Below are 112192 nucleotides of genomic sequence, written 5' to 3' on the forward strand. Positions count from 1 at the left end.
TCGACTGCGCGGTGTTGTTCTGGCATTGTCATGAACGTCCATCCGAGGCTCCTGGCTGGCGGTCGCGTGTGTGGTAACCGCAACCTCGCATCCAAGCCTCGGACGGACAACCTCCATAGCAATGACACCTAGGCGAGCCGCTTTACCTGCCTTCGCATCACCCAGCTTGCCGCGAAATGGCCGAACACCAGCACTGCCACGCCGATGCCAAGCGCGATGATCAGGCGGTGGTGTTTGCGGATCGTCTCGCCCAGCAGCGTTTCGGCGCCAAGCCCGAAAAAATATCCGAGACCGCAGAAGATCGCCGCCCACAACAGCGACGACAGCATATTGATGACGACGAAGCGGCCGAACGGGATGTCGGAAAGCCCGGCTGCTACTCCGCCGAACAATCGCATGCCGTAGATGTAGCGGTTGAGGAAGATGAACAGGTTGGGATGATTATGCAGGAAGTCGTGAGCGTGGCTGAAGCCAGGCTTGGCGATGAGCCGTCGCACGATTGCGTGGCCGGCAAAACGCCGGCCCATCAGGAAGAAAAAAGTATCGCCGCCGAAGGCGCCGAGGAACGCCGCCAGATACGCCTGCCACGGCACGAACACCGCCTGGTGTGCGAAGAAGCCGCCGAGGATTGCCGCCGTCTCACCCTCGGTCAGGCAGCCGGCGAAGACGGCGATCAGCCCGTAGCGCTCGATAAGAAGGTGGATCGTGTCGCTCATGCCGGGCGGCCGGTCTCGGGGAGGCGGCTCTCGATGCGTTCCAGCACGGCGCGCAGCGTGGCCATCTCGTCGCGCAGCGCCAGGATGTCCTGGTGCCTGATGTCGTCGAATTTCTCGTGCAGCGCCATGATCTCGATCTCGGCCTTCAGGTTAACCTCATAATCGTGCGACGCGTCGATGCGGTCGCGTTCGGCCTGGCGGTTCTGCGACATCATGATGACCGGCGCTTGCAATGCGGCGATCATAGAGAGCACGAGGTTGAGGAAGATGAAAGGATAGGGATCGAACGCCTTGACCGACAGCAGGACGGTGTTGCCGATTGTCCATATGGCCAGGAAAACGAGGAAGGTGATGATGAAGCTCCAGGATCCCCCGACCCGCGCGATGGTGTCGGCGATGCGGTCGCCGGTCGACATGCCGTGCTCATGGACGGCGTTGATGTCGCGCGATATCGTGCGGCGGTCGATGGCGCTCTGCAGCACGCCCTTCTCCGCCTCGCTCAGGCTTTCCGGTTTGCGCGTCAGCCAGCGCCTGGCGATCTCGGCGAGGGATTTCTGCATGGCACACTCCGTCGGACGGCGGCTGTATTCGGCTGGGCAAGCGGGCTTGTAAATAGGTCGTGACGCGGCGTCGTCATGGAGGATTAGCAGAATGGCGGATTTCGCGGCAATTCGCGCGAGGGCTGAAAAACGCAAGGGCGGGGCGGCAGTTCTCGACAGGCTCTTGGGCGCCGCACCTGACAATCGCGATGTAGCGAAGCTGTCGGACGACCGCATCTTGTCGACGATCGCCGAGCGCGTCTTCGCGGCTGGCTTCGTCTGGCGCGTTATCGAACAGAAATGGCCGGGCTTCGAGGAAGCCTTCCTGCATTTCGAGCCGAAGCGGCTGCTTTTTCAGCCCGACGATTTCTGGCACGAACTGGCGTCGGACAAACGCATCGTGCGCAATCCGCAGAAGATCCACTCAGTGAAGGAGAATGCCGCCTTCGTCGACCGTGTGTCGCGCGAGCACGGCGGTTTCGGAAAATTCCTCGCCGAATGGCCGGCCGACAATCAGGTCGGGCTGATGGGTTTCCTCGGCAAGCATGGCAGCCGGCTGGGCGGCAATACCGGCCAGTATTTCCTGCGCTGGGTGGGCTGGGATTCCTTCATTATTTCCGCCGACATGGCTGCGGCGCTGCGTGACGCCGGCCTCGACATTGCCGAAAGCCCGACCGCCAAGAAGGATTTGCAGAAAATCCAGGACCAGATCAACGCCTGGGTATCCGAGACCGGCCTGCCACGAAAACATGTTTCGCGCATCTTGGCGATGTCCATCGGCGCCAACCACACGCCGCAGGAACTCGCCGAATATATGGGCGAGTGAGGCGACAGTCCGGCGGCTACCGTCCGGCTCTGCCGCGCGCGACAGCCGAGGCGCGCCACAGTACCAGCGAGGTTGCCAGGCAATAGACGCCCATCGCCACGATCTGCAAGGGATAGCTGACGCCGGCATCGATCAGCGCGCCGCTCAAGCCCGGCCCGGCGGCCGATGCCAGCACCGAGGCCGAGACGATCAGCGAGCGGATCGAGCCCAGATGTTTTAACCCGTAGATCTCCGGCCACACCGCCCCGAACAGGGTGGTCGACAGGCCGTTCGACACGCCGATCAGCGCCATGAAGGCGAAGGCGCTCCATTGCGCCTCGACCCCGCCGAGCACGAAGCAGGCGAGACCGAGCGGCAGCAGCACGAAGGGTAGCAGCCTTACGCCGGAATAGCGGTCGATCAACTGGCCGGAAACCAGCGTGAAGCCGGTGTTGATGGCCGCCATCAGGACGAAGGCCGAGGCGAAGACGCCAAGCGACCAGCCGCGCAGTTCGACCAGGTAGACCTGATGGAAGAACACCGTGGTCACGATGAAGCTCGGCGCGGCGACACCGAGCAGCGTCATGTAGAAGACCGGGTCGCGGATCACCTCGCCGCGCGTCCAGTCGCGTGCGTCGACGATGTGCGGCACGGGATCGGTGCTGCGGGGCGTGCGGTTGACGGCGACCAGCGCGACCGCCGCCGGCAGCGCCACCAAGAGCAGCAGTGCCGCGGCCACCAGCCAGCCATTGCGCCAGCCGATCGTCGCGGCAAGCGCCACGAAGGCCAGCGGGAATCCGGCGTCGCCGGCATTGTGGCCGATGATGATGATCGACAGCGCCCGGCCACGCTGCGCGGCGAACCAGCGGGCGATTGCCGTATAGGCGTTGTGGACCATCATGCCCTGGCCGAACAGGCGCAGCAGGTAGATAGTGACCAGCAGCACCGCCACATGATGAGAAAACGCCATCATGACCGCCGCCAGCGCCAGCATCGGCACGACGAACAGCGTCACCTGTTTTACGCTGTAGCGGTCGACGATGGTTCCAAGCCTGGGCAAGGTCAGCGCACTGGCCAGCGTCGCCACCATGTAGATCGTGCCGAACTCGCCATGCGACAGGCCATACTCGGCGCGGATGTCGCCGGACGACAGCGAGATGAAGGTGGTCTGCCCGACAGTCGAGAAGAAGGTGAGCAAAAACCCGCCGGCGAGCCAGCGCGCATTGTCGCGGAGGAAGGCGAGGAAAACCATGACTTTGCCGGATAAGGGTCTCTTGCCCTGATAGGCTGCCCGGCCGCCCGATCCTAGGAGCGATTTCGTCTGGACCAATCGACAGTCTCGCGGGCGGCCTCTTGTCAATGAGATAAGTACATGCTTATCTGTTTGGCATGAACGAGACGGATGTGTTTCGCGCGCTTTCCGATCCGACCCGCCGGGCCGTGTTCGAGCGGCTGGCGGCGGGAGAGAAGAACGCGACCGAACTGCGCGAAGGCTTTGGCGTGTCGCAGCCGGCGATCTCGCAGCATCTGGCGGTGCTGCGCAGCGCCGGCCTGATCCGCGAACGGCGCGAAGGGCGGCATGTGAACTACAGCGTCGAGCCAGAGGGCCTGGAGCCGCTGCTGGGCTGGATCGAACGCCACCGCGCCTTCTGGCCGGCCCGCGTCGACCGGCTGAAGGACCTGCTCAAGGAGATGGACCAATGACGACAAGCAGCGTCGGGGAAAATGGCGAGGTCATCGTCGAATGCGGCCTCGATGCGCCGGCCGAGCGGGTTTGGCGGGCGCTGTCCGTTCCCGAACTCGCCGCCGATTGGCTGGGTGCGGTGCCTGCGGCGAGGGCGGACGAGGATGGTCGGCCAGCCACCAGTTTCGAGATCGTCGACGCAAAGCCTTTTTCGCGGCTGACCTATCGCTGGCGCGACGGCTCGCCGGATGCACGGGGCGACAGTTTCGTCACCGTCGAGATCGCGCCACGCGGGCCGCAAAACACCTGGTTTCGGCTGACGCACCGGGCGCCGGCGATGCCCCTGACGGCAGCCAACGGCAACACGCCGATGACGCTGGCCGCTTGATGCTGTCGGGGTTCAGGTCAACCTGACCTGAACCCCGGCAACCACCAACTCAATTCAAAATCCTGACAGGAGGATCGCGCCATGAGCGCCACGATGCAACTCGTCCCCATGGTCGTCGAACAGTCGCCGCGCGGTGAGCGTTCGTTCGACATTTTTTCACGGCTGCTGCGCGAGCGGATAATTTTTCTCAACGGCGTCGTCGACGACAATTCGTCGGCGCTGATCTGCGCGCAGATGCTGTTCCTCGAGGCCGAGGATCCGAAGAAGGAAATTTCCTTCTACATCAACTCGCCGGGCGGCGTGGTCACCAGCGGCTTCGCCATCTACGACACGATGCAGTTCATCAAATGCCCGGTAGCGACGCTGTGCATGGGCACCGCGCGCTCGATGGGTTCGTTCCTGCTGATGGCGGGCGAGCCCGGCCGCCGCGTCGCGCTGCCCAACGCCAGCATCCTGGTGCACCAGCCGCTCGGCGGCTTTCAGGGCCAGGCCTCGGACATCGAGCGCCACGCGGCCGATATCATCAAGGTGAAGCGCCACATGACCAGCCTCTACGCAAAACACTGCGGCCGCACGGTCGAGGAGGTCGAGCGCACCCTCGACCGCGACTTCTTCATGACGGCGGACGAAGCGAAGGCGTGGGGCATTGTGGATGAGGTGCGGGGCGGGCGAACGTGAAACTTGACCGCGCCGCGGACAACGCTCCCTGATCGAAGGCCGGGAAACTGCCCGGCGGATGGCTTGAAGGACAAGGGAGCCCGCGTCGCGGGCTCCCTTGTCAGACGTGGTTTGCACGGACGCTGAAGGTCCCCGCGCGTTCCGCCGTGTTATGTGACCACGAAATCCACGTTGGTCATCGCAAGGCCGGTGGGAAGCGTGGCGAACTGGGTTTGCGCCACCCCGAAAACGCCATCCGGATCGTAGGACAGCGCCCCGTTCACCGAATTGTAGATGATCCGATCGGTGGCATCCAGGGCAAAGGCACCGATACGGAAGGCGGCCGCCGGCAGGACGCCCACCGCCAGGGCGGTGAAGATCGCGTTTTCCAGTTGGATTGTATCGGTCGCCGGCAGGAAGTCCGTCACGTTGTCGATGTTGCCCGCTCCCAGCGGTGTGTCGAACCGCACGGTGTCGAAGCCGGCCCCAGTCGAGATCGAGTCGTTTCCGGTGCCGCCGCTGAGGAAGTCGTTGCCGTCACCGCCGAACAGACTGTCGTTGCCACCCTGCCCGAAGAGGCGATCGCTGCCGGCGAGCCCGCTCAACGTGTTGTTCAAAGCGTTGCCGACGATGACGTTGCTGAGGGCGTTGCCAATGCCGATGGTCGCGCCGCCGGTCAGGGTCAGGTTCTCGACCTGCAGCCGATCCGGATCGCTCAGGCTCAGGCTGATGGAGCTCTGGACGGTGTCGATGCCGCCGCCGGCCAGTTCGGTAAGCTCGTCGCCCACATTGTCGAAGACATAGGTGTCGTTTCCGGCGCCGCCGTTCATCGTGTCGGCGCCGACCCCGCCATTGAGGAAGTCGTTGCCGTCGCCGCCGAACAGACTGTCGTTGCCGCCCAGGCCGGAGAGGCTGTCGTTGCCGGCAAGCCCGCTCAGCGTGTTGTTCAAGGCGTTGCCGTTGATGACGTTGTTGAGGGCGTTGCCGATGCCGACGGTCGCGCCTCCCGTCAAGGTGAGGTTCTCGACCTGCAACCGATCCGGGTCGCTCAGGCTCAGGCTGATGGAACTCTGGACGGTGTCGGTGCCGCCGCCAGCCAGTTCGGTGAGCTCGTCGCCCACATTGTCGAAGACATAGGTGTCGTTTCCAGCGCCGCCATTCATCTTGTCGGCGCCGATTCCGCCGTTGAGGACGTCGTTGCCGCCCAGGCCGAAGAGGCTGTCGTTGCCGGCGAGCCCGCTGAGCGTGTTGTTCAAGGCATTGCCGACGATGACGTTGTTGAGGGCGTTGCCGATGCCGACGATAGCCGCACCAGTCAGGGTGAGGTTCTCGACCTGTAGTCGATCCGGGTCACTCAGGCTCAGGCTGATGGAGCTCTGGACGGTGTCGATACCGCCGCCGGCCAGTTCGGTGAGTTCGTCGCCAACATTGTCGAAGACATAGGTGTCGTTGCCGGCGCCGCCGTTCATCTTGTCGCCGCCAACCCCGCCATTGAGGAAGTCGTTGCCGTCGCCGCCAAACAGGTTGTCGTTGCCGCCCAGGCCGAAGAGGCTGTCATTTCCGGCGAGCCCGCTCAGCGTGTTGTTCGACGCATTGCCGATGATGATATTGTTCAGGGCGTTGCCGATGCCGACGATCGCGGTGCCGGTCAGCGTGAGGTTCTCCACGTCGAAGCGGCCATCGGCGCTAAGGCTGAAGCTGATGGAACTTTCGACCCGGTCAATACCCTCGTTCTTATTCTCCGCGACCCTGTCGCCGGCATTGTCGACGATATAGAGGTCGTTGCCGAGGCCGCCAATCATGACGTCGGCGCCGAGCCCGCCATTGAGGATATCATCGCCGTCAAGCGCGACGATGACATCGTCGCCGCCCAAGCCACTGATAGTGTCGGCCAAATTGGTGCCGAACAGAATGTTGGCGAAATTGTCGCCATTGATAATAGCCATCAAAACCTCCTTGAACTGGTGCAGCGCATCAGCGAGGCTCAGCCGAACGGAATCGTTGCCGCGGCGGGACTTTCTGCCCGCTGTAGCTGCCATGCGTTTGAATATGGCGACCGGTTTACGACCGGCTCTGAGGGCCAAAAATGGCCACTGTCAGAGGAAATCTCGCATAAAGACGCGCGTTCCCCTCTCGCAAGCCTGAAAATCGCTTGCGTAACCGAATATTACCACAAATAACGTATTGCGAGAAGTCTTATCGTATTATTTCTATCTTTGACGTATGCAACTTATGGTTTTTATTTTGAGTATTAATTTCAGGATTAGTTCTACGGCATCTTGCTTTGCCTCAGTCCGTGGAAAATCAAATATTGGTTTGCAGGAATTATCCGGCTGTAAGCTGCCGGCGGATGACCTCTGTCGGTACGAACATCGGCGCAGCCATTCTTCGGGTCCCTTGCCGGCCCGCTGCTCGCCTCGCGCGGTGCTGCGTGCTTCCGCGCGACACGTACGATCATCGGTCCAGCCGCATCTCGTTGCCGTTGGTCACCGGCCGGAAGCCGAAGCGCGCGTAGAGCTCGTGCGCATCGGAGGTGTTGAGCATCCAGGCGGAAACCGACCCAAGCTCTGGATGGTCGAGCAACGCCTGCACCAGCGCCTTGCCGATGCCCTTGCCGCGATGCTCCGGCCAGACGATCACGTCGGAGATGCGCGCAAAAACCGCCCGGTCGCCTGAGGCGCGGGCGAAACCGGCCTGCTTTCCGTCGATTAGTGCGATGGCGCAGATTGAATTGGCGAATGCGCGCCGATTGATCTCGTCGGTACGCTGGCTGCCCCAGTAGGTGGCTTTCAGCAGGTCGGATGTCGCCTGGAAATCAAGCCGCGACGGGTCGAAGCTGATCTCAAAACCGCTCATGATGGTCCGTGTTATGATTGCCGGGCCGCCCCGTGATAGGCTGTGCGGGCGGTGAAACGGATGGGCGCCCATGCGCAAGGACAGCTTCGAGCGTTTTTACTACGAGAAGGTCGGTCTCGGCGAAGGCTGCGGCTGCGCCGAGCATGTCACCCGCATCCGCGACCTCGACGCCCTTGGCCAAAAGCTGGCGTCGGGCCGCGCCGGGCCAAGTGCGCTGGCCGTCATAACAGGCTGGCTCCGCGAGGGCGTCGCGCTGATCTTCTTGCGCGGGACCAAGGCGAGGCGGTGACGCCAAGACGCTAGCCCCGGTCCCGGAACTTGTTGGTGATCGGGTAGCGCCGGTCGCGGCCGAAATTCTTCCTGGTAATCTTCACGCCGGGGGCGGCCTGCCGGCGCTTGTATTCGGCGATGTAGAGCAGGTGTTCGACGCGCGTCACGGTGGCGCGGTCGTGCCCGCGTGCAACAATCTCCTCGACGCCCATCTCGTTCTCGACCAGGCATTCCAGAATGTCGTCGAGCACGGGGTAGGGCGGCAGCGAATCCTGGTCGGTCTGGTTCTCGCGCAGCTCCGCCGAAGGCGCCTTGTCGATGATGTTCTGCGGGATGACCTGCCCCGACGGCCCCAGCGCGCCGGGCGGCACATGGCCGTTGCGCCACGCCGACAGCGCGTAGACTTGCATCTTGTAGAGGTCCTTGATCGGGTTGAAGCCGCCATTCATGTCGCCATATAGCGTGGCGTAGCCCACCGACATTTCGCTCTTGTTGCCGGTGGTCACCACCATCGAGCCGAACTTGTTGGAGATCGCCATCAGGATGGTGCCGCGCGCACGGCTCTGAAGGTTTTCCTCGGTGATGCCTTCCTTGGTGCCTTCGAAAAGCTGCGTCAGCGCGTGCAAAAAGCCTTCGACCGGCTCGAAGATAGGCACGATGTCGTAGCGGCAGCCGAGCGCCCGCGCGCAGTCCTCGGCATCTTTCAGCGAATCCTTCGACGTGTAGCGATAGGGCATCATCACGCAGCGCACGCGTTCCTCGCCGAGCGCATCGACCGCGAGAGCCGCGCAGATCGCCGAATCGATGCCGCCCGACAGGCCGAGCACGACGTTCTTGAAGCCGTTCTTGTTGACGTAGTCGCGCAGCCCCAGCATGCAGGCGCGGTAATCCGCCTCCTGTTTTTCCGGGATTTTCGACATCGGCCCGTCGACGCAGGCCCAGACGCCGTGGTTCGAGCCTTCCGCCGCGCGCCGCTTCCAGGTGGAGACGGCGACGAATTCCTCGAACTGGCTCATCTGGAAGGCCAGCGAATGGTCGGCGTTGATGGCGAAGGAAGCGCCGTCGAAGATCAGCTCGTCCTGCCCGCCCAACTGGTTGGCGTAGAGCATCGGCAGGCCGGTCTCGACCACCTGCTTGACGACGACCTGCTGGCGCACGTCGATCTTCGCGCGGTAATAGGGCGAGCCGTTGGGCACCAGCAGGATTTCGGCGCCCGATTCGGCCAGCGTCTCGCAGACGCCGAGATCGCCCCAGATGTCCTCGCAGATCGGGATGCCGAGGCGCACGCCACGGAAATTCACCGGCCCGGGCATATGCGGACCCGCCTGGAACACGCGCTTCTCGTCGAACTCGCCATAATTCGGCAGGTCGAGCTTGAAGCGCTCGGCGATAATCTTGCCGCCGTCGGCAACGATGATCGAGTTGTGGGTGCCGCTCTTGCGCTTCAGCGGCGTGCCGATGATGACGCCCGGGCCGCCATCGGCAGTGTCAGCGGCGAAATCCTCGGCGGCCTTTTCGCAGGCCGCCAGGAAGGCCGGCTTCAGCACCAGATCCTCGGGCGGATAGCCGGCCAGAAAAAGTTCCGTGTAGAGCACGAGGTCCGCGCCCTGGCGGGCGGCGTCGGCTCGCGCCTCGCGGGCCTTGGCGAGATTGCCGGCGACGTCGCCAACGATCGGGTTCAACTGGGCGACGGCGATGCGCAGTATGTCGGTGCTCATGCCAGCGGATGTAGCGTGGCGGCGCGTTGCGTGCAACGCGAGGCGCGTGTTGGCGATATCTCAGTCCGGAATTGCTCTTGATCCAGTGGATAGAGGCCATTCCGGCCCGGGCTTCCGACGCGGAACTTGAAATGGCCCGTTTCTTCCGTTAACCCGCCGCCATGACCGTTACCGTTCGTTTCGCCCCGTCGCCGACGGGAAACATCCATATCGGCAACGCTCGCACGGCGCTGTTCAACTGGCTGTTCGCGTTGAAGCACAAGGGACGCTTCGTCCAGCGCTTCGATGACACTGACGTTGCCCGTTCCAAACAGGAATACGCCAACGCGATCCTCTACGACCTGCACTGGCTGGGCATCTATCCCGACGCCACCGACTACCAGTCGCGCCGCTTCGAACATTACGACGAGGCTGTCGAGCGGCTGAAGGCGGCGGGCCTGCTCTATCCCTGCTACGAGACGGCGGAGGAGCTGGAGCTGCGCCGGAAAGTGCGGCTGTCGCGGAAGCTGCCGCCGGTCTATGGCCGCGAGGCGCTGGCGCTGACGTCGGCCGAGATGGCGGCCTTCGAAGCGGAGGGCCGCAAGGCGCATTGGCGATTCCTGCTGCCCAATTACGAAGACGGCGACCCGGAAAAGACGGTGCGCACCGAAATCTCCTGGACTGATGTGGTGCGCGGCGAGGAGACCGTCGACCTTGCCTCACTTTCCGATCCCGTGCTGGTGCGCGAGGACGGCACCTATCTCTACACGCTCCCCTCGGTCGTCGACGACATCGAGATGGGTATCACCCACGTCATCCGTGGCGACGACCATGTCACCAACACCGGCGTGCAGATCGCGCTGTTCCGCGCCCTCGGCGCCGAGCCGCCGCAGTTCGGCCACCACAACCTCCTCACCACCACCACCGGCGAGGGCCTGTCGAAACGCACTGGCGCGCTGTCGATCGGCAGCCTGCGCGAACAGGGCATCGAGCCGATGGCGGTGGCCTCGCTGGCCGTGCTGACCGGCACCTCGGAGAACATTTCCGCGGTGCCGACCATGACGGAACTCGCCGAACGCTTCGAGCCGGATACGGCGTCGAAGTCGGCGGCGAAATTCGACCCGGCCGACCTCGTCGCATTGAACCGCACGCTGCTGCAGCAGATGCCGTTCGCCGAGGCGCGCGACCGGCTGGCGGTGCTGGGTGTTTCCGGTGACAAGGCGGAAGCCTTCTGGCAGGTGGTGCGCGGCAATATCGACACGGTGGCTGACGCGCTGCCGTGGTGGCGCATGCTGCGCGACGGACCGGCGGCGGCGCCAGAGTTTTCGGACGAGGACCGCGATTTCCTGCGCGCCGCCTTCGATCTGTTACCGGAAGAACCGTGGGACGGAACGACCTGGAAGACCTGGACGAGGGCCGTCTTCCAGGAGACCAAACGCAAGGGCAAGGTACTCTATATGCCGCTCAGGCTGGCGCTCACGGGGCTGGCGTCGGGTCCGGAACTTGCGGAGCTGTTGCCGCTTCTGGGTCGGGAAGGAACGCTGGCCCGACGACCCTGACTTTCCGCTCGACCGGCTTCTCCGGCTTGGCGGGTTTGTCCTTGGTGGCATCGGTCGGCGTCGTCACGGCGGGCGCAGGGTCTTTCGGTGCAGCCGGCTGCGGCAGCGGAATGGCGACGATGCTGGATTCCGGCGTCGCGGCGGGCGGCTGTATCTGAAACGGCGGCACATTTTCGCCGGGCGGTGTCGCGGCAACATCCGGTGCTGCGTTCACGTCCGGTTTTGGCGCAGGCGTCGGCAACGCGGTGCTTTCCGCGTCCCCGCCTTCCACCGCACCTTCCTCGGGGACCACAGTCTCCACTGGACGGCTCATGACTTGCGGCGGCGGCGTGCCGGCGATCACCTTGAAATCCTTCTTCGGATTGCAGGCGCACCCGACCGGTTGCGGCACATCGGTTCGCTGGTGCAGGAAGGCGGTCGGCAGCTCGGTGTAAAACCTGCCGGTTTCCGTCGAAACCATGTCTGCCGGCTCGTCGATGCCGCTCGGGCCGAAGAACACCTGCATCTCCGTGCCGGGGCAGGAAGTCTCGCAATTCTTCTGGTCGCGGTCGAAATCGCTAACCGTCGAGGCATAGGAGATCGGGAAGAAATAGCCGTCGCAGGTGCGCACGCACATGGTCTGGTAGCTTTCGCCCATCAGCGCTCTCGGTGCATCGGCAGGCTGTTCTTCCTCCAGTCCGCCTTCCTCAAGCATGAGTTCCAGCGGTGTTCTGGTGTGCCCTTCATCAACGGGATCGGCCAACGCCTCGCGCGGTTCCCCGATTCTCGGGTGCTCTGCCACGGCGTCGTCGCGGCAGCCGTTCGCCTCCAGCGCGGCCAGAACCTTGGCGCGCGAGCGTTTTCCGCCGCCGCCACCCATCTGGCTGCGCTGCTGCTGCAGCGTGTCGAGGTTGCGCCCCATGCGATCGATCGTGGCGTTCAGCGCTGCGCATTGCCGCACGCTGCGGCCAAGCAGCGCGAAGCCGCAGCCGGCGTCCTTTGCCTGTGCGCGCGCAATCGCCATCTGCTCGCGCTGCATTGTTATCGCTTCGTCAAATTTGCGGGCGCGGACGCCGCCCCCGCCATTGCCGGCGCTGACCAGTTCGGCCTCGAGCTGCCGGCAGAGCCGCGTGCTCGCACCGACCGGTTCGGCGGAGGTGAGCACGAGCACGGCCAGACCCGCCAGCAAGGCGATGCCGCCGAACCCGATCCGCAAACCTCTCATTCCATCTCCCGCCCGCCGCGTCGCATGGCATCACGGCGATTCCCGAATCTACCACCCGCTTGTCGGCGACCGCAACTTTGCGGGCCGGACCGGTTTTCGTCGCCGGACGTTACGGCCTCTGCCCAAAGGTCAGCCGGCGAAATGGCGATAGCCGAGCCATGCCGCGAGCATGATGCCAGCCGCCCATAGAAAGAAGATCGCCGCCACGGCGGTTCGGCTCACGGGGCGTTCGGCCGCGAGCGTGGTAGCGGCCCGATGTTCGGCCATCACTTCGGGCGGAATCAGTTTGACGACGGCCACGATGCCGAGAGGCAGGATGATCAGGTCGTCGAGATAGCCGAGCACCGGAATGAAATCGGGAATCAGGTCGATCGGCGACAGCGCGTATCCCGCGACAGCTAGGGCCAGCGCCTTCGCATACCAAGGCGTGCGAGGGTCGCGGGCGGCGAGATAGATCGCATGCGCATCGCGCTTGATAACGCGTGCCCAGTCTTTCAGCCTGCCGATCATCGTGCGACCTTAGCGGGCGGTGGGCGATTCACAATCGCTCAGCATGCTGCTGACCTTCGTCGGCCTTGCAAGCCGCGTCCCGCCGACACATTTTGTCCATATGGGCAAGGACAGCACCGGCTCTGGCAAGTCGCTCGATATTTCCGGTTCGCATGAAATCGACGATTTCGTGCGGCTGGCGAGAACCGTCGCCGCAACGAAAGGTCCGGCCAGCGGCCGGCTGATCCTGGCGCTTGATGCCACGATGAGCCGGCAGCCGACCTGGGATCTCGCCTGCCATCTGCAGGGCGAGATGTTCGACGCCGTTGGCAAGGCAGGCAGCCTGGCCGTGCAACTCGCCTATTTCCGCGGCTTCGCCGAATGCCGTTCCTCGGCCTTCGTGCGCGATACGGCTACGCTGAAGGACCTGATGACCCGTATCGACTGCCGCGCCGGCAATACGCAGATCAAAAAGATCCTTTCCCATACGCTGAAGGAAACGGCGCGCCAGAAGGTCGATGCGCTGGTCTATATCGGCGACGCCTTCGAGGAGGAGATCAGCGCCCTGGCCGAGCAGGCGGGCAAGCTCGGCCTGCACGGCGTTCCGGTCTTCGTCTTCCAGGAAGGCAGGGATGCCCGGGCGGAGAGCGCGTTTCGCGAGATCGCCCGTCTGTCGAAGGGCGCATGGTTCCGTTTCGACCGGGCCGCCGCCGCCACGCTTGCGAAACTGCTGGCTTCGGTGGCAGTCTTCGCGACCGGAGGGGTGAGGGCGCTGGAGGCGCGCAACTTGCCGGAGGACCGATTGCTGATCGAACACATGCGTGGCGGCGCCCGATGACCTACGCGATCGGCGGCCTCGTCGTGCTGCTCGCCATCCTTCTGGTGGTCACGGCATTCCTGAAGGCGGATGCGGTCAAGCTGGCGCGCACGCTGCGCTCGGCCGGGCCATGGGTGCTTGGGTTGTTGGGTCTGGTGCTGTTGCTGGTCGGCAGGGCAGGGTTGGGCGGCCTGATGTTCTCGATGGCGCTGGCCTGGTACGGTGCCTCGCGCATGGCCGCGCCGGCACGGCCAAAGACGGCAGGCAAGCGTTCCAGCGTGCGCACGGCCGCCCTTGAGATGGAACTCGACCACGATACGGGTGCGCTGGAAGGGCTGGTGCTGGCCGGGCGCCACGAGCAGCGCATGCTCGGCACCATGTCGCTCAAGGAGTTGCGAGAACTCTATGACGACCTCAAGGAGGACTGGGAGAGCCGGCAGCTACTTGAGACGTATCTTGATAGCCGGTTTCCCGTCTGGCGCGAACACGCGAAGGCGCAGAGTGGCGACGGGGAGCGAGTTGCGCCAGGTGCGGGCGCCATGACTAAGCAGGAGGCCTACAAGATCCTTGGTCTTGAAGCGGGGGCCTCCCCGGCGGATATCCGCAAGGCGCATCGCCGCCTGATGCAGCGCCTGCACCCCGACCTCGGGGGGACATCGTTCCTCGCGGCGCGCATCAACGAAGCCAAGGATGTCCTTCTCGCCAATCACCACTGACACTCCCGATACACCGTACAAGTTCGGAACAGGCACGAGTTTCTGAATTCAGGCGGAACGCTCGGTCGGACGAAGCTGGAATTGCGGGCCAGCCCCACCTCAATCCGCGTCAGTTCTGGACCGCGTAGCAGCCTACGTCTTTTTTCTTGAGTTGGCTGCAGGCCTTCCAGGCCGCGGCCTTGGTATCAAAGCCGGCGAAGCGGACGCGATGATAGGTGACGCCGTCCTTGTCGAACGGCACGGTGTAGCCCGACGCTGACGCCAGCACCTGCGGCGCCTTGCGGGTGGCGGCTTCCAGCGCCTTGGTGGCTTCCGCCTTGCTCGGCGACGACGCCACCTGGATCACCCAGCCCGACGGCTCGACCGAGGCGGTCTTTACAGCGTCGACGTCGACGGACGGACGTGGCTCCGGGGCCGCGTAGGCTTCTTCCAGCACAGCCGTGGTCGTGGTCTCCTTCGCCTTGGCCGGCGCTTCGGCGGCAACCTTCGCAACGGCCTTGGCGGCGGGACGGGCTTCTTCCGTGCGCTCGACGAAGGCGGCGACTTCCTGGTCCTGGTCGTCTCCAGGGGCGGCCTCGGGTGCCTGATCCTTCTTCCTAGGCAGCATTGCCTTGGCAATGTCCATGACCGTGCCGCCGTCGGCCTTCGCCACCAGCGGGCCACCCTTGCGGCCGCTCGCCTTTGGCAGATATTTCTCGATCAGTCCGGCCATCTGGACGTCGCGGCTGCTTGCGCTCTGGCCGCCCATGACCACGGCGACGATGCGGCGATTGCCATCGGAAACCGACGAGACCAGGTTGAAGCCGGACGCACGCGTATAACCCGTCTTGATGCCGTCGACGCCCTTGATCTTGCCGAGCAGCCGATTGTGGTTGGCAATGCGCTGCCTGCCATAGGTGAAGGAACGGACGGAGAAATAGGAATAATACTGCGGAAAATGTTCGCGCAGCGCGATACCCAGCGTCGCCATGTCATGCGCGGTGGTGAACTGGCCCGTATTGGGCAGGCCGTGCGGATTGCGGAAGATCGTGCCTTCCATGCCAAGCGCGCGGGCCTTCGACGTCATCATGCGGGCGAAACCGGCTTCCGAGCCGCCGATCAGTTCGGCCAGCGCCTCCGCCGAATCATTGGCCGAGCGGGTGACCAGCGAATAGATCGCGGTCTCCACCGTGACGGACTTGCCAGCCTTCACGCCGAGCTTGGTCGGCGGCTGGGCGGCGGCCTGCGCTGAGAACGTGACGGGCGTCGACTTCTTGATCTTGCCGCGCTTCATCGCCTCGAAGGTGAGGTAGAGCGTCATCATCTTGGTCAGCGAGGCGGGATAGCGCCGCGAATTGGCGTTGGCCGAAAACAGCGTCTTGCCGGTGTTGGCGTCGATCACGATCGCGGCATAACGCGAGTCTGCCGCCGAGGCGGCGACGGGCGTCAGACCGACGGCGGCCGCGAGAAGGCCGGCTGCGATCGTTGCCGGAGAGCACAAGGCTTTGAAAAAACGGATAGCAGTCGCCTGACGCACTGTTAACACCCTTTGAGATTTGTCGTTGCACCCGGGAGGCGGCAAAGGTTCCTGCCTCGAACGGTGAGAATAGGCCGGGCGCGTTACCAATCCGTTTATGGTAACCAGATCGTTCAGGAATTCGCTCGGGCTTTAGGCCAGAATGATTCAAAGTTGAGCGGTCTGGGCGCGCTCAAAGCCTTACGTGGCAAGCTTCCCTTGACAATTTGTGCATTGCACAATAAATAATCATGCGGCGCATATAAATGCTCCGCTTGTTCCCCCGCACGAGGACTGTCATGACCCCGATGTTTGAAGATGCCGGCGTATACGGCAAGGAGTTCGTCGATAACGGCCTGAAGAGCTTTGCCTCGGTTTCCAAGGCGGCCCAGGCGATCGTCACCGAGGCCACCGACTACACCAAGAAGTCCTATGAGACCGGCGCCGCGACGTTCGAGAAGCTGTTCTCGGCCAAGTCGCTGGAGAGCGCGGTCGAAATCCAGGCTGACTATGCCAAGAAGGCCTATGAGGGCTTCGTCGCCGAACAGAGCAAGCTTTCCGGCCTCTATGCCGACATGGCGAAGGAAGCCTACAAGCCGTTCGAATCGCTCGTCGCCAAGGCCAAGTGACGACTTACCGCCAGTCATCATTGCCCATCGCCGGTTCGCCGGCAGACCCGGTCGCGCTTCGCGGCCGGGTTTTTTGTTGCCCGCCGAGGCATCAATCGTCGGTGAACGGGCCGACTGATGACTCAACCATATTGTCACCCCAATAGAAGGGCTTAAAATCACGACGCAGCGACCTACATGTGACGGGCGGGAGAAACACCCGCGGAAGGAAAGGACCTGTGAGACAAGGCGGGGAAGCCACGGCGCGGCGAGTGGCAAAAATGCAAGGCGGTGACCAGGACGGGCGTGGACCGGGCCGGGGCACGGCAGTGATCACGCGCACCAAACCGAAGACCAAGAAACCCAGCCTCTATCGCGTCCTTATCCTCAACGATGACTACACGCCGATGGAGTTCGTGATCCACATTCTGGAGCGGTTTTTCCAGAAAGATCGGGAAAGCGCCACGCGCATCATGCTCCACGTCCACAATCACGGGGTGGGCGAATGCGGCGTCTATACATTCGAAGTGGCCGAGACCAAAGTGGCCCAGGTCATGGATTTCGCCCGACAGAATCAACATCCGCTGCAATGCGTGATGGAAAAGAAGTGAGGTAACATGCCGGCTTTCTCCCCGGGGCTTGAAAAAGCCCTTCATCAGGCCCTCACTTTCGCCAATGAGCGCCATCATGAATATGCGACGCTGGAGCATCTGCTGCTGGCGCTGATCGATGATTCCGAGGCAGGCGCCGTCATGCGCGCTTGCAACGTCGATCTCGACGAACTGCGCCGCACGGTGCTGAACTACATCGACACCGAACTCGACAACCTCGTCACCGGCTACGACGAGGATTCCAAGCCGACCGCTGGCTTCCAGCGCGTCATCCAGCGCGCCGTCATCCACGTCCAGTCCTCCGGCCGCGACGAGGTGTCGGGCGCCAATGTGCTCGTCGCTATCTTTGCCGAGCGCGAGAGCCACGCCGCCTATTTCCTGCAGGAACAGCAGATGACCCGCTACGACGCGGTCAACTACATCAGCCACGGGATCGCCAAGCGTCCAGGCGCCGGCGAGAGCCGCACGCCGCGCGGCGCCGAGGAAGAACAGAACGGCGCGCAGGGCAGCGGCGAGGCCGAGGAGACCGGCAACGGCAAGAAGAAGCAGCAGGACGCGCTGACCGCGTACTGTGTCGATCTGAATAAGAAGGCCAAGTCGGGCAAGATCGACCCTCTGATCGGCCGCAGCGACGAGATCAACCGCACCATCCAGATACTCTGCCGCCGCTCCAAGAATAACCCGCTCTACGTCGGCGATCCCGGCGTCGGCAAGACGGCGATCGCCGAAGGCCTCGCCAAGCGCATCGTCGAGGGCGACGTGCCGAAGGTGCTGGCGGGCGCCACCATCTTCGCGCTCGACATGGGCACGCTGCTCGCCGGAACCCGCTACCGCGGCGACTTCGAGGAGCGCCTGAAGCAGGTGGTCAAGGAACTGGAGGAGTTTCCGGGCGCCATCCTGTTCATCGACGAGATTCATACCGTCATCGGCGCCGGCGCCACGTCCGGCGGCGCGATGGATGCGTCCAACCTCTTGAAGCCGGCCCTGTCGTCGGGTGCCATCCGCTGCATCGGTTCGACCACCTATAAGGAATTCCGCCAGTTCTTCGAGAAGGACCGCGCGCTGGTGCGGCGCTTCCAGAAGATCGACGTGAAGGAGCCGACGATCGAGGACACGATCGAGATCATGAAAGGGCTGAAACCCTATTATGAGGACTTCCACCAGGTGAAGTTCACCAACGAGGCCATCAAGGCGGCGGTGGAACTTTCGGCGCGTTACATCAACGACAGAAAACTGCCGGACAAGGCGATCGACGTGATCGACGAGACCGGCGCCTCGCAGATGCTGTTGCCGGAGGCCAAGCGCAAGAAGACGATCACCATCAAGGAGATCGAGGCAACCGTCGCCACGATGGCGCGTATCCCGCCCAAGACCGTATCGGCCGATGACGAGCAGGTCCTCCAGACGCTCGACGCCGAACTGCGCCGCGTCGTCTACGGCCAGGACACGGCCATCTCGGCGCTGTCTTCGGCGATCAAGCTGGCACGGGCCGGCCTGCGCGAACCGGAGAAGCCGATCGGCTGCTACCTGTTCTCGGGTCCGACCGGCGTCGGCAAGACCGAGGTGGCGAAGCAGCTCGCTTCGTCGCTCGGCGTCGAACTGCTGCGCTTCGACATGTCGGAATATATGGAGCGCCACACTGTCAGCCGCCTGATCGGCGCGCCTCCCGGCTATGTCGGCTTCGACCAGGGTGGCTTGCTGACCGACGGCGTCGACCAGCATCCGCATTGCGTGCTGCTGCTCGACGAGGTCGAGAAGGCGCATCCGGACCTGTTCAACATCCTGTTGCAGGTCATGGACCACGGCAAGCTGACCGATCACAACGGCAAGTCGATCGACTTCCGCAACGTCATCCTGATCATGACCACCAATGCGGGCGCGTCGGACGCGCAGCGCGCGGCGATCGGTTTCGGGTCGACCAAGCGCGAGGGCGACGACGTGGAGGCGATCAACCGGCTGTTCACGCCGGAGTTCCGCAACCGCCTCGACGCGATCATCCCGTTCGGCTCGCTGCCGGTGCCGGTGATCCATCAGGTCGTGCAGAAGTTCGTGATGCAGCTTGAGGCCCAGCTTTCCGACCGCGGCGTCACCTTCGACCTTGCGCCGGAGGCGATCGCCTGGCTGGCCGACAAGGGTTACGACGAGCGCATGGGCGCGCGGCCGCTGGCCCGCGTCATCCAGGAGCACATCAAGAAGCCGCTGGCCGACGAGGTGCTGTTTGGCCGCCTGAAGAAGGGCGGCACGGTGCGCGTCACCGTCGAGACCAAGGAGAGCGGCGAGAAGGGCCTGAAGCTCGATGCGCTGGCCGACGAGATCCCGGTCAAGCCGAAGAAGGAAGAGGAGCCGCGCAGCAAGCCGGCCCGAAAAGCTTCGGCAAAAAAGGCCGCGCCGAAGAAGGCCGTCGCGCAAAAGCCGAAACTGGCGCCGCCGGCCAAGGACGGCGCCAAGCGCAGCCTCGTGCCGCAACTGCCGCGCAAGGGGTAGTTCGGGCTGACGATATCGGAACAAAAACGGCCGCCGCGAGGCGGCCGTTTTTTATGCCAGTTGGACTGTTGCGGCTTCCCCGGGGGAGAAGGTGGGCCGACCGGGGATGAGGGCCGGCGCTACCGTCACTCCGAAGAATGACTATTGCGCCGCCCGCCCGTATTTCTTCAAAATCGCCCTCAGCTCATCATGCGGCAGGCCGAACAGCCGGTGGCCGTTGCCGCCGGTCATCGTCTCCGCCGCCACCATCGCATTGACGATCGCTTCCTCGGTCGCGTCGACCGTCGCCGTGAAGATCGGGTCCATGTTGCCTTGCGACACCTGCTTGAACGGCGCCACCTCGTCGTCCGACACGTCGTTGGCGCCTTCGGCGGTCGAGAACGACACGATCAGGTCGCCCGATGTGTTGCCGGAGAACGAACCCAGCCGGCCAAGGCCGAGCGAGGCGCGGCGTGCCACGCGGTTCAGCTGATGCGGAAGCAGCGGCGCGTCGGTCGCCACGACGATGATGATTGAGCCGTCATCCGGGGGAGGGGTGCCGCCCTTACCGTCGGCGGCGCATTTCGGCTTCTTCTCCTCCGAGCCCGCCACGTCGGCCGCGTAGCAGGGCAGCCAGGTCTTGCCCAGTTCCTCGCCGACCGGTGCGCCGGCAATCCGCAGCACCGTGCGCAGGCCGGTGTTGCACTGCGCCAGCACGCCGACCGTGTAAGACTTGTTCTCCACCTCGACGACGCGTGACGACGTTCCGATGCCGCCCTTGAAGCCGAAGCAGCGCATGCCGGTGCCGCCGCCGACATTGCCTTCCGCGACCGCGCCGCCGGCCGCCTTGTCGATCGCCTGCATCGCCGTCTCGGGCTTTACATGGAAACCCTCGATGTCGTTCAGCCCGCCGTCATAGGTCTCGGCCACCACGGGCCACAACGCGTCGCCGAACTTGTTGGACGTCCATTGCTGGATGCCGGCATAGACTTGGCCGATGGCGTTGGTGTTGCTGATGCCGATCGGCCCGTAGACCATGCCGAAATCCTGCAGATAGGACTGGCCGGTCATCTCGCCATTGCCGTTCAGGTTGAAGAAACCGCCGTAAACCGGCTTGGCGCTTTCCTTGCCGCGCGGCAACACGACGGTGACGCCCGTTCGCACCGGCCCGACGCCCTTCTCGCGTTTGCCCTCGCCGCTTATCAGCGTCACTTGGCCGACCTCGACCCCCTTGACGTCGGTGATGGCGTTGAGCGGCCCTGCCTTGCCGGCGAACGGCACGCCGAGATCGCGCGCCCGCTCCGCCGCGTGAACGCCGGTCGCCACCGTGCCCGCGAGCAGCATTGCCGCAAAACCCTTGCCCAGAATTCTCATGATCCCTCCCTGCATGATCGATGCGGGAAAGAGCCTAGTCGAACGATTGCCTGCCACCTATGGCCGTCGGCGGCGATACCGTTGGGCCATCCAGTCGTTACGCTCCGGTTTGGCAATTGCCGCTATGAAATCGTCACTCTGCTCCGATCGGCGGCAGCCGGCGTTCTACCGGCGATGACTGGATGATCGAGGTGTTGGTCATCGCAAAGGCAATGATGCCGTCGATGATCTTCTCCAGATGCTCGACCGAGCGCACATGAGCCTTGGCGATGAAGCAATCGTCGCCGGTGATGCGGTCGCATTCGACGATCTCCGGCAGGCCGCGCAGGATCTCGGCGACGCGCTTCAGCTCACCCGGCAGCGGCCGGATGCGCAGCCAGGCGGCGAGCGGCAAGCCAAGTGCTGCCGGGTCGATCGTCGCGGTGTAACCCTTTATCACACCGCTTTCCTCCAGCCGCTTCAGCCGCTCGGAAACGCTCGGTGCGGAGAGCCCGACCAGACGTGCCAACTCGGCGACGCTGGTGCGCGCATCCGTGGTCAGTGCCTTCAGCAACCGCGCATCGACGGCATCCAGCGGCCCGTCTTCATATCGAAGGCGTTTCATGGTCTTGGCCTTTCGATTGTCTGGCAGAAGGGAGAATAGCGCTTTCTTCGGCTATAGGAAGCGTCGGATTGGCCTTGCATGCTGGGCCTAAGAAATGGAGCCCCGCATGCCCATCCTCGACCGTGCCGCCGAAAAGATCCCGCCGCAGGCCTGGTTCGGCGTCAGCGCCCTGTTCCACTATCTCGGCCCGTCCTTCGCTGTGCTGCTATTCCCGGCGGTCGGCGTCTTCGGCGTCGCCTGGATGCGCATTGCCTCCGCCGCCCTGATCTTCGCTCCGTTCACCCGCCCCCTGCGCACCATTCGGCTGGCGGACGGGCGCACGCGGTGGCTGCTTGCCGCCCTCGGACTGACGCTGGCGGCGATGAATTTTTCCTTCTATCTGGCACTGGAGCGCCTGCCGATGAGCCTGGTGGCGGCGATGGAGTTCGTCAGCACCATCCTTATCGCCTTCTACGGCTTGCGGACGCGGCGCAATCTGGTGGCGCTGTCGCTCACCGCCGTCGGCGTCGCTATCCTGATCGACATCAAATGGTCGTCCGATTTCCTGGGCCTCGGCTTTTCCGCCCTCAACGCCGCGCTGTTCGGTCTCTACATCGTGTTCGGCCACCGTATCGCCGAACGCGGCGCGGGGCAGGGCGTCGAGACGCTGGGTGCTGCGATGGCGATTGCCTTCGTCGCCGCCTTTCCCATTGGCTTCATGCAGGCGCTCAAGGCGTTTTCCGCGCCCCAACTCATCCTTGCCGGGATTGGTGTCGGCGTCTGCTCGTCGGTGATCCCCTACATCTCCGACCAGTTCGCCATGTCGCGCCTTCCACGCGCCAGTTTCGCGCTGATGCTGGCGCTGCTGCCGGCAACCGCGACGGTGATCGCCGCAATCGTGCTTGCGCAATTCCCCAGCCAGCGCGACATTTTGGGCATCGCGCTGGTGATGGCGGGCGTGGCGCTGCATCGGCAGGCGGGACGGGAGCCGATCCGCGCGGCTGAATGATCAGCGATTCCCTGCCGGCGGGGTATCGTGTTGCCGGCCCGGCCCCTGCCTTAAATCCCGGATAGGGCGCAGGCTCCGACAGGCCTTGCGCCTCGTCCACGTCCTCATGCTTCCGACCACACCGCCAGTTCGTAACCATCCGGATCGGCAAAATGGAAACGCCGGCCGCCGGGGAACGAATAGGCGGGTTTTACGATCCGGCCGCCCGCAGCCTCCACCTGGCGCTGCGTCTCGTCGAGGTTTTTGGCAAACAGGATCACCAGCGGGCCGCCCGAAACCTTATCCGGCTTGCCGAGGGCGAAACCGCCGGTCAGCCGTCCGTCATTGAATTCGCAATAGTCCGGTCCGTAGTCCTTGAAGGACCAGCCGAAGGCTTTGCCGTAGAAGTCGCGCGAGCGCGCGACGTCCCCGACCGAAAACTCGACATAGTCGATGCGTTTGTCGTTGCTGGCCATGGTCTTTTCCTTTCGTTGAAACTTAAAGCGTGTCGCACCCAATCGGCCTCATTCTACCGGGCCGGTTTGGGCCAAATCCATCGGGCTTCGTCTTGTCCGGGCCACCAGCCCGGCCTGCGACGAGGCCCTCGACCTTGTCCCAAACCGTCACCGGCAGAATGACACCGATTGGGTGCGACACGCTTTAGCGTTCGAGCAGCGCCTTCAGCGCATGGAGGTCGCGCTGCACCGCAGCGCCATCGGCGGCGAAAATCTCGTCCGTCATCTCCGGCGCCCTCAGAAGCGTGAACATCACCTCGGCGCCGCTGCCGTTGGGAACCACGCGCATCGCATTGCGAGTTTCCCGGCCTCCGGCGGAGACGGTGTGGTCGAGCACACCGAACTCGTTGGGTTTCGAGAAGCGGATGCGGATCGGCTTTCCGTCGGGGTCTTCCGCGATCCAGTCCTCGCCCGATTTTTCGAAGCGCCTGCCGAGGCCCGCCGCCCAGCGCTGGAAATTTTCCGGAATGGAGGCGAAGTCGTAGACTTCGCGCCAGTCACGGTCGATGGACACGGTGATGATGCGGGATTGATGGATGGTCATGCCTGCCTCCGTCATCAGGGTCATGAAGGCAGATCTAGACGGCGGCGATGGAAAGATATTGAACGAAACGGCCAGATCAGCCCCTATATTGCCGCAAGATCGCCGCCGGCGAAAAGCCGGACAGGCGCCGCACCTCGCGCGTCAGATGCGCCTGGTCGGCATAGCCCGCCGCGAAGGCGAGGCCGGCTAACCGCGGCTCGGCGGAGCCCCGCGCAAAGTTCAGGAACCGCTGAAAGCGCAGGATGCGGTCAAGCGTCTTCGGGCCGTAGCCGAAAGCCTCCTGGCAGCGCCGGCGCAGCGTGCGCGGGCTGACATCCAGCCGGTCGAGGATCACCGCCATGCCCGGGCCGGCGGACTCCGTCCTCAGCGCGTGAAATGCAAATCCCATATCGGGCGGTGGCGCCTCGACGCCGGGCGCGAGCCGGGCGAGGCATTCTCGCAGCGTCCGCATCCGTGCGGCACCGGACGGCGCATCACCAATCCTCCCGGCGATTTCGCTGGCCTGCGCGCCCCAGAAATGCTGGAGCGCCAGCCGGCCGCCGACGATCTCCGACATCGGCAGGCCCAGCCATCGGGCCGCCGCACCCGGCCGGAAGCGGGCACCGATTACGGTCGAGCCGGGTTTCAACGCCGACATCGCGACTTCCGTGTCCGGCCCCGCCACGACCAGTTCGCCGTCGATCCAGGTGATGTCGACGCAGCCGTCCGGGACCACGGCCGACAACCCGCCCTGCGGCCGCACGGTGTTGGACCAGACGCATTGGAAATGCGCTTCGAGGGCGGCCTGGGGAGCGGACTCGCTATAGTTCCCGATCACACCAGAAAGCACGGGCGTATTGCCATTGCGCGCCATGACGCTCTCCCGTGAGGAATGCCCCTTGCAGCCTCTTCGGTACGCCGCAATCTATCGCGGCGGCGGTTTGCTTCAACCCTTGTGGTGCGCATCGGTGGCTGCGCGCTGCGTCGTCCGGCTGTCCGGCGTCGGGCTGGCGACGGCCGCGTCCGACAGGCAACAGGCCCGCGGCCATCGCCGACAGTTTGGCTGACTCCGACAGAATGCCATGTTATGCGGCGCCCCACATGTCAGGCGCCGAATCCAACCTCCCGCTATCGCCGCAAGACCTCCGCCGCTGGTATCTGCGCGGCGTGCGCGCCGCCTATTCGCCGCCGGGCTGGATTCTTCTGACCGCCTATGTCGGCTTTGCCGGGCTCGCCAAAGAATCCGGCTTCTCTCTGGCCGAGACGGTGTTCATGACGGCGATCGTCTGGGCGCTGCCGGCCAATGTCGTGCTGATCGGCGGAATCCTGTCGGGCGCTTCGCTGCTCTGGGCAGCCTTCGCGGTGGCGCTGTCGTCATTCCGCATGATGCCGATGGTGGTGGCGCTGATGCCGGAGCTGAAGAGCGGGCGCACCCGAAGGCTGACGCTGTATTTCCTGTCGCATTTCGTTGCCGTCACCTCCTGGGTGCTGGCGATGGAGCGCGTGCGTGGCGTGCCGCGCGACATGCGCACGGCGTGGTTCCTCGGCCTCGGCTCGACGCTGCTGGTCACCAACACGGTGCTGGTCGGCGGCGTCTATCTTCTGGTCGGCGGACTGCCGGCGCCGATGACAGCAGCGCTGCTCTTCCTCACCCCGATCTATTTCCTGACCTCGCTGTGGGGCTCGGCCCGCGAAGGCGCCGGCCATGTCGCCATGCTCTGCGGGCTGGTGCTCGGGCCGATGTTCCACATCGTCTGGCCGCGCTTCGACCTTCTGGCGGCGGGGCTGGTCGGGGGTATCGTCGCTTTTATCTTTCACCGCCTGACGGCGAGGCGCGCCAGCCAATGACGTTCGAATCTTTCGACACCTGGTGGTGGCCGTTCCTGTTCATTCTCGTCGCCGGCGGGCTGGCCACCGATGTCTGGCGTTTCCTCGGCGTGCATTTCGGCGGCCGCATCTCCGAAGAATCCGAGGCGCTGGTGTTCGTGCGCGCCGTCGCCACGGCCCTCGTCGCCGCGGTCATCGGCAACCTCATCGTCTTCCCCAGCGGCTCGCTGGCCGAAACCGCGATGGCGCTGCGCATCGGCGCCGCGGTCGCGGGTTTCGCCGTCTATCTCGCTTCGGGAAAACGCATGCTGGTCGGCATCGTCACCGGCGAGGCCGTGCTTATCGCGGGGATGGTGATGGGGTGGTAGGCTAAGCCAGCGCCTTGCGAATTTTCTCCGCATTGGCCGCCAGCGCCTCAGGCTTCTCCATTTGCCCCGTGTGCGGCTTCAGCGCCACGCCGTCGAAGCGCGGAAGAATGTGGAAATGCAGGTGGAACACGACCTGTCCGCCCGCCGGCTCGTTGAACTGCTGCACCGTCACGCCATCCGCCGAAAACGCCTTGACGACGGCGCGCGCCAGTTTTTGTGTCGTCGCCGCAACCGCCGCGAGACTGTCAGGCGCCACGTCCAAAATGTTGCGCGAGGGCTTTTTGGGGATCACCAGGCAGTGGCCGTCGCCCCTCGGCATGATGTCCATGAAAGCGAAGGTCGCCTCGTCCTCGTAGAGCTTGTGCGAGGGAATCTCACCGCGCAGGATTTTGGCGAAGATGTTGTTCGGATCGTAGGCAGGCATGTCCGGCTCCGTCACGTGAGGTTCCGTTCTGTGCTTTCGGGTAGTGTCGGTCAAGTGCCGACCGAAGCTCTGCGCTGGGCGGCCTTCTCTGCGATCGCTCTTGCGGTCATTCCGATTAAGACCTGAATTTACTTTAACATAATGAGGTTTCTGGGGCAAAGGTTCATGTTAAATTATATTTCTATTTACAGTCATATATTTTTTGTACAATGTCCATCATGCGGTAGTTAAAACTTAGGGAGAGAGTTATGGGTCTTATCGTCAACCTTGGATTAATTTCGCAATCGGCAAAAGTTTCGCAGAAGGATTTGAATATCGTTTCTGCCGCGCTGCAGAAGCAGGTTGTGCGCGATTTCGAGCCAATATGGAACGTGCAGGCGACGGTCGATGCTTTTGAGGCACTTGAGGACTTACCACTCGGATACTGGCCGATCGTGATCCGCGATGATATCGGTTTTAGCGCGGCCGGGATTCATCTTGACAAAGATGGCCAGCCCTTCGCTCTCGTGAGTTCGGCCGACGATCGTGACGTGTGGGCGCTCACATCGAGCCACGAGGTTCTTGAGATGCTCGCCGATCCCTTCGGGAACCGTGTCGTGGCGGGCGACTCGCCCAAGCCGGGGCAGGGCAGGGTCATGTTTCTTGTCGAGGTTTGCGACCCTTCCGAGGATGCCGCGTTCGGCTACAGCATCAATGGCATTCTCGTTTCGGATTTCTATACTCCGCGCTTCTTCGATCCGGTGCCGAATCCGGCGACGCGTTACTCATTCACCAACTCGATCCAGCGGCCACGGCAAGTCCTGCGCGGCGGCTACCTGTCGTGGGAGGATCCCCAGTCGGGCGAGTGGTGGCAGGAGACGTGGTTCAGCGGATCAGCGTCGACGTTCCGGTCGCTCGGCAGGCTGGACGCCGCCAATGGCAGCATTCGAAGCCAGATCGACCGGTTCTCGAACAGGGATACCATGGAGGTGATTGCGCGAGGGCGGCCCGTGGCGGAACGTGCCGGACTGATCGCAAGCGTAGTCTCCGCCGCGACCCACTCGCGCGGAGCCACATTGCAGGCGCAAATCGATGCCATCGTTGGGACGGCTGGCGTTGCTGCGGCAGGTCCCATGCCGCCAACTGTGGCCTCTGCCGGTCGAAAACGGAGACCGAAGAAATGACAGAAGATACGGAGCGGCAAAAGCGGTTGGAGCGTGCACGGCAATTGAACGATCAGATCGAACAAATCGTGCATAAGGAAAAGACCGAGCAGCCGCCTGTACCCCGCCCGCGGTCGCCTCGCGACTTCATCCATGACAGGATGGACCAGATATCCGAGAAGGATGAAGGCGAGAAAGACTAGGATTTCGCCCAATCGGAGGATTGCCCGAATCAACTCCCCGCGGGGTGATCCGTGTCGCCTTTGCGAAACGGCACGTGCTCCTCGAAATACTCCGTGGTCCGCGCCACTTCCTGCCGCTCGCGCTGGAGATAGTCGTCCACCGCATTGCGCAGGCCGGGATGGGCTATGTAATGCGCTGACTGCGTGGTCACCGGGCGGTAGCCGCGCGCCAGCTTGTGTTCGCCCTGGGCGCCGGCCTCGACCACGCGCAGCTTTCTTTCGATCGCAAAATCAATGGCCTGGTGGTAGCAGACCTCGAAGTGCAGGAACGGGTGATCCTCGATACAGCCCCAATTGCGGCCGTAGAGCGTGTCCGAGCCGATGAAGTTGATCGCTCCGGCCACATAGCGCCCGGCGCGCTTCGCCATGACCAGAAGCACGTCTTTTCCCATCCTTTCGCCGATCAGCGAAAAGAACCTGCGGTTGAGATAGGGCCGGCCCCATTTGCGACCGCCGGTGTCCATGTAGAAGGTGAAAAAATCGTCCCAGGCTTTTTCGGTCAGGTCGCTGCCGGTCAGCCGGTCGATGCTTACGCCGGCGGCCAGCGCCTCGCGCCGCTCCTTCTTCAGTGCCTTGCGTTTGCGGGATGCGAGGGTGGCTAGAAAATCGTCGTAATTCAGATAGTTGTCGTTGAAGAAGTGGAACTGCTGGTCGGTCCGACGGAGGTATCCGGTGCCCAACAGTGCTTGCATGTCTTCGTCATTGGCGAATGTGACGTGGGCGGACGACACGCCGAGCTTGTCCGTCACCGCCCTCAGTCCGGCGGCCAGAATCGCCCTGGTCGCGTCCGCGTCGAGATCGCGGCGGACCAGCAGGCGGGGGCCGGTCGCGGGCGTGAACGGCACCGAGACCTGCAACTTGGGATAATAATCGCCGCCGGCCCGCTCGAACGCGTCCGCCCAGCCCTGGTCGAAGACATATTCTCCCTGGCTGTGCGATTTCAGATAGGCCGGTACAGCGCCGAGCAAATTTCCGTTCTCGTCCTCCAGCCGCAAATGGCTGGCCTGCCAGCCGGTGCGCGGCGTGGCGCAGCCGGACTCTTCCAGCGAGCGCAGAAAATCGAGGGAAAGGAACGGATTGTAGCCGGAACCTGCCGCACATTCCAGGGTCGTTCCGGCAAGACTTTCCCATTCCGAGCGGGAAAAATCGCCCATCGATCCGGCGATGCGGATCGTGTGGCCGGTCCGGGAAGAGTCGCCGCCGTTTGTGCTGCGCTGCATCATCGCAGTGTTATGTGCACTGCGAAAGCCGCGCGGCAAGGGCCATTTCACGCAACCAAAACCTTTTGTGGTTCGAAACCCTCGAAGGTTATCTGGTCGGCATGCGCCATGCTGTGGTCGACCGCGGCTTGGTCGCGGATCGTCCAGCTTATCACCGGCATGGAAAGCCGGTCGCGTACGAAGCTGACGAACGGGTTGGGCAGTTGCTCGACGGCGTAGGAAACGAAGGAAATTCCATAGGCCAGCATGGAGAAATGCGCCTCGATCTCCTGTTGCTGGTGGCCCCATGCGGTCAGGCCGGCAGGCACGTCCGGCATGTAGCGCGAAAAATCGCGGATCAGCCAATGGTCGAAGGACATGATTGCGACCTTGCCCTTGCAACCTTCCAGCAAGGCTCCGACTTTGGCGACAAGCCCTTCATCGTGGCCTGGAATGCCTTTCAGCTCGATCACCATCGGCACGCGGCCGGCGACGAAGGCGAGCGTCTCCTTGAGCGTCGGCGCATGGTCCTTCGTGCCACCGATCTTCAGCGCCGCGAATTCCGCCGCCGTCTTTTGCCAGACAAAACCTTCCTGGTTGGCTAAGCGGCGCAGGTCATTGTCATGGAAAACAACCACTTCGCCGTCGAGGCTCAAGTGAACGTCGCACTCGATCGCATAGTCGTTGTCGATCGCCCGCCCAAAAGCCGAGAGTGTGTTCTCCCAGACTAGCTTGTTCATGTCGTGATAGCCGCGATGCGCGATCGGGCGCTTGGTAAGCCACGAAATATCGCTCATGATCAGGACCTTAGGCGACTTCGATGACGGCTTCGATCTCGACCGGCGCGTTGAGTGGCAGGCAGGCCGTTCCCACCGCCGAGCGCGCATGTTTTCCGGCGTCGCCGAGAACCGCCGCGAGGAAATCCGACGCGCCGTTGGCGACCAGATGCTGTTCGGTGAAGTCGGGCGCCGAGGCGACGAAGACCGTGATCTTGACGATCTTGCCGATCCGGTCGAGCGAGCCGAGCGCGGCTTTGGCCTGTGCCAGAATATTGATCGCGCAGTATTTTGCGGCTTCCTTGCCGGCCGCCACGTCGAGGTCACGGCCGAGCAGGCCGCTGGCGAGCAGCTGGCCATCCTTCAGCGGCAACTGTCCGGCGGTGAAGACCAGATTGCCGCTGCGCATGAAAGGCAGGTAGTTGGCGGCCGGCGCGGCCGCCGCCGGCAAGGTCACGCCGAGCTCGCCAAGCCGCTTTTCGATTGTGTCGCCCATCGTCATTCCTTATCTCTATCTTCAAACGGGTCGTATCGAGGCGGGAACCTGCAACTTTTGCCTCGCTTACGCCATGACTTTTTTGGAAGTTTGCGCCTAAATCGAAGCCCGTCTTCCGGGCCTGACTGGAGTTGCTCATGCGCGTATCGCGCCTTGTCGTCCTTGCCTCCGCCGGAATCGCCGCACTCGCGGCCAGCCCCGCGCTTGCCGCCGCGCCGCTGATCTCGCACCGCGCGGTTTACGACCTCGCGCTCGACAAGGCGTCCGACAAATCCGGCATCACCGGCCTCCAGGGCCGCATGGTTTACGAGTTCAACGGCTCGCCTTGCGAGGGCTATACCGTCAATTTCCGCTTCGTGACGCGCATCGACACCAGCGAGAATTCGCGCGTGACCGACCAGCAGACCACGACTTTCGAGGACAGCGGCGGAAAGTCCTTTTCCTTCGTCACGAAATCCTTCACCGACCAGGCGCTGGAGCGCGAGTTGAAGGGCACGGCGACGCGCGAGCCCGACGGCCTGAAGGTCGAGATCGACAAACCCGAGAAGAACAGCCTCGAATTGCGCAAGACCCAGTTTCCGACCCAGCATCTCGAAGAACTGATCAGCAAGGCCAACACCGGCGAAACCTTCTATGAAACCAATCTCTTCGACGGTTCGGAGAATGGCGACAAGGTGATGACTACTACGGTGATCGTCGGCAAGAAGACGAAAGCTCCCGCCAACGATCCCGAATTGCCGGTGCTGAAGACGCTGGCCAAGGACCAGTACTGGCCGGTCGACATCGCCTATTTCGACGACGCCAATGACGGCGGCGAGGAAGTGCCGGAATACCGCATCGCCTTCAAGCTGCATGAAAACGGCCTGACCCGCGACTTGACGATGGACTATGGCGACTTCTCGATGCGGGGAAAGCTGGTCAATCTCTCGGTGTTCGACACCCCTCCGCAGACCTGCAAATAGTTTTCGAGCGCGCCTGCTTGGGCAATCCCCGCACCATCTTGCCGAGTCTCGCGCAGGAGCCGCAACAGGCGGCGCCTCGAAGCCGGCGCCGATAGGAGCGGCGCGTGGGGCAAAAGCCGGGCCGTCTCAATACCTTCGTCGCGCCGAAACCCAATCGTTTTCTGATCAGGCTGATGACGCCCGTGAACCGGGTGCTGATGCTAAAGGGGTTCCCGCTGCTGCGCGACTTGCCGCTGCTTAACCGGGTCGCCGGCATTCGTGGCATCGCCAATGTCCGGCAGATCGATTTTCCGGACGCCGATCGCGAGCGGCTGGCGGCTGTCTGCGGAAAGGGCAGGGCGACGTTCCTGACCCCGAACCATCCGGAATTCTTCACCGACTGGATGATCGACAAGGAGATCGTGTCGAAGGTCGCGCCGCTCACGGCATCGTGGGCGACCAACGGCGTCGTCAACGGTCTGGGCCGCCTCGCGCAGAAATTCTGGCTGGCCAACAATCTGATTGCGCAGATCCCCGGCAACAGCGACAGCGCCCGGCGGCATTCGGTCGACTGGGCCGTTAAAGGCAATGGCGTGTTGCTGCACCCGGAAGGCGCGGTCGGCTGGCATGGCGACTGGATCGCGCCGCTGATGCCGGGAGCGGCCGAGATGGCCATTGCGGCGCTGGAGCAGGGCAGGGCCGCCGATCCGGGGTTCCAGGCGTGGGTCGCGCCGGTCGTCTGGAAGCTGGTGTTTTTGCACGATGCCGATGCCGGATTGCAGGCGGAATGCGCCTATGTCGAGCAGCGATTGCGGATCGAAAACGCCGCCCGACACGCTTCGCCGGCGGAACGGGTCTACGCCATCTACGAGGCGCTGCTGGCGCGCGACGAAGAGAAAGCGGGAGTTATCGCGGACCGCTCGCAGCCCGTCGCGCGGCGGCCGGAAACGCTGATAGCAAAACTTTCCGAAAGGCTTGCAAGCCAGATTGGCGCAGCCGATCTCTCGAGCAATTCCGAATTGCAGCGCGCCGCGCGGCGCTGGCTGCGGACCTCGGATGAGAGCCGGGACGATACCGCGGCGCAAGCGGTTAAGGTGAGTGCCGATATGCTGCAAAGGCTGTGCCGGCTCGGGCCGTTCGCCTGGGCGAGCGAGACGATGACGCAGGAGCAGGCGGCAGAGCACATCAAGCGCGTCCGCAACGACTATTGCTTGGGAACCTTTCGCGACACGCTGAACCGTTTCGTGCCACAGCCGGTCGGTCCGCGCCGGGCCATCATCCGCGTGCCGGAGCCGATCGCGGTGCATGATTGCGGTGGCGATGCCGAGGCGCTGACCGCCGAATTGCGCCGCCGGCTGCAAAGCGCGCTGGACGACATCAACGCCGATCTGCGCAAGGCTGGTGGACCGCGCGGCTATCCTAATCCATTTTTTCAAGTTTGAGGGTTTGGAAAGGGTGCGTGCTTTGTGGGCGAGCCTCGAAGGACGCACCATCAGGATGAAGAAGCGTTGCGGCTATTCCACCCACACGCCGTGTTTTTTGTGCCAATCCGCGATGGAATCCTCGGGATAGAGGTCAAAACTCCGGTCGCCATTCCGGATGTTCGGCTCGACCCAGGAGGCCTTGTATTTCAGCATGATGTGGACGCGCTCGGGCGCCTTCGGCAGGTTAGTGTCGACGGCAGAGGCAAAGGGATGCACCAGTTCCGGCCAGGTGGGATCGTAGAGCCACAGCGCCGATCCGCATTTTTTGCAGAACTGCCGCTCGCCGGTCGAGACCTCGCAGCGCGTGCGTTCGTCGTCCTCTATCTCCGCCCGGTAGAGGCCGAGGTTTCGCTTGCCGGTGACCTTCAGCGTCTCCGACACGGCGCCGAGGTTGATGGCATATCCGCCGCCGCCCTGCTGCTTTCGGCAGATCGAGCAGTAGCAGAGCATATAGGGGACGGGCGTGTGGCTCTCGACTTCGAAACCGACGGCGCCGCAGCGACAGGAACCTTTGAGAAGAAGTGGCAAGAGGTGTCTCCAGTCTTTGTCTCTATCGCGGAAGCCGCGCCGCCGCTGTTCCGTGCGCGATGACAGGGAAGGCGGCGGCTGCCATAATAGCCGGCATGGACAACGACGCCATCGCCGATCTGTTTTCCCGCCTCGGACCGATCACGATCAAGCGGCTGTTTGGTGGCAAGGGCATCTATTTCGAAGGCGTGATCGTCGCCATCGAACTGCGCGGCGAATTGATGCTGAAGGCCGATGCCGAGGTGGCCGGCGAGTTCGCGGCCGCCGGCTGCAAGCAATGGACCTATATCGGGTCGCGGCACGGCAGGCAGGTGGCGATGCCGTATTGGACCGTACCCGACGAGGCGGTGGACGATCCCGACGAAATGGCGCGCTGGGCGCGGAAGTCTTATGAAGCCGGGCTGCGGTCGACAAACTGACCAGTCAAAGAGCCTTCGCGATCCGCGCCGCCAGTTTTGCGTTGTTCTCCACCAGCGCGATGTTGGTCTTCAGGCTCTCGCCGCCGGTGAGGTCCAAAATCGTTTGAAGCAGGAATGGCGTCACGCGCTTGCCCGACACGGCCTGCATCGTCGCCGCCTGCTGTGCTCTTGCGATGTAGCCGGCCATGCGTTCCGCCGGGATCTCGTCGGCCTCCGGCACCGGATTGGCAATCAGCATGCCGCCGTCGAGGCCGAGGGCACGGCGCGTCTTGAAGAAATTGGCGATGGCTTCGGGCGCGTCGAGCCTGAGCGGCGCGGGGTAGGGCGAGGCGCGCGACCAGAAGGCGGGCATGACGTCCGAGCCGCAGGCGACGACCGGCACGCCACGCGTCTCCAGCACCTCCAGCGTCTTTTCGATGTCGAGGATGGCTTTTGCGCCGGCCGAAACGACGATGACCGGCGTGCGCGAAAGCTCGTCGAGGTCGGCCGAGATGTCGAAGCTTGTTTCCGCGCCCTTGTGTACCCCGCCGATGCCACCGGTGGCGAAGACCGAGATGCCGGCGATCCGCGCCGCGATCATGGTGGCGGCGACGGTGGTGCCGCCGGTGCGCCGCTCGGCGACGGCGAAGCCGATGTCGGCGCGCGAGAGTTTCATGGCGCCTTGCGTCTGCGCCAGCGCCTCGCGCTCGATGGGCGACAGGCCGATTTTTATGCGGCCGTCGACCACGGCGATGGTGGCAGGTGTCACGCCCTCGTCGGCGATGATGCGCTCGACATTGCCGGCCATGCGGCTGTTGTCGGGGAAGGGCATGCCGTGGGTGATGATGGTGCTTTCCAGCGCCACCACCGGGCGGGCGGCGGCGAGCGCCTGCGCCACCGGTTCGAAAATATCGATATGAGCCATGGCGGTGCCAGGCGACATGAGCTTCTCCTTTGCTCGGCGCCTCATGCAGCGTTTCGGCCGGCGGGACAAGGGCCAGCGCGGCTTGGAATTCGGTGCGACCCAGCGCCGGCGCGGCGTTGGTGCTTTCCAGTACCAAAAGTGCGGCCGCCATGCCTTCGCGCACGGCGTCGGCAAAAGGCAGGCCACGCAGCAGCGCCGCCGCGGCCGCGCCGGCAAGTGCATCGCCGGCGCCGGTGACGTCGGCTATGCCACGCGGGCGAGGGGGTGTGATGGAAAACATCCGGTCTCCATCGAGGGCAACGACGGGGCTCGGTCCTTTCGACAGGACGGCACGTCGCAAGCCCAGCGCACGAAGGGCGTTCAACATCCGCGAGGCAGGGACTTCCGGGCCAAGACCGGTCAGCGCGCCCGCCTCACGCGTGTTGAGGAACAGGCAGGAAAGCGCCGGCAGGATATCTTTCAGCCGCACCGCTTTGGCAGGCGAAATGGCGAGGGCGAAGATGGGCTTTTCGCCCGCCAATTTCGGAATGCGCGCCAGCGCCTCGGACGACAGATTGGCGTCGGTGAAAACAGCGTCGGCTTGCGCGATCGCCTCGCGCAGCGAAGCGCGCCGCAACTGCTTGCCGATGACCAGCTCGTAGAGGCCCATGTCGGCGAGCGCCGCGATCACGTCGCCATGACGGTCGAGCAATGCCGTGTAGCTCGGCGTGGGACGATCGAGGAAGGTGACGGAGAGGTCGCGAATGCCCGCCGCCGCGATGGCGCGGGCGACCGTCTCGCCCGCCGTGTCGCCGCCGCGAACCGACAGCAGTTGCCCGTCGACGCCGCGCTGCACGGCGTTGCGCAACGCATTGAAGGTGCCGCCGCCGACATCCTCGCGCATTGTGCCAGGATTGGACGCGCCCGGCACGAAGTCGACGGCGACCTGGCCACGCCGGTCGATATGCGCGCCGCCTATGCCGAGGATGATCTTTTGCTTGCTCATGCCCAACGATTCTCGATGTGTCCACCAAGAACTAATCAGGTTCGGCTCGCTTCGCCAGCCGATGGGCAACGGTCCTTGCAGACAGCACGGATTGCCGCCGCGGGCGGAAAAAATCCGCGCCGGCCGTCGCCTTCTCGTCGCGAGCAGCCTCGCGTCAGGACGTGTCGGCGCGCGGACGCTCCAGCGCGTAGAGCGCCATAGAATGGCAGTGCGCCAGGATCTCGTCGACCTCGCGGATGTTCTTGCGGCGCGGGGCGTCCGGGTCGTAGCGCTTCAGCCTGCCGCCCGGCGGCGGCCCGCCCCTGAGCGCCCCGGCGCGCCGGGGCCGCCATGGCTCGAGCCCTTCCTTCACCCGCGCATGCGCGGCGTCATTGCGCGCCTTCCAGCGGGCGAAGCGTTGCGCCTGGCCGGGCAGGTCGTCCAACGCGCGCCCAAGTGCCTCCAGCCGCAGCATCAGCTTTGCCGCGCCGATCGGATCATCCGGCGATGGCGGCGGAGGCAGGCGAGCCCGCTCGGTGAATCCGGGAACCCAGATGCGCGGGGCGGCGTGTGCTGGCACATAGCGGCGGCGGATGCGGAACGGATATTTCAGTGGATCGAGCAGCGACAGCGAGAGAGCGCGCCGAACGGGCTTTGGACCTCTCTTCGGCTCGATCGGCATAAAGGCGCGAGGCCCCCGTTCGGTTGATTTCGGTTTTCGCGGGCGAAACGGCGGCAGGGTCACCACGATGCCGCGCGCCGCCGCTATGATGAGCCGCCGCGCGGCGGATTCGGCTGGACGCAAGAGCCGCAATATGGCGCGGTAGAGATGGCGGGGCAGGGTTGACGCGCCGCCGGCCATGCCGGCCATGGCGACGAGCATTGCCAGGATGCGCTTCAGCGCTTCCACGTTTCGCTCGATTGGTCCACTCCCGTCCACTGCCGCCTCCTTCGAACACAGGCGGCAGCATTGTAGCACCGATCGGCATTGACGTAAATGATCCTAGGATAATAATCCTTGAAGCGCTTCAATTTTCCGTACAACACATTGGAAAAGCTCGACTTTTCGAGACTCAACCGCCTGCCCCGGTACTGTCTAGGCTGGACGCAGGAGGTTCGGCCGTGAAGAATGTCATGCTTGTAACAGCAAGTGAAATCAGCGGCTTGGCTGCAACGCCCGCAGAACTTGACGTAACAGGCATTACCAAGGAGCCAGCGGCTTGCAGGTAGGCGGCTCCGGCCCCAAGGGCGTCCGTCGGACCCCGGCGAGGGGGGAAATGACGACAGTCATGAGTTGTCTCTGTAGCGCGCCACCGGGTTTTAGAAATTTGACGCCGGGTTTTTGGAGCACTGGCGTGCGGTCCGGCCCAGCCGATGTGCAGGGATGCCTATTTCTGTAGCCCGCGAAATCGGCGGGCCCGGCGCAAGTTCAAATGGCAGGATTTCTTGCCGCCCATGGTGCTATCACAGGCTGGGAATGTACGAGAGGGGGTGGAAAGCGGACAGTCTGCTTTTGGACCGGAGGGATCACTAAGCTGCTCAGAACCAATTGAGCCGCACTTGTGTAAGGTGTGCGGCACTACACTCTTCACGGTGAAGCGAGAGCGATCTCTTTCAGCAGGTCGATGAATGCGCTGGTGCGAACCCCGTTTGGGTTCTGGTTTAGATCTACGGTCTGCACCACGACGAGCCGCTTCGACGGTACGACAGCGATTATCTGCCCGCCGTAGCCAGAAGCGTAGAACGCATTCGGACCCCAAGTATCCTCGGGAAGCGTCCACCACATGTAGCCATAGCCCTGCCGTATCCGCTTCGCCCACGAATAGGCAGTCGTCGACTCCCTGATCCATGACGCCGGGATGACCTGTTTGGTGCCCCATTTCCCATCATACAGGAAAAGCTGGCCAAAACGGGCGGCATCGCGGGCGCTGAGCCGAATCGGATAGGGGGGATGCTCGGACGCCTTTTCTAGAGCGTATCGGCCGTCTTTGGCCGAGAAATCCTCCATCCCGATCGGTCCAGCGATCCGGTTCTCGAAGCTCACAAAGATGTCCTCTCCGGTCTCTTGCCGGTAGATCGTCCCCAGAACGTTAAAGTCCCAGTTGTTATAGAACCAGAACGACCCGGGTGGGTGACTTCCGCGTGCAGGACGCTTGCGCTTGATATCGGCAGTCTCGTGGGCGGCGGGATGATAGATACCCGACCGCGACATTAGCAGGTCACGAACCGTCGCGGCTTTCTCTTCGGCCGTAAGGCTGGGAGTATTGTCGTCGATGCGAAGCTCGGCAAGGCTGGCCGAAAGGTCGATCCGACCCTCGGCGACCGCGCTGCCATAAAGCGCGCTGAGCAGGCTCTTGCGGACGGATGCCATATTTACTTTGTGGGACGTGTCGCCCCACCGGGCGATAGCCCGTCCGTCCTGGATGATCATCAGCGCTGTGGGCTTGAGTGTTCGGGATTGTTGCCGAACAGCTTCCAGTCTCTCTGCGGACCAGCCCGCCACCGCCGGATTGACGTCCTCCCACGCTTGGGCCTGGGCCTTGCCTGCGACAAGAATACCGAGGACTAGCAGCAATGCGAACCGTCGAACCATCATACCGTCTCCCTCTCTCACCAAGGTGTGGAGCATCCAATGATGGCGGCTTTCCGGCGTGCATCGCGAAGGTTGGCGACGCGCGTCCAGCCCATGGAGTAGCAGCCTTGCCGGACACGACGGACAGCAAAAGCTGGCTTCCAGAGCAGTCACATATAGGAATTCAATGCATGGCAAGTCCTGGGCAAGCCTTCACGCAACCTAAAAGGCGGCAATGGGGTCGAAAGCAGACATCTGCTGTCACCGGAGCGCGGCCATGTTGCCATCCCAAAACCTGGCGAGTTTGCGCCAGCCCTCGTCAAAAGTCGGGATCAAGATAGGGCTCCAAATTTGGTACACGTAGCCTTGACCCGCCTCCGAGCGCGAGGGCATTTCTAGCCGAGACATCTTGCCAAGACTGTCGAATGATGTAGAGGTTTCCACTTTCTCGCAGTTCTTGGAAGTCGATTACCCATGCTTATCAGCAATTATATTCGAGGCGACACGCCAGAATTCACGCTCGTTCGCAACGGGAATGAGGTCACCGCGACATTCTTCTACTTATTGAATGGGTTAGATATCCTAGACCCTTGGTCCGGGGGTATGTACGCCGAGGTTGGCACCTACGAGGACAGCATTGTCCAAGAGGGTGAGCGGGAGATGAATCTCCAGATTGTCGCTACGCTAGCGGAAGACACAACGACGAGCGGGAGCTATTTCATCCAAGACCATGCCGACGACGTTTCGCTCGAACGGCAATTCACCGTGACACTGTTCTCGAGCGCCGGCAATTTTGTCGGCACCGAGAAGGCGGACTACGTCTTCGGTTCGAGCGCGACGGATACATTTCGCTCGAAGGGCAGCGGCGACATCTTCGAAGGCGGTGGCGGTGGCGATTTTTACAGGATCTACAGCGCGGATACGAAAATCGTTGAGGCGCAGGGTGGCGGCTCCGACTACCTCGGTTCCGCCGTTTCGTACGTACTGGCGGAAGGCGTTTGGATAGAGTCGATGGCTACGACCTCGTCTTCCGGCAAGGCTGCAATCGATTTAACCGGCAACGAATTATATCAAGCGATTACCGGGAATGCCGGCGCCAACACATTGAAGGACGGCGGAGGCGCGGGCGACATATTGCGCGGCCTGGCCGGCGATGACACCTATCTGATCTACAGTGCAGCAACAACCGTCGTCGAAACCTCGTCGCAAGGAACTTTTGACAGGGTTCTAGCGGCTACCGATTACGTGCTTGGCAGTGGTGCGTTTGTCGAACGGCTCGCGACGACGTCTTCCTCCGGTACTGCGGCAATCGACCTCACCGGCAACGCCCTGAAGCAGGAGATAATCGGCAATGATGGCGCCAACATCCTGGACGATGGCGGGATTGGCGGCGCCGATACGCTTAGAGGTATGAACGGCAACGACACCTATCTGGTCTTTAACAGCGGAGACATCATCATCGAGGCCTCCAATCAAGGCGCTGCGGACCACGTAAAAACAACTGTCGATTTCATTCTCGGAAACGGCGTCTACGTCGAGAACCTGACCACTACTGGTTACTTGAGGGCCATCGACCTGACCGGAAATGAAATCGCCCAGAAAATTGTCGGCAACAATGAAGTTAACAGTATAGATGGCCAAGGCGGCTCGGACACAATAGACGGCAAGGGAGGATCCGACACGCTTCAGGGCGGTACTGGCAGCGATTATTTCACCTTCTCCAGCTGGCTAGGGGCCTCAAATGTCGACACAGTCGTTGACTACGACGTACCAGCCGACACGATCCAGCTTGAGAACATAGTCTTCACCGCGCTGACCGCGGTCGGCGCTCTGGCGGCAGACGCCTTCAAGGATACCGCCGACGGGCCGAAGGACGCCGACGACCGCATCGTCTACAATTCCGAGTCCGGCGCGCTTTACTACGACGCCGACGGCTCGGGCAGCGTCCACGGCAACGTCAAGTTCGCAGTGCTCACCGGTGCCCCGGAAATTACCGCAGCCGATTTTCAGGTTGTTTAGAGAAAAGAGCCCGTCGCACACCGAGGGAGATGTGCGACCGGTCCAACGCTGGCGGGCCTTCTACCGCCCCGGTCTGGCCGTTAACCTGCTGCCCCATCGGTGAGGCGTCCCGCCAAGGTGGACATTGGTGCCAACTTACAGGCAATTTCAGATGTCCGATTTGCGGTCGAATGCTGCCGTTGTCCACGATTCCGCTGCAATCCTCGCGCCATCGCCTCGGCGCAGCGGGAATGTCTGATTTGTGGGAAAGCGGTCATCCGCGTCGGCTCTCATTCTCGCGTAATGCCGCACGCCCAGTCGCTTTTGGTCCGGCGGTCCTTTGCATCCCGACGATAAAACATCGGAGCCGGAGGAGAGAACTGGCCACACCGCAAATTGCATAGGCCTTGCCCACAAAAGGCTGACTTGTGGGCTCGGCCAAGTTCGGGCAGGATTATCGTCCGGTCTGGGCAGGTGGGCGACCGTCAATGAACGTCCGGCGAGAGCTTTGACGTTGCCGGTAGCGCATGTTGGTCTTGCGACCATCTGAACGCGGCCTTGGGGGAGTTCGTCGTGGCGACTTTTATCGTGACCAATACCAACGATTCCGGAAGCGGCTCGCTGCGCGAGGCGATCGGCTTGGCCAACGCCAATGCCGACCCGGACACCATCAGCTTTGCCTCCGCGCTCGCCGGGCAGACGATCGCGCTGACGACACTCCGCCTCGACGTCTCAACCGATGTCATCATCGACGGCGACGTGAACGGAGACGACAAGGCCGACATCACGATTTCGGGCAGCGACGCCTCCCAAATCTTCAATATCACCGGAGCTTCAACGGACGTCACGCTGGCAAGCCTCGATCTGACCAAGGGTCGCGATGGCGGTAGCCCTGGCGCGGCTGTTGCTTGTAATGGCGGAACCCTGACTGTGGTCGACAGCACGATCTCGGACAGCCATGCCGCCTCCAACGGCGGCGGTATTGGAGTGGTGTCCGGCACGCTGGCGGTCGTCAACTCCACGATCTCCGGCAACACGGCGCAGTCAGCCGGCGGCGGCGTGTATGTCGCTAGTGGTGGTCAAGCCAGCTTCGTGAACGCGACCATCGTTGACAACAGCGCCAAAAACGGCGGCGGCATCGTCGCCCTGGATCCTGTTAACGAGCTGACGATCCAGAGCAGCACCATCACCGGCAACAGCGCCGTCACCGGAGGCGGTGGGCTGTATTTTTCGAATAGCCTCGTCGCCATCAGCAACTCGGTCATCGCCGGCAACACGGCGACAACCGACGCGGACGTGTATGGCGGATTTGGCTTTCTTGTCGCCGATCACAGCTTCTTTGGCACGACAATCTCAAGCTACACGGACAAGGGCGGCACCATCAACGGCGGCGACCCGGTGCTGGGCGGCTTGCTCGACAATGGCGGCACGGTGCTGACGCTTTCGCCGCTCGACGGCTCGCCGCTGATCGGCGCGGGCGGCAACGCCGGCCTGCCGGCGGACAGCTTCGACATCGACGGCGACGGCGACACCACGGAGCCCCTGCCGCTCGATGCGCGCGGCGGAACGCGCGTGGTCGGCACCACGGTCGACATCGGCGCCGTCGAGCAGATCGTCGACGAGACCATCGGCGGCACGGCGGCGGCCGACACAATCGTGGGTGGATTGGGCAACGACATACTCCGTGGTGGCGCGGGCGGCGACACGATCGACGGGGGGTTGGGCATCGACACGGCGGACTATGCGGGTTCCGCGCTCGGCGTCAGTGTCAATCTTAACCTCGCCATACCTCAAATTTCGTCCGGGGATGCACAGGACGACGTCCTGACCGGAATTGAAAACCTCAGAGGTGGCGGTCTGGTTGACCAACTGACCGGCGACTTCGGGGACAATGTGCTCGATGGCCGCGCCGGCGCAGACATTTGAGGGGCTTCGATGGCAACGATCTCTTCTATGTCGACAATGTGGGCGACATGGTTCTCGAAGCAGCCGACGAGGGCTTCGACCAGGTCGCAGCGCGAGGTGACTATACGCTCGGGGCGGGCCAGGACATCGAATGGCTCAACACCACCAATGCTGGTGCGGTGCGCAACATCGACCTGAAAGGCAATGAACTTGCCCAGACGATCGTTGGCAACAACGGCAACAACTGGCTTCACGACGGCGGCGTCGGCGGCGGCGATAGGCTTTGGGGTGGCGGGGGCAACGACTATTACACGGTCTATAATTCGGCTGCCGTCATCGTCGAAGGCAGGGACCAGGGCGACTTCGACCGTGTGGCGGCCGGGGCGAACTATACGCTCGGCGAACGCGTGGCGGTCGAGTCGCTGCGAACGACCAGCATGCATGCCACCTACAGCATAGCCTTGACCGGCAACGAGTTCGCCCAGCAGATCATCGGTAACGATGGCAACAACCGGCTGGACGGCAAGGGCGGCAACGATACGATCCAGACCGGCCTCGGCAACGACGTTGTGGTATTCTCGGCCGCGCTTGACGGCAGTGCCGACACAATCACCGACTTCATCGTCTCCGACGACCAGATTGCACTGGACGACTTTGTATTCACGGCGCTTGGTGTCGGCGCGCTCGATGCGTCCGCCTTCAAGGACGTCGTCCTGGCGCCCATGGATGCGGACGATCGCATCATCTACAACTCGAATACCGGTTCGCTGTTCTATGACGCAGACGGGCTCGGAGGGGCGGCGGAAGTCAAGTTCGCTTCAGTCTCGATCGGCTTGTCTCTGACCGCAGCCAATTTCGTGGTGATCTAGAAGGCTACTGAGCAAGGCGGGCCTGCCGGAACGACTGTCTTGAGGGCGAAGGCAGATGCTAGCGTATGATCGGTTCCCTCGCGCCCTTGCCGCCACTCACGGTACCAAGCAGTTCGACCTCTTCCATGTAAAACCCCGCGAGGGCCTCGCAGATCGCGGGCATGGCAGCCGCCATCAACCTCGCCCGCGCCCTGTCTTTCGATTGATCTCTCGAATCCATCGGACGACGACAAGAGCAGCGATGATGACGGACGCCATGGCGACGGCGATGCACGCCCAGAACCGGAAGGTCAGATGAGTCAGCGCCGACCGGTCGGCGTGAGGCGCGTACAACGAGACCACAGCCATCGCCTGGCCGAATGCGTACAGGGCAATGAACAGCAGGAGGACGATAGCGGCTATCCGCACCGGAAGCCGCCATTGTCCGCCTGAGTGGTGCATTATGCCGGCCGCACCAGCACGTGTTTCTTCTTGCCTACCGACAGCTTTGCCACGCCGTCGGACGTGACATCCGCCGCGGTGACAGAGCGGCGCTCGTCCTGGACCGGCAAGTCGTTGAGGCGCACCGCGCCGCCCTGCACGTGACGGCGCGCCTCGCCGTTCGAGCCGGCCAGGCCTGCCTTGACCAGCAGCGACAGCAGGCCGATGCCTGCCTGTAGCTCCGATCCGGCGACCTCGATGGTCGGCAGCGTGTCGGCCAGCGCGCCTTCCTCGAAGGTTTTGCGGGCAGTCTCGGCAGCCTGCTCGGCCGCCTCGCGGCCATGCACGATGGCGGTGGCCTCGGTGGCGAGCACCTTCTTCGCCTCGTTGATCTCATTGCCGCCGAGCGCCGAGAGCCTTGCGATCTCGTCGAGCGGCAGGCGGGTGAAGATTTTCAGGAAACGCTCGACGTCGGCGTCCTCGGTGTTGCGCCAGTATTGCCAGAAATCATAAGGGCTGAAGAGGTCGCCGTTGAGCCACACGGCGCCCTTGGCCGACTTGCCCATCTTGGCGCCGGACGAGGTGGTGAGCAGCGGCGTGGTCAGCGCGAAAAGCTGCTGGCCGCCCATGCGGTGGCTCAAATCGACGCCGTTGATGATGTTGCCCCACTGGTCGGAGCCGCCCATCTGCAGCCGGCAGTCGTAGCGGCGGCTGAGTTCGACGAAATCGTAGCCCTGCAGGATCATGTAGTTGAATTCGAGGAAGGACAGCGACTGCTCGCGGTCGAGCCTGAGTTTTACGCTGTCGAAGGTCAGCATGCGGTTGACCGAGAAATGCCGGCCGACGTCACGCAAAAACTCGACATAGTTGAGCTTCATCAGCCAGTCGGCATTGTTGACCATGATCGCGTCGTTCGGCCCATCGCCGAAACGCAGGATGCGCGAGAAGATCTTTTTTATGCCGTCGATGTTCTCCGCGATCTTCTCCGCCGTCAGCAGGCCGCGCTGCTCGTCGCGGAAGGACGGGTCGCCGATCATCGAGGTGCCGCCGCCCATCAGCGCGATCGGGCGATGTCCGGTCTCCTGCATCCAGTAGAGCATGGTGGCCGAGATCAGATTGCCGATATGCAGGCTGGTCGCGGTCGCGTCGTAGCCGACATAGGCCGTAACGGTCTCTTTCAGGAACAACTCGTCCAGCGCCGTCTCGTCGGAGACCTGGTGGATGAAGCCGCGTTCGGAGAGGATGCGCAGGAAATCGGATTTGAAAGCGGGCATGACGACGTTCCGGAAGTCGATACGGGAGGACCGCGCATGGCGCGCGCGGCTGCCGGCCTTTAGCATCGCCGGCCAAGGAATCACAAGGACGGCGTCGAAATGAGCCTTATCACAGCGATCGGCCTGATGAGCGGCACATCGATGGACGGCATCGACCTCGCCATGCTGCGCACCGACGGCGAGAATCTTGTCGAGCGCGGGCCGTCTCTTTTCGTGCCCTACGACGCGGCGTTCCGCCGGCGCATCGAGGCGGGGCTAGAGGACGCCAAGGCCATTGTCCGGCGCGACGAGCGGCCGGGCGATCTGGCCGCATTAGAGCGCGACATCACTGGACGCCACGCCGACGCCGTCGATCTTTTTCTGCGCAACGGCGCGAAGAACTGGGCAAAGCCGGAACTGATCGGTTTCCACGGCCAGACCGTGCTGCACCGTCCGCATCTCGGCGTGACCGTGCAACTCGGCGACGGGCCGTTCCTGTCGGCCTGCACCGGCATTCGCGTCGTCTACGATATGCGCTCCAACGACATGCTGTTCGGCGGGCAGGGGGCGCCGCTGGTGCCGGCCTATCACGCTGCGCTGGCGCGGTCGCTGACGGGGGATTTTGCAAAAAAATATCCGATCGTCTTCGTCAACATCGGCGGCATCTCGAACATCACCTTTGTGCCGGAACACGGCGATCCCGTTGCCTTCGACACCGGCCCCGGAAACACGCTGATCGACCAGTGGGTGTCGCGCGAGGGCGGCGTGCCCTACGACGCCGGCGGGACGATCGCCAGCGAGGGCGGGGTGATCGGCCGGGTGGTCGATGACTATCTCGACAATCCGTTCTTCGAAAAGCACGGCCCGAAATCGCTCGACCGCAACGATTTTACGCTGGAGAAGGCGAGCGGGCTGGAACTCGCCGACGGCGCGCGCACGCTGGCCGCCGTGTCTGCGGAGGCGATCCTGAAAAGCGCGGAGCAGATGCCGGAAAAACCGAAGCTCTGGATCGTCTGCGGCGGCGGGCGAAAAAACCCGCATATCGTCGGCGACCTGCGTGATGGCGCCGAGCGAGCCGGCGCCGAGGTCGCGCAGGCGGAGGATGTCGGGCTCGACGGCGATGCCACGGAGGCGGAGGCCTGGGCCTATCTGGCGGTGCGCTCGCTGAAGGGGCTACCACTGACCTTCCCGACGACGACGGGATGCCGGGAGGCGGTGAGCGGGGGCGTTATCTCCGGGAAACAAGGCTGAGCGTGGTCGTCGGGTGTCGGCCGAAAGCCGCCGCTCCGGCAAAGCTGTGCACTTCATGGAAGTTTCATCGAACCTTCAACCGCCCGACATCAGCCCGCCATAGCGCATGATCCGTTATTCCTCTCGAAGACGGATTGCAAATCATGCGACACTCTGTTCTCGCGGCTGTTGCCGCGCTGGCCCTGACCACCACAGCGGCATTCGCCGACGAAACCGTGTTCCCGTCGACGCTCGTCGGCCACGCCATCCTGCCGGCCAACACGATCATCAAGGCGCCGGAAAATGCGCCGGAATATCTGCAGACCTCCGGAAAATTCACCACCCCCGACCGCAAGCGCGCGACCGCGCTGGGCAGCGTTCCCGGCAAGGACGGCGTGCGCCTCACCGGCCTGTCGCTGCCTTTCGACGGCCAGCCGGTCCAGGGTTTTTCCGGCATCAAGAATGCCGGTGACGGAACCTTCTGGACGCTCTCCGACAACGGTTTCGGCAACAAGCTGAACTCGACCGATGCCGCCCTGATGATCCACCACGTCAAGTTCGACTGGGACGCGGGCACCGTCGAGCGCATGCAGACGATCTTCCTGACCGATCCGGACAGGAAGGCGCCGTTCCCGATCGTGCTGGAAGGCAGCGACAACCGCTTCCTGACCGGCTCGGATTTCGACGTCGAATCGATCCAGCCGGTCGCCGACGGTTTTTGGGTCGGCGACGAGTTCGGGCCGTTTCTCCTGAAGTTCGACCTGGAGGGCAAATTGACCGACGTGATCGACACCGTCGTCGACGGCAAGCCGGTAAAGTCGCCCGATCATCCGACGCTGACGCTGCAGGCCAACCCGTCGCTGCCGATGCCGTCCTTCAACGTCAAGCGCTCGGGCGGCTACGAGGGGCTGGCGCAGTCCAAGGACGGCACAAAACTCTACGCTATGCTCGAAGGCGCGCTGTTCAAGGAGGACGGCAAGATGGAGCATTCGGCCGAGCAGAAGGACGGCGAGCGTTCGCTGCGCGTCATCGAGTTCGACGTCGCTTCCAAGGCCTGGACCGGCCGTAGCTGGCTGTATCCGCTGTCGGCCGAAGGCGGCGACGCCATCGGCGACTTCAACATGATCGACGCAACGACGGCCCTTGTCATCGAGCGCGACCAGGGCGCCGGAACGGTCGACAAGGCCTGCGCGGACCCGAAGAAGCCGGCGGCCGACTGCTTCGCCATGTCCGCCAAATTCAAGCGCATCTACAAGATCGAGATGACCGACGCCAATGTCGGCGGCGCCGCGCGCAAGATCGGCTACATCGACCTGCTGAAGATCTCGGATCCGGACAACAGGAAGCGTCAGGGCGGCGGCGAAGGTTTCTACGACATGCCGTTCAACACGATCGAGAATGTCGACCTCGTCGATGACACCCACATCATCGTCGGCGACGACAACAATCTGCCGTTCTCGGCTGGCCGCGCGCTGGACAAGGCCGACGACAACGAGTTCGTCGTGCTCGAAGTCGGCGATTTCCTGAAGGCCAAGTAAGCCTCGAATAGAAGCGGCCCGGCTTTGGCCGGGCCGCCCTCGCGGAACGTCAAATCGTCGTCGCAATTCCTGTCATGGCCAGCTTCACATGACTTTGGTCGTCGATCTGCAAGCTGGCGCAAACGGCGCCACGCCTCGGCCCGCGACGTTGGGCGGCGGGGCGAAGACGGTCCAGACTTATCTCGCGGGGTTAGCCGCGCTGTCGCGCCGAAACACGGCGCTCACCATCGAGCAGCTCACGCGACGCCATGCCAACCGCGCGGCGCTGTACACGCCGCTGCCCTGGCAGTTGCCGGCGATGTTCGTAGGGGCGGCCATTCTTTACGCCATGCTGTTCGTCGACGTGCCGGTGGCCGCCTATCGCGGCCAATGGCCGCCCGGGCTGCGTCATTCTGCCGGTGTGCTGACCGATGTGGGCCTGGGTGTCTGGTACATTCTACCCGCCGCGCTGCTGGCTATCGCCACCAATCTCACGGATTGGAGCGGCCGCACCCGCCGGCAATTGCTGGTCCTCTACAATCGCGCCGGCCTTGCCGTGCTGGTCCTGATCGCGACCGGGCTCTCCGGCCTGGCTGCCGCAATCCTGAAGCGCATCATCGGCCGCGCGCGGCCGAATCTTTTCGATGAGCAGGGTGTGTTCGGTTTCCGCGCCTTCGCCATCGACCCGGCTTTCGCCAGTTTCCCATCGGGACACGCAACCATCCTCGGTTCGGTCGCGGCGCTGCTGTGGCTTTATTTTCCGCGTTGGCGATTTATCACGCTGCCGCTGCTCTTTTTGTGTGCCAACACGCGCGTCATCGTCAGCTCGCACCATCCGAGCGACGTCATCGCCGGCTTTGGCTTCGGCTTCGTGTTTGCCGCGCTGACGGCGATGGTTTTTGCGCGGCTGGGTTATCTCTTCCGCGCCGTCGACGGCCGGCTGCCCGTGGTGAAGCGATCGGCGCGGGTGTTCTGGTAGGCTTTAGCAGGGAACGCGCCGCGGCAAGCGCTCAGCGCAGACGCTTCGGCCGTGGGTCCGCTAACTGCCCGGCCGCGCCAGCCGCGTGTGCGAAAGAAAGCGTGGCGGGAAGTGCCCGCTCTGTCCCGACCTAGGCCTGCCGCTTGTTCGGGAACAGCACGTAGAAGCGCCTGGCGCCGTAGCCGGAGCGGAACAGCGGCTCGACGAGCTGAACTTCCCTGAACCCGCAATCTGCGAATAGCCGTAGCATCGAGTCTTCGGTGTGCCAGAACGAGGTCGGGTTGCCGATCGAGGCCATTGGGTTGTCGGTCTCGGGGAACAGAACGCCTTCATAGCCGTCCTGCTGCACGATCGCGTGCCAGGGGCGGCTTTCATGCGGCTCGAGGATTTCGGGCACGTGGACCTGCGTCTCCAGAATGACAGGCGCGCCGTAGGTGCAACGGCCTAGCAGATCCTTCTGAGCCTCAAGCTCAAGATGATAGAACAAACCGAGATTGGCGATCACGCCGAACCCGGCCGGATCGTAGCTGCGCACGTCGCTTTCGACGAAGCGGACCGATCCCATATCGGCGGGCAAGCGGACGGTGCGGCCATCGACCGCCGTCACATCATAGCCGCGTTTTGCGGCGAGCGCGCTGAACTTGCAGTGACCGGCGCCGAGATCGACGAGGGTTTTGGTCTCTGGCTTGAGCGTGTCGAGGATGTCGACGAACGTCCGAAGACGGTGTGCGCCGATTTCTTCGTATTTCCGCCCAAGATCGAGGCGGGTCACCACCATCTGCCGGGACGATGGCGAGCCCTCGCGTATCACGCAGCGTCGCCTTCGAGCAGGTCCCTGGCGGCGACAATGCACCCGACCGCACCAAAATCCGGCGGAACGGCCATCAGGCCTTGCTGGCCGGCTACGCAGCCGTTCGGCGCCCGCTCAAGCGCGATACCCGGAGGCTGGAGCATCGCCGATGGTGGGACTACCGCAGCCGCTTCGGCCGCGGATCGGCCAGGTGCCCGGCAAGCCGCTTGTCGAGATAGTCGGCGCATTCGTCCAGAAGCAGTTGCGGATCGTTGGAGAAGAAATGGTTGGCGCCCGTAAGCGTCTTCTGGGTGATGGTGATGCCCTTCTGCGCATGCAGCTTGTCGACGAGGCCCTGGACGTCCTTGGGCGGCGCCACCTTGTCGGAATCGCCGTGAATGATCAGGCCTGACGACGGGCAGGGGGCCAAGAACGAGAAGTCGTAGGTGTTAGGCTGCGGGGCGACCGAGATGAAGCCTTCGATCTCCGGGCGGCGCATCAGAAGCTGCATGCCGATCCAGGCGCCGAAGGAATAGCCGGCGACCCAGCAGCTTTTCGAATCGGGGTGCAGCGACTGGATCCAGTCGAGCGCTGCGGCGGCGTCCGACAATTCGCCCATGCCATGGTCGAATTCGCCCTGGCTGCGGCCGATGCCGCGAAAATTGAAGCGCAGTGTGGTGAAATTGCGCTTCTGGAACATGTAGAACAGGTCGTAGACGATCTTGTTGTTCATCGTCCCGCCGAATTGCGGGTGCGGGTGCAGGACGATGGCGATCGGCGCACTTTTTTCGGGGGACGGCTGATAACGACCTTCCAGGCGGCCAGCCGGACCGGCGAAAATGACCTCGGGCATTCTAGACTCCACATTTCAACTTTATGGCCGCCAGTCGGTCACAATCCCGGCTTCGGCCTTGACGCGCCGAACGCGTCTACCTACAAGCTAGTTTAGAACTGTTCAAAACTGACGAACGAGCAATTTTCTCGGGTAGATAGGATGTCTTGCGGCGCAAGTTCAAGGAAATTGCGACGCGCATCGATCTTTCCGGAAGCAGGATGATGGCCGAGCCGCGAGTCTATCTCGACTACAACGCCAGCGCGCCGCTGCTGCCAGCGGCGCGGGCGGCGATGCTTGCCGCGCTGGACACGACCGGCAACGCGTCGTCGGTGCATGGCGAGGGCAGAGCGGCGCGGCGGCTGGTCGAGGAAGCCCGCGCCGACGTCGCGGCGCTGGTCGGCGGCAGGCCGGAGCATGTGGTCTTCACGTCGGGCGCGACCGAGGCGGCGACGACCCTGCTGACGCCGAACTGGCGCATGGGCCGCAGCCCGCTGCGCATGTCGCGACTCTATGTGTCGGCGGCCGATCATCCGTGTGTCCTCTCCGGCGGACGCTTTCCCGCCGAGCAGGTCAGCCGCATCGGCGTCGATGGCAGCGGCATCCTGGACCTTGCGGCACTGGAAACGGCGTTGGCCGCTCACGACAAAAGCGATGGGCTGCCTCTCGTGGCGGTGCATGCGGCGAACAACGAGACCGGCGTGATTCAGCCGATCGACCGCATTGCTGAGGTGGTAAAGGCTGCCGGCGGCGTTCTGGTTGTCGATGCGGTGCAGGCGGCAGGACGCATTCCGCTCGATATTACAGGGTCTTGCGGCGATTTCCTGGTTCTTTCCGCGCACAAGATCGGTGGCCCAAAGGGCGCCGGTGCATTTGTCGGCAAGTCCGATTTGATGATGCCGGTGCCGCTGGTCGCCGGCGGTGGACAGGAGAAGGGATTTCGCGCCGGGACGGAGAACCTTTCGGGTATTGCCGGTTTCGGTGCGGCGGCGCGCCATGCAGCGTCCGCGCTGGCGGGCATCGAATCGGTTCGGGCGAAGCGCGACAGGATCGAGGCCGCAATCCTGAATGTCGTCCCCGACGCGCAAATCTTCGGGGTGGCGGTGGAACGGCTGGCCAATACGGTGTTCTTCGCCGTGTCGGGCATCAAGGCGGAGACGGCGCAGATTGCCTTCGACCTTGCGGGTATCGCGGTGTCGGCCGGCTCGGCCTGTTCGTCCGGAAAAGTCGGGCCGAGCCATGTGCTGAAGGCGATGGGCGTTTCGCAGCCGGAGGGCGGCTTGCGCGTGTCGATCGGCGAGGCGACGAACGAGGCTGAGATCGAGCGCTTTGCAGCCGTGCTTGCGAAACTGGCCGCGCGCCGCGACGGAGAAACCCGCGCTGCCTGATCGCGCCGCGCGCTGGCCTTCCGGCCCGCCGCCGTGTTTGGCTCGTGAATGTGGCGCAAGGCGCACTATATAGAGGCTACGCCGCCTGGCGGTGCCATAGTTTGAAAACGGTCGGGCCTTTAACCCGGCATGGATGGAGAACGCGATGCCTGCTGTGCAGGAAACGATCGAGCAGGTCCGCAAGATCGACGTCGATCAATACAAATACGGTTTTGAATCGATCATCGAGATGGACAAGGCTCCCAAGGGCCTGTCCGAGGACATCATCCGTTTCATCTCGGCCAAGAAGGGGGAGCCGGACTGGATGCTCGAATGGCGTCTCGGCGCCTATCGCCGCTGGCTGACGCTGGACGAGCCGACCTGGGCGCGCGTGCACTATCCCAAGATCGATTTCCAGGACATTTATTACTACGCCGCGCCGAAGAGCCAGTCCGGCCCGAAGTCGCTGGACGAGGTCGATCCGGAACTGCTGAAGGTCTACGAAAAGCTCGGCATCCCGCTGAAGGAGCAGGAGATTCTGGCCGGCGTCCAGAAGGCCCCGGCTGGCGATGAGGATGACGACAGCGCCGCCAACGACAATGTCTACAAGTCTGGTCGCGTTGCGGTCGATGCGGTGTTTGATTCGGTTTCCGTCGTCACCACCTTCAAGGAAGAGCTTGCCAAGGCAGGCGTCATCTTCTGCTCGATGTCGGAGGCTATCCGCGAACACCCGGAACTGGTGCAGAAATATCTGGGCTCGGTCGTGCCGACCTCGGACAATTATTATGCGACGCTGAATTCGGCGGTCTTTACCGACGGCTCGTTCGTGTTCGTGCCCAAGGGCGTGCGCTGCCCGATGGAGCTTTCGACCTATTTCCGCATCAACGAGAAGAACACCGGCCAGTTCGAGCGCACGCTGATCATCGCCGAGGAGGGGGCTTATGTCTCCTATCTCGAAGGCTGCACCGCGCCGCAGCGCGACGAGAACCAGCTTCATGCGGCCGTGGTCGAACTGGTCGCGCTGGACGACGCCGAGATCAAATATTCGACGGTGCAGAACTGGTATCCGGGAGACGCCGAGGGCAAGGGCGGCATCTACAATTTCGTGACCAAGCGCGGCGACTGCCGCGGCGACCGCTCGAAGATCTCGTGGACGCAGGTGGAGACCGGCTCGGCGATCACCTGGAAATATCCGAGCTGCATCCTGCGCGGCGACGATTCCCACGGCGAGTTCTATTCGATCGCCGTTTCGAACGGCTATCAGCAGGTCGACAGCGGCACCAAGATGATACATCTCGGCAAGAACACGACGAGCCGCATCATCTCCAAGGGCATCGCCGCCGGCTTTTCGCAGAACACCTATCGCGGCCAGGTCTCGGCGCACCGCAAGGCGACCGACGCGCGCAACTTCACCAACTGCGACTCACTGCTGATCGGCAATAATTGCGGCGCGCACACCGTGCCGTACATTGAGGCGAAGAACGCCAGCGCCCAGTTCGAGCACGAGGCGACGACGTCGAAGATTTCCGACGACCAGAAGTTCTACGTGATGCAGCGCGGCATCCCGGAGGAGGAGGCGATCGCGCTGATCGTCAATGGTTTTGTCAAGGACGTCATCCAGCAGCTGCCGATGGAATTTGCGGTGGAGGCGCAGAAGCTGATCGGGATCAGCCTTGAGGGGAGCGTGGGGTGATGGCGATTGCTCTTCTGACTTGCAGGTAGTCGATGCGGATGATCTTGCCGATCGTGTTTGCTGCACCCTACGTCATCGCCCTGTTCCTGGCGATTGCCGGCGCTGTCGTGGCCTTGATCGGGGCGATGGGAGGCTTTGCGGATTTGCTGCGGATGGGTGGCGCGGTTTCAGGGTTTGGCGCGTTGGCTTTCTTCGTGGTGCTGTTTTCGCCATGGGGCAACCTGGCTGGCGTGCTAATGCGGAGCGGTTCAGCCAATGGTCGGCAGGAACGCGAAAAATGACCACAACCGTCACTCTTTTTCGCCCTGTCGGCGCTAACGAGCTGAAGCTGATCGAGGACAGCGGCTGGACGGCGTTTCCGCCGCGCCTGCCGGAGCAGCCGATCTTCTATCCGGTGACCAACGAGGCCTATGCCGCGCAGATCGCGCGCGACTGGAACACACGCTTCGGTTCGACGGAAGGGTTTGTCACGCGCTTCGACGTCGACGCCGCCTATGCGGCGCAATTCGAGCGGAAAATCGTGGGCGGGCGCGAGCACGAGGAGCTTTGGGTTCCGGCCGAGGAACTGGATGCGTTCAACCGGCATATCATCGGCCAGATCGTGGTCGCGCAACGTTTCGCGGCGGATGACCGCGCTACGGCGGAGTAACAATAACCATGGCCGCCGAACTGCCATCCCACATCTGGTTCGTCCGCTCCAACGGCGGATCGGGGTCCTATCCCGTCAGGCCGGAAGGCTGGCGCGTGGTGTGGGTTTTCGTCGGCGGCGTGGTGATTTCAGCCGTTGTCGCCTTGCTTCTGGCGGCGGCGGGGCCGACCTGGCTGTGGGTGCTGGCTTTCCTCGCCGGCATGGCGGCCTCGGCCTGGTACTTTATCGGCACCGCGCGCAGACACACCGACTATTCAATACGTTACAGCGACTATCTGAAAGACAAGAAGAATGCTTGAGATCAAGAACCTGCACGCCCGCATCGCCTCGACCGGCACGGAGATCATCCGCGGCCTGAACCTGACGGTGAAAGCCGGCGAAGTTGCCGCCATCATGGGGCCGAACGGGTCGGGTAAATCGACGCTGTCCTATGTGCTGGCCGGCCGCGACGACTATGAGGTCACCGAGGGTGATGTGCTCTACAACGGCCAGTCGATCTTGGAGATGGATCCGGCCGAGCGCGCCGCTTCCGGCATTTTCCTCGCCTTCCAGTATCCGATGGAAATCCCCGGTGTCGCCACCATGGAATTCCTGAAGGTGGCGCTCAACGCCCAGCGCAAGGCGCGCGGCGAGGAACCGCTCAAGGTGCCGGAATTTTTGAAGCGCGTGAAGGAAGCCGCCGGCTCGCTGGAGATGGACATCGCCATGCTGAAGCGGCCGCTCAATGTCGGCTTTTCCGGCGGCGAGAAGAAGCGCGCGGAAATCCTGCAGATGAAGCTGCTCCAGCCGCAATTCTGCGTGCTTGACGAGACCGATTCCGGCCTCGACATCGACGCGCTGCGCATCGTGGCCGACGGTGTCAATTCGATGCGCGCGCCCGACCGCGCCTTCCTGGTCATCACGCACTATCAGCGCCTGCTGGAGCACATCGTGCCGGATACCGTCCACGTGCTTTATCGCGGGCAGGTCATCAAGTCGGGCGACAAAGAACTGGCGCATGAACTGGAAGCCAATGGCTATGCCGGGATCATCGAAGAGGCGGCATAGGTGGCGGTCATGAACATGCATGCAGCACCTCCGCGCACGCAGGCCGAGACGGCCCTGATCGAGGCGTTTGGCGAGCGCGTGTCGGAATTGCCCGGCGACGGCGCGGTTATTGTCAAGCGCGATGAGGCGATCGAATCCATCAAGGACGGTCTGCCGACCCGCCGGGTGGAGGACTGGCATTATACCGACCTCAGGCGCCTGCTCTCTGTTGTTCCGGATTACGACCCGACGGCCAATCCGAAACCGCTTGCGCCGGTCCTTCAGGGATCGGCCGTCCTGACGATCCTCAACGGCATGGCGTCCGGCAAGGCGCCGACGGTCGAAGGCGTGACATTCCAGAACCTGTCTGAAAAGCTCACCGACGGCAGTTTTGCCCGCGCGCTCGGCGCGCGCGACAAGGACGATGCGATCGGTTCGCTCAACACCGCCTTCGTCAGCGACGGCTGGTTCGTCGACATCGCCCCCGGTGCGGCGGTCGCGGCGCCGATCGAACTGCAGAATGTGCAGGCCGGCGGCCAGACCCATGTGCGCATGCCGGTGCGTGTCGGCGCTGGGGCCAAGGCGACGATCGTCGAGCGCCAGGCGGGAAGCGGCGCGGCCCTGTCGACTTCTGTCTCCAATCTGCTTGTCGGCGATGGCGCCGAGATCCTCTGGCTGATCGTCCAGGACCAGCCGGTGACGGCCACGCATTTCGCGCAGTTCAACGCCGAACTCGGGCGGAACAGCAAGCTCACCCTGTTCATCATGAACACCGGCGGCAAGCTCGTCCGCCAGGAAGTGCGCGTCAAGGCGGCGGGCGAGGGTTCCGACTTCCAGTTGCGCGGCGTCAACCTGCTTGCGGGCGATTCGCACACCGACGTCACCATGGTGCTGGATCATGTCGCGCGCGGCACCACGTCGCGCGAATTGATCCGCAACGTCGTGACCGGCAAGGCGCGCGGCGTCTTCCAGGGGCGCATCAACGTGCACCAACAGGCGCAGAAGACCGATGCAAAAATGGCCTGCAACACGCTGCTGCTGTCGGATGATGCGGCATTCTCGACCAAGCCGGAGCTGGAGATTTTCGCCGACGACGTACAGTGCGGCCATGGTGCGACGGTCACCGAGATCGACCACAATCACCTGTTCTACCTGATGGCGCGCGGCATCGACGAGAAGGCCGCGAGCGGACTTCTGGTGAAGGCGTTCGTCGCCTCGGTCATCGAGAGCCTGGACGACGAGACGATCGTCGATGCGCTGGAGGCGCGGCTCGATACATGGTTCGAGGCGAATGGCTAGGCTGCCGACATCGCTCGACCATTGTGTCATCCACGTCTCCGACTGGGAGCGGGCGCGAAAGTTCTATGTCGACGTCATCGGCTGCGAGGCGATCCCGCGCCAGGCCGGCTACATGTTCAGGCTCGGCGACCGGCAACTGAACTGTCATGGCAAGGGTGTCACCGCCGATCCGGTGGCGCGGCTGCCGGTGCAACCGGGAAACAGCGACCTCTGCTTCCGCTGGGACGGGCCGATCGACGGCGCGGTGGCCCACCTGAAAGGGCAGGGCGTCGAGATCGAACTCGGGCCAATCCGCCGCTTCGGCGCGCAGGGCGACGGCGCCAGCGTCTATTTCCGCGATCCCGACGGGTCGCTGATGGAGTTCATAAGCTACCATGGATGACAGGGTCAGCCGCCTCGCCTACGACGTCGACGCGATCCGCCGCGACTTCCCGATCCTGTCGCGCGAAGTCTATGGCAAGCCGCTGGTTTATCTCGACAACGGCGCATCGGCGCAGAAGCCTCAGGTGGTGCTGGACACCATCCAGCATGCCTACGCCAACGAATATGCGAACGTGCATCGCGGCCTGCATTTTTTGTCGAATGCCGCGACCGACGCCTATGAAAAGGCACGCGAAACGGTGCGCCGGTTCCTCAACGCCGGCAGCGTGGACGAGATCGTCTTTACCTCCAACACCACGGCGGCGATCAACACCGTAGCCTACGGTTTTGGCATGCCGAATATCGGCGCCGGCGACGAGATCGTTGTGTCGATCATGGAGCATCACTCCAATATCGTGCCGTGGCATTTCATCCGCGAGCGGCAGGGCGCGAAGCTGGTGTGGGTGCCGGTCGACGATCTCGGCGAGTTGCATCTGGAGGATTTCGAGAAGTCGCTGACCGAGCGCACGAAACTGGTCGCTATCACGCACATGTCCAACGCGCTGGGCACGATCACGCCGATCAAGGAGATCGTGAGGATAGCCCATGCGCGGGGCATCCCCGTGCTGGTCGACGGCAGCCAGGCGGCCGTGCACATGACGGTCGACGTGCGCGACCTCGACTGCGATTTCTATGTCTTCACCGGGCACAAGGTCTACGGTCCAAGCGGAATCGGCGTGCTCTACGGCAAGAAGGCGATGCTGGAATCGATGCGGCCGTTCCAGGGCGGCGGCGAGATGATTTTCGATGTCACCGAGGATGAGGTGACCTACAACGACCCGCCGCATCGTTTCGAGGCGGGCACGCCGCCGATCGTCCAGGCGATCGGGCTGGGCGCCGCGCTCGACTATATGGACTCGGTCGGACGCGACCGCATCGCCGCCCACGAGGCCGACCTGAAGGCCTACGCGCACGAGCGGTTGCGCTCGATCAACTCGCTGCGCATTTTTGGCGACGCGCCTGAAAAAGGCGCCATCGTCTCCTTCGAACTGCAGGGCATCCACGCCCACGACGTGTCGATGGTGATCGACCGGCAGGGGGTGGCGGTGCGCGCCGGAACCCATTGCGCCCAGCCGCTGTTGAAACGGTTCGGCGTCACCTCCACATGCAGGGCATCGTTCGGCATGTACAATACGCGCCAGGAGGTGGACATTCTGGCCGAAGCGCTCGAAAAAGCGCGGAAATTCTTCGGGTGACGACCATGGAAGATGCTGCTGCCACGACAACCGCCGACTTGCCGGCCGGCCCCAACGTACCAGCGAGTGCCGCGACCTCGGCCATTCCCGCCGACGAGCTGGCGCGCATCACCGACGACATCGTCTCGGCGCTGAAGACAGTCTACGACCCGGAAATCCCGGCCGACATCTATGAGCTCGGCCTGGTGTACAAGATCGACATCGAGGACGACCGCTCGGTGAAGATCGACATGACCCTGACCGCGCCTGGTTGCCCGGTGGCGGGCGAGATGCCCGGATGGGTGCAGGACGCCGTCGGTGCCGTCGAGGGCGTCTCCGGTGTCGACGTCAATATGGTGTTCGATCCACCGTGGACGCCGGACCGCATGTCGGAAGAGGCGCAGGTGGCGGTCGGGTGGTATTAGTGGGCTAACAGGCCGCCATGGGCTTCGGCGTAGGCGCGCATCATTGCAAGGAAAGACTGAAAGTCGCGCTCCTTGCCGACCCGCAGAACCCACATATTGCCGCTCTGACGCTTGTTGCTTTCTGCTGAGCGCGTGAGGGTAAGTGAGTTCCACGCCGAGTCTTTGATTCTCACGTCAATCGCGTGAAAATGCTGTCTACCCTGGAAGTAGACGGGAGCTACTGACATTGAGGTGACAGCCGCCCACGGAACGAACTCGGTGGCGACATTCGTATCTTGAAATCCTTCTGGTGCCACAACCAAAGTGCGGAATTCCCGCCCAACAATTCTTGCGACAAAGAAAACAGCGGCCGCGCCAAGTACGATGGCAAGCAGCCCACTGGCAATTCTTATGAAAGCCTCCTTGTCGTTACCGAACCATGCGGCAAGTCCCATGCCGATCGACAATATTGATAGTCCAATGGCGGAATAAGAGAATTCGGTCGACGTTTCCTGAAACGTACGTCTTATGCCTGTATCTATTTCTTCCGGCATTTTCGCCTGCCGCCTATAGGATGCCGTGAGAAGTAAACTGACGTTGGTGGCCGGATAGCTCGGGATGAGGGTTGGCCACCCGGTGTCTGAATTATTGTAATGACTCCAGTCGGCAAATGCCAAGGGCTGGTCCAACTTAGCAAACATGGCGTTGCCGTTGAGATACGGCGGCGGCCTGTTCGCTACCCCTTCCCAAAGCGCCTATTGCGCCGGATTGCGCCTCAACTAGGATAGGCGAGGTTGAGGGTTTCGGGTTGGCTGAAGGACGTCATTTCGCTGTTTGGGCATCCAGGCTGCTGGGTCTGATCCTGGCGTTGGCCGCCGTCTTGCATGTGCATTCGGCGTTTGCCACTAGCTCAGTTGCGCAGAGCCCTGAAGACCAGCCCATGCGGTTCGCGATCGTTCGCAGCAATGCGCCCGGCTGCGAGCCGACCTGTCCGGAATGGATCTCGGCGGAAGGCGCGATCGTCGCCGGCACGCCGGCGCTGTTCAAGAAGGTCCTGAAGCAGGTCGGCGGCCGCAGGCTGCCTGTGGTCGTGAGTTCGCCCGGCGGCGACGTCGACGCCGCACTCACGCTTGGCCGGACGATCCGCCAGAACAAGCTCGACGTTGCGGTCGGCCTGACGCGTTTCGACGGCTGCTCTCCCGGATTCAAGGACTGCAAGCTGAATGACGGCAAGGCGGCGGCCTATTACGGCAACGCCTTTGCCAATGGCGCCTATTGCGCCTCCGCCTGCCCGCTCATGCTGGCCGGCGGCGTCCGGCGCGTGGTCGGCCAGTGGGCCTATCTCGGCGTCCACCAGATAACGACCACATTTTACAGAACGAAGGTGCTCTACCGGACCAAATACAAGGTCGTGAAGGGCAAAAAGAAGATCATCGAAAAGAAGGTGGTCAGCCGCAAGAACGCCGGCAGCTACAAGACCTATGAGATGAACAAGGCGCTGGAAAAGCGGCTGGACGCCTATTTCAAGGAAATGGGGGTAGGGGGCAATCTGCTGGTGACGATCAAGAACACGCCGGCCACGACGCTTCGGCAGATCGTCGCCTACAACCTGCTGCAGATGAATCTGGTCACCAGCCTCGACGGTGCAGAGTTGTTGACGGCGGCCGGCGTCTGCAAGACCGTGCCGGCGGCCGCCAATTGCCGCGTGGTCACGGTTTCGGATCTCGAGGGATAGAAGCTGCCACGTTTCCCGCGAATTCCGCTGACGGCGAGGTTTTTTCGCGGCCTCCCTGCATGGCGCGCCATTCTTGCCATGCCGGGGCTGTGCCTTGCTCTCGTATCGGGCGTGCTCGCGGCTGAACCCGCGGCGCAGCAGCCCAAACAGATGCAGTTCGTGGTGGTGCGGACGAACGATACCGCCTGCGAGCCGACCTGCCCGGAGTGGATTTCGGCGGAAGGGGCGATCGGCGCCAAGACGCCGGCGCTTCTGAAAGCCACGCTGAAGACTCTTAGCGGCCGCAAATTGCCGATCGTCGTGTTCTCGTCGGGCGGGGACCGCGAGGCCGCGATGGCGCTGGGGCGATTAATACGCCGCGCGGGGCTGGATGTCGCGGTCGGCAGGACATGGTTCGTAGGCTGCCGGCCGGATGAGAAAGACTGCAAGGTGAATGACGGCAAGGGCTCCGACTTCCTTGGCCGCGCCCTATCGGGTGGCTATTGCGCATCGGAATGCGCGCTGCTGCTCGCCGGAGGCGTCAAGCGCCTTGTTCCGGATCGTGCGATCCTGCGCGTTATTCTCAAGAACCCGAAAATGAATAAGGCTGCCGAACGCAAGCTGACGGCATATTTGAAGGAAATGGACGTCGATCCGGCCTTGCTTGAATCCCTGAAAGCCGGACCTGGAAGCAATCTCGACGTCACACCGCTGAGGGCCGCCGGGCTGGTGACCGGCACCCGAACCGTCGAGAGCATCACGGAGAGCAGTATTTGCAAGGCGTTCCCGGCGCCGGACAACTGCCGTGTTTTTACGACATTGGATCTTGAGAATTAGGGATTGCTAAAATTCAGGCGGCGTGACGAGCTGGACCACGGGATTTGTCGCCCGGCTCCGAATCGCTGCCTGGCATGTTTGTCGATGCCGAGGTGTTGATGCTCTCCACTGACGATGAGGAGTCACTCCAAACCGCACTTGAGTTCCGGCGCGCTTTGTGGAATAGCAGCGCGCAATAGGGGTATAGCTCAGTTGGTAGAGCGGCGGTCTCCAAAACCGCAGGTCGCAGGTTCGAGCCCTGCTGCCCCTGCCAGTTCTGGCGCCACGAGGGCGCTGTGTAAGCCATAGCCGACGAGCGGGACGATTGGATGGTTCCGACGTCGGTGTTTGGAAGTAAGACCGGTTCGGCCCTTGCAAGTGTCGGGATTCGGTTTTATGTAGTGACGACAGACACGCGACGCGTGGAGCTGGACATCCGGCTTTGCGCGTCATAATTGCATGGTTGACACGCCTCCTGACGATTCGGTCGCGTTTCGGTTCCTTGCAGCGGCAATCCCGGCCAACGGGACGGAATAGGGCTCTTATCGAGCTCGCGAGACAGAGCGGCAGATGGCATCGAAGACCACCAATCCTTTTACCTTCCTCCAGCAGGTAAGGTCCGAGACGGCGAAGGTGACGTGGCCTTCCCGGCGCGAGACGCTGATCTCGACCGTCATGGTGGTGGTGTTCGCCGTCATTGCGATGATCTTCTTCTTTGCCGCCGACCAGTTGATGGCGCTCGGCATCGACCTGATCCTCGGCCTCGGCCGCTGATACCGGCGTTTACGGAGAACTGCTGATGACGGCGCGCTGGTACATCGTCCATGCCTATTCGAACTTCGAGAAGAAGGTCGCGGAGGACATCGAGAACAAGGCCAAGCAGAAGGGCCTGAGCGAGAAGATCGAGCAGATCGTCGTTCCGACCGAAAAGGTCGTGGAAGTGCGGCGCGGCAAGAAGGTCGACGCGGAGCGCAAATTCTTCCCCGGCTACGTGCTGATGAAGGCCGAGCTCAACGACGCGGTGATCAGCCTGGTCAAGAACACGCCGCGCGTCACCGGCTTCCTCGGCGAGGACAAGCATACGGCCAAGCCGATGCACATCACCGAGAAGGAGGCCGAGCGCATCCTGCACCAGGTCCAGGAGGGCGTCGAGCGGCCAAAGCCGTCGGTCACCTTCGAGATCGGCGAGGCGGTGCGCGTCTCCGATGGCCCGTTCGCCTCGTTCAACGGCTTCGTCCAGGAAGTGGACATGGAGCGGGCTCGGCTCAAGGTGGAAGTTTCGATCTTCGGGCGCGCCGTGCCCGTCGATCTCGAATTCGGTCAGGTCGAGAAGGGCTGACCGAAGGTTCCGGCGCCTCTGGGTGCTGGGAACGGCGACGGCGGGTTCGCTGTCGCCAGGCGGTGGGAGGAAGAGCGGCTTAGCCGGCCGTGGCTTCCGGACCACCAGACTGCAACCGCCGGACATCCGGCATGAAACAAAGGCAGTAGAGAGATGGCTAAGAAAGTAGCAGGCCAGCTCAAGCTCCAGGTCAAGGCGGGATCGGCGACGCCGTCGCCCCCGATCGGTCCGGCGCTTGGTCAGCGTGGCATCAACATCATGGAATTCTGCAAGGCGTTCAACGCGCAGACGCAGGAGATGGAGAAGGGGTCGCCGGTTCCGGTCGTGATCACCTACTACGTCGACAAGTCCTTCACCTTCGTCATGAAGACGGCTCCGGTGAGCTACTTCCTGAAGAAGGCTGCGAACCTCTCGTCGGGCTCCAAGGAGCCGGGCAAGACCAAGGTCGGCCAGATCAGCCGCGACAAGGTGCGCGAGATCGCCGCCGCCAAGATGAAGGATCTGAACGCCAACGACGTCGAAGCCGCCATGCGCATGGTCGAAGGCTCCGCCCGTTCGATGGGCCTGGAAGTGGTGGGCTAAGACGATGGCAAAGCTTGCAAAACGCGTAGAGAAGTCCCGCGAGGGCGTCGATCCGAACAAATCGTATGCGCTGGCCGAAGCGATCAAGATGCTGAAGGACCGCTCCAAGGTGAAGTTCGACGAGACCATCGAAGTCGCGCTCAACCTCGGCGTCGATCCGCGTCACGCCGACCAGATGGTCCGTGGCGTGGTCAACCTGCCGAACGGCACGGGCAAGAACGTCCGCGTCGCCGTCTTCGCCAAGGGCGCCAAGGCCGATGAGGCCAAGGCCGCCGGCGCTGACATCGTCGGCGCGGAGGATCTGGTCGAGATCGTCCAGAAGGGCACGATCGACTTCGATCGCTGCATCGCCACGCCGGACATGATGCCGCTGGTCGGCCGTCTCGGCAAGGTGCTCGGCCCGCGCGGCATGATGCCGAACCCGAAGGTTGGCACGGTGACGATGGACGTCGCGGCCGCGGTCAAGGCCTCCAAAGGTGGCGCTGTCGAGTTCCGCGTCGAGAAGGCGGGCATCATCCATGCCGGCGTCGGCAAGGTCTCGTTCGAGATCAACGCGCTGGAAGAGAATGTTCGCGCACTGGCCGACGCTGTCAACAAGGCGAAGCCGGCCGGCGCCAAGGGCGTCTACATGAAGAAGATGTCGGTGAGCTCTACCATGGGTCCCGGCCTTAAGGTCGATCTGGCGAGCCTCAGCGCCGCTTGATGATCTGATAGAAGGCCGGCTGCGAAAGCGCTGGCCTTCCAACGAATTTCGGGCCTGACCATCGGCCCGGACTGCGGAAGCAGAAGATCGCTTCCGGACTATCCTGTCCGAGATTGCGGGCGGCTCAGCCTTAATTCGCATGGGCCTGCATGAGACGGGTGAAGACCGGACAAAGGGGCACTCCTTGCCCCGATGGAAGGTTCGAACCGTGTTTGCCTTTGTCCGCGCGCCGGCCGTCGAGAGACTCCGTCGCAACGAAAGGGGACAGGATCCTCGAACGTCGTTCGGGTGGTCCATATGGATGACCCGGGCGGCAAAAGGCAACCCGATCTCCGTTTCGGCAACGGGCGGAGGTCAACTGGAGATAGGCAGTGGACAGAGCGGAAAAACGCGAACTCGTCACGGGCCTGAACGACGCCTTCAAGGGCGCCGGTTCAGTGGTCGTGGCCCACTATGCCGGTATCACCGTCGCGCAGATGAACGATCTTCGTACGAAGATGCGGACTGCCGGCGGCACCGTCAAAGTCGCGAAGAACCGCCTTGCTCGCATCGCTCTTCAGGGTACGGAATCCGAGGGTATCATCGACCTGTTCAAGGGACAGACGCTGATCGCCTATTCGGAGGATCCGGTTGCGGCGCCCAAGGTCGCCTCCGATTTCGCCAAGGGGAATGACAAGCTGATCATTCTCGGCGGCGCGATGGGGTCGACCGCACTCAACGCCGACGGAGTGAAGGCTCTTGCCACGCTTCCGTCGCTCGACGAGTTGCGCGGCAAGCTGGTGGGGCTCATCGCCGCCCCGGCAACCCGGATCGCCCAGATCGTCAATGCGCCGGCAGCATCCGTTGCCCGCGTCATCGGCGCTTATGCCCGGAAGGACGAGGCGGCGTGAGGCCGTTCCTCGCTATCCTTATCAACACGTGTTCGAACTTTTTGAAGGAAAAACAAAATGGCTGATCTCGCCAAAATCGTAGACGACCTTTCGAAGCTGACGGTCCTCGAGGCCGCCGAACTGTCGAAGCTGCTCGAAGAGAAGTGGGGCGTTTCCGCCGCCGCGCCGGTGGCTGCCGCCGCCGCTGTCGGTGGTGGCGCCGCTGCCGCTGCTCCCGCCGAGGAGAAGACCGAGTTCGACGTCATCCTGACGGATGCCGGCGCGCAGAAGATCAACGTCATCAAGGAAGTGCGTGCGATCACAGCTCTTGGCCTCAAGGAAGCCAAGGACCTGGTCGAAGCTGCTCCGAAGCCGGTTAAGGAAGGCGTCAACAAGGCTGACGCCGAGAAGTTCAAGGCCCAGTTGGAAGCAGCCGGCGCCAAGGTCGAGCTGAAGTAAGCACTGCGGATGCCGGCGGGCGGACGTCCGTCCGCCGGTCCCCGCGTATTTGGGGGTGTTCGAAAACCTCTTTCCTGAGGGCCGCGAGCGGCTTTCAGGAAACGGGTTTTCTCCCGTTTTAGGACTGACCCTGGCCTGCCGGGGTCCCATATGCAAGGCGTGCCGGTTGGACGCGCCCCAAGCGAGCAAGGAGCGACGATGGCCCAGACCGCGACATTCAATGGCCGCAGGCGCGTACGCAAGTTCTTCGGGAACATCCCCGAGGTTGCGGAGATGCCGAACCTGATCGAGGTGCAGAAGGCATCCTACGACCAGTTCCTCATGGTGGACGAGCCGAAGGGCGGCCGTCCGGACGAGGGGCTGCAGGCCGTTTTCAAGTCGGTCTTCCCGATTTCCGATTTTTCCGGCTCCTCGATGCTCGAATTCGTCAAATACGAGTTCGAAGGCCCGAAGTTCGACGTGGACGAGTGCCGGCAGCGCGACCTGACCTACGCCGCGCCGCTGAAGGTGACGCTGCGCCTGATCGTGTTCGATATTGACGAAGATACCGGCTCCAAGTCGATCAAGGACATCAAGGAGCAGGACGTGTATATGGGCGACATGCCGCTCATGACGCTGAACGGCACCTTCATCATCAACGGCACCGAGCGCGTCATCGTCTCGCAGATGCACCGTTCGCCGGGCGTCTTCTTCGACCATGACAAGGGCAAGTCCCACTCGTCGGGCAAGCTGCTGTTCGCCGCGCGCGTCATTCCGTACCGCGGTTCGTGGCTCGACATCGAGTTCGATTCCAAGGACGTCGTGCACGCCCGTATTGACCGCCGCCGCAAGCTGCCGGTGACGAGCCTGCTGATGGCGCTGGGCATGGACGGCGAGGAGATCCTGTCGACCTTCTACAACAAGATCACCTACCAGCGCTCGGGCGACCATTGGCGTATCCCGTACAATGTCGACCGTTTCCGCGGCCTGAAGGCGGTCAACGACCTCGTCGATGCGGATTCGGGCGAGATCGTCGTCGAGGCCGGCAAGAAAATCACCGCGCGTCAGGCCAAGCAGTTGGCCGAGAAGGGCCTCAAGGCCATCAAGGCGACCGACGAGGACATCCTCGGCAGCTACCTCGCCGAGGACATCGTCAACTACCAGACCGGCGAGATCTATCTCGAGGCCGGCGACGAGATCGACGAGAAGACGTTGAAGGTGTTGCTGTCGACCGGCGAGGAAGAATTCGCCATCCTCGACATCGATCACATCAACATCGGCGGCTACATCCGCAATACGCTGGCCGTCGACAAGAACGAGAGCCGCCAGGACGCGCTGTTCGACATCTACCGCGTCATGCGCCCGGGCGAGCCGCCGACCATCGACACGGCGGAAGCCATGTTCAACTCGCTGTTCTTTGACGCTGACCGCTACGACCTGTCGGCCGTCGGCCGCGTCAAGATGAACATGCGCCTCGACCTGAAGGCCGAGGACACCGTGCGCGTGCTGCGCAAGGAGGACATCATCGCGGTCGTCAAGACGCTGGTGGAACTCCGGGACGGCAAGGGTGAGATCGACGACATCGACAATCTCGGCAACCGCCGGGTGCGTTCGGTCGGCGAACTCATGGAGAACCAGTACCGCGTCGGCCTGCTGCGCATGGAGCGCGCAATCAAGGAGCGCATGTCGTCGATCGAGATCGACACGGTCATGCCGCAGGACCTGATCAACGCCAAGCCGGCGGCTGCCGCCGTGCGCGAGTTCTTCGGCTCCTCGCAGCTCTCGCAGTTCATGGACCAGACCAATCCGCTGTCGGAGATCACCCACAAGCGCCGCCTGTCGGCGCTTGGACCGGGCGGCCTGACCCGTGAGCGCGCCGGCTTCGAGGTGCGCGACGTTCACGTCACGCACTACGGCCGCATCTGCCCGATCGAGACGCCGGAAGGCCCGAACATCGGCCTGATCAACAGCCTGGCGACGTTTGCCCGCGTCAACAAGTACGGTTTCATCGAGAGCCCGTACCGCAAGATCGTCGACGGCAAGGTCACCCTGGACGTGGTCTACCTCTCCGCCATGGAAGAGGCGAAGCACTATGTGGCGCAGGCCAACGCCGAACTCGACAAGAACGGCTCGTTTACGGAAGAATTCGTCATCTGCCGGCATGCCGGCGAGGTGATGATGACGCCGCGCGAGAACGTCGACCTGATGGACGTGTCGCCGAAGCAGATGGTGTCGGTCGCTGCCGCGCTGATCCCGTTCCTGGAAAACGACGACGCCAACCGCGCTCTGATGGGCTCGAACATGCAGCGTCAGGCCGTGCCGCTGGTGCGGGCCGAGGCTCCGTTCGTCGGCACCGGCATGGAGCCGGTGGTGGCGCGCGACTCCGGCGCCGCGATTGCCGCCCGCCGTACGGGCATTGTCGACCAGGTGGATGCGACCCGTATCGTTATCCGTGCGACCGAGGATCTGCAGGCCGGCAAGTCGGGCGTCGACATCTATCGGCTGATGAAGTTCCAGCGCTCGAACCAGAACACGTGCATCAACCAGCGTCCGCTGGTGCGCATGGGCGACCGGATCGAGAAGGGCGACATCATTGCCGACGGTCCGTCGACCGATCTCGGCGATCTGGCGCTCGGCCGCAACGTGCTCGTCGCGTTCATGCCGTGGAACGGCTACAACTACGAGGACTCGATCCTTCTCTCGGAGAAGATCGTGTCGGACGACGTCTTCACCTCGATTCATATCGAGGAGTTCGAGGTCATGGCCCGCGATACCAAGCTCGGGCCGGAAGAGATCACGCGCGACATTCCGAACGTTTCGGAAGAGGCGCTGAAGAACCTCGACGAAGCCGGCATCGTCTATATCGGCGCGGAAGTGCAGCCGGGCGACATCCTCGTCGGCAAGATCACGCCGAAGGGTGAAAGCCCGATGACGCCGGAAGAAAAGCTCCTGCGCGCCATCTTCGGCGAGAAGGCGTCCGACGTCCGCGACACATCCATGCGCATGCCTCCGGGCACCTACGGCACGGTCGTCGAGGTTCGCGTGTTCAACCGCCACGGCGTCGAGAAGGACGAGCGCGCCATGGCGATCGAGCGCGAGGAGATCGAACGTCTCGCCAAGGACCGCGACGACGAACAGGCCATCTTGGACCGCAACGTCTATTCGCGCCTTTCCGACATGCTGGTCGGCAGGGATGCCGTTCAGGGTCCGAAAGGTTTCAAGAAGGGCACCACCCTTTCGAAGGAACTGGTCAGTGAGTATCCGCGTTCGCAGTGGTGGCAGTTCGCCGTCGAGGACGAGACGCTTCAGCGCGAGATCGAAGCGCTGCGCGGCCAGTATGACGACTCCAAGAAGGCGCTCGAACAGCGCTTCATGGACAAGGTCGAGAAGGTGCAGCGCGGCGACGAAATGCCTCCGGGCGTCATGAAGATGGTCAAGGTATTCGTGGCCGTGAAGCGCAAGATGCAGCCGGGCGACAAGATGGCCGGCCGCCACGGCAATAAGGGCGTGGTCAGCCGCATCGTTCCGGTCGAGGACATGCCGTTCCTGGAGGACGGCACCCATGCCGATATCGTGCTCAACCCGCTCGGCGTGCCGAGCCGCATGAATGTCGGGCAGATCCTCGAGACGCATCTCGGCTGGGCCTGCGCCGGAATGGGCCGCAAGATCGGCGACCTCCTCGAAGCCTACAAGTCTGGCGGCAACATCGAGCCGCTGCGCCAGACGATCGAGCAGATCATCCCGGACAACGACCGCAACGAGCCGGTGCGTCGCTTCGACGACGAGTCGATCGTGCGGCTGGGCGAGCAGATGAAACGCGGCGTCTCGATCGCGACGCCGGTCTTCGACGGCGCGCACGAGGCCCACATCAACGAGATGCTCGAACAGGCAGGTCTGCATTCGAGCGGCCAGTCGACGCTCTACGACGGGCGCACCGGAGAGGCATTCGATCGCAAGGTGACGATGGGCTACATATATATGCTCAAGCTTCACCATCTGGTGGACGACAAGATCCACGCGCGTTCGATCGGCCCGTACTCGCTGGTCACCCAGCAGCCGCTGGGCGGCAAGGCGCAGTTCGGGGGCCAGCGCTTCGGCGAGATGGAGGTGTGGGCGCTGGAAGCCTATGGCGCCGCCTACACGCTGCAGGAGATGCTGACCGTGAAGTCGGACGACGTGGCCGGCCGCACAAAGGTCTACGAGGCGATCGTCCGTGGCGACGACAGTTTTGAGGCGGGCATCCCCGAGAGCTTCAACGTTCTCGTCAAGGAGATGCGTTCACTCGGCCTTAACGTCGAGCTCGAGAACACGGCGATCGAAGACATGCCGGTGCCGCGCATGCGCGACGCGGCCGAGTAGAAAAACGGTTTCGCCGCGGGGCCACCGGGTTCCGCGGCGTTCTGACAAGACGGCCGGAGGCCCGGCCGCGAAGGATTGTCCGATTGCGCGCGCGTGGCGGCGGCGTTCGAGCGGATCAGATGGGGCGGATAAGCCCGCACGATTTTTTAAAGGGATCTCGGTCCCGAGAAGGAGAACGGCATGAACCAAGAGGTCATGAATCTCTTCAACAACAACGTCCCGGCCCAGGTGTTCGATTCCATCCGGATATCGCTCGCCAGCCCTGATAAGATCCTGTCCTGGTCGTTCGGCGAGATCAAGAAGCCGGAGACGATCAACTACCGCACGTTCAAGCCCGAGCGTGACGGCCTGTTCTGCGCGCGCATCTTCGGCCCGATCAAGGACTACGAGTGCCTGTGCGGCAAGTACAAGCGCATGAAGTACAAGGGTGTCATCTGCGAGAAGTGCGGCGTGGAAGTCACGCTGTCGCGCGTGCGCCGTGAGCGTATGGGGCACATCGAGCTGGCCGCTCCTGTCGCCCACATCTGGTTCCTGAAGTCCCTTCCGTCGCGCATCGGCACGCTGCTCGACATGACGCTGAAGGACATCGAGCGCGTCCTCTATTTCGAGAACTACATCGTCACCGAACCCGGCCTGACGGCGCTGAAGGAGCACCAACTCCTCTCGGAAGAAGAGTACATGATCGCGGTCGACGAATATGGCGAGGATTCCTTCACTGCCATGATCGGCGCAGAGGCAATCCATGCGCTGCTGGCCGAGATGAAGCTCGATTCCATCGCGGGCGAGCTCAGGACCGACCTTGCCTCGACAACCTCCGAACTCAAGCAGAAGAAGCTGCTGAAGCGCCTGAAGGTGGTCGAGAATTTCCTGGAATCCGGCAACCGTCCGGAGTGGATGATCATGAAGGTCATCCCGGTGATCCCGCCGGACCTGCGTCCGCTGGTGCCGCTGGACGGCGGCCGCTTCGCGACATCGGACCTCAATGACCTCTACCGCCGCGTCATCAACCGCAACAACCGCCTGAAGCGGCTGATCGAGTTGCGCGCGCCGGGCATCATCATCCGCAACGAGAAGCGCATGCTGCAGGAGGCCGTCGACGCGCTGTTCGACAACGGCCGCCGCGGCCGCGTCATCACCGGCGCCAACAAGCGTCCGCTGAAGTCGCTCAGCGACATGCTGAAGGGCAAGCAGGGCCGGTTCCGACAGAACCTGCTCGGCAAGCGCGTCGACTATTCCGGCCGCTCGGTCATCGTGACCGGTCCGGAACTGAAGCTGCACCAGTGCGGCTTGCCGAAGAAGATGGCGCTGGAGCTGTTCAAGCCCTTCATCTACGCCCGCCTCGACGCCAAGGGTTACTCCTCGACCGTCAAGCAGGCGAAGAAGCTGGTCGAGAAGGAGAAGCCGGAAGTCTGGGATATCCTCGACGAGGTCATTCGCGAGCATCCGGTTCTGCTCAACCGCGCACCGACGCTGCACCGCCTCGGCATCCAGGCTTTCGAGCCGACCCTGATCGAAGGCAAGGCGATCCAGCTTCACCCGCTGGTCTGCACGGCCTTCAACGCCGACTTCGACGGCGACCAGATGGCGGTCCACGTGCCGCTGTCGCTTGAAGCGCAGCTTGAAGCCCGCGTGCTGATGATGTCGACCAACAACATCCTGCACCCGGCCTCCGGCGCGCCGATCATCGTGCCGTCGCAGGACATGGTTCTCGGCCTCTACTATCTCTCGATCGTCAACCAGAACGAGCCGGGCGAGGGGATGGTGTTCGCCGACATGGGCGAGCTGCAGCACGCGCTGGAGACCAGGGCGGTGACGCTGCACGCCAAGATCAAGGGCCGCTTCAAGACCGTCGACAAGGACGGCAAGGTCGTGTCGAAGATCTATGACACGACGCCCGGCCGCATGATCATCGGCGAACTTCTGCCGAAGAACGTCAACGTCCCCTATGAGACGGCCAACCAGGAGATGACCAAGAAGAACATCTCCAAGATGATCGACACCGTCTACCGCCACTGCGGCCAGAAGGAGACGGTCATTTTCTGCGACCGCATCATGCAGCTCGGGTTCGCCCATGCCTGCCGCGCCGGCATTTCGTTCGGCAAGGACGACATGGTCATTCCGGATACGAAGGCCGACCTGGTCGCCAAGACCGAGGCGCTCGCGAAGGAATACGAGCAGCAGTACAATGACGGCCTGATCACCCAGGGCGAGAAGTACAACAAGGTCGTCGACGCCTGGGCGAAGTGCTCGGAAAAGGTCGCCGAGGAGATGATGGGCCGCATCCGTGCGGTCGAGTTCAACGACAATGGCCGCCAGAAGCCGATGAACTCGATCTACATGATGAGCCACTCCGGCGCGCGCGGGTCGCCGACCCAGATGCGCCAGCTTGCCGGCATGCGCGGCCTGATGGCCAAGCCGTCTGGCGAGATCATCGAGACGCCGATCATCTCGAACTTCAAGGAAGGCCTGACCGTTCTCGAATACTTCAACTCGACCCACGGCGCCCGCAAGGGCCTCGCGGACACCGCGTTGAAGACCGCGAACTCCGGTTACCTGACGCGGCGTCTGGTCGACGTGGCCCAGGATTGCATCGTCAACGCCACCGACTGCGGCACCGACAAGGGGCTCACCATGCAGCCGATCGTCGACGCCGGCCAGGTGGTCGCGACGCTCGGCCAGCGTATTCTCGGCCGCACGGCGCTCGACGACATCAACCATCCGGTCTCCGGCGATCTGATCGTCAAGGCCGGCCGGCTGATGGACGAGCGCGACATCGAGATGATCGAGAAGGCCGGCATCCAGTCGATCCGTATCCGCTCGGCACTGACCTGCGAGGTCAAGGTCGGCGTTTGCGCGGTCTGCTACGGACGCGACCTTGCACGCGGCACGCCGGTCAACATCGGCGAGGCCGTCGGCGTCATTGCGGCGCAGTCGATCGGCGAGCCGGGCACGCAGCTCACCATGCGCACCTTCCACATGGGCGGCACGGCGCAAGTGGTCGACAGCTCCTTCATCGAAGCCTCGTACGAGGGCACGGTGCAGATCCGCAACCGCAACGTGGTGCGCAACTCCGAAGGCCAGTTGATGGCCATGGGCCGCAACATGGCGGTGCTGATCCTCGACGAGGCCGGCAAGGAACGCGCCACGCACCGCATCACCTACGGCTCGCGTCTGTTCGTGGACGAAGGCGACAAGGTGAAGCGCGGCCAGCGTGTGGCCGAGTGGGATCCTTATACCCGCCCGGTGCTGACCGAAATCGAGGGCCGCGTGCAGTACGAGGATCTGGTCGACGGCATCTCCGTCCAGGAGACGGCCGACGAATCGACCGGCATCACCAAGCGCGAGGTCATCGACTGGCGCTCGACGCCGCGCGGTTCGGACTTGAAGCCGGCGATCGCGATCCTCGACGCCAAGGGCAAGGTCGGCAAGCTGTCGAAGGGCGGCGACGCCCGTTTCCTGCTCTCGGTTGAGGCCATCCTCTCGGTCGAGCCGGGTTCGATGGTGCGGCCTGGCGACGTTCTGGCCCGTATCCCGATGGAGTCAGCCAAGACCAAGGACATCACCGGCGGTCTGCCGCGGGTGGCCGAGCTGTTCGAGGCGCGCCGTCCGAAGGATCACGCCATCATCGCCGAGATCGACGGTACGATCCGCTTCGGGCGCGACTACAAGAACAAGCGCCGGATCATCATCGAGCCGCATGATTCGACGCTGGAGCCGGTTGAGTACCTCATCCCGAAGGGCAAGCCGTTCCATCTCCAGGACGGCGACGCCATCGAGAAGGGCGACTACGTCATGGACGGCAACCCGGCGCCGCACGACATCCTGGCGATCAAGGGCGTGGAGGCTCTGGCCTCCTACCTCGTCAACGAGATCCAGGAAGTCTACCGGTTGCAGGGCGTGTCGATCAACGACAAGCATATCGAGGTGATCGTCCGCCAGATGCTGCAGAAGATCGAGATCACCGCCCAGGGCGACTCGACCTACATCCCGGGCGATCATGTCGACTCGATCGAACTGGACGAGATCAACGAGCGCTTGATCGAGGAAGGCAAGAAGCCTGCGGAAGGCCAGCCGGTGCTGCTCGGCATCACCAAGGCCTCGCTGCAGACGCCGTCCTTCATCTCGGCGGCCTCCTTCCAGGAGACTACCCGCGTGCTGACCGAGGCGGCCGTCGCCGGCAAGGTCGACACGCTGCAGGGCCTGAAGGAAAACGTCATCGTCGGCCGCCTGATCCCGGCCGGCACCGGCGGCACGATGAGCCAGATCCGGCGCATCGCCACCTCGCGCGACGAACTCATCCTCGACGAGCGCCGCAAGGCCTCGGGCGCGGAAGTCGCGACGCCGATGCTGACGGAAATGACCAACGCCGCCGAGTAGGCGCAGCGCGGTTATCGAAACTGAAAGGCCGTCGGGGCAACCCGGCAGCCTTTCAGTTTTCAGGGTCTGTCAAGTCGATAGCCAGATAGCCGCATCGCTTCCGATTCGCGATGCCGGAGATGAATTGCCGGCGCGCCGCGAGATCATCAATACCTCTGACTTTCGTGCGCCTCGACGGTGCGTTGCGCCATGGCATGGGCGAGTGGGTTGTTCGCGACGGGCTCCCGGCCGGCGAAGTGCCTGCCGATTACCGCGAAGTCTTGCCAGAGCGGGCCGAACGGCTTGCCGCTGTCGCGCAGGACGAGCGCCGCGCTTGCGCATTGCGCGGCCCAAAAAGCCCGCCGCTCCTCAATATAGGCGAGCGCTGCCTTGTGCCGCTGCTTGGTGCCGCGCAAACGGTCGAGCCGCTCGTCGCAATCCGGACCGGCCTCGAACCAGGTTTCCGTCAACTCCATATCGTCGAGACGGGCCGCGGCCTCTGCCAGGGTCAGCGGGACAAGCGAGGTGCTTTCGGTCAAAAGCTCGTCAAGCAGGGCCTCGGTTTCGATCGAATCAGGCCGCAATGCCGCAATTCCGAGAGCCTCCAGCGCCTGAACGAAGCCGAATGTCGCCGCAGCGCCCTTTTCGTGGTTGACGGCCAGGGCGATCGCCAGGCGCCGTTGCATGAGCGCCAGGGACACCGGCACGATCACGATGCCCATTCCTTTGGCGATCGCGTCGAACTCCCGCTTCGAAAAATCGTTGAGTACCATCGCATCGGCGAGACCCGAATGGGTCTTGACCATGAAGCTGACCATCACGTGGGTCTTGCCCCGGCGCATCAGCGCGAGCAGCGACTGGGCGCCCGCACCGTCGCAAATCGAGGCGACGCATTTGACGAGTTGCAGTTGCTCACGCGCGACCGGCGCAGAGGCCTTTGGCCGCAAGGCGGCGATGGTGGTGTCGACTGCCGGGTGTATTGGAGCGGGCACCAGTCCCCGGATCAGCACCAGGCGCTCCACGAGGCGGCTCGGCACCGGCGCGTTGCGGGCGCTGGCGATCAGCCCTTCGGCGGCGATGCGCACGAGGTCGGGATCGGAATCCAGCAGGCATCCCAGCAGAATGGTCCGTGACGTATCTTCCACGCGCCCACCCAGTGCATGCACGAGATCGTAACGCGCAGGCTTCGGCATGTAGCGGATCATGGCGGCGAAGGACGTTTGCGCAACGTCCTCATCCAGCTCTGCCAGATCCGCGGCAGCGTCCGACAGGCGGAGTTCGACAGGCACATCCGATTGGCGGTCGGCATCGACGTTGATCAGCATTGCCTTCCGCAGCGCGTCGCCCGGATCGACCTCCGCCTCGCCGAATATCTGGAACAACACCATGATCGCGTGCCCCGGCAGATCGCCGGCTTCCGCGGCGGCCTCGACGACCGCGAGTCCTTCCTCCAGTTCCTCGCGTGCATCCCGATCGCCACCGTTGGCGGCGATGCGTATTTCGGTCAGCAGGTTTTGCAAGTCGGCCGCGCGGCCGAACGCTTCCTGGCCGCCGCTTTCACCCGCATCGTCATCGACCAAGCCGGCGATGTAGGTCTGGAGTTCCTCGGCAAGCGACGCATTCTGTGCGCCATGCCCCTCCAGCGCGGACAACAATTGCTGCAGCATATCCGGATCGATCGACAGAGGTCCAAAGTTTGGGGCGGGCCGTTTTGCCGGCGCGCGCTTTTTGGCTTTTCTGGGCATGTCGGATCGTCTCCAGATTCGCCGCCATAATACGGTGCGAACGGAGGATTTGAACCGCCGTATCGAAAAGCGCTGTGCACAAACAACGCGTCGTGCAAGGCGATAGCGCTATGCCTTCAGCGCCTGCACCAGATCGGCGATCAGGTCATCGCCGTCCTCGATGCCCGCCGACAGCCGCACCAGCGAATCGGAAATGCCGATCGCGGCGCGCTGCGCGGGTGGGATCGAGCCATGCGTCATCAGGGCAGGGTGCTCGATCAGGCTTTCGACGCCTCCCAGGCTTTCGGCCAGCGTGAAGAGTTGGGTGCGCTCGAGGAATCGCTTGGTGCCCGCAAGATCGCGGTCGAGCTCCACCGAGATCATACCGCCGAATGCGAACATCTGCCGCCTGGCGATCTCGTGCTGCGGATGGCTGGCAAGGCCGGGATAGATGACCCGGTGCACATCCTTCCGCGCCTCAAGCCGTTGGGCGATCTTCAGGCCGTTGGCCGAGTGCCGTTCCATGCGCAGCGCCAGTGTCTTCAAGCCGCGCAGCGCCAGAAAACTGTCGAACGGCCCGGAGATCGCGCCGATCGCGTTCTGCAAAAACTTCAGCCGGTCGGCGAGGTCGCGGTTGTCGCCCACCACCGCGACGCCGCCGACCATGTCGGAATGGCCGTTCAGATATTTGGTCGTCGAATGCACGACGATATCGATGCCGAGTTCAAGCGGCCGCTGGAGGTAGGGGCTGCAGAATGTGTTGTCGGCGGCCGACAGCAGATTGCGCCGCTTCGCCAGCGCAGCAATGCCTTCGAGATCGACGATCTTCAGCAGCGGGTTGGTAGGCGTCTCGACCCACAGCAGTTTTGTTTCCGGTCGGATCGCCGCCTCCACCGCCTTAAGGTCGGTGAAGTCGGCGAAGCTGACCTGAAGGCCGGCGGAGCGCTTTCTGACCCGCTCCAGCAGGCGAAAAGTGCCGCCATAGATGTCGTCCGTCGCGACGATATGCGCGCCGCTGTCGAGCAGTTCGAAAACCGTGGCGATCGCCGCCAGGCCCGAGGCGAAGGCGAAGGCGGCGGTACCGCTTTCCAAGTCGGCGACGGCGCGCTCGAAGGCGAAGCGCGTCGGGTTCTGGCTGCGGGCGTATTCGAAGCCCTTGTGCACGCCGGGGCTCTGCTGGCCGTAGGTCGAGGTGGCGTAGATCGGCACCATCACCGCGCCCGTGGTCGGGTCGTGGCTTTGGCCGCCATGGATGGTGCGGGTGGAAAAGGCCAGGCGGTTCTTATGCGTGCTCATCGGGTACGCCTCAGATGGTTGATCAGGTCGACCCGGGTGATCAGGCCAAAAAATTCGTCGCCGTCGAAGACGATGGCGACCTCGTTGCGTTCGAAGACCGGCAGCAGCGCATCCAACGTCTGGGTAGTCTGCAACGTGTGCAGGTCGGCGGTCATGGCGGAGCGCACCGGCGCGTTGAAGCGGTCCCAGCGGCCGTCATAAGGGCCTTCCAGCACGGCAAGGATGTCGCTTTCGTCTATGATTCCAATCAGCTTTCCGTTCTCCAGCACCGGAAGCTGCGAGACGTCGCCGCGGCGCATGCGGCCATAGGCGGTGAGCAGCGTATCGTCCGGTCCGACGAGCACGGTGCCGCCCTCGCGATGCGAGCGGGCGACGAGGTCGCGCAGGTCGCCATGCTGCTCGCGCTCGGCAAGCCCCTGCTCAGCCAGCCAGAAATCGTCGAAGACTTTCGACAGGTACTTGTTGCCGCTGTCGCAGACGAAGGTGACGACGCGCTTCGCGACAGTCTGCTCGCGACAGTAGCGCAACGCCGCCGACAGCAGCGTGCCGGAGGACGATCCCGCAAGGATACCTTCGCGGGAGAGAAGGTCGCGGACGGCGAGCATGCTCTGCTTGTCGGTCACCGAATAGGCTTTCCTGACGAAAGACAGGTCGGCATTGGGCGGAATGAAATCCTCGCCGATGCCTTCCACGGTCCAGCTTCCGGCCTCTTCCAGTTTGCCGGTCTTCACATAGGGCGCCAGCACCGAGCCAACCGGATCGGCCAGCACCATCTCGGTCTTCGGCGAGACTTTCGCGAAGAAGCGCCCGAGTCCGGTCAACGTGCCGCCCGAGCCGACGCCGACAACCACCGCGTCGACATCGCCGCCGAGTTGGTTCCATATCTCGGGTCCGGTCGTCGTCTCGTGCGCCAGCGGGTTGGCGGGATTGGCGAACTGGTTGACGTAGAAGGCGCCGGGAATGCCGGCCGCGATCTTCTCCGCCATGTCCTGGTAATATTCGGGATGGCCCTTGCCGACGTCCGAGCGGGTCATCCGCACCTCGGCGCCAAGCGCGCGCAAATGCTGGATCTTTTCGCGCGACATCTTGTCGGGAACAACGAGGATAATGTGATAACCCTTTGGAATGCCTACCTGGGCAAGGCCGAGCCCGGTGTTGCCAGCGGTGGCTTCAACGATGGTGCCGCCGCGCGCCAGCCTGCCGCTACGCTCGGCGTCGGCGATCATCGACAGTGCGATGCGGTCCTTGATCGAGCCACCGGGATTCTGGCTTTCCAGCTTGATGAACAGCCGGCATTTGCCGGTGTCGAAGCGCGTCAGTTCGACCACCGGCGTCTCACCGATCAGGTCGAGCACGGACCGATACGGCGGCCTCAGCCGGCTCCTGCCATCCTGCCGCGCCTTGTCCGAATGGGCACTCATTCCCAAGCCTCCCTGTTCCGATCGATCCGCCGCAGTTTGCCGCGGCTCATGGTGTAGCAGCAAACGTATTGTCCTGGCATTCCGTTGCCGACGCGTTCTCTTCTCATAAGCGGCCCGGGCTGCCGAAGGTAAATTCCTCCATTTGCAGTGCAGAATCAGGAATCGGTTTGCGCGGGCCGGAATACCACAAGAGTTCACCCGACTGTCGCCAACGACAAGCGCTTCGGCCGGCCACCCTCGCGTTTCGATGAACCGGCAAAGCAAATTTTCCTGATGTACCGGCAAAGTTGGAATAGATTAACTCTACAGATTTTATAGAAAACAGCAGGATTGTTGGGCATTCCATTTCACACGACAGGAAACACGCCCATGAGCACGATCACCCGCCGGACGCTGCTGGCAGCGGCAACGGCACTCTCCGCGCTGGCCCTGCAGGGTCCCGCGAGCGCCGAAGACCTGAAAGTCACCATCGGATTCCAGACCGTCGTCGAGCCTTCCAAGGTGCCGCAAGCGGACGGCGTCTATGAAAAGACGCTGGGCGCTGCGATCGACTGGCGAAAGTTCGATTCGGGCGCTGATGTCATCGCCGCGGCCGCTTCCGGTTCCGTCGACATCGGCTATGTCGGCTCCAGTCCGCTGGCGGCGGCGGCGAGCCGCGAGCTGCCGATCGAGACCATCTTCATCGTCGGGCTGATCGGCGAATCGGAAGCGCTTGTCGCCCGCAATGGCACGGGCGTCGAAAAGGTCGCCGACCTTGCCGGCAAGAAGGTCGCCGTGCCGTTCGTCTCGACGACCCACTACAGCCTGCTTGCCGCGTTGAAGCATGAAGGCGTCGATCCCAAGTCGGTCGAGATCCTCAACCTTCGTCCGCCGGAGATCGCGGCCGCGTGGGAACGCGGCGACATCGACGCGGCCTATGTGTGGGATCCCGCGCTCGGCCAGATCAAGACCAGCGGCAAGATCGTCGTCGATTCCGCTGAAGTGGCGAAGTGGGGCGCTCCGACATTCGACGCATGGATCGTCCGGACCGATTTCGCCACCGCGCATCCGGAGGCGGTTCGCGATTTCGTCAAGGTGACAGGCGCTGCCTATGACGCCTTCCTCGCCAAGCCGGAAGCCTGGAACACGTCGTCGGCCGAAGCCGGCAAGATCGCCAAGCTCACCGGCGCGAAGCTCGACGACATCCCGCTGCTGCTCAAGGGTTATGTTTTCCCGTCGCTCGCCGACCAGGCGTCGGAAAAGTTCCTTGGCGGTGAGACCGTCAAGGCGATCGCCGCCACGTCCGAGTTCCTGAAGGAGCAGGGCAAGATCGACGCCGTGCTGCCCGACTACAGCAAGTATGTATCGGCCAAATACGTCACCGAGGCACTCGCCTCGAACTAGCACCAACCGCGCGCATGCATCCTCCCAAGCGGCGCGACCTCAGCCCGTCCTGGCTTTCGGCCGGGGCGGGCAGGGCGGAGGCAAAGTGAAATGACATGACGAAACTCACACTGGCGAAGGTCGGCGTGCACTATGACGGGCAGCCCGCCGTAGTGGACGCTTCCATCGCTGTGGCGTCAGGCGAGTTCGTGGTGCTGACCGGCAGGTCGGGCTGCGGAAAAACGACGCTGCTCAACGTCGCGGCCGGCCTGGTCGCGCCCACGTCCGGCAGCGCTTCAGTGGACGGACGGCCGATTGACGGTCCCGGAGCCGACCGCGCCGTGGTGTTCCAGAACGACGCGCTGTTTCCGTGGCTCAGTGCCCGCGAGAATGTCGGCTTCGCGCTAAAAATGCGCGGCGTGGACGAGCGCGAACGCCACCGGAAGAGCGACGAACTGCTGCGGCAGGTCAAGCTGGAAGGTTATGGCGGCAAGGCGATATGGGAACTGTCCGGCGGAATGCGCCAGCGCGTCGGTCTCGCGCGAGCGCTGGCCGCCGAGCCGGATTTCCTGTTGATGGACGAACCGCTGGGGGCGCTCGACGCGCTGACGCGCGAGCGCATGCAGACGCTGCTGCTCGACATCTGGTCGGCGCGGCCGACCGGCGTCCTGATGGTCACGCACGGTATCGAGGAAGCGCTGTTCCTCGGAACGCGCATCGTCGTCATGGCGCCTGGCCCGGGCCGAGTGGTCCGGCAGATCGACGCGGGCTTTGGACGGCGCTACGCGGCCGGCGAACTGGCCCGCTCGATCAAGGCCGACCCCGATTTCGTCGCCGCGCGGGCGGAACTCGCCGACGCGATTTTCGACGGGGAGTTTGCTTGAGCATTATCGCCAATACAGATGCGCCGCTCGCCGACGTCAGGGCAGGCGAACCTGCTGCACCTTCCTCCGCGCGAGCCGATACGTTGTCGGCGCCGGGACGCGGAAGACGCCGGCGCGGCTGGACGGCGCGCCAGGTCAGTTTGCTCACCGTCACCGTCCTCGTTGGGGCATGGGCGGTCGCCGCCTATCTGCAATTGGTCTCGCCCGTATTCCTGCCATCGCCGCTTGCGGTCGCGATCAAATTCATCATGGTGGCCCGCGACGGTTTCGTCGACGCCTCGCTCGCGGTCCATCTCGCCGCCAGCCTCGGGCGGGTCTTCGCCGCTCTGATCGCTGCGCTCGCTGTCAGCATTCCGGTGGGTATCGCGATCGGCACAAGCACGGTCGGACGCGGCATATTCGACCCGCTGCTCGAATTCCTGCGGCCAATACCGCCGCTTGCCTATCTGCCGCTGATCATCATCTGGTTCGGCATCGGCGAGCCGTCCAAGGTCCTGGTCATCGCCATTGCCATGCTGGCGCCGATCGCGCTTTCCACGGCGGCCGGCGTCCGCGGCGTCAACCGCGAACGGTTGAACGCCGCACGCACACTGGGTGCAAGCAGGAGCCAAGTCATCCGCCACGTCGTCCTGCCCAGCGCACTGCCGTCGATCCTGACAGGTCTGCGCATCGCGCTCGGTGCCGGCTGGACAACGCTGGTGGCGGCCGAATTGATCGCGGCGACGCGGGGGCTTGGATTCATGATCCAGTCGGCGGCGCAGTTCCTGGTCACCGACGTGGTGATCATGGGCATCTTCGTGATCGCAGGCGTGGCATTCATTCTCGAATTCGGGATTCGGCGCATTGAGGCCGTGCTCGTTCCCTGGGCGGGGCGCGACTAGTGATTTGCCCTGACTTGCGGCTGACATTCACGTTCCGACCCGCTGAGCCGGAGCAGAAACGGCAAACTAAGGACGGCTAAACCCTTGTTCCGATTCAATATTCTACAAATCTTGTAGACATTGGTTGACATCGTGAAATGTCGAGTCATACTTCGTGACGGAAGTGCCGTTCTGCCAACCATCCATCCCGCAACCGCTCGATGAGGAGTTGACGATGACACAGACCAGCCAGAGCCCGCTCCGGTCCCTGTTGGACAGCCTGCGTGAAGCTCTTTTTCCCGACCCTGCGCCGCGGCGGGCGGGTGAAGCAGGGGACAAGGACGACGGTGATGACGACCGCCGGCTTTCCCGCGACGAAAGCTTCTACTGGGGCTTCTGCATGAACGGCCACTGGTAAGGCCGTTCTGATTTCCACAGGCGACAACCTTTTGCGGGCAGAGGCGTTATCAGCGGCCGGAAGGTCGTGTGATCCGCGTGGTTATTGCGAAAAATCGAGCGAGGAGAATAGCATGACACGAGTTCTTCCCCCTCTGTATGAAGGACATGCCCCGATTTTCCTGCATCAGGCGTTCCAGGAGGCGCTCGACGCCTATGAGGAATGGGGCCTTACCCACGACGAACCGGCTGTGGAGTTCGAAGGCAGGGCAATCCCCATCAGCTCGGTCTTTGGCCGCATGCGCACCTGCACGGATCTGATCCCGTCACGGACGCTGGACGCCGTAAGGGACGTGCTCGGGACGCGCGCGTCCGACCTTGCCGATGATGCGGTCTATGCCGAGGCGGCGTTCCTCATGCGTGCGCTCTGCGTCGAGCGCCTGCGCACTGAGACAGAAATTTGAAAGTTTGTTCCAATTTTTCGCTGTTCCTGAGTTTAAGATTCTATAGAACGCCGAAAAATCGGAATAGACAAAATCTACCAATTTTATAGACTAAGAATGAAAGAGGAGGCTGCCATGGCGAACATCCATCATCTCGGCGGAACCCAGACGGCACCCCGCGCGACCGCATCGCGCCACGGTTCGCTCGCCTCGCTGGCGGCGCATGCCGTCTTCATCGCGGCGATAGCTTTCGCCGCCGCGCTTGTGCTCGGCCTCATTCCCTGAGGCCGCCCCGCATCCCGACATCCCATATCTGAACCTTTGAGGGGTTGGTCCGCAGTTCTTCAGTATGTCGTGCGTCGCCAAGGCGTTGAAATGACGGAGGAACTTTCCATGCATATCGAGTTCACGCACGTCCCCGGACCTTTCCGCGCCACCGCTGGCGAGGCGGCAACTCCGTTCTTTTTCGACATTCGCGAGGCCCAGCAGCGGCTAACGACGATCGAGCGGGCCGGTTTCGACCGGGTGGTTGTAGACGATGCCGCCGGTCTGTTGACCAACATGGACCTTGCCGCACAGGCGATGCGCAGCACCAGCGCGCTGGATATTTCGCTGACCCATTGGGCCGGCGCGGTAGAACCGACCGTTGCGGCGCGGCAGTTGGCGGCGCTGGATGCGTTCAGCCACGGGCGACTGTCGATCCGAATCATGACCACTCCCCACAGCGGGGTGAATGGCGAACCGGCCGGCCATGTCGAGACCTTGCAAAGGACCGACGAATATCTTGTTCTGCTGAAACGGCTCTGGGCGAATGATCGGCCGTTCGACCATGAGGGGCCGGCCTACAGCATGCGCAACGGATTTGTCGCGCGCAAGGGACCGCGTGGAGCCGAAATTCCATTTCGGATGAACGGGTTGTCCGGCACGGCCTTCCGCGCCGCCGGGCGCCATGCCGACGTGTTCGAGCTCCCCTTCGCCACACCGGACCATATAGGCCACATCGTCCAGCGGGTTTGCCAGGCAGCGACGGAATGCGGGCGGACGGGGCGGCTGAGATTTGCGCTGCCGCTGCGCTTTGACCAGCTTTCGCAGCAAGGCGGCGATGCGAGAGGGATAGGCGACCTCGGTGCGGCAATCCGCGGCGGTTCGTCGGAACGTATTGCGCTGGCGCTGCTGCCCTATGTTTCACTAGGCGTTTGCGAGTTCATGATCGGCGGCCTGAACGAGCGGGAGGCGATCGCCGATTTCGGCGAACGGGTCATCCCGATCGTCAGGAACTCGGCTGCAAGGCGCGACAGGGTGTTGGCGATATGGCCGCAGCCGGCGGAATCCGTTCCGTTGAGGTCAGCAAATAAGACTGGCGTCGCAAGGCATTGATCTTCAATAGCTTTGCCGATCAGAAAACCGAGCTGTCCAAGCGCCGATACGTTCGGTGCGAAATAACGTCATGCTTGGAAAACCGGGCCGGATCAATGGGATAGCCGGCGCGTCGCGCGATTTTTCCGTTACAAGCATGACCAGCCCCCTCACAAGCATGACATGTTCCCGGAAAAAGCCGTTTCGGCCCGACCGAGATGGGATTTCGGGTGGAAAGCCTACGCGCGCGCAAACGCAAAATATAGGAAAATAATCCTTAACATCGTGACGGTGGTCTGGCACGCTTCAGATATCGTCGAAAAATTGCGACCGCGGGGGACAGGCCGGCTGCCAATCCGGGCTGTGAAGTCTCCAACGTAGCACACGGGGAGAAGGACGCGGTTCATCGACGGTTTCGCCAATAGCCGGCGCTGCAAATGCCTTGCCGCGTTGAGCTTTGTGTTTCCAGCGGGCGCCGGTGAGAGGCTACACGAAGGGGGACGCCGGCGGCACGGACGATGAAACTGCTCGCCGTCTCACTTGCCCACCAGCACCTTCGCCAGCCGGGCGCATTGGGCGCGGATGTCCGGGATGGCCTCGATCTCGAAAAAGGTGCCGCGGGTCAGCGGACCGACCGCGAAGAGTTTCGCGGAGGCGGAATTGTTCTCACTGATGACGGCGCAATTTTCGGTTACGTCCAGCCCAAGCCGCAACGGGTCGGGCCGCGCGAGCCCACGCTCGATGAGGTCACGGACCACCGCGATCGAACCCACCGAAAGATCCTTGGTGATGCCTGTGCAATCACACACCCGATCGACCACGAGCGTTTCCGGCGTTTTCGAATGGCGATGCAGAAGCCGCACCGCGATGCCGTCGCCCTGTTCGGTCATGCCTTCGACGCGCGCAGCGACCAGCCGGATGCGGCCGGCCTCGACGGCTTCGGTCAGGCGCGCATGGATCGGCGGCGCCATGCGGTGGCGGTGGATATCCCACCAAGCTTTTGTGTGCTCGACGAAGCGGCGCTTGGCCGAGGCCGGCCAGCTTTGCCAGATGCGCTGGTTGAATGGCCGCAAACCATCCAGCACGTCGCGCCAGTCGCCGCCGGCCTTTTGCGTGGCGCGGATCAGGTCGCGCAGCCAGCCGACGAAATAGGACAGTTCGGTGCCGAGCGGCACGTCGGCGATATCGAGCCGGATCGGCTTGCTCTTGCGGTGGGTGGAGGGCAGCAGGCCGCGCCGCGACACGGCAACGATCTCGCCACGATGGCCGCGATGCTCCAGCGTCAGCCAGGCATCGATCATGCTCAATCCTGTCCCGAGTATCAGGACATGGGCATTCGGATCAAGCGGCCTGTCGTCAGGCGAATCGATACGGATGGCGAGCGGATGCTCGGGCGAGGGCTCCTCGTCATGGCCGACCGCCAGTACCACGGCATGGCAGGCGAGGCTGGTGCCGTTCGCCAGTTTGACGTCGACCCCCGACGGTGTCGGCGACACGCCGAGGCAGGTTTCGCGGACAAGGCGCAGCCGGCCGGTCGCGCTTTCGCGGTCCAGATTGCTCTCAAGCAGTTCCTCAAGATAGCGGCCGTAGACGGCGCGCGGCAGGTAGACGGCCGGGTTGTCGTCGGTAACGATCTCTTCCGCCTGCACCCAACGCCAGAAATGCTCGGGATCGTCGGCGTAACCGCTCATGCCCATCGCGCTGACGTTGAGCACATGGTCGGGCAGGGCGGTCGAATAAGCGCGGCCGCGGCCGAAGGCGGACGCCCTCTCGATAAGGGTGACACGGAGGTCCGGGTTAGGCGACTTCAGCAGGTGTGCCGCGAGGAGCACGCCGCTAGCGCCGCCGCCGACGATGGCGATCGAGGAGCGCGGGCGCTCGCTCATGCGCGCGCCCCGCCAAGCGAGGCGCCGTGCTCCGTCAGGCGTGATATTTCAGCAGGGCCGCGACATCGTCGTTGGCCGCGTCGCGCATTTCCGCGAGGCTGCGGTTGTCCAGCACATTGGCGATGGCGTGGCGCACTTCCAGCATCATGTGCCGGACCTGGCAGGTCGCCTCGTCGCAATCCTCGCAACGCTGGTACTGCGTGTGGCTGGCGCAAGGGATCGGCGCCAGCGGGCCGTCCAGAACGCGCACGACGTGGCCGATCTTGATCTCCGCCGGCGAGCGCGACAGGCGGTAGCCGCCGTCCTTGCCCTTGCGGCTCTGCACGAAGCCGGCATTGCGCAGCTCGCCGAGGATGGCATCCAGAAATTTCTTCGGGATGTTGTTCGTCGTGGCGATGTCGTTGACGAATGCGAGTTGGCCTTCGGGCATCTGCGACAAGTGGACCAGAGCCTTCAGCCCATACTTGCCTTTTTTGGTGAGCATCGTCGAAAACTGTCTTTGCGTTGCCTGAGGAAGAAACCGATCGCCCCGGATGCCCGATCGATGATCCACATCCGTTACGCATAAATTCCAGTGAATCTATAAACAAGTGCAAATGCGTTGATTTTTCGTCATTTTCGCGACCGAAGCGGCAAATTTGACACTGGGGAAGGTAACTTTCCGGCAAAGGCTGTCTCATTGGCGTGAGCGTGCTGGCGACAGGTTGTGCTTAAAGTCTATAGAAAAGATAGGAAATTGGAAGCGAGTTTAACCTACGGGCCGTGGCCGGTCGATTGCAACGGCGCGCTGTCGGCCTGCTCCGCCCGCTGCCACCGGACTTGAGCGTTCGAGTTCCGGTCCAGAATGTCGTTGTCGCGTCTCCCGTTAGCCGCTTCGGACCCGCTGCATTTCCGTCGCCGGATTTCGCCGGTTCGGCATCGGCGTCATACGCATGTGGGGTTCTGCCCCGGCGGTGCACTTCGCCACCGGTATGGCATGGGTCCTCGGGTCGCGCAGTTCGCTTCGCTCCTGCTTGCCCGAGGATGACGACGGGAGGGCCGTTTCCGCCAATCGCCAACGTCGGCGATTAGGGGCGAATCCTCTGAGGTACATCGCCGGCGCACCGGAACCTCAAGCCGCAAAAACCTTCATCCGCACAATGCGCAGAAAGCCGCTTTCGCCGGCCCGCACGACCGTCTCCGGAGGCACGTCAAGCTCCACCGTCTCGCCTCCCGCCGTGCGGGCCACCAGCCGCCTTCCGTCGGGCCGGTCGATGACGCGAAGAACGGAGGCAGGAATACCGCTTTCACGTGACCAGTCGAGATCGCCAGGCCGGGCGTAGACTTCCGCCGCGCCGTCCTGGCAGCCGGCGGCGTCCAGCGTGATGCCGCCGATGGAAACGACGCCGTTTTTCACGTTGCCTGAAAGCCGGTTGGTGTCGCCGAGGAATTTCATCACGAAGGCGGAGGAGGGGTTGCGGCAGACTTCTTCCGGCGTTCCCTGCTGCACGATCTTGCCTTCGTTGAGGATGACGACGCGGTCGGCGAGGTCGAGCGCCTCTTCCTGGTCGTGGGTGACAAAGATCGTGGTGATGCCGAGCTCGCCATGGATATCGCGCAGCCAGCGGCGGAGGTCGCGCCGCACATTGGCGTCAAGCGCGCCGAAGGGCTCGTCGAGCAGCAGCACTTTCGGGTCGACGGCAAGCGCGCGGGCAAGAGCCACGCGCTGGCGCTGGCCGCCGGAAATCTGAGTCGGGAAGCGTTCGCCAAGCCCTTCGAGACGAACGAGCCGCAGCAGGTCGGCAACGCGAGCCGAAACCTCGGCGGGGGAGCGGCGCACCTTCGAGACCTTCATGCCGAAGGCGATGTTTTCGGCGACCGTCATGTGCGGGAACAGCGCGTAGTGCTGGAAGACGAAACCGACGCCGCGGTCGCGCACCGGAATGTCGGTGGCGTCCCGGTCGCCGAAATAAATGTGCCCGCCATCGGCATATTCGAGACCGGCAACCATGCGCAGGATGGTGGTCTTGCCGGAGCCCGAGGGGCCGAGCAGGGCCAGCAGTTCGCCGCTCTCGATGTCGAGCGACACGCCGTGCACGGCGCGGAACGTGTCGAAGGTTTTGACGACGTTGTCGAGACGAATCTTCATGCGGATTTTCCAGTGGGCGCGGCGAGCGCCGGTCGGCGGCCGGCGCCCTGGCGCTCCAGAAACACTTTGGCGACGATGGTGACGAGGGCGAGCACGGTGAGGATGGAGGCGGCGGCGAAGGCGCCGGCCGTCTGGTAGTCGTGATAGAGCAACTCGATATGCAGTGGCAGCGTGTTGGTCTGGCCACGTATATTGCCTGAGACCACCGAGACGGCGCCGAACTCGCCCATGACGCGGGCGTTGCATAGCACCACGCCGTAAAGCAGCGCCCAGCGGATGTTGGGCAGCGTGACCGAGAAGAAGGTGCGCCAGCCCGATGCGCCGAGCGAGGTGGCGGCCTCCTCCAGGTCGCGGCCCTGCGCCTGCATCAATGGCACCAGTTCACGCACCACGAAGGGCGCGGTGACGAACATCGAAGCCAGCACGATGCCTGGCAGCGCAAAGAGGATTTTGATGTCCCAGGCTTCCAGCAGGGGGCCGAACAGGCCTTGCAGGCCGTAGACGAACAGGTAGGCGACACCGGCGACGATGGGCGAGATCGAGAACGGAATCTCGATCACCACCAGCAGGAAGCGGCGACCCCAAAAGTCGAACTTGGTGATCGCCCAAGCGGCGGCGATGCCGAAGGCGGTGTTGATCGGCACGGCGATTAACGCGGTGACGACGGTGAGCATGATGGCGTGGCGGGTGTCGGGGTGGCCGATGGTTTTCAGGAAACCGTTGAGGCCGAGCGAAGCCGCCTGCGCGAAGATGACGATCAACGGCGCCAGAATGAGCAGCGCGCCGACGACGAGCACGAAGCCGATCAGCGTGCGGCGCACGGCCAGACTGTCGCCGACGCGGGGAGGGCGTCTTTTTGCCGGCTGCATGGTCAGTTCCTCACCGTGTAGCGCAGCGCGCGGGCCTGCAGCAGGTTGGTGAAGGCGAGCATCAGGAAGGCGGTGACGAGCAGCACCGAGGCGATCGCGGCGGCGGCCTGGTAATCATATTCCTCCAGCCGGATGAAGGCGAGCAGGGCGGTGATCTCGGTCGACATCGGCTGGTTGCCGGCGATGAAGATGATGGCGCCGAACTCGCCAAGACTGCGGGCGAAGGACAGCGACAGGCCGGCGAGCAAGGCGGGCATCAATAGCGGCAGGATGACGCGCAGGAAGATCGAGCGGTCGGAACCGCCGAGCGTCTGCGCGGCCTCCTCCAGCGTCGGGTCGAGGTCTTCCAGAACCGGCTGCACCGTGCGCACGATGAATGGCAGGCTGGTGAAGGACATGGCGACCATGATGCCGAGCGGCGTGTACGCGATCTTTATGCCGGCCTCGCCGAGGATGGAACCGAACCAGCCGTTCGGCGCGAACAGGGTGGTGAGCGCGATGCCGGCGACCGCCGTGGGCAGCGCGAACGGTAGGTCGACGATGGCGTCTACCAGCCGCTTGCCAGGGAAGGAATAGCGCACCAGAACCCAGGCCAACGCCAGGCCGAAGACGAGATTAAAGGCGGTGGCGGCAAGCGCCGACAGCACGGTGACGCGGTAGCTGGCGACGGCGCGTGCCGAGGAAACGATGCGCCAGTAGTCTTCGGGGCCGAGACTGGCTGCATGGAACACCAGTGCGCCGAGCGGCAGCACGACGATTAGGCCGACATAGAACAGGGTGATGCCGAGAGAGAGCGGCAGGCCGGGGAGAACACGGCGGCGTTTCTTACCCTCCCCCTTGTGGGGAGGGTCGTTCCGCGCAGCGGAGCGGGGTGAAGATTCCATGCTTACGACCCCCACCCCGTCTCGCAAGCCTCGCGTCGCTCGGCGTGCTTGCCGACCCTCCCCACAAGGGGGAGGGTGACGCCGGCGGGATGTCCGGCAGGACAGAAGGGGGTGTGAAGAAGCGCGGGCATCAACAACAACAGGTGGAGAAAAACAAAAACCGGCGGGTCCAAGAGACCCGCCGGCCATCAAGCCGAAACGACGCTTCAGGTCAACGCTCGCCGTAGATCTGGTCGAGCAGGCCGCCGGACGCGAAATGCTCCTTCTGGACCGCCGGCCAGCCGCCGAACACGTCCTCGACGGTGACGAGGCGCACGTTCGGGAACTTGTCCCTGAATTCGGCCGCGACCGCCTCGTCGTTGATGCGGTTGCCGTTTTCGGCCGCGATCTTCTGGCCTTCGGGCGTGTAGAGGAAATCGAGATAGGCTTTGGCCAGGTCGCGCGATCCGTGCTTGTCGACCACCTTGTCGACGATCGCCACCGGAAATTCCGCCAGCAGGCTGACGGAGGGCGCGACCTGCTCGAACTTGTCCTCGCCGAACTCTCTTCTGATGCCGGTGGTCTCGGATTCGAAGGTGATGAGCACGTCGCCGATCTCGCGCTCGACGAAGGTCGTCGTCGCGGCGCGGCCGCCGGTGTCGAACACCGGCACGTTGTCGAAGAGTTTCGTGACGAACGCCTTCACCTTCTCCTCGTCGCCCTTGAAGGCTTCCCTGGCGTAGGCGGTGGCGGCGAGATAGGTATAGCGGGCGTTGCCGGAGGTTTTTGGATTGGGGAAGATGACCTTCACGTCGTCGCGGACGAGATCGTTCCAGTCCTTGATGCCCTTCGGGTTGCCGGCGCGCACCAGGAAGGACGGCAGCGAATAGAAGGGCGAAGCGTTGTTGGCGAAATCCTTCTGCCAGTCGTCGGAGACAAAACCGTTCTTCACCAGGAAGTCGATATCGGTGACCTGGTTGAAAGTGACCACGTCGGCTTCCAGTCCCTCGACGATGGCGCGGGCCTGCTTGGAAGTGCCTGCATGCGATTGGTCGATGGTGACATCCTTGCCGGTGTCGGCCTTGTATTTCGGGATGAAGGCGGCGTTGACGTCCTCGAACAATTCGCGCGCCACGTCGTAGGAGGCGTTGAGCAGCTTATCCTCAGCGTTTGCCGGGCCGATGCCGAGCGCGGCCAAGGCGGCGCCGATGAGCAGCAGGCGTTTCATGAAAGGTCTCCCCAAGCGATGTTGTCTGATGCTCGCCAAGATAGTGGCCTGCTGTCCGCGATGAGAGAGACGGCGGAGCCCAGCCTGGGTCCGCGAATAGAAAATCCATCCAATGATGGCAGATGTGCGGGAAAATATTACCTATTACCTGGCGTTCGATCTGACGAGGGCGCAACGTTTTCCGACGGGGCCTTGCCCCGGCAGGGATGGCGTCTGGTGTTGTTTCCAGCCGATCTGAGCACGCAAGGGCGGACAGGCGCAAAATACTTCTCCGTCACGACCTAATTTCGAAACATTTTACCTCTATAGAGTTGATAGAATTACCTAGCATGACCTCATTCAATCAGATCGCGGCGGGAATGAATGTCGCCCGAAACGGAGGGGTCAATGTTTTCGGTCACACGGCGCATCTTCACGGCAGGCCTCTTGGCCGCCACGGTGTTGGGTGCGGGCGCGGCGCATGCCGCCGACTTGAAGGAACTCAAGATCGGCTACCAGAAGACCGGCCTGCCGGTCATCGCCCGCCAGCAGCAATTGATCGAAAAGGCGCTGGAGCCGCAGGGCATAACCGTCTCGTGGGTGGAGTTCACCGCCGGCCCGCCGCTGGTCGAGGCGCTGAATGTCGGCGCGATCAATGTGGGGTGGACCGGCGACGCGCCGCCCATCTTCGGCCAGTCGGCGGGGTCGGCTATCGTCTATGTCGCGGCACTTCCCGGTAATGTCGGCGGCGAGGCAATCGTCGCCAAGGCCGAATCCGGCATCAAGTCGGTCGCAGACCTCAAGGGCAAGAAGGTCGCGGTCGGCAAGGGCACCAGCGCTCACAACCTGCTGATCGCGGCCCTTGAGAAGAACGGGCTGACCTTCGACCAGATCGAGCCGGTCTATCTGGCGCCAGCCGACGCGGCGGCGGCGTTTGCCAGCGACAAGGTCGACGCCTGGTCGATCTGGGATCCGTTCCTGGCCATCGCCGAGACGCGCTACACGCCGACCGTTCTGGTGCGCTCGCCCGAAGTGCTGAAGGTCAACACCTATTTCCTCTCCAACCGCGATTTCGCCAAGGAGAATCCGGCTGCCGTCACCACGGTGGTCGGGGCGCTGAAAGTCGCTGCTGAATGGGCCGACGCCAACCGCGACAAGGTGGCCGCCGCCCTGCATGAGGTGACCGGCGTGCCTCTGGAAGCCCAGACGCTGGCGGCCAACCGCGCCGAGTTCGGCATTTTTCCGATCACCGACGAGATTATCGCCAACCAGCAGGCGACCGCCAACCGCTTCTACAAGCTGAAACTGATCCCCAACGCCATCAAGATTGCCGACGCGGTGTGGACGCCGCCGGGCAACTGATCGACCTTCGACGCAGACCCGTTGTCCCGGTAAATCCTTCTCGAAAGGCGAAGACCATGCTCAACAGACGCTTCCTGCTTTCCGGTTTTCTCGGCGCGGCGTTGCTGGCGCCTGGCTTGTCGCTCGCTCCCGCCAAGGCTGCGGACGCGCCAAAAGAGTTCCGCATCGGCTACCAGAAGAGCAGCAGCCTGCTGGTCGCCGCCCGGCAGCAGAAGGTGTTCGAGACCAGGCTGAAGGCGCTCGGTGTCGAGGAGGTCAAGTGGGTCGAGTTCCAGTTCGGCCCGCCGCTGCTGGAAGCGCTGGGCGCCGGCGCCGTGGATTTCGGCGTGACCGGCGATACGCCGCCAATTCTCGCGCAGTCGGCGGGTGCGCAACTCGTCTATGCGGCAAGCTCGCCGGCCGTGCAGAACGCCATTCTCGTGCCGAAGGATTCGCCGATCCAATCGGTGGCCGATCTCAAGGGCAAAAAGGTCGCCTTCGGAAAAGGCTCCAGCTCGCATAATTTCACCGTGCAGGCGCTGAAGCAGGCAAGCCTTGCCTATTCCGACGTCGTGCCGGCGTTTCTCGCGCCGGCCGACGCGGTGGCCGCCTTCACCACCGGCAGCGTCGATGCCTGGGCGGTCTGGGATCCGTATTTTGCCATCGCCGAGGCCAAGCACAATGCGCGGCCGCTGGTGACCACTGCCGACGGCCTGGACAGCAATTCGTTCTACCTCGCGAGCAAGGCGTTCTCGGAAGAACATCCCGATGTGCTGAAAGCCGCCGTCGAGGAATTGTCGGGCGTCGCCCGCTGGGCGGCGGAGCACAAGGACGAGCTTGCCGGCATCTCGTCCGAGGCGACCGGCATCGACCTCGCGGCGCAAAGGGCCGCGATCGACCGCTACCGGATCGAGGTGGGTCCGCTCTCCGACGCGGTGGTGGCGCAGCAGCAGGCGATCGCCGACACGTTTTACGAGTTGAAGCTGATCCCCAACAAGATCAATGTCCGCGATATCGTCTGGGCGGCGCCGACGAACTGAGCGGCCCGCCGCAAGCCAAGGGAGCCAGCATGAGTCTTTCCACCGTATCGCAGGACCGGCCGCTCGATTTCTTCTGGTTCATCCCGACGCATGGCGACGGCAGCTATCTCGGCTCGGAGAAACAGCAGCGCCCGCCGGAATTCGGCTACTTCAAGGAGATAGCGCAAGCCGTTGACCGGCTTGGCTTTCCCGGCGTGCTCTTGCCGACCGGCCAGAATTGCGAGGATTCGTGGATCACCGCGACCGGCCTTGCCACCTATACCGAGCGGCTGAAATTCCTGGTGGCGCTGAGGCCGGGCGTCGTGTCGCCGGCCTTTGCCGCGCGCCAGACGGCGGCGCTCGACCGGCTGAGCGACGGGCGGCTGCTGCTCAACGTGGTGGTCGGCGGCAATCCGGTGGAGCTTGCCGGCGACGGCGTGTTCACGCCGCATGATGAGCGCTACGCACAAGCCGATGAATTCCTAAAAGTCTGGCGCGGTCTGTTGTCGGGCGAACAGGTTGACTTCAACGGCAAATATTACCGCGTCGAAGGCGGACGGCTGGACATACTACCGGTGCAGAAGCCGATCCCGCCGGTGTTCTTTGGCGGTTCGTCCGACGCCGGGCAGTATCTGGCGGCCGAACAGGTCGATAAATATCTGACCTGGGGCGAGCCGGTTCATTCCGTTGCCGAAAAACTGGCGCGCGCGAGGGCCAAGGCGGCAGCGAAGGGCCGCAAGCTGAGTTTCGGCATCCGCCTGCATTTCATCGTGCGCGAGACCGAGGACGAGGCCTGGGCGGCGGCGGAAAAGCTGATCAGCCATGTCACCGACGCGCAGATCGAGAACGCGCAGGCGCGATTCCTGAAGGAGATGGATTCGGTCGGCCAGCGGCGCATGGCCGAGCTGCATGGCGGCCGCCGCGACCGGCTGGTGGTCGCCCCCAATTTGTGGGCCGGCGTCGGGCTGGTGCGCGGTGGCGCGGGCACGGCGCTGGTCGGCACGCCGGCACAGGTCGCGGAGCGCATCCGCGAATATCAGGCGGTTGGTATCGACACGGTCATTGGCTCCGGCTACCCGCATCTGGAGGAGGCCTACCGCGTCGCCGAACTGCTGTTCCCCGAACTCGGGCTCGGCACTGCGCGCCGTCGGGTCGGTGACAGAATCGCCAACGAATTCGCAGTCGGCCACCACGGCGCCCACCGGCTACAGGCCTCCTCATGAATCGGACTTTCGGCAGGATAGGGCAGGGCGGCCTCGGTTGGTTGCTGCCGATCGTCATCGTCACGGTCTGGGAACTGGCGTCGCGCACCGGCTTCATCGCCGGTAACGTGCTGCCCGCGCCCTCCGCTGTGGCGGAAGCGTTCTGGCGCCTGCTCATCTCTGGCGAGTTGATCGAGAATATCGGGGTCAGCACCGCCCGCGCGCTTGCCGGCTTCGCCATCGGTGGTTCGATCGGCTTCGTACTCGGCTTGGCCAATGGTGTCTCGGCGCTGTCGCGCGGGCTGACCGACACGACATTGCAGATGATCCGCAACATCCCGCATCTGGCGCTGATCCCGCTGGTCATCCTGTGGTTCGGCATCGACGAGGAGGCAAAGCTCTTCCTGGTGGCGCTGGGCGTCTTTTTCCCGATCTATGTGAACACGCTGCTCGGCATCCAGAGTGTCGACCCGCAATTGGTGGAGATGGGCCGCATCTACGGCATGACGCGCTTCCAGCTCTTCTCGCGTGTCATCCTGCCCGGCGCGCTGCCGGCGATCTTCGTCGGCCTGCGTTATGCGCTGGGCATCATGTGGCTGACGCTGATCGTTGCCGAAACCATCTCGGCCTCGTCGGGCCTCGGCTACATGGCCATGCAGGCGCGCGAGTTCCTGCTGATCGACGTCGTTGTGCTGTCGATCCTGATCTACGCGCTGCTCGGCAAGCTGGCCGACAGTCTTGCCCGGTTGCTCGAGCGGCTTTCGCTGCAATGGCATCCGGCTTTCCAGACCGCATGAGGATTTTTCCGAATGACCGCTGCGACCACCGCCGCCCGAAAAGCCTTTGAGGCAGCTTCGGTGGCGCGACTCGTGCCTTCGCCGGTTCCATCCACGGCGTTCTCGTTCCGCAATGTCGGGAAAAAATTCGGCGAAAAGGTCGTGCTCGACGGCATCGACCTCGAGGTGAAGGCCGGGCAGTTCCTGGCAATCATCGGCAAGAGCGGCTGCGGCAAGTCGACCCTGCTGCGGCTTCTGGCCGGCCTCGACCGGGCGACCTCCGGCACGCTCGACCATGGCAGCGGACAGACGGACTTTGGCCATACGCGTATCATGTTCCAGGAGCCGCGGCTGCTGCCCTGGGCGCGCGTCGCCGACAATGTCGCGGTCGGCCTGACCGGCATCGCCAAGGGCGCCGAAGCGCGGGGCAGGGCTCTCGACATCCTGGGCGAAGTAGGACTTGCGGACCGCGCCGGCGAGTGGCCTTCGGTATTGTCCGGCGGCCAGCGGCAGCGCGTGGCGCTGGCGCGCGCCCTGGTCGGGCAGCCGAAGATTCTTGCGCTGGACGAACCGCTCGGCGCGCTGGACGCGCTGACCCGGATCGAGATGCAGCAATTGCTGGAACGCATCTGGCTGAAGCAGAAATTCACTGCCGTTCTGGTGACCCATGACGTGGCGGAGGCGGTGGCGATGGCTGACCGTGTCGTGGTGATCGACCAGGGCCGCATCGCGCTCGACGTCGACGTCAGCGTACCTCGCCCGCGCCGCCATGGCTCGGCCGAACTCGCGCGGCTCGAAGGCCGCATCCTCGACCAGCTTTTCGGCAATGACGGCCGGGCGGACGGTCCCACGGCAGTGGCGGAGGCTCATCTGGGCTGAAGGGCGAATCCGTCACCGCCCGTTTGCCTGTCAAATCAATGTGATCGCGCTTTCGTTGCGGGTCACGAAGCGTTAGCCTCTCAAGCAGAGAGGCGACCCGGCGCCTTGGGGCAAGCAGTTCGGGAGACGATGGGGCAAAACAGGACATCTCGGATGTCGCTGGGCCATATGGGTTCGGGCGGCGAATACCACTTGCTGAACGGCTGGAAGGACATTGCCGCGTTCTTCGGCAAGGACGAACGCACGGTCAAGCGCTGGGAAAAGCAGCGCGGCATGCCCGTGCAGCGCATGCCCGGCACGAAGGGGACGGTCTTCGCCGACCGTCACGCGCTGGCGGCATGGCTCAATATGCGCGGAACGCAGCCGGGACTCGATGTCAGGGTGCTGCCGCGCGTGCATTCCGGCCTGAACGGCGCGCGGTCGCCCGGCGATGCCCATGAACCCTCTACCGCGGCGCGGGAGCTTTATCTCGAAGGGACCTATCTCTGGCAGAAGCGGACACGCGCAAGCCTGACCGAAGCTGTCGACATATTGCAGGCGGCGGTGGCCCTCGACCCGGACTATGCCCACGCGCATACGGCATTGGCTGTCGCCCATAAGCTGGCCGGAGAATATGGCGCGACGACGCAGAAGCTGGGCTATATCCGCGCGTTGGAAGCGGTGGAGCGGGCGATTGCACTGGATCCGGCGCTTGAACAGGCCCAGACCGTTCTTGCCAACATCGAGTTCTTCTGGCTGCTGCAATATGACCGCGCCTTGCGGCGCTTCGAGCATGCGCGCCGGCTCAACCCGAATTCGGCGCTGACGCGCCACTGGTTTGCCGAAGCCCTGCTCTTCGCCGGATACCCGCGCGAGGCGCTTGCCGAGATCGACCAGGCCCAGCACCTCGATCCCCAGTCGCGGTCGATCATATCGGCCAAGGCCTACATCCTGTTCGCCTTGGGCAATTCGGACACATCCGAGCAAATGCTGCTGAAGCTGGCGTCGAACGAGCCGGACTACCAGATGGCCTACAAGGGCCTCACCTATCTTTATCTCGCGCGGGGAGACGGCGGGCGCTATCTGGAATTCCTCGACAGGCTGGTGAGCTTGCACCCGAGCGGGGCCGCGCGCGCCATCGTCGACGCCGGGCGCAAGGGGCTGTCCTCATCCGGCAAGGCGGGAATGGCCGAGGCCATGCTCGATGCCGCAAAGCACAATGGCGAGACGGGGGAGGTGCCTGCTTACGGCATGGCCCATCTCTACGCCCTCAATAACGACGCATCCGGCGCCGCGACACATCTGCAACTCGCGCTCGAGCGCTACGAAGGCGACGTCTTCGATTTCATCATCGACCCGGCGTTCAAGCAGGTGCGCACGACGCCGCAGTTCCTGAAGAAGGTTACCCAGATGGGGCTGCCGCTGGTCGCATGAACGGACCGGTGCGCCTCGCTTATCCTTGATGCGCCCGGATCACCTTCAGAAACAGATCGCCATAGCGCTCCAGCTTCGACTGCCCGACGCCGGAGATGCCGAGCAGCGCATCGCGGCTGGTTGGGCGCTCGGTAGCGAAGGCAACAAGCGTCGTGTCGGGAAAGACGACGTAAGGGGGCACTGAAAGCTCTTTGGCAATCGCCATACGGGCGGCGCGCAGAGCCTCGAAAAGCTCCATGTTGGAACCCTCCAGCGCGGATTTGGCGCTCGCCGAGCGCGACGGAGCGCTTCTCGACGCCTTTCCGCTTGCCGGACGGTCCTTGCGGAAGCGCACCTCGCGTTCACGCTTGAAGACGGCGCGGGCCTCGGGCGTCAATCTCAGCGCGCCGAAGGCGTCATGATCGACGCTGATAAGGCCGGCGGCGAGTAGTTGGCGATAGACAGATTGCCACGTCTTTGAAGGCAGGTCCTTGCCGGCGCCGAAGACGGGCATGATGGTATGGCCAAAACGAGCAGTCTTCTCGTTCTCATGACCGAGCAGCACGTCGATCAGATGGCCGGTCCCAAAACGTTCGCCGGTCCGGTAGATCGCAGCCAATGCCTTGATGGTGGCTTCCGTCCCGTCCCAGGTTTCGACCGGCTTGAGGCAGGTGTCGCAATTGCCGCATTGGCCTTCATGCGCCTCGCCGAAATGGGCAAGGATCGCCTGCCGGCGGCAGCCCGGCGTCTTGCAGATGCCGAGCAGCGCATAAAGCTTGGCGCGCTCGACGCGTTTGATATCGTCACCGGAGGCGCCTTCATCGATCATCCGGCCGCGCTGGATGGCGTCGGCCATGCCATAGGCCATCCAGGCATCGGACGGGAGCCCGTCGCGGCCGGCACGGCCGGTCTCCTGATAATAGGCTTCGACAGAACCCGGCAGGTCGAGATGGGCGACGTAACGCACGTTCGGCTTGTCGATGCCCATGCCGAAGGCGACGGTGGCGACAAGGCAGAGGTCCTCCTGCTTGAGGAAGGCATCCTGATTGGCGTCGCGAACGTCTCGCTCCATGCCGGCATGATAGGCGAGCGCTCGGACGCCCCGCCCGTTCAGCCATTCGGCCGTGTCCTCGACCTTTGCGCGCGACAGGCAGTAGACGATGCCGCTCGAACCCTTGTGCCGCGACAGGAAGCGCAGAAGCTGTTGCCTCGGCTGGTCGCGTTCGACGATCTCATAGGCGATGTTGGGGCGGTCGAACGACGTCGTGAAGACTTCCGCCGAGCGGAGCGCCAGCCTGTCGATGATGTCTTCGCGGGTATGCGGGTCGGCCGTCGCCGTCAGCGCCAGGCGCGGCACGCCCGGATATTGCACCGCGAGCTGGCCGAGTTCGCGGTATTCCGGCCGGAAATCATGCCCCCATTGGGAGACGCAATGCGCCTCGTCGATCGCGAACAAGGCGATCCTGGCGTTGCCGAGCAACTCCCTGAAGGCGGGCGTGACGATGCGCTCCGGTGTCACGTAGAGAAGATCGAGATTGCCCCTGCCGATCGCCTGGCGGACATTTGCAAACTCCTCGCGCGTCAGCGAGGAATTCAGCGCGGCGGCCCGCACACCCAACTGCCTCAGTGCCTCCACCTGATCGCGCATCAGCGCGATCAGCGGCGAAATGACGATGCCGACGCCATCGCGGCAAAGTGCGGGAATCTGGAAGCAGAGCGACTTGCCGGCGCCGGTCGGGAACAGCACGACGGCATCACCGCCCGAAACGACCCGTTCGACGACGGCGGCCTGCTTGCCGCGGAACGAGGAATAGCCATAGACACGCTTGAGCACGCCGAGCGGATTTTCCGCGCCTTCGTTGCCAAACAGCGGATCGATAAGCTTTTGGGTCTGCGCCATGGAATCGCCTTCGTGGAAAGGCCCATTTTATGGCACAGGTCCAGCGGCAGTCGCGAGAGTTTGCGGGAACGCAGACCACAGGCGAATGTTGCGATGAAATTGCACAGGCCGGCGGCTTGTCGGGTTCGCCGTCGCTCTTATGGCAATTGTGCCTGAACGCAGTCGCCCAGGCTGCCGTGGCATGGCCGCGCGAGCCGGCCACGTCACGGCAGCCGAGCTTCCTTGAATTTCAGATCACCACGATGTCGGCGGCGGTCAAGACTGGGTCGTCTTGCAGCCTCGCGAACTTGACGCTGATGAATGCCGCGCCAGAACCATCGGCATCATAGTAGAGGAAGCCCGTGTCAGAATTGTAGATGATGCGGTCGTCCGCATCCTTGGCGCCGTTGGCGGTGTCCTTGAACGCCGACGCGGCAAGGATGCCAGTGGCGGTCAGCGCGGAAAAGACCGCATTGTCCAGCCAGATAGCATCGTCGACGGACTTGAAATCGGAGATAGAGTCGACGTTGTAGGTTTGGTCGAGCTTTGTGTTGAAGATGAAGTTGTCGTTGCCCTTGCCACCGGCCAGACCGTCGTTGCCGCTATAGCCTTTGAGGTTGTCGTTTCCGTCTTGGCCGTCGAGAGAATTGCCGGCGTTGTCGCCATTCAGCGTGTCGCCGTGACGCGACCCGAGAAAGTTTTCAATATCGATAAAGGTGTCTCCCTTGGCGTCGCCGCTGTTGATCGAGGGGTTTGCCAGACTGAGGATCACGCCGGTCTGCGCATTGGCATAGGAGGCCGTATCGCTGTCGCCAAAGCCGGCCACGCCGGGACCGCCGTCGAGTATGTCGGCCCCCGCGCCGCCTATCAAGGTATCGGCAGCACCGCTTCCATGGAGTGTGTCATTGCCGGCGCCGCCGTCGAGGGCAAAATATCTCCGAGCAAATTCGCCGCCTTCCAGTGTGTCGTCGAAGCGCGACCCGATCAGGCCTTCGATCAAAACGAGCGTGTCGCCCTCGGCATCGCCGGTGTTGATGGATTGGTTGGAGAGGCTGACGATCACTCCCGCGGTTGCCGACTCGTACGAGGCGACATCCCATCCGGTTCCCCCCTGGAGATAGTCCGCGCCGATACCGCCCATCAAGATATCCTGGCCGTAGCCGCCAATCAGCGTCGCGTTTCCATCGCCTGCGTAAAGGCGATCGTCGCCATCCTCGCCGTCCACCACACTGTCCACACTTCCGAGTCTGCCGTCATAAACGTCATTCCCACCACCAAGAAAGACATCGCCAATCATCCTGCCGCTGTTGGTAAGAAGGTCGATGTCCTTTGTTCCCTGGGACGAATACGACATCAGGCCGCCGCTGATGATGCCAGTATTGAGGGTGGTAAGCGTGCCGCCTGCCGTTCGATAGAAAATTCCAACCTGGTCGGCTTCGATCGTGCCACTGTTGGTGATCGAGGACGCAATGCTGAGGGCGTGATCCATGCTGATAGCACTTGATCCGCCAGCGACGAGGCCGTGGTTCACGATATGGCCATTGGTATCGAACCTTATTGCCGGCCCTTCGATAGCGCGTACCTGCCCGGTGTCTTCAATGGAGATGCGGAACTTGCTATCGCCTGCCTGGAAGCCAACACCGATCGGACTGGTACCTGCTACAGTGCCGGCAACGACGATCTGGCCGCCTGACGATCGCGCATCGATGGTGAAGTAGTTGCTGCTAAATGTCGCAATCGAGACCTGCTTGGCAACGACCACACTCTCGCCAGGCTCATCAAGGACAACGATGCCGAGGTCCCATGAACGTGAGTGCGGATATTGCCAGGTCATGATGCGGCTCCTTGGTTTAAAAGGCGCTTACCTTTAACCACCTTGCAGTGTTCTTCCGGACATTTTGCAACCGAACGAAAAATAGCCGACCACGTCTCCCGGCTGGACTATCGTGTGGACAAATTGTCCAGACGGAACGCTACCGCCGCCCACGGCCAGAGCATGGGCGTTCGGCATGGATTTGTTCTCCAGATTGAGCCAATGTCACCGTTTGGTGCAAATGGAATATGACATATGCCTATAATGCTGACAAGCGCACAATGCAGAGCTGGAAGGGCGTTGGTAAAATGGTCGGTGCGCGACCTTGCTGAAGCGTCTGCCGTTCACAGGAATACGATCTCAGCATTCGAGACCGACCAAACCGCCCCGAACAATTCGACCTTGGCCGTGCTGCGCGGAGCGCTGGAGGCTGCCGGTGTCGTGTTTATTGACGAGAATAGCGGAGGAGCCGGAGTGCGGCTGAAGTTCAACAGGCGTGACGTGAAGGCCATTGACGTTTTGGAGAACGAGGGCGGACCCGTGGGTGAGGACGACCGGTGAGCCGGCCACCGCGAAGTTCCTTGCGGAGAACGGCGGCGGCGATGGAGGAGACGGCGAAGCGTGAAGCCGACCTCGCCATCAAGCGCGCCATGACCCGGTATTCCGGCCATCCTTCAGCAAAGGATGGCCGACCATCTCGCGCGGAATTTTGTGGACGAGGATGAGTCCGAGAACCTAGAGGGACGCTATCGTAGGTTTGAGTTCGGGAATTAGACCCTCGCTCAGCGCAAAGCGTGCAAGCCTCTGCCTCGTTCAAGGCGAAGCGAGGCCGAAACATTGAGAGAAAATAATGCCGACGTCTGTCAGTTCGAGCCGTGCTTTGGAAGCTGTTGTACCCAATTCCGATGAGGCTGATCTCGCAACACCCAGTTTCTTACTTCTGCGTTCGAGAAATTCCGATAAATTAGTCATATTCTTTTCGGGCACTAACCGAGGTGACGGAAATTTTGATTTCTGGGGTTATGCGAACGAGGCGCGAGCCAGATACAACTGCTTGCTCGTCAACAACGGCGCGACGAACATATGGTACCAGAACGGCATACCGGGATTGGGGGGCTCCGTAGAGGCGACTGTCGCAAGCATCAAAAGGATAGCTGCCGACATTGGGGCGCGCCATGTCTACTGCGTCGGGGCGAGCATGGGAGGCAGCGGCGCGGTTTTGTACGGCTGCCTGGTCGGCGCGAAAATACTGGCCTTCTCGTTCGAGACGAAAGTCCGGGGGCCTGGGAGACGGAGTTCCCGATATATTTCCAGCGCCACCCACCTCCCATATCCGGATTTGCTGGAGCTGATGAAGGAGCGGGCATGTTCGACGACGGCGGTCTTCGGCGAATCGGACGCCGTGGATTTGAGGGAAGCGCTCCGGCTTCGCCGAATGGCCCATGTCAAGTTGATCACCCTTCGCGGCGTGGATCACGCAATCCCTCGGTATCTCCGAAAGCGCCATCGCCTGAAGCCCCTGCTTGATGCTTTCCTGGCGGATGAGGTTCTGCCCTCGTTCGAGGAGGCAGACGACGGTTTGGCATCGGAAGAGTTCGTCAATGCGCAATTCAAGGCACATTGCAGGCTGTTTGACCGGAAGGATCGCGAGGGCTTGGAGGCAGCTCAGCTTGCAGTCAACCTGCGTCCCACCTCGGACCACGCCCGGTATCTCCTGGGCAAGGCACTTGTACGTCATGAAAACTTCCAGGAAGCCCTGTGTCATCTGGGTGCATCGCTCGCTATGAACCCAAATCAGGAGGAGGCCCGTCAACTGTTCGGGGTCTGCCTTCGCAAACTCGGACGCCATGCACACGCGATCGAATTTCACAGAGAGACCGTGCGCATGTGGCCTGACTTCGCCAGACCTATCTATGATATCGGCCTTGCCTATCTACAACAGAACAACCGAACCGAGGCGATAGCGGCGTTTAAGAGGGCTTGTGAATTGGCACCGAACGATCGTCATTTCGCCAACAAGCTCGCGACCCTGACGCGGAGTAAGTGAGTTCTTTCTGGAGTCGGTTGCGGCCGGAGCATCGACATGTGCGTGGCCGCTTCTGGTGGCTCTCGCGTGATCTCGACGATGCCGGCCAGCGGCTTGCCCAAAAGATTGCCGCGCCGCCATCAATGTCGACAAAGACTTCCCCCTGACGCGACAGGAAGGCAGGATGCGACGAACAGGCAGACATCGCCCGGTCTAGCGGGCGCGGTCGGATCAAGGATAGAGGAAGCGGCATTTTTCGCCCGCAACCTTGCAGGCTGGCGTCAATGTACTTGTCGACCACGTCGCTCAGCAGCATGTGACCTGTAAGGGCCTTTTGTGGCCCACGGGAAGCCTTTAGCTCCCTCTCTGGCATCAGCCCACGCGTGGGCAACCCGCTTGCGGTCGAACGTTTGGTTCTCTGTAATACGATCTTGCCCTTGCGCTTAATGGTGATCCGCGCCATGTGCGCGGTTGAGCCATCGGCCCGCTTTCTACTGGCTATGGAGGCCATCGGTTGCACATTTGTGCGATTATTTCCTGATAGGCAGGCCTTTGATCCCAAGGCATTGCGAACAAAGGGACGTTAGGGATGTATTCTCCCGCCTGTTATGGGCCGGTAGTCGCCGTCGCACCGATGATGGATTGGACGGACGTCGCGAAAAGCAACGTATTTTCAACAATTTAGTGGAATCAATTCCTCTAAGTTGTACTGTCGTTGTACTCGTCCGGAGCGCTTGGGCAAAAACCGAGCGCATTTCGGGGAAGGGGGCACGAATGGGGGATGGGAGGTCCTGCCGGTCATCCAGGGATTGCTGAACTCAAGGCGCAACGAAGCCACGGGAGCGCTAGCTACTTTGGAAGGCGCGTACTTCAGACAGTGCGATTTCGCCGCCGGGACGGGCTTGGCTCTCACTGGCGTTTCGTGAGCGTCGGTGATTGATCGGCGACCAACTTCGACGATCATTGAGAGTGAGCGCGATGCCGCTCAGTCTCGTTACACGACCTCTGCACCGAGCGCTGGTACTGCTCCATTGATTGAAGCAGCCTTCCGCAAGCGATGCTGCGTCAAGGCAATACCGGCGAAAGCAGCTATGCCGATCAACCCGATCAGCACGTTGATCCACAGTGCCGGGAATACGCCCACGCCCGCCATGATAAAAGTAAGGCCGAACGGCGCGAACGCGGAACTGAATTGCCGTGCCGCAGTGATCCAGCCAACATGCGCGCCGTAACCGGCGCGGCCGAACAGTTCGAGCGGCAGCGTGCCGCCGACGATGCTCATGAGCCCTGAGCCGAGCCCGAACAAAACCGCGAACACGATCGCGCCCGGGATGGAAGGCGCGGTCATGAGCAGGACGGCAAGGCCGAGTGCCAGCGCTGCGGTCGCGCCGAGCGCCAGCCAGGTCTGTGGCACGCCGCCGCCAAACAGCATGTTGATCAGGCGGCTCGCGACCTGCGATGGCCCGAAAAGGCTTGCCACGAATACACCCGCAGTACCAAGGCCGACCGCTGCCGTCAGCGGCACCATGTGGACGAGAACTGCCGAGAGTACGAAGCCTTCGACGGCAAATCCTGCCAGCATGAGCAAGAACACCGGCGACCACGTGACGTTCTTGCGCGGCACAGAGCCATTCGGAACCACTGGCGCACGGCCGTCGACAGATTTCTTGTCTACGATATGAGGCAGCCGCGCCAACCATGCGTGAATAGGCAGGCAGACACCAACATTGAGCACCGCGAAAACCAGAAGCACTTCGCGCCAGCCAAGGTGTTCATGGAGTAGGGTGGTCAGCGGCCAGAACAGCGTCGAGGCAAACCCGGCGATCAAAGTGAGATAGGTGATGCTGCGCTGTGCGTTGCGTCCTCCGAGCTGTACTATAGCGACGAACGCTGTGCTGTAGAGCACGAAACAGGAGGCGAGTTCCATTGCCAGCACGCCGACTGCAAAACCAAGGCGCCCCGGAGTGAGGGCGCAAAAGAGCAGGGCGGCTGCCGCCGCAGCAGACCCCGGCACCATCAGTCGGCCCGCGCCGAACCGGTCCGCCCAGTGTCCAGCAATCGGTGCGAGAACGGCACTCGCTAACAGTGAAGCCGAGAGGATGGCAAACACCCATTGCTGGGACCATGCCAACTCGTCCGCGACAGCCGGCGCGAGAATGCTGTAGCTGTAAAACAGCGTGCCATAGCCGACAATCTGCGTGATACCGAGCGCCCAGATTGCCGACGCCGGAGCCTTGCGCTCTTTCATTCGGCAGCTTCCATCTCTTTCGATCTGACGGCCGCAGTGCCGCCACATCCGCACCCAGCCTTGCCGTCGGCCTTGGCGTCTGCGTCGGCCACGCAACAGGCATCGACGGACGCAGGAGCCGGACCGCCGCAGCATCCGCCGGCGCTTTCGCCGACTACAGAGACCGCGCTGCAGACGCCTGTTTCCGGCAGCGCCAGCTGAACCTCGCGTGCCGCCATGTGGTCGCCGGCGATGTCGGCAACAACCGAGCGCACTTGCTCGTAGCCGGTCGCCATCAAGAAGGTGGGCGCACGGCCGTAGGACTTCGAGCCGACGATCGTGAAGCCGGGTTCGGGATGCGCGAGTTCGACGATGCCGTGCGGAGGCACGGTGCCACAGGAATGGAAGTTCGGATCGATCAGCGGTGCCAGCCTTGGCGGCGCCTCGACGGCGGCATCGAGTTCGATGCGCAACTCGCGCAGGAATGAGAGGTCTGGCCGGGAGCCTGTCGTGACGACAATCCGGTCGACTTCGAGCTCAAAGGGCTGGCCCCCGAGAAAAGCCGATACCTGGACGCCTTGCTCCGTCTGCGAAACCCGCTCGACTGCGAACGGCGCGAGCATCTTGAGCCGCCCGTCATGGATGGCATCCTTTGCGGCAAGCCCGAGAGCGCCGCGCTCAGGCAGTTCGTCATTGAGGCCGCCGCCGAGCAGCTTGTCGATGCTGTCCCGGCGCAGTGCCCAGAAGATCTCAGTTTGCGCTGACTCCCGCTGCAATTCCATCAGCGCGAGCGCGACGTTAATCGCGGAATGACCGCTGCCGATGACCAGCACGCGCTTGTGGGCATAGTGTTCGCGCTCAGATCGCGTCACATCGGGAATGCCGTAGGCGATGAATTCTGCCGCCGCCGTTTCGCCAGGCACGGTAAGCCCATCGACCCCGATCGGGTTGGGCTGTGTCCACGTCCCCGATGCATCGATGACGGCGCGGGCGCGCATCCGGTGCTCTACGCCGCTGTCGTCCGTATAGCGCACGACGAAGGCGGCGGACTCGCTATCCGTTGACCAGATTTTGTCGCGGCCTTCTCGCGTGATGGCGTTGACAGCCGCGCCGAGTTTCAAGTTCGCCGCGATCGGCGGTAGGGCGGCGAGTGGTGCGAGATACTGTGCGACGATCTCACCGCCATTCGGCAATGCATCAGCATTGGGAGCCTGCCATCCGGATCCTTCCAGCAGGGCGCGCGCGGCGGCATCGATGTTGTATTTCCAAGGTGAAAAGACCCGCACATGCGCCCACTCAAGAAGGGATGCCCCAATGGTCGCACCGCGCTCGAATATAACCGGCCGGATGCCGCGTTGAACGAGGTGCGCGGCGGCGGCAAGACCGACGGGACCTGCGCCGATGACGGCAACGGGAAGCTCGGGAACTACAATCATGGCATCACCTTCCATCATTCTAGGAATTTCGAATCATCGACACAAAAAAGGGGGTCATGCGACTTCCTTTGCTGCCGATCCCGTCGGCGCGCAGGTGGAGTCGGCGCAGCACTCGTCGGCGAGGTAGCCGATCAGCGCAGTCATGCTCGGATAGTTGGCCCGGCAGATCAGTGTGGTCGACTGCCGCTCCTGGGTGCACAGCCCTGCATCGATCAGACGCTTGCAGTGATGCGATAGCGTCGACGCCGGGATGTCGAGCTTCTCCTGAATCTTGCCGACGGGGATTCCCTCTTCCCCGGCTTGGACGAGAATTCGGTAGACGGACAACCGGGTCGGATTGCCTAGCGCTTCGAGCTGCGAGGCTGCTTTTTCGAGTTTCATGGAAATACACGTAGATCAGGATTTCGCGGCAGTCAAGCAAATTTCTAAGAAAATGGAAATATGCGCATAGCCTCATACGACGCCCGAAATGTCGAATCGTCCTAAGCGGTTTGGATTTTCGCAGTCCTTGGCGCGCGGACGACGAGACCTAGGCCGATCAGTATTGTCACCCCTCCGGTCAACACCAGCGGGGTTGGTTGCTCATTCAGGAACAGGAACGCGATAAGGACGCCGATGATCGGCATCAGCAGGGCGAATGGCGCAACCTGGTCGACACGATAGTGTCGAAGCAAACCATACCAGATGGCGTAAGCTGCTACGAAGCCGCCAAGCGCCAGCACAAGGACGGCCATCCAGTCAAAAAGGCTCGCATTGAACAGGGCTTTGCCCTGTCCGGTTTCTAACAACAACGACATTGCAAGCAATTGAGGCGCCGCAATTACCGACATCGCTCCCATCAGCGATCCGCCCGAGTCTCTCGAGGTGGCGCGTATTATGCCTTGCGCGATGCCCCAGCAGAGGGTTCCCAGCACAATCAGCAGAAGGCCGCGAAGTTCACCGACCGAGTCCGGCAACCCGACGACAAGGGCGACGCCGGCGAGCGAGACTGTGACCCCTAAGAGCCGACGGCCATTCATGCGCTCTTGGCCGATCGCCCAACTCGCCAGCACAGCAAACGGAACCTGCGATTGAACGGTCAAGACTGCCAGTGTTGCCGGAACCAGGGCGATGCCGCTGAATATGAGTGCGCTTTGCAGGCTTCCCCCAAGGGTCGCTGCGGCAATGACAGCCCATACTGGCGTTTGCCGGCTGCCCCACGGTCGAAAAAGCGCCAGTGCCGTCAATGCGTAGACGATGCTCATCAGGAACAGGGGAGGGAAGGTCTGCATGGTAGGCTTGGCGATCGTGTAGGCAATCGCCCAGAGAGCAGGGGGTAAGACCGCCAAGGCGACGTCGCGTGGCCTCATTCTGGTCTCCCCGGATCGGCGTTCTTCTCGGACAATCCGGTTGGCACGCTATGCCTCCTCCCGGGCCAACATAGCGATGAACACGCTGCACAGCGGGCCGGAGACGACCATAGTCTGCCTGCCGCACCGCATCCGCCGTTCTATCGGCGTCAACTTTGGTTCGCAATTGGTAGATTTCCCGGGTGCCTAGACCGACCGCTGATTGACGCGTTTCGCGACATCTTCGGCGCTTTCTACCCGCTCGGAATAGCGATCGGTCAGATAGCCGGATCGATCACGCAAGAGCAGCGTGAACTTCATCACCTCCTCCATCACGTCGACGATCCGGTTGTAGTAAGGCGACGACCTCATGCGGCCTGCCTCGTCGAATTCGGCGAAGGCCTTCGCAACCGACGACTGGTTCGGGATCGTGAACATCCGCATCCAGCGGCCGAGTATGCGAAGCTGATTGACTGCGTTGAAACTCTGCGATCCGCCAGAGACCTGCATGACGGCCAGCGTTCGGCCTTGCGTCGGGCGGACGCCCCCTTGCGAGAGCGGCAGCCAATCAATCTGCGCCTTCATGATGCCGGTCATCGCGCCGTGGCGCTCCGGTGTGCACCAGACATGGGCTTCAGACCAGATCGACAGGTCGCGCAACTCCCTGACCTTCGGATGATCGGCGCCGGTCGAATCCGGCAACGGCAGACCGGACGGATTGAAGATACGCACCTCGGCACCCAACCGCCGCAGGATACGAGCGGCCTCCTCTGTGACGAGCCTCGAATAGGAGCGTTCGCGCAGCGACCCGTAGAGCATCAGCACCCGCGGCTTGTGGATCGAGCGTGGCGCGTCGAGCAGCGCCTTTTCGTCGATTGCATGGAATTCGCGCTCGACCAGGTTCGGCATTGGTTCATTGTCGGTTTGCATTGAAGCCCGTCATCTCCGGAGCCGGCAACTAGGATTCTCGCCGGCCGAGCCACCGGATTCACAATAATTCGATATTCTTCGAAAGACAGATACGACGACGGCGTCAGGCGGTCAAGACAATTTCGAAAAGAGTGGAAATATCGGCCTCAGCGAACGCGTTTGCCCTCGGCGTCGATGACGACCTCGCCGTCTTCCTTGGTGAAGGGACCGATATCCGGATTGGGGAGGATGTCGAGCACGGCTTCCGAGGGCCGTGCGAGACGGACACCGAGCGGAGTCACGACGATCGGGCGGTTGATCAGGATCGGGTGCGCCAGCATGAAATCGATCAGCTGGTCGTCACTCCATTTTGGGTCGCCGAGGCCAAGTTCGGCATAGGGCGTTCCCTTCTCGCGCAGCAATTCGCGAGGTTTCATGCCGATCGCAGTGATCAGCTCGACGAGCTTTTCGCGCAACGGCGGCGTCTTCAAATATTCGATCACTTCCGGCTCCTCGCCGGACTGCCGGATGATGGCAAGCGTGTTGCGGGACGTGCCGCATTCGGGGTTGTGATAGATGGTGATGGTCATTCGGCGGCTTTGAAAGTCGTGGGTGGTTTCGGTTCGGCGAGCAGCCAGCCTGCGAAGGCCACGGCGAGCAGCGCCCCAAACAGTTCGGCGGCAATGAAGCCCGGCAAGTCGACTGGGCGGATGCCGGCAAAAGTGTTGGAGAACGCGCGGGCGATGGCGACGGCCGGATTGGCGAAGGATGTCGATGCGGTGAACCAGTAGGCGGCCGTGATGTAGAGTCCAACCAGCCAGGGGGTCGCGTCGGGGCGGAAGCGCAGGCCTGCGAGGATGGCGAATACGAGGCCGAAGGCGGCGACGGCTTCCGCGATCCATTGCCCGGTTCCGGTCCGGGCAGTCGCCGAAAGTTGCAGGATCGGCAGGTCGAACATGGCGTGCGCCAGGAATGTGCCCGCGATGCCGCCCGCAACTTGGGCCGCGATATAGGCCAGCGCCGCGTTCACCTCGATGTCACGACGCAGCGCAAAAACTAGCGTGACCGCCGGGTTGAAATGCGCTCCTGAGATCGGTCCGAGGATCGTGATCAGCACAACCAGGATTGCTCCGGTGGGCAGGGTATTGCCGAGGAGCGAAACGGCGGCATCTTCGCTCAACCGGTCTGCCATGATCCCGGAGCCGACCACGGTCGCCACCAGTATGGCCGTGCCCAGAGCTTCCGCAACGAGGCGGCGGGACAAGTCGAACGCCACGATGCTCAGCCGGCCTTCGGCAGGTTGCGGCCGATCTCGTCCAGACGCTTCTGCAGCGCCAGTTTGTCTAGGGTGTTCATCGGCAGGCTGGTGAAGATGGAGATGCGGTTGTTGAGCATGCGGTAGGTGTCCGCGAAGGCGAGATGCTTCTCGGCCTCGGTGCCTTCCACAGCGGCCGGGTCCGGCACGCCCCAATGCGCCGTCATTGGCTGGCCTGGCCAGACCGGACAGGATTCGTTCGCCGCGTTGTCGCAGACCGTGAAGACGAAATTCATCTCGGGTGCGCCCGGAACCGCGAACTTGTTCCAGTCCTTCGAGCGCGCGAAAGAAGTGTCGTGGTTGAGGGTCTTCAGGAGCTGGAGCGCGTAGGGATGCACCTCGCCTTTTGGGTGCGAGCCTGCAGAAAACGCCTTGAACTTTCCTGCTCCAACCCGGTTGAGGATCGCTTCCGCGATGATCGACCGTGCCGAATTCCCGGTGCAGAGAAACAGGACGTTGAAGATCTGGTCGCTCATGTCAAAAACCTCCTAACAATTACACGCGATGGCTTGGATGACGGGTTGGCAAAGCTCCGGCGACCCGTTGCAGCAGTCTTCCATCAGATAGGCGAGCAAGTCGCGGAAGCCGGTCATGTCGGCGACGTAGCGAACGACGCGGCCGTCGCGCTCGGCACGGACCAGGCCCGCGTGGTCAAGCACCTTAAGGTGGGCGGACATAGTGTTCTGCACAGTGCCGAGACGAGATGCGATCTCGCCAGCGGGTAAGCCGTCGGCCCCAGCCCGAACCAGAAGCCTGAAGACTTCGAGTCGTGTGTCCTGACCGAGGGCGGCGAGCGCCGCGAGTGCCGATTTCTTGTCCATATATCCAATAATCCAGAAACGTCAGTGTCTATGCACGCGGTTCGTAACAGTTTGATGACAAGCCGGTACGCTGTGTGTGCCGATGGGCTTGGGCGGGGCCTGCCGTCCATCGCTCAGGAGCGACAGAGGGATTCAAAGCGAAGCGGCAGACCGCGGTGGATCGAGAGGACGTCAGGTGGCAGCATGGCGATGCCGTCGGCGAGAGCCATCGCCATCAGGCTTGCCGACGAGCCGCGCCCGAGCATGTCCAGGACGGGCAGCCCGAGATCGTCGCGCCCGGTTATCCTTACCGGAACAAACTCGGTCCGTCCGAGCCGCTTGTCGTAAGCGAATCCTGCGACCGCCGCGGACCAGTCAGGTGCCACGTTGCCGAGGCCCGCGATTGTCGGGATCGCAGGCAGTGCGATCTGGCGGAAGGTAACGAGCGCCGCGTTGGGATTGCCAGGCAGCCCGGCGAAGAGCATCCCCCCGATCCGGCCGATCTTCACGGGCTTTCCCGGCCGCATTGCCACCTTGAGCACGTCGAGCGTGCCACCATGATGGCCAAGCGCAGACACGACGTGGTCCTCTTCGCCTGCGGAGACGCCGCCGGTCGTGACCAGCACATCACAATGCAATACCGCCTCGCCGAAAGCCTCGGCTAGCGCGTCCTGCCGATCGGGAACGATCCCGTAGTCAACGATCTCAGCCCACGGCGAGACCGACAGCATTGAGCGGATCATCACGCGATTGGAATTGTAGATTTGGCCGCGCCCGAGCGCCTCGCCCGGATCGCGCAATTCGGTGCCCGTCGAGATCAGGCCGATGCGGACCTTCCGCAGAACCTCTACCGCGTCCAAGCCCTGGCCCGCGAGAAGCGCCAGGCGCTGCGGCGACAGTTGGGCCCCCGCGTCCATAATGCGGCTATTGGCCCCGACATCTTCGGCCGCGTGTCGGATGTTTTCTCCCCGTCGCGGGAACTTAGATACGGCAATTCTGTCGCCGACGCGTTCGCAATGTTCCAGCATGACGACGGCATCGAATCCATCAGGCACGGGAGCACCCGTGAATATGCGGAGCGCCTCGTTCGGACGGACCGCCTCTCCCGCGTAGACGTCGCCTGCCGCGATCCTGCCACCAACCAATAGCTCCCAGGGACCCGCTCCGGTGAAATCGGTGATTCTAACCGCGTATCCGTCCATCGCCGAATTGTCGAAGGGCGGAAGATCGATCGGGGCGCGGATATCACGGGCGAGGACACGCCCCGTCGCCGCAATCAAAGGAACTTGCTCGGTTTCGCTCACGGTTCTGGCAATAGCCAACGCCTTGGCGGCGGCGATATCGACGGGAATGACCCTGCCGTCGGCGCCTGCGGCGCAGTTCTCGATTGTCAGGGCAACGGCGGTTTTCATGTCGGCCTCTCGGCGCGTCGCGCCATCCATTGACAAACAATCCCGCCGAAGCCTCGGGCTGCGGCGGGATTGCGCAAGAGGGCCTCAGCCAGCCGTGTATTCAAGCGACTTGAACGACAAGTGCTTCACGCCTTCCGGAGCGTCGGAAATCTTCCGGATGTTTGCCCAAGTCTGCTTGTAGTTCGGCAGGATCAGTTCGTTCGTGCCGGCATTGATGACGTTGCCCTGCACACCGGTCGGGAAGCCGAACAGCATGAAAGTCTCCCCCTTTTTCGCGGTCGGCGTTGGGTAGACCATCGCCTGCGTCGAGCCGCTCTCGTTGTACACCTCGACCAGATCGCCTTCCTTGACGCCAAGCTCCGCCATGTCCTCCAGATTGATTTCGATGAAGGAGTACGGCCAGCGATCCATGACGTACTCGCTCTCCTGATCCAGGAAGGCATTCTGCCACACGAGGTTCGTCCGCCCGTTGTTGATGAGGTACTTGTTGTTTTTCTTCTGCTCCTCCTTGCCGGGCGCCTGGAGTCCACGCCAGACGCTTTCCATGAATATCGCCTTGCCGTCGGCCCCGCCGAACTTGCCGTCGGTATAAAGCCGTTTGGTGCCGACGATCTTGCCGTTTTCAAAACCGGTTGCAGGCTCTTGGAAACCGTTGTTGCCCATGGCTTTCAACCGTTCGTAGGTGACGTGCTCGCCGCCACCGGCGTTCTTGTTGTAGCCATCCATGAAGGCGTCTTCCTCGGTCTTCCAGTCATAGCCCTTGAACTGGTCGGCATAGGCATTGTCGCCCATGTCGCGCAGCACCTTTTCCATGTGCTGTGCGATGCCGGCAGCGATCAGGCAGTCCGGCTTGGCGTTGCCGGGCGGATCCATGTAGCGCTCGACGAGCCGCATGCGG

Annotated in this window: 108 protein-coding genes, 1 tRNA gene and 1 pseudogene (1 of these 110 cut by a window edge); 61 read left to right on the top strand and 49 right to left on the bottom strand. The window is 63.0% G+C overall.

The annotated features are described in order from the left end of the window. Positions 1-128: 128 nt before the first annotated feature. Together ACH196_RS15780 and ACH196_RS15785 are read right to left on the bottom strand one after the other, a co-directional pair. Positions 129-716, bottom strand: coding sequence for a DedA family protein (locus ACH196_RS15780; RefSeq protein WP_396647864.1), 588 nt, complete (start codon positions 714-716; stop codon positions 129-131). Beyond that, complete coding sequence (locus ACH196_RS15785; RefSeq protein ID WP_396647865.1) at positions 713-1276, bottom strand: DUF1003 domain-containing protein; 564 nt, start codon at positions 1274-1276, stop codon at positions 713-715. Before ACH196_RS15785 ends, ACH196_RS15780 begins: the two co-directional genes overlap by 4 nt. 91 nt (positions 1277-1367) lie before the next feature. Between ACH196_RS15785 and ACH196_RS15790 the strand changes: the two genes are divergently transcribed. Further along, positions 1368-2081 carry a DNA-3-methyladenine glycosylase I gene (locus ACH196_RS15790; protein ID WP_396647866.1) on the top strand — a complete coding sequence of 238 codons (714 nt, stop codon included), beginning with the start codon at positions 1368-1370 and terminating at the stop codon, positions 2079-2081. Between the two features lie 16 nt (positions 2082-2097). On the opposite strand, the gene ACH196_RS15795 is transcribed toward ACH196_RS15790, so the two are convergent. After that, positions 2098-3312, bottom strand: a complete 1215-nt coding sequence (locus ACH196_RS15795; RefSeq protein WP_396647867.1) for an MFS transporter — start codon at positions 3310-3312, stop codon at positions 2098-2100. Between the two features lie 137 nt (positions 3313-3449). On the opposite strand from ACH196_RS15795, the gene ACH196_RS15800 reads away from it, so the two are divergent. From ACH196_RS15800 to ACH196_RS15810, 3 genes are all read left to right on the top strand, one after another. Continuing rightward, complete coding sequence (locus tag ACH196_RS15800; protein ID WP_396647868.1) at positions 3450-3764, top strand: ArsR/SmtB family transcription factor; 315 nt, start codon at positions 3450-3452, stop codon at positions 3762-3764. Next, complete coding sequence (locus ACH196_RS15805; protein WP_396647869.1) at positions 3761-4132, top strand: SRPBCC domain-containing protein; 372 nt, start codon at positions 3761-3763, stop codon at positions 4130-4132. The genes ACH196_RS15800 and ACH196_RS15805 overlap by 4 nt, the downstream gene beginning before the upstream one ends. Before the next feature lie 81 nt (positions 4133-4213). Continuing rightward, a complete protein-coding gene (locus tag ACH196_RS15810; RefSeq protein ID WP_396647870.1) occupies positions 4214-4810 on the top strand; it encodes an ATP-dependent Clp protease proteolytic subunit in 597 nt (198 codons plus the stop codon). A 149-nt stretch (positions 4811-4959) separates the two neighbouring features. Here ACH196_RS15810 and ACH196_RS15815 read toward each other — a convergent pair whose 3' ends face one another. Both ACH196_RS15815 and ACH196_RS15820 read right to left on the bottom strand, forming a co-directional pair. After that, complete coding sequence (locus ACH196_RS15815) at positions 4960-6735, bottom strand: calcium-binding protein (protein ID WP_396647871.1); 1776 nt, start codon at positions 6733-6735, stop codon at positions 4960-4962. 508 nt (positions 6736-7243) lie between these two features. Next, a complete protein-coding gene (locus tag ACH196_RS15820) occupies positions 7244-7645 on the bottom strand; it encodes a GNAT family N-acetyltransferase (protein ID WP_396647872.1) in 402 nt (133 codons plus the stop codon). A gap of 70 nt (positions 7646-7715) precedes the next feature. Between ACH196_RS15820 and ACH196_RS15825 the strand changes: the two genes are divergently transcribed. Then, complete coding sequence (locus ACH196_RS15825; RefSeq protein WP_396647873.1) at positions 7716-7934, top strand: hypothetical protein; 219 nt, start codon at positions 7716-7718, stop codon at positions 7932-7934. A gap of 10 nt (positions 7935-7944) precedes the next feature. Here ACH196_RS15825 and ACH196_RS15830 read toward each other — a convergent pair whose 3' ends face one another. Further along, positions 7945-9633 (bottom strand): NAD+ synthase, encoded by a 1689-nt coding sequence (locus tag ACH196_RS15830; RefSeq protein ID WP_396647874.1) that lies wholly within the window; start codon positions 9631-9633, stop codon positions 7945-7947. A gap of 161 nt (positions 9634-9794) precedes the next feature. On the opposite strand from ACH196_RS15830, the gene gltX reads away from it, so the two are divergent. After that, the gene (gltX, locus tag ACH196_RS15835; RefSeq protein WP_396647875.1) at positions 9795-11171 is read left to right on the top strand and encodes a glutamate--tRNA ligase; all 1377 of its coding nucleotides are present in this window, start codon (positions 9795-9797) and stop codon (positions 11169-11171) included. Here the strand turns inward: gltX and ACH196_RS15840 are convergent. Then, positions 11089-12375 (bottom strand): DUF2865 domain-containing protein, encoded by a 1287-nt coding sequence (locus ACH196_RS15840; protein WP_396647876.1) that lies wholly within the window; start codon positions 12373-12375, stop codon positions 11089-11091. The genes gltX and ACH196_RS15840 overlap by 83 nt on opposite strands. A gap of 129 nt (positions 12376-12504) precedes the next feature. Beyond that, on the bottom strand, positions 12505-12885 hold the full coding sequence (locus ACH196_RS15845; protein ID WP_396647877.1) for a YkvA family protein: 381 nt from the start codon (positions 12883-12885) through the stop codon (positions 12505-12507). A 100-nt stretch (positions 12886-12985) separates the two neighbouring features. Here ACH196_RS15845 and ACH196_RS15850 point away from each other — a divergent pair, with 100 nt between their 5' ends. Then, positions 12986-13702: a VWA domain-containing protein gene (locus tag ACH196_RS15850; RefSeq protein WP_396647974.1), complete on the top strand. Its 717-nt coding sequence runs from the start codon at positions 12986-12988 to the stop codon at positions 13700-13702. Further along, positions 13699-14397, top strand: coding sequence for a DnaJ domain-containing protein (locus tag ACH196_RS15855; RefSeq protein ID WP_396647878.1), 699 nt, complete (start codon positions 13699-13701; stop codon positions 14395-14397). The genes ACH196_RS15850 and ACH196_RS15855 overlap by 4 nt, the downstream gene beginning before the upstream one ends. Before the next feature lie 109 nt (positions 14398-14506). On the opposite strand, the gene ACH196_RS15860 is transcribed toward ACH196_RS15855, so the two are convergent. After that, positions 14507-15913: a D-alanyl-D-alanine carboxypeptidase gene (locus ACH196_RS15860; protein WP_396647879.1), complete on the bottom strand. Its 1407-nt coding sequence runs from the start codon at positions 15911-15913 to the stop codon at positions 14507-14509. A 278-nt stretch (positions 15914-16191) separates the two neighbouring features. Between ACH196_RS15860 and ACH196_RS15865 the strand changes: the two genes are divergently transcribed. From ACH196_RS15865 to clpA, 3 genes are all read left to right on the top strand, one after another. After that, entirely contained in the window at positions 16192-16521 is a 330-nt protein-coding gene (locus tag ACH196_RS15865) for a phasin family protein (RefSeq protein WP_396647880.1), read from the top strand. Between the two features lie 260 nt (positions 16522-16781). Further along, positions 16782-17111, top strand: a complete 330-nt coding sequence (gene clpS, locus ACH196_RS15870) for an ATP-dependent Clp protease adapter ClpS (RefSeq protein WP_349007921.1) — start codon at positions 16782-16784, stop codon at positions 17109-17111. Positions 17112-17117: 6 nt separating this feature from the next. Continuing rightward, on the top strand, positions 17118-19595 hold the full coding sequence (clpA, locus tag ACH196_RS15875; protein WP_396647881.1) for an ATP-dependent Clp protease ATP-binding subunit ClpA: 2478 nt from the start codon (positions 17118-17120) through the stop codon (positions 19593-19595). Positions 19596-19736: 141 nt separating this feature from the next. Here clpA and ACH196_RS15880 read toward each other — a convergent pair whose 3' ends face one another. Both ACH196_RS15880 and ACH196_RS15885 read right to left on the bottom strand, forming a co-directional pair. Then, on the bottom strand, positions 19737-20948 hold the full coding sequence (locus ACH196_RS15880) for a P1 family peptidase (RefSeq protein ID WP_396647882.1): 1212 nt from the start codon (positions 20946-20948) through the stop codon (positions 19737-19739). A 133-nt stretch (positions 20949-21081) separates the two neighbouring features. After that, entirely contained in the window at positions 21082-21552 is a 471-nt protein-coding gene (locus tag ACH196_RS15885; protein WP_396647883.1) for an Lrp/AsnC family transcriptional regulator, read from the bottom strand. Between the two features lie 106 nt (positions 21553-21658). Between ACH196_RS15885 and ACH196_RS15890 the strand changes: the two genes are divergently transcribed. Further along, positions 21659-22540: an EamA family transporter gene (locus ACH196_RS15890; protein WP_396647884.1), complete on the top strand. Its 882-nt coding sequence runs from the start codon at positions 21659-21661 to the stop codon at positions 22538-22540. A gap of 104 nt (positions 22541-22644) precedes the next feature. Here ACH196_RS15890 and ACH196_RS15895 read toward each other — a convergent pair whose 3' ends face one another. From ACH196_RS15895 to ACH196_RS15905, 3 genes are all read right to left on the bottom strand, one after another. Next, positions 22645-22995: a VOC family protein gene (locus tag ACH196_RS15895; RefSeq protein ID WP_396647885.1), complete on the bottom strand. Its 351-nt coding sequence runs from the start codon at positions 22993-22995 to the stop codon at positions 22645-22647. A 184-nt stretch (positions 22996-23179) separates the two neighbouring features. Further along, on the bottom strand, positions 23180-23578 hold the full coding sequence (locus tag ACH196_RS15900) for an SRPBCC family protein (RefSeq protein WP_396647886.1): 399 nt from the start codon (positions 23576-23578) through the stop codon (positions 23180-23182). Between the two features lie 76 nt (positions 23579-23654). Further along, on the bottom strand, positions 23655-24431 hold the full coding sequence (locus ACH196_RS15905) for a DUF6597 domain-containing transcriptional factor (protein ID WP_396647887.1): 777 nt from the start codon (positions 24429-24431) through the stop codon (positions 23655-23657). A gap of 227 nt (positions 24432-24658) precedes the next feature. Here ACH196_RS15905 and ACH196_RS15910 point away from each other — a divergent pair, with 227 nt between their 5' ends. Continuing rightward, positions 24659-25405 (top strand): AzlC family ABC transporter permease, encoded by a 747-nt coding sequence (locus ACH196_RS15910; RefSeq protein ID WP_396647888.1) that lies wholly within the window; start codon positions 24659-24661, stop codon positions 25403-25405. After that, complete coding sequence (locus ACH196_RS15915) at positions 25402-25752, top strand: AzlD domain-containing protein (protein WP_396647889.1); 351 nt, start codon at positions 25402-25404, stop codon at positions 25750-25752. The genes ACH196_RS15910 and ACH196_RS15915 overlap by 4 nt, the downstream gene beginning before the upstream one ends. 1 nt (position 25753) lies before the next feature. On the opposite strand, the gene ACH196_RS15920 is transcribed toward ACH196_RS15915, so the two are convergent. Further along, complete coding sequence (locus tag ACH196_RS15920) at positions 25754-26176, bottom strand: HIT family protein (protein ID WP_396647890.1); 423 nt, start codon at positions 26174-26176, stop codon at positions 25754-25756. Between the two features lie 248 nt (positions 26177-26424). Between ACH196_RS15920 and ACH196_RS15925 the strand changes: the two genes are divergently transcribed. Both ACH196_RS15925 and ACH196_RS15930 read left to right on the top strand, forming a co-directional pair. After that, a complete protein-coding gene (locus ACH196_RS15925) occupies positions 26425-27339 on the top strand; it encodes a hypothetical protein (protein WP_396647891.1) in 915 nt (304 codons plus the stop codon). After that, a complete protein-coding gene (locus ACH196_RS15930; RefSeq protein ID WP_396647892.1) occupies positions 27336-27521 on the top strand; it encodes a hypothetical protein in 186 nt (61 codons plus the stop codon). Before ACH196_RS15925 ends, ACH196_RS15930 begins: the two co-directional genes overlap by 4 nt. Before the next feature lie 29 nt (positions 27522-27550). Here the strand turns inward: ACH196_RS15930 and ACH196_RS15935 are convergent, their stop codons facing one another. The 3 genes from ACH196_RS15935 to ACH196_RS15945 are packed head-to-tail and all read right to left on the bottom strand — an operon-like array spanning position 27551 to position 30031. Next, on the bottom strand, positions 27551-28783 hold the full coding sequence (locus ACH196_RS15935; RefSeq protein ID WP_396647893.1) for a GNAT family N-acetyltransferase: 1233 nt from the start codon (positions 28781-28783) through the stop codon (positions 27551-27553). A 44-nt stretch (positions 28784-28827) separates the two neighbouring features. Continuing rightward, positions 28828-29556, bottom strand: coding sequence for a glycerophosphodiester phosphodiesterase (locus ACH196_RS15940; protein WP_396647894.1), 729 nt, complete (start codon positions 29554-29556; stop codon positions 28828-28830). 10 nt (positions 29557-29566) lie between these two features. Next, a complete protein-coding gene (locus tag ACH196_RS15945) occupies positions 29567-30031 on the bottom strand; it encodes a RidA family protein (RefSeq protein WP_396647895.1) in 465 nt (154 codons plus the stop codon). A gap of 137 nt (positions 30032-30168) precedes the next feature. Here ACH196_RS15945 and ACH196_RS15950 point away from each other — a divergent pair, with 137 nt between their 5' ends. Then, positions 30169-30993, top strand: coding sequence for a cell envelope integrity EipB family protein (locus tag ACH196_RS15950; RefSeq protein ID WP_396647896.1), 825 nt, complete (start codon positions 30169-30171; stop codon positions 30991-30993). Positions 30994-31097: 104 nt separating this feature from the next. Beyond that, positions 31098-32414 carry a hypothetical protein gene (locus ACH196_RS15955; protein ID WP_396647897.1) on the top strand — a complete coding sequence of 439 codons (1317 nt, stop codon included), beginning with the start codon at positions 31098-31100 and terminating at the stop codon, positions 32412-32414. Positions 32415-32486: 72 nt separating this feature from the next. On the opposite strand, the gene ACH196_RS15960 is transcribed toward ACH196_RS15955, so the two are convergent. Beyond that, positions 32487-32984, bottom strand: a complete 498-nt coding sequence (locus ACH196_RS15960; protein ID WP_396647898.1) for a GFA family protein — start codon at positions 32982-32984, stop codon at positions 32487-32489. Between the two features lie 95 nt (positions 32985-33079). On the opposite strand from ACH196_RS15960, the gene ACH196_RS15965 reads away from it, so the two are divergent. Then, positions 33080-33403, top strand: coding sequence for a TfoX/Sxy family protein (locus ACH196_RS15965; protein WP_396647899.1), 324 nt, complete (start codon positions 33080-33082; stop codon positions 33401-33403). A gap of 4 nt (positions 33404-33407) precedes the next feature. Here ACH196_RS15965 and ACH196_RS15970 read toward each other — a convergent pair whose 3' ends face one another. From ACH196_RS15970 to ACH196_RS15985, 4 genes and pseudogenes are all read right to left on the bottom strand, one after another. Continuing rightward, complete coding sequence (locus ACH196_RS15970) at positions 33408-34325, bottom strand: pseudouridine-5'-phosphate glycosidase (RefSeq protein WP_396647900.1); 918 nt, start codon at positions 34323-34325, stop codon at positions 33408-33410. A gap of 151 nt (positions 34326-34476) precedes the next feature. After that, positions 34477-35292, bottom strand: a pseudogene (locus ACH196_RS15975) (PfkB family carbohydrate kinase); the annotation flags it as partial. A 154-nt stretch (positions 35293-35446) separates the two neighbouring features. Next, entirely contained in the window at positions 35447-36211 is a 765-nt protein-coding gene (locus tag ACH196_RS15980; RefSeq protein WP_396647901.1) for a hypothetical protein, read from the bottom strand. Positions 36212-36859: 648 nt separating this feature from the next. After that, on the bottom strand, positions 36860-37864 hold the full coding sequence (locus ACH196_RS15985) for a serine hydrolase domain-containing protein (protein ID WP_396647902.1): 1005 nt from the start codon (positions 37862-37864) through the stop codon (positions 36860-36862). 453 nt (positions 37865-38317) lie between these two features. On the opposite strand from ACH196_RS15985, the gene ACH196_RS15990 reads away from it, so the two are divergent. The 3 genes from ACH196_RS15990 (at position 38318) to ACH196_RS16000 (ending at position 42615) form a co-directional block, all read left to right on the top strand. Continuing rightward, positions 38318-39862 (top strand): calcium-binding protein, encoded by a 1545-nt coding sequence (locus ACH196_RS15990; RefSeq protein WP_396647903.1) that lies wholly within the window; start codon positions 38318-38320, stop codon positions 39860-39862. Positions 39863-40414: 552 nt separating this feature from the next. Next, positions 40415-41767, top strand: coding sequence for a choice-of-anchor Q domain-containing protein (locus ACH196_RS15995; protein ID WP_396647904.1), 1353 nt, complete (start codon positions 40415-40417; stop codon positions 41765-41767). Then, positions 41764-42615, top strand: coding sequence for a hypothetical protein (locus ACH196_RS16000; protein ID WP_396647905.1), 852 nt, complete (start codon positions 41764-41766; stop codon positions 42613-42615). Before ACH196_RS15995 ends, ACH196_RS16000 begins: the two co-directional genes overlap by 4 nt. A 440-nt stretch (positions 42616-43055) precedes the next feature. Here the strand turns inward: ACH196_RS16000 and tyrS are convergent, their stop codons facing one another. Next, on the bottom strand, positions 43056-44309 hold the full coding sequence (tyrS, locus tag ACH196_RS16005; RefSeq protein ID WP_396647906.1) for a tyrosine--tRNA ligase: 1254 nt from the start codon (positions 44307-44309) through the stop codon (positions 43056-43058). A 99-nt stretch (positions 44310-44408) separates the two neighbouring features. Here tyrS and ACH196_RS16010 point away from each other — a divergent pair, with 99 nt between their 5' ends. The 3 genes from ACH196_RS16010 to ACH196_RS16020 all read left to right on the top strand — a co-directional run bounded on the left by ACH196_RS16010 (position 44409) and on the right by ACH196_RS16020 (position 48014). Beyond that, positions 44409-45539, top strand: a complete 1131-nt coding sequence (locus ACH196_RS16010) for an anhydro-N-acetylmuramic acid kinase (RefSeq protein WP_396647907.1) — start codon at positions 44409-44411, stop codon at positions 45537-45539. Between the two features lie 143 nt (positions 45540-45682). Then, positions 45683-47056, top strand: coding sequence for an esterase-like activity of phytase family protein (locus tag ACH196_RS16015; RefSeq protein ID WP_396647908.1), 1374 nt, complete (start codon positions 45683-45685; stop codon positions 47054-47056). 88 nt (positions 47057-47144) lie between these two features. After that, on the top strand, positions 47145-48014 hold the full coding sequence (locus ACH196_RS16020; RefSeq protein ID WP_396647909.1) for a phosphatase PAP2 family protein: 870 nt from the start codon (positions 47145-47147) through the stop codon (positions 48012-48014). Between the two features lie 130 nt (positions 48015-48144). On the opposite strand, the gene ACH196_RS16025 is transcribed toward ACH196_RS16020, so the two are convergent. Together ACH196_RS16025 and ACH196_RS16030 are read right to left on the bottom strand one after the other, a co-directional pair. Beyond that, positions 48145-48825, bottom strand: coding sequence for a class I SAM-dependent methyltransferase (locus tag ACH196_RS16025; protein WP_396647910.1), 681 nt, complete (start codon positions 48823-48825; stop codon positions 48145-48147). A gap of 157 nt (positions 48826-48982) precedes the next feature. Next, entirely contained in the window at positions 48983-49657 is a 675-nt protein-coding gene (locus tag ACH196_RS16030; RefSeq protein ID WP_396647911.1) for an alpha/beta hydrolase, read from the bottom strand. Between the two features lie 203 nt (positions 49658-49860). On the opposite strand from ACH196_RS16030, the gene ACH196_RS16035 reads away from it, so the two are divergent. The 10 genes from ACH196_RS16035 to ACH196_RS16080 all read left to right on the top strand — a co-directional run bounded on the left by ACH196_RS16035 (position 49861) and on the right by ACH196_RS16080 (position 57690). Continuing rightward, a complete protein-coding gene (locus ACH196_RS16035; protein ID WP_396647912.1) occupies positions 49861-51024 on the top strand; it encodes a cysteine desulfurase family protein in 1164 nt (387 codons plus the stop codon). Positions 51025-51169: 145 nt separating this feature from the next. After that, a complete protein-coding gene (gene sufB / locus ACH196_RS16040; RefSeq protein ID WP_396647913.1) occupies positions 51170-52696 on the top strand; it encodes a Fe-S cluster assembly protein SufB in 1527 nt (508 codons plus the stop codon). 32 nt (positions 52697-52728) lie between these two features. Further along, positions 52729-52977, top strand: coding sequence for a hypothetical protein (locus ACH196_RS16045; RefSeq protein WP_396647914.1), 249 nt, complete (start codon positions 52729-52731; stop codon positions 52975-52977). Then, positions 52974-53345 (top strand): ADP-ribosylation/crystallin J1, encoded by a 372-nt coding sequence (locus ACH196_RS16050; protein ID WP_396647915.1) that lies wholly within the window; start codon positions 52974-52976, stop codon positions 53343-53345. Before ACH196_RS16045 ends, ACH196_RS16050 begins: the two co-directional genes overlap by 4 nt. Before the next feature lie 8 nt (positions 53346-53353). Next, positions 53354-53644, top strand: a complete 291-nt coding sequence (locus tag ACH196_RS16055; RefSeq protein ID WP_396647916.1) for a hypothetical protein — start codon at positions 53354-53356, stop codon at positions 53642-53644. Then, on the top strand, positions 53637-54392 hold the full coding sequence (gene sufC, locus ACH196_RS16060) for a Fe-S cluster assembly ATPase SufC (RefSeq protein WP_396647917.1): 756 nt from the start codon (positions 53637-53639) through the stop codon (positions 54390-54392). Before ACH196_RS16055 ends, sufC begins: the two co-directional genes overlap by 8 nt. A gap of 9 nt (positions 54393-54401) precedes the next feature. Next, the gene (gene sufD, locus ACH196_RS16065; RefSeq protein WP_396647918.1) at positions 54402-55670 is read left to right on the top strand and encodes a Fe-S cluster assembly protein SufD; all 1269 of its coding nucleotides are present in this window, start codon (positions 54402-54404) and stop codon (positions 55668-55670) included. After that, on the top strand, positions 55663-56052 hold the full coding sequence (locus ACH196_RS16070; RefSeq protein ID WP_396647919.1) for a VOC family protein: 390 nt from the start codon (positions 55663-55665) through the stop codon (positions 56050-56052). Before sufD ends, ACH196_RS16070 begins: the two co-directional genes overlap by 8 nt. Beyond that, positions 56045-57286, top strand: a complete 1242-nt coding sequence (locus ACH196_RS16075; protein WP_396647920.1) for a cysteine desulfurase — start codon at positions 56045-56047, stop codon at positions 57284-57286. The genes ACH196_RS16070 and ACH196_RS16075 overlap by 8 nt, the downstream gene beginning before the upstream one ends. Before the next feature lie 5 nt (positions 57287-57291). Beyond that, a complete protein-coding gene (locus ACH196_RS16080) occupies positions 57292-57690 on the top strand; it encodes an SUF system Fe-S cluster assembly protein (protein WP_396647975.1) in 399 nt (132 codons plus the stop codon). On the opposite strand, the gene ACH196_RS16085 is transcribed toward ACH196_RS16080, so the two are convergent. Further along, positions 57687-58346: a hypothetical protein gene (locus tag ACH196_RS16085; RefSeq protein ID WP_396647921.1), complete on the bottom strand. Its 660-nt coding sequence runs from the start codon at positions 58344-58346 to the stop codon at positions 57687-57689. The genes ACH196_RS16080 and ACH196_RS16085 overlap by 4 nt on opposite strands. Positions 58347-58609: 263 nt before the next feature. Between ACH196_RS16085 and ACH196_RS16090 the strand changes: the two genes are divergently transcribed. The 11 genes from ACH196_RS16090 to rpoC all read left to right on the top strand — a co-directional run bounded on the left by ACH196_RS16090 (position 58610) and on the right by rpoC (position 72866). Further along, on the top strand, positions 58610-59404 hold the full coding sequence (locus tag ACH196_RS16090; RefSeq protein WP_396647922.1) for a hypothetical protein: 795 nt from the start codon (positions 58610-58612) through the stop codon (positions 59402-59404). Positions 59405-59692: 288 nt separating this feature from the next. Continuing rightward, positions 59693-60220, top strand: a complete 528-nt coding sequence (locus ACH196_RS16095) for a hypothetical protein (RefSeq protein ID WP_396647923.1) — start codon at positions 59693-59695, stop codon at positions 60218-60220. 177 nt (positions 60221-60397) lie between these two features. Further along, positions 60398-60473: transfer RNA gene (locus tag ACH196_RS16100), tRNA-Trp, on the top strand. 296 nt (positions 60474-60769) lie between these two features. Then, positions 60770-60973, top strand: coding sequence for a preprotein translocase subunit SecE (secE, locus tag ACH196_RS16105; RefSeq protein WP_396647924.1), 204 nt, complete (start codon positions 60770-60772; stop codon positions 60971-60973). A 25-nt stretch (positions 60974-60998) separates the two neighbouring features. Continuing rightward, entirely contained in the window at positions 60999-61538 is a 540-nt protein-coding gene (nusG, locus tag ACH196_RS16110) for a transcription termination/antitermination protein NusG (protein ID WP_349008518.1), read from the top strand. A 153-nt stretch (positions 61539-61691) separates the two neighbouring features. Then, positions 61692-62120 carry a 50S ribosomal protein L11 gene (gene rplK / locus ACH196_RS16115; RefSeq protein WP_396647925.1) on the top strand — a complete coding sequence of 143 codons (429 nt, stop codon included), beginning with the start codon at positions 61692-61694 and terminating at the stop codon, positions 62118-62120. A gap of 4 nt (positions 62121-62124) precedes the next feature. Further along, positions 62125-62823, top strand: a complete 699-nt coding sequence (gene rplA, locus ACH196_RS16120) for a 50S ribosomal protein L1 (protein WP_396647926.1) — start codon at positions 62125-62127, stop codon at positions 62821-62823. A 371-nt stretch (positions 62824-63194) separates the two neighbouring features. Further along, on the top strand, positions 63195-63713 hold the full coding sequence (gene rplJ / locus ACH196_RS16125) for a 50S ribosomal protein L10 (RefSeq protein WP_396647927.1): 519 nt from the start codon (positions 63195-63197) through the stop codon (positions 63711-63713). A gap of 57 nt (positions 63714-63770) precedes the next feature. Further along, complete coding sequence (rplL, locus tag ACH196_RS16130; RefSeq protein ID WP_396647928.1) at positions 63771-64151, top strand: 50S ribosomal protein L7/L12; 381 nt, start codon at positions 63771-63773, stop codon at positions 64149-64151. A gap of 198 nt (positions 64152-64349) precedes the next feature. After that, positions 64350-68489, top strand: a complete 4140-nt coding sequence (gene rpoB, locus ACH196_RS16135) for a DNA-directed RNA polymerase subunit beta (RefSeq protein WP_396647929.1) — start codon at positions 64350-64352, stop codon at positions 68487-68489. A gap of 180 nt (positions 68490-68669) precedes the next feature. Continuing rightward, the gene (gene rpoC, locus ACH196_RS16140; RefSeq protein WP_396647930.1) at positions 68670-72866 is read left to right on the top strand and encodes a DNA-directed RNA polymerase subunit beta'; all 4197 of its coding nucleotides are present in this window, start codon (positions 68670-68672) and stop codon (positions 72864-72866) included. Between the two features lie 146 nt (positions 72867-73012). On the opposite strand, the gene ACH196_RS16145 is transcribed toward rpoC, so the two are convergent. The 3 genes from ACH196_RS16145 to ACH196_RS16155 all read right to left on the bottom strand — a co-directional run bounded on the left by ACH196_RS16145 (position 73013) and on the right by ACH196_RS16155 (position 77286). After that, positions 73013-74512 (bottom strand): hypothetical protein, encoded by a 1500-nt coding sequence (locus ACH196_RS16145; protein WP_396647931.1) that lies wholly within the window; start codon positions 74510-74512, stop codon positions 73013-73015. A 186-nt stretch (positions 74513-74698) separates the two neighbouring features. After that, complete coding sequence (locus ACH196_RS16150; RefSeq protein ID WP_396647932.1) at positions 74699-75865, bottom strand: trans-sulfuration enzyme family protein; 1167 nt, start codon at positions 75863-75865, stop codon at positions 74699-74701. After that, the gene (locus tag ACH196_RS16155) at positions 75862-77286 is read right to left on the bottom strand and encodes a pyridoxal-phosphate dependent enzyme (protein ID WP_396647933.1); all 1425 of its coding nucleotides are present in this window, start codon (positions 77284-77286) and stop codon (positions 75862-75864) included. The genes ACH196_RS16150 and ACH196_RS16155 overlap by 4 nt, the downstream gene beginning before the upstream one ends. A gap of 369 nt (positions 77287-77655) precedes the next feature. On the opposite strand from ACH196_RS16155, the gene tauA reads away from it, so the two are divergent. The 7 genes from tauA (at position 77656) to ACH196_RS16190 (ending at position 82608) form a co-directional block, all read left to right on the top strand. After that, the gene (gene tauA / locus ACH196_RS16160) at positions 77656-78669 is read left to right on the top strand and encodes a taurine ABC transporter substrate-binding protein (RefSeq protein ID WP_396647934.1); all 1014 of its coding nucleotides are present in this window, start codon (positions 77656-77658) and stop codon (positions 78667-78669) included. Positions 78670-78764: 95 nt separating this feature from the next. Beyond that, positions 78765-79532: a taurine ABC transporter ATP-binding protein gene (locus ACH196_RS16165; protein ID WP_396647935.1), complete on the top strand. Its 768-nt coding sequence runs from the start codon at positions 78765-78767 to the stop codon at positions 79530-79532. Positions 79533-79615: 83 nt separating this feature from the next. Continuing rightward, complete coding sequence (locus ACH196_RS16170; RefSeq protein ID WP_396647976.1) at positions 79616-80413, top strand: ABC transporter permease subunit; 798 nt, start codon at positions 79616-79618, stop codon at positions 80411-80413. Positions 80414-80627: 214 nt separating this feature from the next. Next, positions 80628-80810, top strand: coding sequence for a hypothetical protein (locus ACH196_RS16175; RefSeq protein ID WP_396647936.1), 183 nt, complete (start codon positions 80628-80630; stop codon positions 80808-80810). A 112-nt stretch (positions 80811-80922) separates the two neighbouring features. Beyond that, positions 80923-81252 (top strand): hypothetical protein, encoded by a 330-nt coding sequence (locus ACH196_RS16180; protein WP_396647937.1) that lies wholly within the window; start codon positions 80923-80925, stop codon positions 81250-81252. Positions 81253-81366: 114 nt separating this feature from the next. Then, entirely contained in the window at positions 81367-81516 is a 150-nt protein-coding gene (locus tag ACH196_RS16185) for a hypothetical protein (RefSeq protein WP_396647938.1), read from the top strand. 90 nt (positions 81517-81606) lie between these two features. Beyond that, a complete protein-coding gene (locus ACH196_RS16190; protein WP_396647939.1) occupies positions 81607-82608 on the top strand; it encodes an LLM class flavin-dependent oxidoreductase in 1002 nt (333 codons plus the stop codon). 515 nt (positions 82609-83123) lie between these two features. On the opposite strand, the gene ACH196_RS16195 is transcribed toward ACH196_RS16190, so the two are convergent. The 6 genes from ACH196_RS16195 to ACH196_RS16220 form a co-directional block, all read right to left on the bottom strand. After that, on the bottom strand, positions 83124-84473 hold the full coding sequence (locus ACH196_RS16195) for an FAD/NAD(P)-binding protein (protein WP_396647940.1): 1350 nt from the start codon (positions 84471-84473) through the stop codon (positions 83124-83126). Positions 84474-84507: 34 nt separating this feature from the next. Continuing rightward, positions 84508-84957 carry an RrF2 family transcriptional regulator gene (locus ACH196_RS16200; protein WP_396647941.1) on the bottom strand — a complete coding sequence of 150 codons (450 nt, stop codon included), beginning with the start codon at positions 84955-84957 and terminating at the stop codon, positions 84508-84510. A gap of 627 nt (positions 84958-85584) precedes the next feature. Next, positions 85585-86601, bottom strand: coding sequence for a sulfate/molybdate ABC transporter ATP-binding protein (locus ACH196_RS16205; protein WP_396647942.1), 1017 nt, complete (start codon positions 86599-86601; stop codon positions 85585-85587). After that, on the bottom strand, positions 86598-87470 hold the full coding sequence (gene cysW, locus ACH196_RS16210) for a sulfate ABC transporter permease subunit CysW (RefSeq protein ID WP_396647943.1): 873 nt from the start codon (positions 87468-87470) through the stop codon (positions 86598-86600). The genes ACH196_RS16205 and cysW overlap by 4 nt, the downstream gene beginning before the upstream one ends. A 2-nt stretch (positions 87471-87472) precedes the next feature. Beyond that, entirely contained in the window at positions 87473-88354 is an 882-nt protein-coding gene (cysT, locus tag ACH196_RS16215) for a sulfate ABC transporter permease subunit CysT (protein ID WP_396647944.1), read from the bottom strand. A gap of 211 nt (positions 88355-88565) precedes the next feature. After that, positions 88566-89561 carry a sulfate ABC transporter substrate-binding protein gene (locus ACH196_RS16220; RefSeq protein ID WP_396647945.1) on the bottom strand — a complete coding sequence of 332 codons (996 nt, stop codon included), beginning with the start codon at positions 89559-89561 and terminating at the stop codon, positions 88566-88568. Between the two features lie 387 nt (positions 89562-89948). Here ACH196_RS16220 and ACH196_RS16225 point away from each other — a divergent pair, with 387 nt between their 5' ends. From ACH196_RS16225 to ACH196_RS16250, 6 genes are all read left to right on the top strand, one after another. After that, the gene (locus tag ACH196_RS16225) at positions 89949-90902 is read left to right on the top strand and encodes an aliphatic sulfonate ABC transporter substrate-binding protein (RefSeq protein ID WP_396647946.1); all 954 of its coding nucleotides are present in this window, start codon (positions 89949-89951) and stop codon (positions 90900-90902) included. A gap of 56 nt (positions 90903-90958) precedes the next feature. Continuing rightward, complete coding sequence (locus tag ACH196_RS16230; protein ID WP_396647947.1) at positions 90959-91921, top strand: aliphatic sulfonate ABC transporter substrate-binding protein; 963 nt, start codon at positions 90959-90961, stop codon at positions 91919-91921. Between the two features lie 29 nt (positions 91922-91950). Further along, a complete protein-coding gene (gene ssuD, locus ACH196_RS16235) occupies positions 91951-93123 on the top strand; it encodes an FMNH2-dependent alkanesulfonate monooxygenase (protein ID WP_396647948.1) in 1173 nt (390 codons plus the stop codon). Beyond that, positions 93120-93899, top strand: a complete 780-nt coding sequence (locus ACH196_RS16240; RefSeq protein ID WP_396647949.1) for an ABC transporter permease subunit — start codon at positions 93120-93122, stop codon at positions 93897-93899. The genes ssuD and ACH196_RS16240 overlap by 4 nt, the downstream gene beginning before the upstream one ends. Before the next feature lie 12 nt (positions 93900-93911). Continuing rightward, positions 93912-94757, top strand: a complete 846-nt coding sequence (locus tag ACH196_RS16245) for an ATP-binding cassette domain-containing protein (RefSeq protein ID WP_396647950.1) — start codon at positions 93912-93914, stop codon at positions 94755-94757. Positions 94758-94910: 153 nt separating this feature from the next. After that, on the top strand, positions 94911-96170 hold the full coding sequence (locus tag ACH196_RS16250; protein WP_396647951.1) for a tetratricopeptide repeat protein: 1260 nt from the start codon (positions 94911-94913) through the stop codon (positions 96168-96170). A 19-nt stretch (positions 96171-96189) separates the two neighbouring features. Here the strand turns inward: ACH196_RS16250 and recQ are convergent, their stop codons facing one another. Beyond that, complete coding sequence (gene recQ, locus ACH196_RS16255) at positions 96190-98049, bottom strand: DNA helicase RecQ (protein ID WP_396647952.1); 1860 nt, start codon at positions 98047-98049, stop codon at positions 96190-96192. Positions 98050-98278: 229 nt separating this feature from the next. Continuing rightward, positions 98279-99862 carry a calcium-binding protein gene (locus ACH196_RS16260; protein ID WP_396647953.1) on the bottom strand — a complete coding sequence of 528 codons (1584 nt, stop codon included), beginning with the start codon at positions 99860-99862 and terminating at the stop codon, positions 98279-98281. 279 nt (positions 99863-100141) lie between these two features. Between ACH196_RS16260 and ACH196_RS16265 the strand changes: the two genes are divergently transcribed. Together ACH196_RS16265 and ACH196_RS16270 are read left to right on the top strand one after the other, a co-directional pair. Next, a complete protein-coding gene (locus tag ACH196_RS16265) occupies positions 100142-100402 on the top strand; it encodes a helix-turn-helix domain-containing protein (RefSeq protein WP_396647954.1) in 261 nt (86 codons plus the stop codon). Between the two features lie 289 nt (positions 100403-100691). Beyond that, the gene (locus ACH196_RS16270) at positions 100692-101888 is read left to right on the top strand and encodes a tetratricopeptide repeat protein (RefSeq protein ID WP_396647955.1); all 1197 of its coding nucleotides are present in this window, start codon (positions 100692-100694) and stop codon (positions 101886-101888) included. Positions 101889-102861: 973 nt separating this feature from the next. Here ACH196_RS16270 and arsK read toward each other — a convergent pair. The 11 genes from arsK to ACH196_RS16325 form a co-directional block, all read right to left on the bottom strand. Continuing rightward, the gene (gene arsK / locus ACH196_RS16275) at positions 102862-104115 is read right to left on the bottom strand and encodes an arsenite efflux MFS transporter ArsK (RefSeq protein WP_396647956.1); all 1254 of its coding nucleotides are present in this window, start codon (positions 104113-104115) and stop codon (positions 102862-102864) included. Then, positions 104112-105530, bottom strand: coding sequence for an NAD(P)-binding domain-containing protein (locus tag ACH196_RS16280; RefSeq protein WP_396647957.1), 1419 nt, complete (start codon positions 105528-105530; stop codon positions 104112-104114). Before ACH196_RS16280 ends, arsK begins: the two co-directional genes overlap by 4 nt. 54 nt (positions 105531-105584) lie before the next feature. After that, positions 105585-105911 (bottom strand): ArsR/SmtB family transcription factor, encoded by a 327-nt coding sequence (locus ACH196_RS16285; RefSeq protein ID WP_396647958.1) that lies wholly within the window; start codon positions 105909-105911, stop codon positions 105585-105587. A 101-nt stretch (positions 105912-106012) separates the two neighbouring features. After that, a complete protein-coding gene (locus ACH196_RS16290; protein WP_396647959.1) occupies positions 106013-106879 on the bottom strand; it encodes a DMT family transporter in 867 nt (288 codons plus the stop codon). A gap of 186 nt (positions 106880-107065) precedes the next feature. After that, positions 107066-107788, bottom strand: coding sequence for an arsenical resistance protein ArsH (gene arsH / locus ACH196_RS16295; RefSeq protein WP_396647960.1), 723 nt, complete (start codon positions 107786-107788; stop codon positions 107066-107068). A 146-nt stretch (positions 107789-107934) separates the two neighbouring features. Next, entirely contained in the window at positions 107935-108357 is a 423-nt protein-coding gene (gene arsC / locus ACH196_RS16300) for an arsenate reductase (glutaredoxin) (protein ID WP_396647961.1), read from the bottom strand. Further along, positions 108354-109052, bottom strand: coding sequence for an aquaporin (locus ACH196_RS16305; protein ID WP_396647977.1), 699 nt, complete (start codon positions 109050-109052; stop codon positions 108354-108356). Before ACH196_RS16305 ends, arsC begins: the two co-directional genes overlap by 4 nt. Beyond that, positions 109049-109558 (bottom strand): arsenate reductase ArsC, encoded by a 510-nt coding sequence (locus ACH196_RS16310; protein WP_396647962.1) that lies wholly within the window; start codon positions 109556-109558, stop codon positions 109049-109051. Before ACH196_RS16310 ends, ACH196_RS16305 begins: the two co-directional genes overlap by 4 nt. A 12-nt stretch (positions 109559-109570) precedes the next feature. After that, entirely contained in the window at positions 109571-109903 is a 333-nt protein-coding gene (locus ACH196_RS16315; RefSeq protein ID WP_396647963.1) for an ArsR/SmtB family transcription factor, read from the bottom strand. 113 nt (positions 109904-110016) lie between these two features. Then, the gene (glp, locus tag ACH196_RS16320) at positions 110017-111294 is read right to left on the bottom strand and encodes a gephyrin-like molybdotransferase Glp (protein ID WP_396647964.1); all 1278 of its coding nucleotides are present in this window, start codon (positions 111292-111294) and stop codon (positions 110017-110019) included. Between the two features lie 84 nt (positions 111295-111378). Next, positions 111379-112192 carry the 3' end of an arsenate reductase (azurin) large subunit gene (locus ACH196_RS16325; RefSeq protein ID WP_396647965.1) on the bottom strand. The gene runs 1649 nt beyond the window's last position, so 814 of the gene's 2463 nt are visible here — the last part of the coding sequence; its start codon lies off the right edge, out of view — the gene reads right to left on this strand; it ends in the stop codon at positions 111379-111381.

Origin of the sequence: Mesorhizobium sp. IMUNJ 23232 (assembly GCF_044326205.1) — a bacterium.
Lineage (GTDB): Bacteria > Pseudomonadota > Alphaproteobacteria > Rhizobiales > Rhizobiaceae > Kumtagia.

Excerpts from the sequence above, each read along its gene's own strand:
- ACH196_RS15780 (WP_396647864.1), bottom strand. The coding sequence starts at position 716 with ATGAGCGACACGATCCACCTTCTTATCGAGCGCTACGGGCTGATCGCC.
- ACH196_RS15785 (WP_396647865.1), bottom strand. The coding sequence starts at position 1,276 with ATGCAGAAATCCCTCGCCGAGATCGCCAGGCGCTGGCTGACGCGCAAA.
- ACH196_RS15790 (WP_396647866.1), top strand. The coding sequence starts at position 1,368 with ATGGCGGATTTCGCGGCAATTCGCGCGAGGGCTGAAAAACGCAAGGGC.
- ACH196_RS15795 (WP_396647867.1), bottom strand. The coding sequence starts at position 3,312 with ATGGTTTTCCTCGCCTTCCTCCGCGACAATGCGCGCTGGCTCGCCGGC.
- ACH196_RS15800 (WP_396647868.1), top strand. The coding sequence starts at position 3,450 with ATGAACGAGACGGATGTGTTTCGCGCGCTTTCCGATCCGACCCGCCGG.
- ACH196_RS15805 (WP_396647869.1), top strand. The coding sequence starts at position 3,761 with ATGACGACAAGCAGCGTCGGGGAAAATGGCGAGGTCATCGTCGAATGC.
- ACH196_RS15810 (WP_396647870.1), top strand. The coding sequence starts at position 4,214 with ATGAGCGCCACGATGCAACTCGTCCCCATGGTCGTCGAACAGTCGCCG.
- ACH196_RS15815 (WP_396647871.1), bottom strand. The coding sequence starts at position 6,735 with ATGGCTATTATCAATGGCGACAATTTCGCCAACATTCTGTTCGGCACC.
- ACH196_RS15820 (WP_396647872.1), bottom strand. The coding sequence starts at position 7,645 with ATGAGCGGTTTTGAGATCAGCTTCGACCCGTCGCGGCTTGATTTCCAG.
- ACH196_RS15825 (WP_396647873.1), top strand. The coding sequence starts at position 7,716 with ATGCGCAAGGACAGCTTCGAGCGTTTTTACTACGAGAAGGTCGGTCTC.
- ACH196_RS15830 (WP_396647874.1), bottom strand. The coding sequence starts at position 9,633 with ATGAGCACCGACATACTGCGCATCGCCGTCGCCCAGTTGAACCCGATC.
- gltX (WP_396647875.1), top strand. The coding sequence starts at position 9,795 with ATGACCGTTACCGTTCGTTTCGCCCCGTCGCCGACGGGAAACATCCAT.
- ACH196_RS15840 (WP_396647876.1), bottom strand. The coding sequence starts at position 12,375 with ATGAGAGGTTTGCGGATCGGGTTCGGCGGCATCGCCTTGCTGGCGGGT.
- ACH196_RS15845 (WP_396647877.1), bottom strand. The coding sequence starts at position 12,885 with ATGATCGGCAGGCTGAAAGACTGGGCACGCGTTATCAAGCGCGATGCG.
- ACH196_RS15850 (WP_396647974.1), top strand. The coding sequence starts at position 12,986 with ATGGGCAAGGACAGCACCGGCTCTGGCAAGTCGCTCGATATTTCCGGT.
- ACH196_RS15855 (WP_396647878.1), top strand. The coding sequence starts at position 13,699 with ATGACCTACGCGATCGGCGGCCTCGTCGTGCTGCTCGCCATCCTTCTG.
- ACH196_RS15865 (WP_396647880.1), top strand. The coding sequence starts at position 16,192 with ATGACCCCGATGTTTGAAGATGCCGGCGTATACGGCAAGGAGTTCGTC.
- clpS (WP_349007921.1), top strand. The coding sequence starts at position 16,782 with ATGCAAGGCGGTGACCAGGACGGGCGTGGACCGGGCCGGGGCACGGCA.
- clpA (WP_396647881.1), top strand. The coding sequence starts at position 17,118 with ATGCCGGCTTTCTCCCCGGGGCTTGAAAAAGCCCTTCATCAGGCCCTC.
- ACH196_RS15880 (WP_396647882.1), bottom strand. The coding sequence starts at position 20,948 with ATGAGAATTCTGGGCAAGGGTTTTGCGGCAATGCTGCTCGCGGGCACG.
- ACH196_RS15885 (WP_396647883.1), bottom strand. The coding sequence starts at position 21,552 with ATGAAACGCCTTCGATATGAAGACGGGCCGCTGGATGCCGTCGATGCG.
- ACH196_RS15890 (WP_396647884.1), top strand. The coding sequence starts at position 21,659 with ATGCCCATCCTCGACCGTGCCGCCGAAAAGATCCCGCCGCAGGCCTGG.
- ACH196_RS15895 (WP_396647885.1), bottom strand. The coding sequence starts at position 22,995 with ATGGCCAGCAACGACAAACGCATCGACTATGTCGAGTTTTCGGTCGGG.
- ACH196_RS15900 (WP_396647886.1), bottom strand. The coding sequence starts at position 23,578 with ATGACCATCCATCAATCCCGCATCATCACCGTGTCCATCGACCGTGAC.
- ACH196_RS15905 (WP_396647887.1), bottom strand. The coding sequence starts at position 24,431 with ATGGCGCGCAATGGCAATACGCCCGTGCTTTCTGGTGTGATCGGGAAC.
- ACH196_RS15910 (WP_396647888.1), top strand. The coding sequence starts at position 24,659 with ATGTCAGGCGCCGAATCCAACCTCCCGCTATCGCCGCAAGACCTCCGC.
- ACH196_RS15915 (WP_396647889.1), top strand. The coding sequence starts at position 25,402 with ATGACGTTCGAATCTTTCGACACCTGGTGGTGGCCGTTCCTGTTCATT.
- ACH196_RS15920 (WP_396647890.1), bottom strand. The coding sequence starts at position 26,176 with ATGCCTGCCTACGATCCGAACAACATCTTCGCCAAAATCCTGCGCGGT.
- ACH196_RS15925 (WP_396647891.1), top strand. The coding sequence starts at position 26,425 with ATGGGTCTTATCGTCAACCTTGGATTAATTTCGCAATCGGCAAAAGTT.
- ACH196_RS15930 (WP_396647892.1), top strand. The coding sequence starts at position 27,336 with ATGACAGAAGATACGGAGCGGCAAAAGCGGTTGGAGCGTGCACGGCAA.
- ACH196_RS15935 (WP_396647893.1), bottom strand. The coding sequence starts at position 28,783 with ATGATGCAGCGCAGCACAAACGGCGGCGACTCTTCCCGGACCGGCCAC.
- ACH196_RS15940 (WP_396647894.1), bottom strand. The coding sequence starts at position 29,556 with ATGAGCGATATTTCGTGGCTTACCAAGCGCCCGATCGCGCATCGCGGC.
- ACH196_RS15945 (WP_396647895.1), bottom strand. The coding sequence starts at position 30,031 with ATGGGCGACACAATCGAAAAGCGGCTTGGCGAGCTCGGCGTGACCTTG.
- ACH196_RS15950 (WP_396647896.1), top strand. The coding sequence starts at position 30,169 with ATGCGCGTATCGCGCCTTGTCGTCCTTGCCTCCGCCGGAATCGCCGCA.
- ACH196_RS15965 (WP_396647899.1), top strand. The coding sequence starts at position 33,080 with ATGGACAACGACGCCATCGCCGATCTGTTTTCCCGCCTCGGACCGATC.
- ACH196_RS15970 (WP_396647900.1), bottom strand. The coding sequence starts at position 34,325 with ATGTCGCCTGGCACCGCCATGGCTCATATCGATATTTTCGAACCGGTG.
- ACH196_RS15985 (WP_396647902.1), bottom strand. The coding sequence starts at position 37,864 with ATGGTTCGACGGTTCGCATTGCTGCTAGTCCTCGGTATTCTTGTCGCA.
- ACH196_RS15990 (WP_396647903.1), top strand. The coding sequence starts at position 38,318 with ATGCTTATCAGCAATTATATTCGAGGCGACACGCCAGAATTCACGCTC.
- tyrS (WP_396647906.1), bottom strand. The coding sequence starts at position 44,309 with ATGCCCGCTTTCAAATCCGATTTCCTGCGCATCCTCTCCGAACGCGGC.
- ACH196_RS16010 (WP_396647907.1), top strand. The coding sequence starts at position 44,409 with ATGAGCCTTATCACAGCGATCGGCCTGATGAGCGGCACATCGATGGAC.
- ACH196_RS16015 (WP_396647908.1), top strand. The coding sequence starts at position 45,683 with ATGCGACACTCTGTTCTCGCGGCTGTTGCCGCGCTGGCCCTGACCACC.
- ACH196_RS16020 (WP_396647909.1), top strand. The coding sequence starts at position 47,145 with ATGACTTTGGTCGTCGATCTGCAAGCTGGCGCAAACGGCGCCACGCCT.
- ACH196_RS16030 (WP_396647911.1), bottom strand. The coding sequence starts at position 49,657 with ATGCCCGAGGTCATTTTCGCCGGTCCGGCTGGCCGCCTGGAAGGTCGT.
- ACH196_RS16035 (WP_396647912.1), top strand. The coding sequence starts at position 49,861 with ATGGCCGAGCCGCGAGTCTATCTCGACTACAACGCCAGCGCGCCGCTG.
- sufB (WP_396647913.1), top strand. The coding sequence starts at position 51,170 with ATGCCTGCTGTGCAGGAAACGATCGAGCAGGTCCGCAAGATCGACGTC.
- ACH196_RS16045 (WP_396647914.1), top strand. The coding sequence starts at position 52,729 with ATGCGGATGATCTTGCCGATCGTGTTTGCTGCACCCTACGTCATCGCC.
- ACH196_RS16050 (WP_396647915.1), top strand. The coding sequence starts at position 52,974 with ATGACCACAACCGTCACTCTTTTTCGCCCTGTCGGCGCTAACGAGCTG.
- ACH196_RS16055 (WP_396647916.1), top strand. The coding sequence starts at position 53,354 with ATGGCCGCCGAACTGCCATCCCACATCTGGTTCGTCCGCTCCAACGGC.
- sufC (WP_396647917.1), top strand. The coding sequence starts at position 53,637 with ATGCTTGAGATCAAGAACCTGCACGCCCGCATCGCCTCGACCGGCACG.
- sufD (WP_396647918.1), top strand. The coding sequence starts at position 54,402 with ATGAACATGCATGCAGCACCTCCGCGCACGCAGGCCGAGACGGCCCTG.
- ACH196_RS16070 (WP_396647919.1), top strand. The coding sequence starts at position 55,663 with ATGGCTAGGCTGCCGACATCGCTCGACCATTGTGTCATCCACGTCTCC.
- ACH196_RS16075 (WP_396647920.1), top strand. The coding sequence starts at position 56,045 with ATGGATGACAGGGTCAGCCGCCTCGCCTACGACGTCGACGCGATCCGC.
- ACH196_RS16080 (WP_396647975.1), top strand. The coding sequence starts at position 57,292 with ATGGAAGATGCTGCTGCCACGACAACCGCCGACTTGCCGGCCGGCCCC.
- ACH196_RS16090 (WP_396647922.1), top strand. The coding sequence starts at position 58,610 with ATGCGGTTCGCGATCGTTCGCAGCAATGCGCCCGGCTGCGAGCCGACC.
- secE (WP_396647924.1), top strand. The coding sequence starts at position 60,770 with ATGGCATCGAAGACCACCAATCCTTTTACCTTCCTCCAGCAGGTAAGG.
- nusG (WP_349008518.1), top strand. The coding sequence starts at position 60,999 with ATGACGGCGCGCTGGTACATCGTCCATGCCTATTCGAACTTCGAGAAG.
- rplK (WP_396647925.1), top strand. The coding sequence starts at position 61,692 with ATGGCTAAGAAAGTAGCAGGCCAGCTCAAGCTCCAGGTCAAGGCGGGA.
- rplA (WP_396647926.1), top strand. The coding sequence starts at position 62,125 with ATGGCAAAGCTTGCAAAACGCGTAGAGAAGTCCCGCGAGGGCGTCGAT.
- rplL (WP_396647928.1), top strand. The coding sequence starts at position 63,771 with ATGGCTGATCTCGCCAAAATCGTAGACGACCTTTCGAAGCTGACGGTC.
- rpoB (WP_396647929.1), top strand. The coding sequence starts at position 64,350 with ATGGCCCAGACCGCGACATTCAATGGCCGCAGGCGCGTACGCAAGTTC.
- rpoC (WP_396647930.1), top strand. The coding sequence starts at position 68,670 with ATGAACCAAGAGGTCATGAATCTCTTCAACAACAACGTCCCGGCCCAG.
- ACH196_RS16145 (WP_396647931.1), bottom strand. The coding sequence starts at position 74,512 with ATGCTGCAGCAATTGTTGTCCGCGCTGGAGGGGCATGGCGCACAGAAT.
- ACH196_RS16150 (WP_396647932.1), bottom strand. The coding sequence starts at position 75,865 with ATGAGCACGCATAAGAACCGCCTGGCCTTTTCCACCCGCACCATCCAT.
- ACH196_RS16155 (WP_396647933.1), bottom strand. The coding sequence starts at position 77,286 with ATGAGTGCCCATTCGGACAAGGCGCGGCAGGATGGCAGGAGCCGGCTG.
- tauA (WP_396647934.1), top strand. The coding sequence starts at position 77,656 with ATGAGCACGATCACCCGCCGGACGCTGCTGGCAGCGGCAACGGCACTC.
- ACH196_RS16165 (WP_396647935.1), top strand. The coding sequence starts at position 78,765 with ATGACGAAACTCACACTGGCGAAGGTCGGCGTGCACTATGACGGGCAG.
- ACH196_RS16175 (WP_396647936.1), top strand. The coding sequence starts at position 80,628 with ATGACACAGACCAGCCAGAGCCCGCTCCGGTCCCTGTTGGACAGCCTG.
- ACH196_RS16180 (WP_396647937.1), top strand. The coding sequence starts at position 80,923 with ATGACACGAGTTCTTCCCCCTCTGTATGAAGGACATGCCCCGATTTTC.
- ACH196_RS16185 (WP_396647938.1), top strand. The coding sequence starts at position 81,367 with ATGGCGAACATCCATCATCTCGGCGGAACCCAGACGGCACCCCGCGCG.
- ACH196_RS16190 (WP_396647939.1), top strand. The coding sequence starts at position 81,607 with ATGACGGAGGAACTTTCCATGCATATCGAGTTCACGCACGTCCCCGGA.
- ACH196_RS16195 (WP_396647940.1), bottom strand. The coding sequence starts at position 84,473 with ATGAGCGAGCGCCCGCGCTCCTCGATCGCCATCGTCGGCGGCGGCGCT.
- ACH196_RS16200 (WP_396647941.1), bottom strand. The coding sequence starts at position 84,957 with ATGCTCACCAAAAAAGGCAAGTATGGGCTGAAGGCTCTGGTCCACTTG.
- ACH196_RS16205 (WP_396647942.1), bottom strand. The coding sequence starts at position 86,601 with ATGAAGATTCGTCTCGACAACGTCGTCAAAACCTTCGACACGTTCCGC.
- cysW (WP_396647943.1), bottom strand. The coding sequence starts at position 87,470 with ATGCAGCCGGCAAAAAGACGCCCTCCCCGCGTCGGCGACAGTCTGGCC.
- cysT (WP_396647944.1), bottom strand. The coding sequence starts at position 88,354 with ATGGAATCTTCACCCCGCTCCGCTGCGCGGAACGACCCTCCCCACAAG.
- ACH196_RS16220 (WP_396647945.1), bottom strand. The coding sequence starts at position 89,561 with ATGAAACGCCTGCTGCTCATCGGCGCCGCCTTGGCCGCGCTCGGCATC.
- ACH196_RS16225 (WP_396647946.1), top strand. The coding sequence starts at position 89,949 with ATGTTTTCGGTCACACGGCGCATCTTCACGGCAGGCCTCTTGGCCGCC.
- ACH196_RS16230 (WP_396647947.1), top strand. The coding sequence starts at position 90,959 with ATGCTCAACAGACGCTTCCTGCTTTCCGGTTTTCTCGGCGCGGCGTTG.
- ssuD (WP_396647948.1), top strand. The coding sequence starts at position 91,951 with ATGAGTCTTTCCACCGTATCGCAGGACCGGCCGCTCGATTTCTTCTGG.
- ACH196_RS16240 (WP_396647949.1), top strand. The coding sequence starts at position 93,120 with ATGAATCGGACTTTCGGCAGGATAGGGCAGGGCGGCCTCGGTTGGTTG.
- ACH196_RS16245 (WP_396647950.1), top strand. The coding sequence starts at position 93,912 with ATGACCGCTGCGACCACCGCCGCCCGAAAAGCCTTTGAGGCAGCTTCG.
- ACH196_RS16250 (WP_396647951.1), top strand. The coding sequence starts at position 94,911 with ATGTCGCTGGGCCATATGGGTTCGGGCGGCGAATACCACTTGCTGAAC.
- recQ (WP_396647952.1), bottom strand. The coding sequence starts at position 98,049 with ATGGCGCAGACCCAAAAGCTTATCGATCCGCTGTTTGGCAACGAAGGC.
- ACH196_RS16260 (WP_396647953.1), bottom strand. The coding sequence starts at position 99,862 with ATGACCTGGCAATATCCGCACTCACGTTCATGGGACCTCGGCATCGTT.
- ACH196_RS16270 (WP_396647955.1), top strand. The coding sequence starts at position 100,692 with ATGCCGACGTCTGTCAGTTCGAGCCGTGCTTTGGAAGCTGTTGTACCC.
- arsK (WP_396647956.1), bottom strand. The coding sequence starts at position 104,115 with ATGAAAGAGCGCAAGGCTCCGGCGTCGGCAATCTGGGCGCTCGGTATC.
- ACH196_RS16280 (WP_396647957.1), bottom strand. The coding sequence starts at position 105,530 with ATGATTGTAGTTCCCGAGCTTCCCGTTGCCGTCATCGGCGCAGGTCCC.
- ACH196_RS16285 (WP_396647958.1), bottom strand. The coding sequence starts at position 105,911 with ATGAAACTCGAAAAAGCAGCCTCGCAGCTCGAAGCGCTAGGCAATCCG.
- ACH196_RS16290 (WP_396647959.1), bottom strand. The coding sequence starts at position 106,879 with ATGAGGCCACGCGACGTCGCCTTGGCGGTCTTACCCCCTGCTCTCTGG.
- arsH (WP_396647960.1), bottom strand. The coding sequence starts at position 107,788 with ATGCAAACCGACAATGAACCAATGCCGAACCTGGTCGAGCGCGAATTC.
- arsC (WP_396647961.1), bottom strand. The coding sequence starts at position 108,357 with ATGACCATCACCATCTATCACAACCCCGAATGCGGCACGTCCCGCAAC.
- ACH196_RS16310 (WP_396647962.1), bottom strand. The coding sequence starts at position 109,558 with ATGAGCGACCAGATCTTCAACGTCCTGTTTCTCTGCACCGGGAATTCG.
- ACH196_RS16315 (WP_396647963.1), bottom strand. The coding sequence starts at position 109,903 with ATGGACAAGAAATCGGCACTCGCGGCGCTCGCCGCCCTCGGTCAGGAC.
- glp (WP_396647964.1), bottom strand. The coding sequence starts at position 111,294 with ATGAAAACCGCCGTTGCCCTGACAATCGAGAACTGCGCCGCAGGCGCC.